130 protein-coding genes and 3 tRNA genes (2 of these 133 only partly in view) are annotated in these 108055 nt (G+C 66.4%); 71 read left to right on the top strand and 62 right to left on the bottom strand.

Translation table 11 applies throughout. From position 1 onward, the window contains the following. Positions 1–849, top strand: the 3' portion of a protein-coding gene (locus tag CEG14_RS05935) for an NAD kinase (protein WP_094825445.1). Its footprint begins 48 nt before the window's first position; the window shows 849 of its 897 coding nt (coding positions 49–897); its start codon lies beyond the left edge, outside the window; the stop codon is at positions 847–849. Between the two features lie 19 nt (positions 850–868). After that, the gene (gene recN / locus CEG14_RS05930; RefSeq protein WP_094825444.1) at positions 869–2536 is read left to right on the top strand and encodes a DNA repair protein RecN; all 1668 of its coding nucleotides are present in this window, start codon (positions 869–871) and stop codon (positions 2534–2536) included. 111 nt (positions 2537–2647) lie between these two features. Here the strand turns inward: recN and fur are convergent, their stop codons facing one another. Continuing rightward, complete coding sequence (fur, locus tag CEG14_RS05925; RefSeq protein ID WP_094825443.1) at positions 2648–3067, bottom strand: ferric iron uptake transcriptional regulator; 420 nt, start codon at positions 3065–3067, stop codon at positions 2648–2650. Positions 3068–3338: 271 nt separating this feature from the next. Here fur and CEG14_RS05920 point away from each other — a divergent pair, with 271 nt between their 5' ends. Both CEG14_RS05920 and dapB read left to right on the top strand, forming a co-directional pair. After that, the gene (locus CEG14_RS05920) at positions 3339–3875 is read left to right on the top strand and encodes an outer membrane protein assembly factor BamE (protein ID WP_094825442.1); all 537 of its coding nucleotides are present in this window, start codon (positions 3339–3341) and stop codon (positions 3873–3875) included. Positions 3876–3888: 13 nt separating this feature from the next. Beyond that, positions 3889–4680 carry a 4-hydroxy-tetrahydrodipicolinate reductase gene (gene dapB / locus CEG14_RS05915; RefSeq protein WP_094825441.1) on the top strand — a complete coding sequence of 264 codons (792 nt, stop codon included), beginning with the start codon at positions 3889–3891 and terminating at the stop codon, positions 4678–4680. 65 nt (positions 4681–4745) lie between these two features. Here the strand turns inward: dapB and murB are convergent, their stop codons facing one another. Then, positions 4746–5813: a UDP-N-acetylmuramate dehydrogenase gene (gene murB, locus CEG14_RS05910; RefSeq protein WP_094825440.1), complete on the bottom strand. Its 1068-nt coding sequence runs from the start codon at positions 5811–5813 to the stop codon at positions 4746–4748. A 310-nt stretch (positions 5814–6123) separates the two neighbouring features. Here murB and CEG14_RS05905 point away from each other — a divergent pair. The 13 genes from CEG14_RS05905 to CEG14_RS05870 all read left to right on the top strand — a co-directional run bounded on the left by CEG14_RS05905 (position 6124) and on the right by CEG14_RS05870 (position 24209). Then, positions 6124–6199 (top strand) — tRNA-Gly (locus CEG14_RS05905). 386 nt (positions 6200–6585) lie between these two features. Then, entirely contained in the window at positions 6586–8271 is a 1686-nt protein-coding gene (locus CEG14_RS05900; RefSeq protein ID WP_179280548.1) for a ShlB/FhaC/HecB family hemolysin secretion/activation protein, read from the top strand. A 27-nt stretch (positions 8272–8298) separates the two neighbouring features. Next, positions 8299–15399 (top strand): hemagglutinin repeat-containing protein, encoded by a 7101-nt coding sequence (locus CEG14_RS05895; protein WP_094825438.1) that lies wholly within the window; start codon positions 8299–8301, stop codon positions 15397–15399. After that, the gene (locus tag CEG14_RS25665) at positions 15396–15806 is read left to right on the top strand and encodes a hypothetical protein (RefSeq protein WP_143277178.1); all 411 of its coding nucleotides are present in this window, start codon (positions 15396–15398) and stop codon (positions 15804–15806) included. The genes CEG14_RS05895 and CEG14_RS25665 overlap by 4 nt, the downstream gene beginning before the upstream one ends. Before the next feature lie 143 nt (positions 15807–15949). Then, positions 15950–16360, top strand: coding sequence for a hypothetical protein (locus CEG14_RS25660; RefSeq protein WP_143277177.1), 411 nt, complete (start codon positions 15950–15952; stop codon positions 16358–16360). Positions 16361–16492: 132 nt separating this feature from the next. Beyond that, on the top strand, positions 16493–16936 hold the full coding sequence (locus CEG14_RS25655; RefSeq protein ID WP_143277176.1) for a hypothetical protein: 444 nt from the start codon (positions 16493–16495) through the stop codon (positions 16934–16936). Between the two features lie 98 nt (positions 16937–17034). Continuing rightward, the gene (locus CEG14_RS25650; protein ID WP_143277175.1) at positions 17035–17445 is read left to right on the top strand and encodes a hypothetical protein; all 411 of its coding nucleotides are present in this window, start codon (positions 17035–17037) and stop codon (positions 17443–17445) included. 143 nt (positions 17446–17588) lie between these two features. Further along, positions 17589–17999, top strand: a complete 411-nt coding sequence (locus CEG14_RS25645; protein ID WP_143277174.1) for a hypothetical protein — start codon at positions 17589–17591, stop codon at positions 17997–17999. 440 nt (positions 18000–18439) lie between these two features. Then, positions 18440–19051, top strand: coding sequence for a hypothetical protein (locus CEG14_RS05890; RefSeq protein WP_094825437.1), 612 nt, complete (start codon positions 18440–18442; stop codon positions 19049–19051). 359 nt (positions 19052–19410) lie between these two features. Then, a complete protein-coding gene (locus CEG14_RS05885) occupies positions 19411–20715 on the top strand; it encodes a hydantoinase/carbamoylase family amidase (RefSeq protein ID WP_094825436.1) in 1305 nt (434 codons plus the stop codon). Positions 20716–20816: 101 nt separating this feature from the next. Then, on the top strand, positions 20817–21746 hold the full coding sequence (puuE, locus tag CEG14_RS05880; RefSeq protein ID WP_094825435.1) for an allantoinase PuuE: 930 nt from the start codon (positions 20817–20819) through the stop codon (positions 21744–21746). Positions 21747–21926: 180 nt separating this feature from the next. Beyond that, entirely contained in the window at positions 21927–23429 is a 1503-nt protein-coding gene (locus tag CEG14_RS05875; RefSeq protein WP_373454178.1) for an NCS1 family nucleobase:cation symporter-1, read from the top strand. Positions 23430–23459: 30 nt separating this feature from the next. Then, positions 23460–24209 (top strand): aspartate/glutamate racemase family protein, encoded by a 750-nt coding sequence (locus CEG14_RS05870; protein ID WP_094825434.1) that lies wholly within the window; start codon positions 23460–23462, stop codon positions 24207–24209. Positions 24210–24320: 111 nt separating this feature from the next. On the opposite strand, the gene CEG14_RS05865 is transcribed toward CEG14_RS05870, so the two are convergent. From CEG14_RS05865 to CEG14_RS05840, 6 genes are all read right to left on the bottom strand, one after another. After that, positions 24321–25598, bottom strand: coding sequence for a M20/M25/M40 family metallo-hydrolase (locus CEG14_RS05865; RefSeq protein WP_094825433.1), 1278 nt, complete (start codon positions 25596–25598; stop codon positions 24321–24323). Positions 25599–25909: 311 nt separating this feature from the next. Beyond that, positions 25910–26899 (bottom strand): Bug family tripartite tricarboxylate transporter substrate binding protein, encoded by a 990-nt coding sequence (locus CEG14_RS05860; protein WP_176461395.1) that lies wholly within the window; start codon positions 26897–26899, stop codon positions 25910–25912. Positions 26900–26971: 72 nt separating this feature from the next. After that, on the bottom strand, positions 26972–27754 hold the full coding sequence (locus CEG14_RS05855) for an SDR family NAD(P)-dependent oxidoreductase (protein WP_256985592.1): 783 nt from the start codon (positions 27752–27754) through the stop codon (positions 26972–26974). After that, a complete protein-coding gene (locus CEG14_RS05850; protein WP_094825430.1) occupies positions 27751–28467 on the bottom strand; it encodes an SDR family NAD(P)-dependent oxidoreductase in 717 nt (238 codons plus the stop codon). The genes CEG14_RS05855 and CEG14_RS05850 overlap by 4 nt, the downstream gene beginning before the upstream one ends. A 14-nt stretch (positions 28468–28481) precedes the next feature. Next, positions 28482–29378 (bottom strand): isocitrate lyase/PEP mutase family protein, encoded by an 897-nt coding sequence (locus CEG14_RS05845; RefSeq protein ID WP_094825429.1) that lies wholly within the window; start codon positions 29376–29378, stop codon positions 28482–28484. A 23-nt stretch (positions 29379–29401) separates the two neighbouring features. Continuing rightward, positions 29402–30124, bottom strand: coding sequence for a GntR family transcriptional regulator (locus tag CEG14_RS05840; RefSeq protein ID WP_094825428.1), 723 nt, complete (start codon positions 30122–30124; stop codon positions 29402–29404). Between the two features lie 303 nt (positions 30125–30427). Here CEG14_RS05840 and acnA point away from each other — a divergent pair, with 303 nt between their 5' ends. The 9 genes from acnA to CEG14_RS05795 all read left to right on the top strand — a co-directional run bounded on the left by acnA (position 30428) and on the right by CEG14_RS05795 (position 37926). Continuing rightward, positions 30428–33112: an aconitate hydratase AcnA gene (acnA, locus tag CEG14_RS05835; protein ID WP_094825427.1), complete on the top strand. Its 2685-nt coding sequence runs from the start codon at positions 30428–30430 to the stop codon at positions 33110–33112. 19 nt (positions 33113–33131) lie between these two features. Continuing rightward, a complete protein-coding gene (locus CEG14_RS05830) occupies positions 33132–34493 on the top strand; it encodes a dihydroorotase (protein ID WP_094825426.1) in 1362 nt (453 codons plus the stop codon). Positions 34494–34510: 17 nt separating this feature from the next. Beyond that, positions 34511–35230, top strand: coding sequence for an isochorismatase family protein (locus CEG14_RS05825; RefSeq protein WP_094825425.1), 720 nt, complete (start codon positions 34511–34513; stop codon positions 35228–35230). 4 nt (positions 35231–35234) lie between these two features. After that, a complete protein-coding gene (locus tag CEG14_RS05820) occupies positions 35235–36392 on the top strand; it encodes a CobW family GTP-binding protein (protein ID WP_094825424.1) in 1158 nt (385 codons plus the stop codon). A gap of 149 nt (positions 36393–36541) precedes the next feature. After that, a tRNA-Gly gene (locus CEG14_RS05815) sits at positions 36542–36617 on the top strand. Positions 36618–36676: 59 nt separating this feature from the next. Next, positions 36677–36750 (top strand) — tRNA-Cys (locus CEG14_RS05810). A gap of 118 nt (positions 36751–36868) precedes the next feature. Further along, positions 36869–37183 carry a hypothetical protein gene (locus CEG14_RS05805; protein WP_256985589.1) on the top strand — a complete coding sequence of 105 codons (315 nt, stop codon included), beginning with the start codon at positions 36869–36871 and terminating at the stop codon, positions 37181–37183. Between the two features lie 34 nt (positions 37184–37217). Further along, positions 37218–37436, top strand: coding sequence for a type II toxin-antitoxin system HicA family toxin (locus tag CEG14_RS05800; RefSeq protein WP_306437025.1), 219 nt, complete (start codon positions 37218–37220; stop codon positions 37434–37436). Positions 37437–37491: 55 nt separating this feature from the next. Continuing rightward, entirely contained in the window at positions 37492–37926 is a 435-nt protein-coding gene (locus CEG14_RS05795) for a type II toxin-antitoxin system HicB family antitoxin (protein ID WP_094825902.1), read from the top strand. Here CEG14_RS05795 and CEG14_RS05790 read toward each other — a convergent pair. From CEG14_RS05790 to CEG14_RS05650, 29 genes are all read right to left on the bottom strand, one after another. Then, positions 37910–38383, bottom strand: a complete 474-nt coding sequence (locus CEG14_RS05790; protein WP_094825422.1) for a hypothetical protein — start codon at positions 38381–38383, stop codon at positions 37910–37912. The two genes, CEG14_RS05795 and CEG14_RS05790, sit on opposite strands and share 17 nt — an antisense overlap. Then, positions 38380–38934, bottom strand: coding sequence for a lysozyme (locus CEG14_RS05785; RefSeq protein ID WP_094825421.1), 555 nt, complete (start codon positions 38932–38934; stop codon positions 38380–38382). The genes CEG14_RS05790 and CEG14_RS05785 overlap by 4 nt, the downstream gene beginning before the upstream one ends. Continuing rightward, positions 38931–39257 carry a hypothetical protein gene (locus CEG14_RS05780; RefSeq protein ID WP_094825420.1) on the bottom strand — a complete coding sequence of 109 codons (327 nt, stop codon included), beginning with the start codon at positions 39255–39257 and terminating at the stop codon, positions 38931–38933. Before CEG14_RS05780 ends, CEG14_RS05785 begins: the two co-directional genes overlap by 4 nt. 82 nt (positions 39258–39339) lie before the next feature. Continuing rightward, positions 39340–40371, bottom strand: a complete 1032-nt coding sequence (locus tag CEG14_RS05775) for a phage major tropism determinant (protein WP_094825419.1) — start codon at positions 40369–40371, stop codon at positions 39340–39342. Between the two features lie 28 nt (positions 40372–40399). Next, a complete protein-coding gene (locus CEG14_RS05770) occupies positions 40400–40840 on the bottom strand; it encodes a tail fiber assembly protein (RefSeq protein ID WP_094825418.1) in 441 nt (146 codons plus the stop codon). Between the two features lie 9 nt (positions 40841–40849). Beyond that, positions 40850–41911 carry a phage tail protein gene (locus CEG14_RS05765; RefSeq protein WP_094825417.1) on the bottom strand — a complete coding sequence of 354 codons (1062 nt, stop codon included), beginning with the start codon at positions 41909–41911 and terminating at the stop codon, positions 40850–40852. Next, positions 41898–42575: a DUF2612 domain-containing protein gene (locus CEG14_RS05760; RefSeq protein WP_094825416.1), complete on the bottom strand. Its 678-nt coding sequence runs from the start codon at positions 42573–42575 to the stop codon at positions 41898–41900. Before CEG14_RS05760 ends, CEG14_RS05765 begins: the two co-directional genes overlap by 14 nt. Continuing rightward, positions 42572–43780: a baseplate J/gp47 family protein gene (locus CEG14_RS05755; RefSeq protein WP_179280547.1), complete on the bottom strand. Its 1209-nt coding sequence runs from the start codon at positions 43778–43780 to the stop codon at positions 42572–42574. The genes CEG14_RS05760 and CEG14_RS05755 overlap by 4 nt, the downstream gene beginning before the upstream one ends. 7 nt (positions 43781–43787) lie before the next feature. Further along, positions 43788–44138 (bottom strand): hypothetical protein, encoded by a 351-nt coding sequence (locus CEG14_RS05750; RefSeq protein ID WP_094825414.1) that lies wholly within the window; start codon positions 44136–44138, stop codon positions 43788–43790. After that, entirely contained in the window at positions 44138–44908 is a 771-nt protein-coding gene (locus tag CEG14_RS05745; RefSeq protein ID WP_179280546.1) for a Gp138 family membrane-puncturing spike protein, read from the bottom strand. Before CEG14_RS05745 ends, CEG14_RS05750 begins: the two co-directional genes overlap by 1 nt. Further along, positions 44901–45764: a baseplate hub protein gene (locus tag CEG14_RS05740; RefSeq protein ID WP_094825413.1), complete on the bottom strand. Its 864-nt coding sequence runs from the start codon at positions 45762–45764 to the stop codon at positions 44901–44903. Before CEG14_RS05740 ends, CEG14_RS05745 begins: the two co-directional genes overlap by 8 nt. Continuing rightward, a complete protein-coding gene (locus tag CEG14_RS05735; protein ID WP_094825412.1) occupies positions 45761–46060 on the bottom strand; it encodes a phage baseplate plug family protein in 300 nt (99 codons plus the stop codon). Before CEG14_RS05735 ends, CEG14_RS05740 begins: the two co-directional genes overlap by 4 nt. Continuing rightward, a complete protein-coding gene (locus tag CEG14_RS05730) occupies positions 46057–46677 on the bottom strand; it encodes a phage baseplate protein (protein WP_143277173.1) in 621 nt (206 codons plus the stop codon). Before CEG14_RS05730 ends, CEG14_RS05735 begins: the two co-directional genes overlap by 4 nt. Before the next feature lie 50 nt (positions 46678–46727). Further along, the gene (locus CEG14_RS05725; protein WP_094825410.1) at positions 46728–48542 is read right to left on the bottom strand and encodes a phage tail tip lysozyme; all 1815 of its coding nucleotides are present in this window, start codon (positions 48540–48542) and stop codon (positions 46728–46730) included. A gap of 169 nt (positions 48543–48711) precedes the next feature. Further along, the gene (locus CEG14_RS05720; RefSeq protein ID WP_094825409.1) at positions 48712–49149 is read right to left on the bottom strand and encodes a hypothetical protein; all 438 of its coding nucleotides are present in this window, start codon (positions 49147–49149) and stop codon (positions 48712–48714) included. Position 49150: 1 nt separating this feature from the next. Next, a complete protein-coding gene (locus tag CEG14_RS05715; protein WP_094825408.1) occupies positions 49151–49582 on the bottom strand; it encodes a phage tail fiber protein in 432 nt (143 codons plus the stop codon). A gap of 12 nt (positions 49583–49594) precedes the next feature. Continuing rightward, positions 49595–51073: a DUF3383 domain-containing protein gene (locus CEG14_RS05710; RefSeq protein ID WP_094825407.1), complete on the bottom strand. Its 1479-nt coding sequence runs from the start codon at positions 51071–51073 to the stop codon at positions 49595–49597. A 4-nt stretch (positions 51074–51077) separates the two neighbouring features. Next, positions 51078–51611: a phage neck terminator protein gene (locus CEG14_RS05705; RefSeq protein ID WP_094825406.1), complete on the bottom strand. Its 534-nt coding sequence runs from the start codon at positions 51609–51611 to the stop codon at positions 51078–51080. Then, entirely contained in the window at positions 51608–51985 is a 378-nt protein-coding gene (locus CEG14_RS05700) for a hypothetical protein (protein WP_094825405.1), read from the bottom strand. The genes CEG14_RS05705 and CEG14_RS05700 overlap by 4 nt, the downstream gene beginning before the upstream one ends. Next, the gene (locus CEG14_RS05695) at positions 51982–52434 is read right to left on the bottom strand and encodes a hypothetical protein (protein WP_094825404.1); all 453 of its coding nucleotides are present in this window, start codon (positions 52432–52434) and stop codon (positions 51982–51984) included. The genes CEG14_RS05700 and CEG14_RS05695 overlap by 4 nt, the downstream gene beginning before the upstream one ends. After that, the gene (locus CEG14_RS05690) at positions 52422–52853 is read right to left on the bottom strand and encodes a DUF4054 domain-containing protein (protein WP_094825403.1); all 432 of its coding nucleotides are present in this window, start codon (positions 52851–52853) and stop codon (positions 52422–52424) included. Before CEG14_RS05690 ends, CEG14_RS05695 begins: the two co-directional genes overlap by 13 nt. 9 nt (positions 52854–52862) lie before the next feature. After that, on the bottom strand, positions 52863–53195 hold the full coding sequence (locus tag CEG14_RS05685) for a hypothetical protein (RefSeq protein WP_094825402.1): 333 nt from the start codon (positions 53193–53195) through the stop codon (positions 52863–52865). A 63-nt stretch (positions 53196–53258) separates the two neighbouring features. After that, positions 53259–54284 (bottom strand): DUF2184 domain-containing protein, encoded by a 1026-nt coding sequence (locus tag CEG14_RS05680; RefSeq protein ID WP_094825401.1) that lies wholly within the window; start codon positions 54282–54284, stop codon positions 53259–53261. 4 nt (positions 54285–54288) lie between these two features. Continuing rightward, on the bottom strand, positions 54289–54774 hold the full coding sequence (locus CEG14_RS05675; protein ID WP_094825400.1) for a structural cement protein Gp24: 486 nt from the start codon (positions 54772–54774) through the stop codon (positions 54289–54291). Continuing rightward, entirely contained in the window at positions 54775–56136 is a 1362-nt protein-coding gene (locus CEG14_RS05670; RefSeq protein WP_094825399.1) for a DUF2213 domain-containing protein, read from the bottom strand. Then, positions 56133–56936, bottom strand: a complete 804-nt coding sequence (locus CEG14_RS05665) for a phage head morphogenesis protein (RefSeq protein ID WP_218831317.1) — start codon at positions 56934–56936, stop codon at positions 56133–56135. The genes CEG14_RS05670 and CEG14_RS05665 overlap by 4 nt, the downstream gene beginning before the upstream one ends. Continuing rightward, the gene (locus tag CEG14_RS05660; protein ID WP_094825398.1) at positions 56929–58479 is read right to left on the bottom strand and encodes a DUF1073 domain-containing protein; all 1551 of its coding nucleotides are present in this window, start codon (positions 58477–58479) and stop codon (positions 56929–56931) included. The genes CEG14_RS05665 and CEG14_RS05660 overlap by 8 nt, the downstream gene beginning before the upstream one ends. After that, positions 58476–59966 (bottom strand): phage terminase large subunit, encoded by a 1491-nt coding sequence (terL, locus tag CEG14_RS05655; protein WP_094825397.1) that lies wholly within the window; start codon positions 59964–59966, stop codon positions 58476–58478. Before terL ends, CEG14_RS05660 begins: the two co-directional genes overlap by 4 nt. Continuing rightward, positions 59926–60576: a hypothetical protein gene (locus tag CEG14_RS05650; RefSeq protein ID WP_094825396.1), complete on the bottom strand. Its 651-nt coding sequence runs from the start codon at positions 60574–60576 to the stop codon at positions 59926–59928. Before CEG14_RS05650 ends, terL begins: the two co-directional genes overlap by 41 nt. A 157-nt stretch (positions 60577–60733) precedes the next feature. Between CEG14_RS05650 and CEG14_RS05645 the strand changes: the two genes are divergently transcribed. After that, positions 60734–61069: a GrlR family regulatory protein gene (locus tag CEG14_RS05645; protein ID WP_094825395.1), complete on the top strand. Its 336-nt coding sequence runs from the start codon at positions 60734–60736 to the stop codon at positions 61067–61069. 43 nt (positions 61070–61112) lie between these two features. Here the strand turns inward: CEG14_RS05645 and CEG14_RS25640 are convergent, their stop codons facing one another. The 11 genes from CEG14_RS25640 to CEG14_RS05600 all read right to left on the bottom strand — a co-directional run bounded on the left by CEG14_RS25640 (position 61113) and on the right by CEG14_RS05600 (position 65342). Continuing rightward, the gene (locus CEG14_RS25640) at positions 61113–61406 is read right to left on the bottom strand and encodes a hypothetical protein (RefSeq protein WP_143277172.1); all 294 of its coding nucleotides are present in this window, start codon (positions 61404–61406) and stop codon (positions 61113–61115) included. Further along, entirely contained in the window at positions 61403–61762 is a 360-nt protein-coding gene (locus CEG14_RS05640) for a hypothetical protein (RefSeq protein WP_094825394.1), read from the bottom strand. Before CEG14_RS05640 ends, CEG14_RS25640 begins: the two co-directional genes overlap by 4 nt. After that, entirely contained in the window at positions 61759–61959 is a 201-nt protein-coding gene (locus tag CEG14_RS05635; RefSeq protein ID WP_094825393.1) for a hypothetical protein, read from the bottom strand. The genes CEG14_RS05640 and CEG14_RS05635 overlap by 4 nt, the downstream gene beginning before the upstream one ends. After that, a complete protein-coding gene (locus CEG14_RS26270) occupies positions 61956–62096 on the bottom strand; it encodes a hypothetical protein (protein WP_179280545.1) in 141 nt (46 codons plus the stop codon). Before CEG14_RS26270 ends, CEG14_RS05635 begins: the two co-directional genes overlap by 4 nt. After that, positions 62093–62428, bottom strand: a complete 336-nt coding sequence (locus tag CEG14_RS05630; RefSeq protein ID WP_094825392.1) for a DUF1064 domain-containing protein — start codon at positions 62426–62428, stop codon at positions 62093–62095. The genes CEG14_RS26270 and CEG14_RS05630 overlap by 4 nt, the downstream gene beginning before the upstream one ends. Continuing rightward, complete coding sequence (locus CEG14_RS05625; RefSeq protein ID WP_094825391.1) at positions 62428–63129, bottom strand: hypothetical protein; 702 nt, start codon at positions 63127–63129, stop codon at positions 62428–62430. Before CEG14_RS05625 ends, CEG14_RS05630 begins: the two co-directional genes overlap by 1 nt. Before the next feature lie 168 nt (positions 63130–63297). Next, positions 63298–63951, bottom strand: coding sequence for a YdaU family protein (locus CEG14_RS05620; protein WP_094825390.1), 654 nt, complete (start codon positions 63949–63951; stop codon positions 63298–63300). Continuing rightward, the gene (locus tag CEG14_RS05615) at positions 63948–64334 is read right to left on the bottom strand and encodes a DUF1364 family protein (protein ID WP_094825389.1); all 387 of its coding nucleotides are present in this window, start codon (positions 64332–64334) and stop codon (positions 63948–63950) included. Before CEG14_RS05615 ends, CEG14_RS05620 begins: the two co-directional genes overlap by 4 nt. Beyond that, positions 64334–64792 carry a hypothetical protein gene (locus tag CEG14_RS05610; protein WP_094825388.1) on the bottom strand — a complete coding sequence of 153 codons (459 nt, stop codon included), beginning with the start codon at positions 64790–64792 and terminating at the stop codon, positions 64334–64336. Before CEG14_RS05610 ends, CEG14_RS05615 begins: the two co-directional genes overlap by 1 nt. Next, positions 64792–64971 (bottom strand): hypothetical protein, encoded by a 180-nt coding sequence (locus tag CEG14_RS05605; protein ID WP_094825387.1) that lies wholly within the window; start codon positions 64969–64971, stop codon positions 64792–64794. Before CEG14_RS05605 ends, CEG14_RS05610 begins: the two co-directional genes overlap by 1 nt. Then, positions 64968–65342, bottom strand: coding sequence for a helix-turn-helix domain-containing protein (locus CEG14_RS05600; RefSeq protein WP_094825386.1), 375 nt, complete (start codon positions 65340–65342; stop codon positions 64968–64970). The genes CEG14_RS05605 and CEG14_RS05600 overlap by 4 nt, the downstream gene beginning before the upstream one ends. A 96-nt stretch (positions 65343–65438) precedes the next feature. On the opposite strand from CEG14_RS05600, the gene CEG14_RS26265 reads away from it, so the two are divergent. The 29 genes from CEG14_RS26265 to CEG14_RS05470 all read left to right on the top strand — a co-directional run bounded on the left by CEG14_RS26265 (position 65439) and on the right by CEG14_RS05470 (position 83510). Then, positions 65439–65606 carry a hypothetical protein gene (locus CEG14_RS26265; protein ID WP_179280544.1) on the top strand — a complete coding sequence of 56 codons (168 nt, stop codon included), beginning with the start codon at positions 65439–65441 and terminating at the stop codon, positions 65604–65606. Positions 65607–65905: 299 nt separating this feature from the next. Beyond that, positions 65906–66817: an XRE family transcriptional regulator gene (locus CEG14_RS05595; RefSeq protein ID WP_143277171.1), complete on the top strand. Its 912-nt coding sequence runs from the start codon at positions 65906–65908 to the stop codon at positions 66815–66817. Positions 66818–68039: 1222 nt separating this feature from the next. After that, on the top strand, positions 68040–68234 hold the full coding sequence (locus tag CEG14_RS05590; protein ID WP_094825385.1) for a hypothetical protein: 195 nt from the start codon (positions 68040–68042) through the stop codon (positions 68232–68234). Continuing rightward, the gene (locus CEG14_RS25635; RefSeq protein ID WP_143277170.1) at positions 68231–68563 is read left to right on the top strand and encodes a hypothetical protein; all 333 of its coding nucleotides are present in this window, start codon (positions 68231–68233) and stop codon (positions 68561–68563) included. The genes CEG14_RS05590 and CEG14_RS25635 overlap by 4 nt, the downstream gene beginning before the upstream one ends. Positions 68564–69229: 666 nt before the next feature. Continuing rightward, complete coding sequence (locus CEG14_RS05585; protein ID WP_094825384.1) at positions 69230–69622, top strand: hypothetical protein; 393 nt, start codon at positions 69230–69232, stop codon at positions 69620–69622. A 130-nt stretch (positions 69623–69752) separates the two neighbouring features. Next, a complete protein-coding gene (locus CEG14_RS05580) occupies positions 69753–69989 on the top strand; it encodes a hypothetical protein (RefSeq protein ID WP_094825383.1) in 237 nt (78 codons plus the stop codon). Continuing rightward, positions 69986–70153 (top strand): hypothetical protein, encoded by a 168-nt coding sequence (locus CEG14_RS26260; protein ID WP_179280543.1) that lies wholly within the window; start codon positions 69986–69988, stop codon positions 70151–70153. The genes CEG14_RS05580 and CEG14_RS26260 overlap by 4 nt, the downstream gene beginning before the upstream one ends. A gap of 2 nt (positions 70154–70155) precedes the next feature. After that, positions 70156–71256, top strand: coding sequence for a hypothetical protein (locus CEG14_RS05575; protein ID WP_094825382.1), 1101 nt, complete (start codon positions 70156–70158; stop codon positions 71254–71256). A gap of 7 nt (positions 71257–71263) precedes the next feature. Beyond that, positions 71264–72037, top strand: coding sequence for an ERF family protein (locus tag CEG14_RS05570; protein ID WP_094825381.1), 774 nt, complete (start codon positions 71264–71266; stop codon positions 72035–72037). Then, positions 72034–72807: a lambda exonuclease family protein gene (locus CEG14_RS05565; RefSeq protein WP_094825380.1), complete on the top strand. Its 774-nt coding sequence runs from the start codon at positions 72034–72036 to the stop codon at positions 72805–72807. Before CEG14_RS05570 ends, CEG14_RS05565 begins: the two co-directional genes overlap by 4 nt. Then, positions 72807–73310 carry a single-stranded DNA-binding protein gene (gene ssb, locus CEG14_RS05560; protein ID WP_094825379.1) on the top strand — a complete coding sequence of 168 codons (504 nt, stop codon included), beginning with the start codon at positions 72807–72809 and terminating at the stop codon, positions 73308–73310. Before CEG14_RS05565 ends, ssb begins: the two co-directional genes overlap by 1 nt. A 102-nt stretch (positions 73311–73412) precedes the next feature. Continuing rightward, entirely contained in the window at positions 73413–74312 is a 900-nt protein-coding gene (locus tag CEG14_RS05555) for a recombination-associated protein RdgC (protein WP_094825378.1), read from the top strand. 10 nt (positions 74313–74322) lie between these two features. Next, complete coding sequence (locus CEG14_RS05550) at positions 74323–75114, top strand: ParB/RepB/Spo0J family partition protein (protein WP_094825377.1); 792 nt, start codon at positions 74323–74325, stop codon at positions 75112–75114. Positions 75115–75220: 106 nt separating this feature from the next. Beyond that, on the top strand, positions 75221–75586 hold the full coding sequence (locus CEG14_RS05545; protein WP_094825376.1) for a hypothetical protein: 366 nt from the start codon (positions 75221–75223) through the stop codon (positions 75584–75586). Then, the gene (locus CEG14_RS05540; protein ID WP_094825375.1) at positions 75583–76053 is read left to right on the top strand and encodes a hypothetical protein; all 471 of its coding nucleotides are present in this window, start codon (positions 75583–75585) and stop codon (positions 76051–76053) included. The genes CEG14_RS05545 and CEG14_RS05540 overlap by 4 nt, the downstream gene beginning before the upstream one ends. Further along, positions 76050–76376 carry a hypothetical protein gene (locus CEG14_RS05535; RefSeq protein WP_094825374.1) on the top strand — a complete coding sequence of 109 codons (327 nt, stop codon included), beginning with the start codon at positions 76050–76052 and terminating at the stop codon, positions 76374–76376. Before CEG14_RS05540 ends, CEG14_RS05535 begins: the two co-directional genes overlap by 4 nt. Then, positions 76373–76867, top strand: a complete 495-nt coding sequence (locus CEG14_RS05530; RefSeq protein WP_094825373.1) for a hypothetical protein — start codon at positions 76373–76375, stop codon at positions 76865–76867. The genes CEG14_RS05535 and CEG14_RS05530 overlap by 4 nt, the downstream gene beginning before the upstream one ends. Then, positions 76864–77139: a hypothetical protein gene (locus CEG14_RS05525; RefSeq protein WP_143277169.1), complete on the top strand. Its 276-nt coding sequence runs from the start codon at positions 76864–76866 to the stop codon at positions 77137–77139. Before CEG14_RS05530 ends, CEG14_RS05525 begins: the two co-directional genes overlap by 4 nt. A 3-nt stretch (positions 77140–77142) precedes the next feature. Further along, complete coding sequence (locus CEG14_RS05520; RefSeq protein WP_094825371.1) at positions 77143–78072, top strand: DNA cytosine methyltransferase; 930 nt, start codon at positions 77143–77145, stop codon at positions 78070–78072. Continuing rightward, on the top strand, positions 78069–79160 hold the full coding sequence (locus tag CEG14_RS05515; protein ID WP_094825370.1) for a hypothetical protein: 1092 nt from the start codon (positions 78069–78071) through the stop codon (positions 79158–79160). Before CEG14_RS05520 ends, CEG14_RS05515 begins: the two co-directional genes overlap by 4 nt. Beyond that, positions 79153–79605, top strand: coding sequence for a hypothetical protein (locus CEG14_RS05510; protein ID WP_094825369.1), 453 nt, complete (start codon positions 79153–79155; stop codon positions 79603–79605). The genes CEG14_RS05515 and CEG14_RS05510 overlap by 8 nt, the downstream gene beginning before the upstream one ends. Continuing rightward, on the top strand, positions 79598–79951 hold the full coding sequence (locus tag CEG14_RS05505; RefSeq protein WP_256985588.1) for a hypothetical protein: 354 nt from the start codon (positions 79598–79600) through the stop codon (positions 79949–79951). The genes CEG14_RS05510 and CEG14_RS05505 overlap by 8 nt, the downstream gene beginning before the upstream one ends. Before the next feature lie 165 nt (positions 79952–80116). After that, positions 80117–80434: a helix-turn-helix domain-containing protein gene (locus CEG14_RS26785; protein ID WP_094825368.1), complete on the top strand. Its 318-nt coding sequence runs from the start codon at positions 80117–80119 to the stop codon at positions 80432–80434. Continuing rightward, positions 80329–81243, top strand: a complete 915-nt coding sequence (locus CEG14_RS05495; protein WP_373454181.1) for a tyrosine-type recombinase/integrase — start codon at positions 80329–80331, stop codon at positions 81241–81243. Before CEG14_RS26785 ends, CEG14_RS05495 begins: the two co-directional genes overlap by 106 nt. Before the next feature lie 396 nt (positions 81244–81639). After that, positions 81640–81825 (top strand): hypothetical protein, encoded by a 186-nt coding sequence (locus CEG14_RS05490; RefSeq protein WP_094825366.1) that lies wholly within the window; start codon positions 81640–81642, stop codon positions 81823–81825. A 6-nt stretch (positions 81826–81831) separates the two neighbouring features. Continuing rightward, the gene (locus CEG14_RS05485; RefSeq protein WP_094825365.1) at positions 81832–82062 is read left to right on the top strand and encodes a hypothetical protein; all 231 of its coding nucleotides are present in this window, start codon (positions 81832–81834) and stop codon (positions 82060–82062) included. A 206-nt stretch (positions 82063–82268) separates the two neighbouring features. Continuing rightward, entirely contained in the window at positions 82269–82673 is a 405-nt protein-coding gene (locus CEG14_RS05480; protein WP_094825364.1) for a hypothetical protein, read from the top strand. After that, the gene (locus tag CEG14_RS05475; protein WP_094825363.1) at positions 82666–83058 is read left to right on the top strand and encodes a hypothetical protein; all 393 of its coding nucleotides are present in this window, start codon (positions 82666–82668) and stop codon (positions 83056–83058) included. The genes CEG14_RS05480 and CEG14_RS05475 overlap by 8 nt, the downstream gene beginning before the upstream one ends. Positions 83059–83129: 71 nt before the next feature. Further along, entirely contained in the window at positions 83130–83510 is a 381-nt protein-coding gene (locus CEG14_RS05470) for a DCC1-like thiol-disulfide oxidoreductase family protein (RefSeq protein WP_094825362.1), read from the top strand. A 12-nt stretch (positions 83511–83522) separates the two neighbouring features. Here CEG14_RS05470 and ilvA read toward each other — a convergent pair whose 3' ends face one another. Further along, positions 83523–85091 (bottom strand): threonine ammonia-lyase, biosynthetic, encoded by a 1569-nt coding sequence (gene ilvA / locus CEG14_RS05465; RefSeq protein WP_094825361.1) that lies wholly within the window; start codon positions 85089–85091, stop codon positions 83523–83525. Positions 85092–85319: 228 nt separating this feature from the next. On the opposite strand from ilvA, the gene CEG14_RS05460 reads away from it, so the two are divergent. The 3 genes from CEG14_RS05460 to CEG14_RS05450 all read left to right on the top strand — a co-directional run bounded on the left by CEG14_RS05460 (position 85320) and on the right by CEG14_RS05450 (position 86667). Next, positions 85320–85559 (top strand): SlyX family protein, encoded by a 240-nt coding sequence (locus CEG14_RS05460; RefSeq protein ID WP_094825360.1) that lies wholly within the window; start codon positions 85320–85322, stop codon positions 85557–85559. 120 nt (positions 85560–85679) lie between these two features. After that, a complete protein-coding gene (locus tag CEG14_RS26565) occupies positions 85680–86006 on the top strand; it encodes a hypothetical protein (protein WP_256985587.1) in 327 nt (108 codons plus the stop codon). Positions 86007–86073: 67 nt separating this feature from the next. Next, positions 86074–86667, top strand: coding sequence for a DUF2946 family protein (locus tag CEG14_RS05450; protein WP_094825359.1), 594 nt, complete (start codon positions 86074–86076; stop codon positions 86665–86667). A gap of 46 nt (positions 86668–86713) precedes the next feature. On the opposite strand, the gene CEG14_RS05445 is transcribed toward CEG14_RS05450, so the two are convergent. Next, positions 86714–87121 carry a DoxX family protein gene (locus tag CEG14_RS05445; protein ID WP_094825358.1) on the bottom strand — a complete coding sequence of 136 codons (408 nt, stop codon included), beginning with the start codon at positions 87119–87121 and terminating at the stop codon, positions 86714–86716. Positions 87122–87257: 136 nt separating this feature from the next. On the opposite strand from CEG14_RS05445, the gene CEG14_RS05440 reads away from it, so the two are divergent. The 5 genes from CEG14_RS05440 (at position 87258) to CEG14_RS05420 (ending at position 91457) form a co-directional block, all read left to right on the top strand. Beyond that, positions 87258–88199 carry a LysR family transcriptional regulator gene (locus CEG14_RS05440; protein WP_176461394.1) on the top strand — a complete coding sequence of 314 codons (942 nt, stop codon included), beginning with the start codon at positions 87258–87260 and terminating at the stop codon, positions 88197–88199. Then, complete coding sequence (locus tag CEG14_RS05435) at positions 88196–88771, top strand: NUDIX hydrolase (protein WP_094825357.1); 576 nt, start codon at positions 88196–88198, stop codon at positions 88769–88771. The genes CEG14_RS05440 and CEG14_RS05435 overlap by 4 nt, the downstream gene beginning before the upstream one ends. A gap of 4 nt (positions 88772–88775) precedes the next feature. Further along, the gene (gene aat / locus CEG14_RS05430) at positions 88776–89531 is read left to right on the top strand and encodes a leucyl/phenylalanyl-tRNA--protein transferase (protein WP_094825356.1); all 756 of its coding nucleotides are present in this window, start codon (positions 88776–88778) and stop codon (positions 89529–89531) included. 85 nt (positions 89532–89616) lie between these two features. After that, positions 89617–90357, top strand: a complete 741-nt coding sequence (locus tag CEG14_RS05425; protein WP_094825355.1) for an arginyltransferase — start codon at positions 89617–89619, stop codon at positions 90355–90357. Positions 90358–90413: 56 nt separating this feature from the next. Continuing rightward, positions 90414–91457 (top strand): quinone-dependent dihydroorotate dehydrogenase, encoded by a 1044-nt coding sequence (locus tag CEG14_RS05420; RefSeq protein WP_094825354.1) that lies wholly within the window; start codon positions 90414–90416, stop codon positions 91455–91457. A gap of 265 nt (positions 91458–91722) precedes the next feature. Here the strand turns inward: CEG14_RS05420 and phaP are convergent, their stop codons facing one another. Then, positions 91723–92304, bottom strand: coding sequence for a TIGR01841 family phasin (gene phaP / locus CEG14_RS05415; RefSeq protein WP_094825353.1), 582 nt, complete (start codon positions 92302–92304; stop codon positions 91723–91725). Between the two features lie 349 nt (positions 92305–92653). Between phaP and CEG14_RS05410 the strand changes: the two genes are divergently transcribed. Next, positions 92654–93631 carry a tripartite tricarboxylate transporter substrate binding protein BugD gene (locus CEG14_RS05410; RefSeq protein WP_094825352.1) on the top strand — a complete coding sequence of 326 codons (978 nt, stop codon included), beginning with the start codon at positions 92654–92656 and terminating at the stop codon, positions 93629–93631. 226 nt (positions 93632–93857) lie between these two features. On the opposite strand, the gene CEG14_RS05405 is transcribed toward CEG14_RS05410, so the two are convergent. From CEG14_RS05405 to CEG14_RS05395, 3 genes are all read right to left on the bottom strand, one after another. Beyond that, complete coding sequence (locus CEG14_RS05405; RefSeq protein WP_094825351.1) at positions 93858–94706, bottom strand: IclR family transcriptional regulator; 849 nt, start codon at positions 94704–94706, stop codon at positions 93858–93860. 160 nt (positions 94707–94866) lie between these two features. Next, on the bottom strand, positions 94867–95682 hold the full coding sequence (locus CEG14_RS05400; protein WP_094825350.1) for a competence/damage-inducible protein A: 816 nt from the start codon (positions 95680–95682) through the stop codon (positions 94867–94869). 51 nt (positions 95683–95733) lie between these two features. Then, positions 95734–96561: an EI24 domain-containing protein gene (locus CEG14_RS05395; protein WP_094825349.1), complete on the bottom strand. Its 828-nt coding sequence runs from the start codon at positions 96559–96561 to the stop codon at positions 95734–95736. Positions 96562–96670: 109 nt separating this feature from the next. On the opposite strand from CEG14_RS05395, the gene CEG14_RS05390 reads away from it, so the two are divergent. Next, positions 96671–97066 (top strand): thioredoxin family protein, encoded by a 396-nt coding sequence (locus CEG14_RS05390; RefSeq protein ID WP_094825348.1) that lies wholly within the window; start codon positions 96671–96673, stop codon positions 97064–97066. 82 nt (positions 97067–97148) lie between these two features. Here CEG14_RS05390 and CEG14_RS05385 read toward each other — a convergent pair whose 3' ends face one another. From CEG14_RS05385 to CEG14_RS05375, 3 genes are all read right to left on the bottom strand, one after another. After that, a complete protein-coding gene (locus CEG14_RS05385) occupies positions 97149–98630 on the bottom strand; it encodes a DEAD/DEAH box helicase (RefSeq protein ID WP_094825347.1) in 1482 nt (493 codons plus the stop codon). A gap of 147 nt (positions 98631–98777) precedes the next feature. Then, positions 98778–99107, bottom strand: a complete 330-nt coding sequence (locus tag CEG14_RS05380; protein WP_094825346.1) for an AzlD domain-containing protein — start codon at positions 99105–99107, stop codon at positions 98778–98780. Position 99108: 1 nt separating this feature from the next. After that, on the bottom strand, positions 99109–99777 hold the full coding sequence (locus CEG14_RS05375; RefSeq protein WP_094825897.1) for an AzlC family ABC transporter permease: 669 nt from the start codon (positions 99775–99777) through the stop codon (positions 99109–99111). Between the two features lie 535 nt (positions 99778–100312). Here CEG14_RS05375 and CEG14_RS05370 point away from each other — a divergent pair. Genes CEG14_RS05370 through CEG14_RS05360 form a run of 3 tightly spaced genes read left to right on the top strand, consistent with a single transcriptional unit; the run spans position 100313 to position 102107 of the window. After that, positions 100313–100525: a zinc-finger domain-containing protein gene (locus tag CEG14_RS05370; RefSeq protein WP_094825345.1), complete on the top strand. Its 213-nt coding sequence runs from the start codon at positions 100313–100315 to the stop codon at positions 100523–100525. Between the two features lie 45 nt (positions 100526–100570). Continuing rightward, positions 100571–100993, top strand: coding sequence for a YybH family protein (locus CEG14_RS05365; protein ID WP_094825344.1), 423 nt, complete (start codon positions 100571–100573; stop codon positions 100991–100993). A gap of 13 nt (positions 100994–101006) precedes the next feature. Further along, positions 101007–102107 carry a YheT family hydrolase gene (locus CEG14_RS05360; protein ID WP_094825343.1) on the top strand — a complete coding sequence of 367 codons (1101 nt, stop codon included), beginning with the start codon at positions 101007–101009 and terminating at the stop codon, positions 102105–102107. A 63-nt stretch (positions 102108–102170) separates the two neighbouring features. On the opposite strand, the gene CEG14_RS05355 is transcribed toward CEG14_RS05360, so the two are convergent. After that, entirely contained in the window at positions 102171–103688 is a 1518-nt protein-coding gene (locus tag CEG14_RS05355; RefSeq protein WP_094825342.1) for a M48 family metalloprotease, read from the bottom strand. 76 nt (positions 103689–103764) lie between these two features. Here CEG14_RS05355 and galU point away from each other — a divergent pair, with 76 nt between their 5' ends. Then, complete coding sequence (gene galU / locus CEG14_RS05350; RefSeq protein ID WP_094825341.1) at positions 103765–104604, top strand: UTP--glucose-1-phosphate uridylyltransferase GalU; 840 nt, start codon at positions 103765–103767, stop codon at positions 104602–104604. 15 nt (positions 104605–104619) lie between these two features. Here galU and CEG14_RS05345 read toward each other — a convergent pair whose 3' ends face one another. The 3 genes from CEG14_RS05345 to CEG14_RS05335 all read right to left on the bottom strand — a co-directional run bounded on the left by CEG14_RS05345 (position 104620) and on the right by CEG14_RS05335 (position 107393). Next, on the bottom strand, positions 104620–105501 hold the full coding sequence (locus CEG14_RS05345; RefSeq protein WP_094825896.1) for a cytochrome c oxidase assembly protein: 882 nt from the start codon (positions 105499–105501) through the stop codon (positions 104620–104622). A 187-nt stretch (positions 105502–105688) separates the two neighbouring features. Further along, complete coding sequence (locus CEG14_RS05340; protein ID WP_094825340.1) at positions 105689–106849, bottom strand: porin; 1161 nt, start codon at positions 106847–106849, stop codon at positions 105689–105691. A gap of 211 nt (positions 106850–107060) precedes the next feature. Next, positions 107061–107393, bottom strand: coding sequence for a hypothetical protein (locus CEG14_RS05335; RefSeq protein WP_094825339.1), 333 nt, complete (start codon positions 107391–107393; stop codon positions 107061–107063). Here CEG14_RS05335 and CEG14_RS05330 point away from each other — a divergent pair. Next, a complete protein-coding gene (locus CEG14_RS05330; protein ID WP_094825338.1) occupies positions 107392–107676 on the top strand; it encodes a hypothetical protein in 285 nt (94 codons plus the stop codon). The genes CEG14_RS05335 and CEG14_RS05330 overlap by 2 nt on opposite strands. 260 nt (positions 107677–107936) lie before the next feature. Here the strand turns inward: CEG14_RS05330 and CEG14_RS05325 are convergent, their stop codons facing one another. Continuing rightward, a protein-coding gene (locus CEG14_RS05325) for a sodium:calcium antiporter (protein ID WP_094825337.1) crosses the window boundary here: on the bottom strand, positions 107937–108055 show its 3' end. 895 nt of this gene lie beyond the right edge of the window; only the last 119 of its 1014 coding nucleotides appear in the window; its start codon lies beyond the right edge, outside the window; it ends in the stop codon at positions 107937–107939.

Raw genomic sequence — 108055 nt, 5'->3', positions numbered from 1 at the left:
CTGGATGCACCGCTGCGCGCGCTGGCACACATGCTGACGCAGGCCGGCCGCCAGGTCATGGTCGAGGCCGACACGGCGCGCAACACCGGGGTGCACGAATATCCCGAGGCCACGCTCGAGCAGATCGGGCGGGCCGCCGCGCTCGCCGTGGTGATGGGCGGCGACGGCACCGTGCTGGGCGTCGCGCGCTACCTGGCGCCCTACGGGGTGCCGCTGGTCGGCATCAACCACGGCCGGCTCGGCTTCATCACCGACATCGCGCTGCACGATTCGCAAAGCGCGCTGGCCCGGGTGCTCGAAGGCGACTACCAGATCGAAGACCGCACGCTGCTGCAAGGCAGCGTCTGGCGCGGCGAGCAGGAGATGTTCTCCGCCTCGGCCCTGAACGACGTCGTGCTCAACCGCGCGGGCCGCGGCGGCATGATCGAGATGCGCGTCGAGCTCGACGACGCCTACATGTACACGCAGCGTGCCGATGGCCTGATCATCGCCACGCCCACCGGTTCCACCGCCTACGCCCTGTCGGCCAACGGCCCCATCCTGCACCCCGGCCTCGATGCCATGGTGCTGGTGCCGGTCGCGCCGCAGAGCCTGTCGAACCGCCCGATCGTGATCCCCGGCAGCGGCGTGCTCAGCATGACACTCACCGCCATGGGCCGCGTCGAGGTCGGCGCCAGCGTCCACTTCGACATGCAGACCTGGTCGGACCTCCAACCGGGCGACCGCATCACCGTCCAGCGGGCACCGCACACCGTGCGTTTCGTGCACCCGCAGGGCTACAGCTTCCTCTCCACCCTGCGCCGCAAACTGCACTGGAATCAGATGCCGCAGGCCACTGACAACGAATAGGCTTTCATCAGCGCTCGCCATGTTGCGCACCCTGCACATCCGTGACTTCGTCATCGTCGAGCACACCGAGATCCATTTCGGCGCCGGCTTCACCGTCTTTTCCGGCGAAACGGGCGCCGGCAAATCGATCCTGATCGACGCCCTGGCGCTCGCGCTGGGCGAACGCGGCGACGCGTCCGTGCTGCGCGAAGGCGCGAGCCGCGCCGACATCAGCGCCATCTTCGACAGCCCGGCCCATCTCAAGGCCTGGCTCACCGAACGCGAGCTCGAGCCCGCCGAAGAGCTCACGCTGCGCCGCGTGATCGACGCCCAGGGCCGCAGCCGCGCCTACATCAACGGCGTGCCGGCCACGCTCACGCAGCTGCGCGAGCTCGGCGAACACCTGGTCGACATCCACGGCCAGCACGCGCACCAGAGCCTGATGCGCCCCGACGCCCAGCGCGACCTGCTCGACGCGCACGGCGGCCACGCCGAGCAACGCCAGGAAGTCGCCCAGGCCTTCAAGCAATGGCGCACGCTGATGCGCCAGCTCGAAACCGCCACCCAGGATGCCGCCGCCCTCGCCGCCGAGCGCGAACGGCTGCAATGGGAAGCCGACGAGCTCGAGAAGCTCGGGCTGCGCGACGGCGAATGGGAGGCCCTGCAGGTCGAGCACACGCGGCTCGCGCACGCGCAGAGCCTGCTCGACGGCGCCAACCTCATCATCGAAGCGCTCGACGGCGAAGAGGATTCCGCGCTGCACCGTCTGAACGGCGCCAGCAGCCGCCTGGCGCAGATGCAGCGCCACGACCCCGGCCTCGCCAGCATCGGCGAAGCGCTGGAGTCCGCCCGCATCGCGATGGACGAGGCCGTCTCCGACCTCAACAACTACGTCAGCCGCGTCGAGCTCGATCCGCAGCGGCTCGCCGACGTCGAGGCCCGCCTGTCCGCGGTGTTCGAGACCGCCCGCAAGTTCAAGTGCGAGCCCGAGGCCCTGCCCGGCCTGCTGGCCGAGCGCAGCGCGCGCCTGGCCGAGCTCTCGGCCGCCGGCGACGTTGCGGCGCTGCAGGCCCGGACCGACGCTGCGCAGGCCCGCTACGACGCCGCCGCCGGCCGCCTCTCCACCGCGCGCCGCAAGATCGCCAAGGAGCTCGGCAAGCTCGTGAGCCAGGCCATGCAGACCCTGTCGATGGCCGGCGGCCGCTTCGAGGCCGCCCTCACCTACGCGGCGCCCAGCGCCCACGGCAACGAGCAGGTCGACTTTCTCGTGGCCGGCCATGCCGGCACCACCCCGCGCCCGCTCGCCAAGGTGGCTTCGGGCGGCGAGCTGTCACGCATCTCGCTGGCGCTGTCGGTCATCGCGAGCCGAGCCGCGCGCGTGCCCACGCTGATCTTCGACGAAGTCGACAGCGGCGTGGGCGGCGCGGTCGCCGAGGTGGTGGGCAAGCTGCTGCGCGAGCTGGGCGCGCGCCATCAGGTGCTGTGCGTCACCCACCTGCCCCAGGTCGCGGCCTGCGGCAACACCCAGTTCCGGGTCAGCAAGAGCGAATCCGGCGGCACCACGCGCTCGCGCATCGCCGAGCTCTCCGACGACGAACGCGTCGAGGAAGTGGCGCGCATGCTGGGCGGCATCCAGATCACCGCCACCACGCGCGAACACGCGCGCGAAATGCTCGACGCCATGACGCGCCCGCTCGCCTCGGCCTGATTCCGAGGCGGGTGGCCCGCAAGCCAAAAAAAGCCCCCGGCACGCATAGCGCGCCGGGGGCTTTTTCGTGTGATCGAGGCCGGACCGCGCAAGCGCGGCCCGAAGCGGGGATCAGCGCGACTTCTGGCAGTTGCCGCAGATGCCGTAGAGCACCATGGCATGGCTTTCGAGCAGGAAGCCGTTGTCCTTGGCGATCTTGTGCTGGCGCTTCTCGATGTCGGGATCCGTGAATTCGACCACGGCGCCGCAGTTGGTGCAGATCAGGTGATCGTGGTGGTCGCCGTCGTTGAGCTCGAACACGGCCTTGCCCGTGTCGAACTGGCTGCGGCTCAGGATGCCGGCCTGCTCGAACTGGGTCAGCACGCGATACACGGTGGCCAGACCGATCTCGACGCTCTCGCCGATCAGGGCGCGATAGACGTCTTCGGCGCTGAGGTGGCGGTGATCGGACTTGCGGAAAATGTCGAGAATCTTCAGGCGCGGGAACGTCGCCTTCAAACCCATGTTTTTCAATTCGCTTTGGTCGCTCATGGTGTAATCGCTCTCCGTCCGCGGTGGCATGGGCTGGGTGGAATTACCCTGCATCCGGTGCGCATCGGCCGGCCAGACATGGCTGCCGTCGCGCTACCTACCGGCTGCGAGTTGGTCCGGAACGGGCAACCGATCGGGTCTTGACCCCCGATTTGTTACCGAGCCGGCCGCAAGCCAGCGCTTCCAGATGCCCACTGCGCTGCGGAACTCGTTATTAAACCTTTATGATAACGGTTTTGTTCGTTTCCAATAATAGGGGCGCGTAGTGTCCATGATTGCACGTATTCCCTTCCGGCCCGTCAAGACGGTGCTGGTGACCGTGGCCCTGGCGGCTGCCCTGACCGCATGCTCCGGCGGCAAATGGGGTTTCCCGTACAAGGCCGACATCCAGCAAGGCAACTGGATCACCAGCGAGCAGGTGGCCCTGCTCCAACAAGGCATGACGCGCGAGCAAGTGCGCTTCGCGCTGGGCAGCCCCACGCTCACCAGCGTGCTGCACGGCGATCGCTGGGACTACCCCTACTACTTCAAGCCGGGCTACGGCAAGGCCGAAGAGCGCCAGTTCACGGTCTGGTTCGAAAACGACCGCCTGACCCGCTGGAGCGGCGACGAGCAGCCCGAGCTGCAGCCCTTCCAGATCAACAAGCCCGATGCCGCCGCGCTCAAGCGCACCGACAAGGAAGAGGCGCGCGAAGAAAAGCGTGACGAGAGCGAAGAGAAAGCCCCGCGTCCGCAGATCAACGCCCCCGCCAACCCGGCCACGCAGTATCCGGGCGCGCCGGGCTCCTCGCCCGAGCCCATCAGGTAATCCAAGGAACACCATGCGTATTGCTATTGCCGGCGCCAGCGGCCGGATGGGACAGATGCTGATCGAGGGCGTGCTCGCCACCGAAGGCCTGCAACTGACCGTGGCGCTCGACCGTGCCGGCTCGCCCAGCCTCGGCCAGGACGCCGGCGCCTCGGTCGGCCGCAGCACCGGCGTGCTGCTCACCGACGACCTCGACGCGCTCGCCCAGGCCGACTGCCTGATCGACTTCACGCGCCCCGAGGGCACGCTGGTCCACCTCGAGGCCTGCATCAAGCACGGCACCAACATCGTGATCGGCACCACCGGTTTCGATGACAACGGCCGCGCCGCGATCGAGGTCGCCGCCCAGAAGATCGCCGTGGTGTCGGCGCCCAACATGAGCGTGGGCGTGAACGCCACGTTCAAGCTGCTCGACCTGGCCGCGCGCCTGCTCAACAGCGGCTACGACGTCGAGGTGTTCGAAGCCCACCATCGCAACAAGATCGACGCGCCGTCGGGCACGGCGCTCAAGATGGGCGAAGTGGTGGCCTCGGCCTGGGACGTCGCCCTGCCCGACGTCGCCACCTGGACGCGTCACGGCGACACCGGCGTGCGCAAACCCGGCACCATCGGCTTCTCGGTGGTGCGCGGCGGCGACATCGTCGGCGACCACACCGTGTATTTCTGCGGCCCCGGCGAACGCATCGAGATCACGCACCGCTCCAGCAGCCGCGTGACCTACGCGCAGGGCGCCCTGCGCGCGGCGCGTTTCCTCGAAGGCAAGCACAACGGCCTGTACGACATGCAGGCCGTGCTGGGCGAGTAAACCCGGCGCATGCCAAAAAATAAAGCGGCCTTCCGGGCCGCTTTATTCATTTGCGCGCGCAACGATCAGGCGCCGGCCACCACCACCGGCTCGGGCTCCAGCAACACGCCGAAGCGCGCCTGCACGTCGGCCTGGATCGCGGCCGCCAGCGCCATGATGTCGTCGGCCCGCGCGCCGCCGCGATTGACCAGCACCAGCGCCTGCCGTTCGTGCACGCCGGCGGCGCCCAGTGCGCGCCCCTTCCAGCCGCACTGATCGATCAGCCAGCCGGCCGCGAGCTTGTAGCGGCCATCGGCCTGCGCATACGAGACCAGGCCGGGATGCGCCGCGAGCAGCGCCTCCCGCTGCTCCGGCGAGACCAGCGGATTCTTGAAGAAACTGCCGGCATTGCCGATACGCGCCGGATCGGGCAGCTTGGCGTGCCGGATTTCGCAGACCGCATCGAAGATCATGCGCGCCGTCGGGCCGGCCGCCTGCGCCATCGCGGCGGCGAGGCCGGCGTGGCGCTGCAGGTCGGGATAGCCCAGCACCGCACGCCACGGACGCGGCAGCCGGAAGCGCACGGCCGTGATGACCCAGCGCCCGGCCGGCTGGTGCTTGAAGAAGCTGTCGCGATAGGCGAAGCCGCACTCGGCGGCATTCATCTCGACCATGCGGCCTTGCGCCAGATCCCAGGCGAGCAGGCTCTCGAACCGGTCCGCCAGCTCCACCCCGTAGGCGCCGATGTTCTGCACCGGGCTGGCGCCCACGGTGCCGGGGATCAGCGCCAGGTTCTCCAGCCCGTCCCAGCCGCGCGCGAGCGTCTCGGTCACGAATCCGTGCCAGACCTCGCCCGCGGCGGCCTCGACGATCCAGGCGTCGGTCCGCGCCTCCAGCAACCGCACGCCGCGCAAGGCCACCCGCAGCACCAGGCCGTCGACGTCTCGCGGCAGCACCATATTGCTGCCCCCGCCCAGCACCAGCACGGAGCGGTAGCGTTGCGCCAGCTGCGACAGCGCCGGCAATTGCGCCACGTCATCGAGCGTGACGCAGGCACGCGCGGCGCATTCCAGCCCCAGCGTATTGAGCGCGGTCAGGTCCTGCGCGGCAGGGTGCAGGGATTTTTCGAGATCGGGCACTGCGGAGATTGACATCGATACGATTGGTTATGCTATAGTCTTGGTCTTCGCTCATATTACTCGATTCGACCACGGTGACTTCGATCACCGGCTGATTTCGGATCGGGCAAGAGCAAAGCTGCATGGAACTGCGGATCCTGCTCTCGGTGGGGCATACGCAGGCAGGCGGGGCAAGCAAGTACAGCGAAATGAAAATTTCCAGGCAAGTTTGCAAAACCGAAAAAACCATGTAGAATGCGCGCCTGTCGTTGAAACGATATTGCAAAAAAACTGCAGCGTTTAGACGATCAGACCGGCATCAAGCAGTACGGCAGTACCACTCCATGCGGGAGTAGCTCAGTTGGTAGAGCGCAACCTTGCCAAGGTTGAGGTCGCGAGTTCGAGACTCGTCTCCCGCTCCAAATTTTCGTTCCTGGACGCCCAAGTCCACGAATGACCGAAGAAAGGCCAAAACTCGGTTTTGGCCTTTTTTTTCGTCCCGCGCCAGCACAGGCCAGCGTCCCCTCGATCCGGCAGGGTGCGACAAGATTCCCACACCCCTGTCCGAATCGCCCCACCCTCCCCCGGTGGGGCGCAGTGCCTCCCGCGCGTCGGGAAGCCCCCGTCGCCAAGTCACCGCCCCATCAATACTCGGACCGTTCTCGCGTTCGCTTTATTCAAATCGAAATCTATCCTCACCGCTGACTGACCAGCAACGTCGAGCGCCACGCTTTCCGCGCGGGACTGCTTTTGCACGCGACGCAAACGGACATGGGTGAGGACCGCAATGGGGACTCGGATTCTGCGAATGCCTTGGGCCTTGTTGCTCTCGCTGGCGCCCGTCGTTCCGGCCTTGCCACAACCCCTGCCCGACGCCGCCGCACAAGAGCATCTCCGCCAGCAGGAACGCGAGCGGGTGCTGCGCGAGCAGCAGGAAGCCGCGCCGGACGTGCGCTTGCCGCCGTCGCAGGCGCCGCCGCCGGGGCGATTGCCGACGGATGACACGCCGTGCTTGCGCATTACCCGGATTCGACTGGACGGCGAGTACGCCGCGCGCTTTGCCTGGGCACTGAAGGCAGCAGATCCGACAGACGATCCCGCCACCGGCCGCTGTCTCGGCGCTCGCGGCATCAACGGGGTGATGGCCCGGGTGCAGAATGCCATCGTCGCCCGCGGCTTCGTCACCACCCGCGTGCTGGCGGCACCGCAGGATCTGAATGCCGGCGTCCTGACGCTGACCCTCGTGCCCGGCCGCATTCGTGCCATCCGCTATGCCGCCGGCACCTCGCGCAAGGCCACCGCATGGAACGCCGTGCCGGCCAGGCGCGGCGACCTGCTCGACCTGCGTGACATCGAACAGGCGCTCGAGAACTTCAAGCGCGTGCCCACGGTGGAGGCAGACATCCGGATCGTACCGGCCGAGGGCGAGGACGCCGGGCCCGGCGAAAGCGATCTGGTCATCGCCTGGCGCCAGCGCTCCCCGCCGGTCAGGCTGTCCGTCTTCCTGGACGACGCCGGCAGCAAAGCCACGGGCAGGCTGCAGGGCGGGCTCACGCTCTCGCTCGATGACCTGCTCATGTGGAACGACCTGTTCTACGCCTACGTCAACCACGACGTCTTCAACGGTAAGGGCAAAGGCACCCGGGCCTACACCGCCCATTACAGCGTGCCTTACGGCTACTGGACGCTCGGCGCCACCGCCAGCGCCTACGACTACCGGCAGACCGTGGCCGGCTACAGCCAGCGCTATCGCTACAGCGGCACCAGCAGCAACGCCGAAGTGCGGCTGTCGCGGCTCATCCATCGCGATGCCACGCGCAAGACGGCCCTCTACCTGCGCGCCTGGATGCGCACGTCGAGCAACTTCATCGACGACACGGAAATCGCGGTCCAGCGTCGCCGCAGCGGCGGCTGGGAACTGGGGCTCACGCACCGCGAGTACCTGGGCGCAAGCACGCTCGATGCGAGCCTCTCCTACCGGCGCGGCACCGGCGCCTTCCACGCGATGACCGCGCCCGAGGAAGCGTTCGGGGAAGGCACCTCTCGCATGCAGGTGATCTCCGCAGACGCCCAATTGACGCTTCCCTTGAGGCTCGGAACGCAACACGTCCGCTACATCGGCAGTTGGCGCGCGCAATGGAATCGCACACCGCTGGTGCCGCAGGACCGCTTCTCCATCGGCGGGCGCTACACCGTGCGCGGCTTCAGCGGCGAGCTGACCCTGATGGGCGACCGCGGCTGGGTATGGCGCAACGAACTCGGCCTGCTGCTCGGCGCGGGCCAGGAGCTCTACGTCGGCGCCGACTACGGGCATGTCGGTGGCCCATCCACGCGCTGGCTCCCCGGGCGCGACCTGGCCGGGGCCGTCATCGGCCTGCGAGGTGGCGTCAAGGGCTTCCACTGGGACCTGTTTGCCGGCACCCCGCTGTTCCGGCCCGGGGGTTTCAGGACCGACGCATTCACGACGGGCTTCAGCCTCAGCTGGTCCCTCTGAAGTTGCGCACGCAATAAAGGAGATGGCATGAACAGGAACCTCCACCGCATCGTCTTCAACCGCGCGTTGGGCGTGTTGCAGGTCGTCGCAGAAACGGCGCGCCGCAAGCGTCCCGGCGCATCCGGAGCCGCGGCGGCGCGTCGCCGAGTCCTGGCCGCCCTCCTGCCCTTGCGCTTCGCCCTGGCGATCGCGCTGGGCCAGGCGCTCGTCGTGCCGATGGCCGGCGCACAGATCGTCGCGGATCCCGACGCGCCCGCACAGCAGCGCCCGACCGTGCTGCGCGCCGCCAACGGCGTGCTCCTGGTGAACATCCAGACGCCCAGCGCCGCCGGCGTTTCGCGCAACACGTACCGGCAATTCGACGTCGACCACCCCGGCGCGGTGCTCAACAACTCCCGCACCAATACCCGCACGCAACTGGGTGGCTGGGTGCAAGGCAATCCCTGGTTGGCCACAGGCGCCGCGCGCGTGATCCTGAACGAAGTGAATTCCAGCAACCCGAGCCTGCTGCGGGGCTACGTCGAGGTCGCGGGCGAGCGCGCCCAGCTCGTGATCGCGAATCCCACCGGCATCTCCTGCGACGGCTGCGGCTTCATCAACGCCGAGCGCGCCACCCTCACCACCGGCACACCGGTCTTCAACGGCGGGAGCCTGGAGGCCTACCGCGTCGAAGGGGGCACCATCCGGATCTCGGGCCAAGGCATGGACGCGCGCGATACCCAGTATGCCGACCTGATCGCCCGAGCCGTGGCGGTGAACGCCGGCATCTGGGCGCAGCGACTGCAGGTCACCACCGGCGCCAACGCGCTCGACGCCGACCACGCCGAGGTACGAACGATCGCATCCGACGGCGATGCCCCCGCGTTCGCGCTGGATGTCGGCGCGCTGGGCGGCATGTACAGCCGCAAGATCGTGCTGGTCGGCACCGAGCACGGTGTCGGCATGCGCAACGCCGGCGCCCTGGGCGCGCAAATCGGTCAGCTCGTCGTCACCGCCGATGGCCGCCTCGAGAACAGCGGCACGATGCAGGCGCAGGCCGATGTCCGTATCGATGCGAGCGGCGGCATCACCAATACCGGCACGATCAGCGCGGGCCGCACCCTGGCGGTGTCCACACCCGGGAGTATCGACAACGACCGGGGCACGCTGAACGCGCGCCGCGTCGCAGCCCATGCCCGATCGCTGACGAACCGCGGCGGCGCCATCGAGCAGACCGGCAGCCAGGGCCTGACGCTGCGCACCGCCCTCCTCGCCAACCGTGCCGGCGGCCGCATCGGTCTGGCGGCGGCCGACGCCGCCACGCCTCCGGACAACGCCCGAAACCCGGGCGACACCGCAGCGCCGGGCACCTCGGGGCAAACCCACGGCGCGCGGGGTGACGACGCCGCCGGCGGAGCGGTTCGTCCGTCCCACACGCATGGTGCGTCGCTGGCCGACGGCGAGCTGGTCATCGCCGCCACGCTGGATAACGAGGACGGCCGCATCATGGCCGGCGGCGGTATCGACGTGGCGGCCACCGCAGGCATCGACAACGACGGCGGCCACCTCGGCCTGCGCCGGCTCCACGTGAGCGGCGGCGACCTCGGCAACCACAAAGGCGAGATCAAGGTCGCAGCCGATGCCCGCATCGCGGTCGGCCGACTCGACAACGACGCCGGCCAGCTGCAGGTGGCGGGCGCCTTCTCGTTGGTCGCGCAGGACGTCTCCAACCGCGCCGGCACCGTTCTGCACAGCGGCGAGGCCGCAGGCCGCATCGAGGCCAGGGCGCAGCTGGACAATGGCGACGGCACCCTGGCGAGCCATGCCGGCTTCGACATTCGCGCCGGAACGCTCGTCAATGCCCGCGGCAACATCCTTTCGGACGGCCGCATCGAGGTCGCCGCCGATCGCGTCATCAACCAGCGCGGCACGCTGCTCGCCGGCCGATCCCTGGGCGTGAGCGCCGGCAGCCTGGGCGGCGACGGCAGCCTGCTGTCCAGGGGCGACCTGAGCCTCATCCTCCGGCAGGATTTCACCAACCTCGAGGAGATCAGGGCCAATGGGCGTGCGGTCATCGGTACCGCGGGCCTGCTGAGCAACCGCGGCGTAGTGCAGGCCGGCGACCTCGAACTGCGCGGTACCAACATCGACAACGCCGCCACCGGCGAAATGAGCGGCAACCGCAGCACCGTGATTGCGCGCGACACGCTGAGCAACCGCGGCCTCATCGACGGCGGCCAGACCCGCATCGACGCCGGCACCCTGGACAACGTCGGCACCGGGCGAATCTACGGCGATCACCTGGCCATCCAGGCCGGCACGCTCGACAACCGCGACGAAGCGGGCCACGCCCCGACCATCGCGGCGCGCCAGCGCCTGGACATCGGTGCCGGCGCCCTCGACAACCGGGAACAGGCCCTCATCTTCAGCGCCGGTCGCGGCAGCGACGCGCTCAACATCGGCGGCGCGCTGGACGCGGACCATCACGCGACCGGCCGCGCCGGCCTGGTGCGCAACGCCAGCGCCATCATCGAATCGTTGGGCGGCCTGACCATCGACACCCGCCGCCTGCTCAATCGCAACCTGCACTTCAGCACGGTGTCGGCCCTGGTCGGCGGCCCCACCCGCAGCATGCTCATCCAGCCCGAAAGCGCCCCGGACAAGCACGACATCGGTGAATACCGCTGGGAGCACTGGAGCCGCGCCGGGCGCTACCGGCACAAGACCACCGGCGCCGAGGTCGACAGTTGGACGCAATACGACGTCACGCGCACCGAGTACGAAACCCACGTCACCGAAAGCGCGCCGTCGATGATTCGCGCCGGCGCAGACATGCGCCTGCGCGGGGACGATCTGGTCAACGACAAAAGCCGGATCCTCGCTGGCGGCACCTTGCAGGGCGACCTGCTTAACCTGCACAACGAGGCCGCCTTCGGGGAGCACATCATCCGCGAGGTGGGCACCAGCCAGTTCACGTACAGCAAGTGGCGCGGCGGCACCCGACGCTACCACCAGCGCAAATGGGATGACCGGATCGCCTACACGCCCGCCGACATCGTGCAGACCATTGCGCTCGACGTCTCGAAGATCGCGCAGAACGCGGCCGGCAGCGGCAGCGGCTTTACCGTGGACGGCCGCCACACCGGCCAGAGCAGCGCCGGCGGCCCATCCGGCGCCGGCACGGCCGAGTCCGTCGAGAACGCCCAGGGCAACGCGCCCGCCGTCATACGCACGGTGCGGGTGGACACCGAAGTCCCTGCCAACAGCCTGTTTCGCGCGGGCCCCGCGGCCGCGGGCTACCTCATCGAAACCGACCCGCGATTCACCAACTATCGCAACTGGCTCAGTTCCGACTACCTGCTGTCCCAGCTGGGCTACGACCCGACCACCACACACAAGCGCCTGGGCGACGGCTACTACGAGCAGCAACTGGTGCGCGACCAGATAGACCAGCTGACCGGCCGCCGCTTCCTCGCCGGCTACGCCAACGACGAGGCGCAGTACCGCGCGCTGCTGGACGCAGGCGCCACCTATGCGAGGGCATGGAAACTGCGTCCCGGCATCGCGCTCAGCGCGGCACAGATGGCCCAGCTCACGAGCGATATCGTCTGGCTCGTGGAGCGCGTCGTCACCCTGGCCGACGGCAGCACCACGCGTGCGCTGGTCCCGCAGGTGTATGTCCGCATGCAGCCGGGCGACCTGGACGCCAACGGCACGCTGATGGCCGCCAATGCCATCGACCTGCACCTCCAAGGCGATCTGCTCAACTCGGGCACGGTGGCCGGACGCACCGCGGTAAAGCTCACCGCGGATAACCTGCGCAACCTCGGTGGCCGCATCACGGGCGATGCCGTGGCGCTCGACGCCAGGACGGACATCGACAACATCGGCGGCACCATGAAGGCCGATTCGGCGCTCCTGCTCCATGCCGGCCGCGACCTCGAGGTGCGCAGCACCACCCGCAGCGACGCCAGGCGGGCAGGCCTCAGCGACTTCAGCCGGACCCATCTCGATCGCGTCGCAGGCCTGTACGTGAGCCGGCCCGGCGGGCGCCTGCTGGTGACGGCGGGCCGCGACACCACGCTGGCCGCGGCCCGGGTCGTGAACCGCGGCGAGCACGGGCAGACCGCCATCGTCGCCGGGCGCGATCTGAGCCTCGGCACCGTCACGGTTGCCGAGCACGAAAGCAATGTGCGCAATGCCAGCAACTATCTCAGGCAGGGCGAGCGGCGCGAGGTCGGCACCCGCATCGAGACGGCCGGCGACGTGCGCCTGCAAGCCGGCCGCGACCTGAGCGCCACCGCCGCCCACGTCAACAGCGAGCGCGGCGCCGTGGTGACGGTGGCCCGGCGCGACGTGGACATCCGGGCCGGCCAAGCCGGCAACGACTGGAGCGAGGGCCGGCAACACACGTTCAAGGGCCTGCTGGGCGCCAGCCGGCGGACCACCCGCGAGAGCCTGGCGGAAACCCGGGCGGTGTCCACCACCTTCAGCGGCAACACCGTGGCGGTCCAGGGGCGGGACGTCACGATCACCGGCAGCAATGTGGTCTCGGACGCTCGCACGGTCGTCGTGGCAAAGCGCGACCTGACCCTCCAGGCCGCCACCGAGACCCGCAAGGAGAGCCATTTCAAGGAATCGCGCAAGAGCGGCTTTCTCTACGACGGTGGGCTCGCCGTCACCCTGGGCAACCGGACACAGAGCGGCGACCGCAACAGCGCGAGCACCCGTGCCGCGGCCTCGACCGTCGGCGCGACCGGCGGCGACGTGGCGCTGGTCGCGGGCGACCACTACCAGCAGACCGGCAGCCATGTCGTCGCGCCCAAGGGCGACGTCGACATCCGCGCCAGGAAGGCCGACATCGTCGAGGCCCGGGAAACCGGCACCAGCGCCCAGCAAAGCAAATTCCGCCAGTCCGGCCTGACGGTCGCCCTGACCGCGCCGGTGATATCGGCGGTGCAGACCGGCCAGCAGATGAAGCGGGCCGCCGACGACGCCGCCGATACCCGCATGAAGGCGCTGGCGGCCGCCACGACCGGCATGAGCGCCATGAACGCCATCACCGCCGTCCAGGCCAGCCCCGACACTGCCGGCGGCATCAGCATCTCCATCACGGCCGGCGCCAGCAAAAACGACAGCCAGTCCAGCACGCACTACGACACGGCGGCCGGCTCCACCGTGGTGGCCGGCCGCAACATGCGCATCAGCGCCACCGGCGCGGGCGACGATGCCAACCTGACGGTGCGTGGCAGCACGCTGCGCGCGGGCGGCAGCGCCCGCCTGAGGGCGGACGGCGACATCGATCTGCTGGCCGCCCGCAACACGGTCGAGACCAGACGCGACAGCAGCCAGTCCAGCGGCGGTGTCGGTGTGGCGATCTCGGTGGGCGCCAACGGCGTCGGCTTTGGCGTCACCGCCAACGCCAGCCGCGGCAAGGGCAGCGGCAAAGGCCAGGATGTCACCTGGACCCACACCCACGTCGATGCGGGCGACACGCTCACCCTGGAATCCGGTGGCGACACCCATCTGCGCGGCGCCGTCGCGCGCGGCAGGCAGGTGGCGGCGGACGTCGGAGGCAATCTCGATATCGAAAGCCTGCAGGACACCAGCCGTTTCAAGAGCAAGGACAGCAATATCGGCGGCAGCGTCACCGCCGGCGTCGGCTTTGCGGCCAGTGCCAGCTACGGCAAGTCCAAGGTCGATGGCGACTTCGCCAGCGTGCGCGAGCAAAGCGGCATCCAGGCGGGCGACGGCGGCTTCGACGTCGAGGTCGACGGCGACACCCGCCTCAAAGGCGCCGTGATCGCCAGCACGGACAAAGCCGTGCAAGACGGCCTGAACCGCCTCAGCACCCGCACCCTGACCGCGGGCGACCTCGAGAACCGCAGCGCCTACCGGGCGACGGGCGCGAGCGTGTCCGGGGGCTTCGGCATGGGCGCGGGCGACAGGAAGGCGGACGCCAGTCCCCAGAGCGAGGGCGCGGCCGGGACATCCGACGCCGCGCCCGCCAGCAACGTGGCAGGCCAAGGCAGCGAATGGTCGTGGCAGAACTTCGGCACCGGCGCAAACGCCGGCGCCCCCGGCTACGTCAAGAAGCACGGCAGCGAGCACAGCACCACCCGCAGCGGCATCAGCGCTGGCGTCACCGAGATCCGCGATCACACCGCCCAGCATGCCGAAACCGGCAAGACCGCCGAACAAGCCGTGTCCAGCCTGGACCGCGAGGTGCGCACCGGCGACAGCGCCCATGGGCTGACCCGGAACTGGGACCCGGAGAAGCTCGCCGCCCAGGTGAAGGCCCAGGCCGAAATCGCGGCGGCATTCTCGCAGCAGGCGTATTCGCAGGTGCACCAGTATGCGCAGCGCGAGCGCGCCGGGCTTCAGGAAAAACTCAAGGCCGCGGAAAAGGATCCGCAAGCGAAGGCGGCAGTCGAAGCCGAGCTTCGAGACCTCAAGCTGCAAGAGCGCGCACTCAACGTCCTGATCGGCGCGGTGACAGGATCAGGCGCCTCGGCCGTCACCAAAGAATCCCTCTCCGCGGCAGCCAGCGAAATGCGCAGGCTGATGATAGAGGACTCGAAGAAGTTTGCCGGCATCACCGACGGCAGCAATGTCCCGTTGAGCAACATCTCGGGAGTCAGCGAGGGTGTCGATGGCGACGGGAAGAAGCTGGGGGGCACTCGAATTGATCTGGATATTGTTTGCGGCGTGGAGAATGAGCGATGCGTTGCGAACTCGGATGGATCGCTGCAGCGCGACAGAAACAATATCGTCAAATTTGATTCCAAGTCGCTGGAAATGACCTTGGAACAGTTCCTAGAAAGCGACGAAGGAAAAAGAGCAATCGGAGCCACCGGTGGAATTCAGGGAGCGAAGGGAACATTGTTCGGGATTCAGTATGTCGCAGGAAGTCTGGCGGACAAGATCGTCGAGGCATTCGCCGGGCCACACGACATGATCGGCGGGAAATTGAGCGGACTTTACGACAAGGAAGGAAATGCCCGCCGTGGCCGTTCGAAGTTTATTTCCAACGCACAAGATGCATGGTCGCTCATTGCACTTGCTCCAGCAGCGCCCTTCGCGATGTCGGAAGCTCTGCCATCGGAAGTCTGGGAGGCCATCTCCATCCTCATAGAGGCATCAAAATGAACATCCTTACCATCAAAGCCTTTGTGCCGGGGGCTGCCCTGATCGTTACGCTTTCGGGTTGCACCATCGGCAATGGCAGAATTTGCGGCCCGCTAACATCACCGGCATATTGCGATCGAGAGGCCTATCAAAAGCTGCTGTATCCGACTCCAATCAGGGATAAATGGGAGAAGGCATCGGCAAATAGTGATGAACGGAAGAAGGATTGGATCGACTGCAGGGGAGACCCTGACGGCGGGTACTCAATTTCGGACAGCGAACTTAACGGCAGGGAAATCCTGGAGGCCGCGGGCATCAAGTTTGATGAGATGCAGGTCTGCATGATGAAGAAGGGATATCGCTACACAAGCAGTTGCAAGGGAGAGATTGCCAGCCAGTTTCCTGCGTGCAAGGCGAGGAACAGGTGACGGGCCGTTTGATTTTTAGCGGGTGGATAAGCACAAAATACATGGCCCGTTATCGCGATAGCTCCAGCAGCGCCCTTTGCGATGTCAGAAGCTTTGCCACCTGAAGTCTGGCAAGCGATCTCTGCACTCATCGGGGCATCAAGATGAATTCAATCACTATCAGAACCTCTGTGCCAGGAGTTGCCCTCGCCGCGATGCTTTCTGGTTGCGTCATCGGCAACGGGACAATTTGTGGTCCCCAGACACCATTAGCGTACTGCGATCGAGAGGCCTATCAAAAACTGGTACATCCAACTCCGACAAGGGATTACTGGGAGATGGCGTCAGCAACTAGTGATGACCGCCGCAAGGATTGGATGGACTGCGGCGGGAATCTGGGTGGTGAATATGGGATCTCCGAAAAAGAAATGAATGGCAGGACAGGACTAGAGGCTGCCCGAATCAAATTTGATGACATGCAGGTCTGCATGATGAAGAAGGGATATCACTACACCGGCCCTTGCCAGGGAGAAATTGCCCGCCAACACCCTGGGTGTAAATCGGGAAACAGGTGACGAGCGCCGTCGGATTCTCAACCTCTGGCCCTGACAGGTCTGCGAGAACGCTTTGGCGGGTTCGCACCTCCGACAATCATCGCATCACCTTCTGACAGGGCAGGCCATCTCCGTCCTCATAGAGGCATCAAGATGAACATCCTTACCATCAAAGCCTTTGTTCCGGGAGCTGCCCTGATCGTTACGCTTTCGGGTTGCACCATCGGCAATGGCAGAATTTGCGGCCCGCTAACATCACCGGCGTATTGCGATCGAGAGGCCTATCAAAAGCTGGTACATCCGACCCCGATCAGGGATGAATGGGAGCAGGCATCGGCAAATAGTGATGAACGGAAGAAGGATTGGATGGACTGTGGCGGGAGTGTTAACGGGGACTACGGAATTTCGGAAAAGGATATGGACGGCAGGTCAATTGAAGAGGCTTCCCGAATCAAGTTCTATGACATTCAGCGCTGCATGATGAAGAAGGGATATCGCTACACAAGCAGTTGCAAGGGAGAGATTGCCAGCCAGTTTCCGGCGTGCAAGGCGAGAAACAGGTTACGGGCGCCGGTTGATTCTCAACCTCTGCCCTGATAGGTCTGCGAAAACGCCTTGGTGGGTTCGCACCTCTGACAATAACCGCGTCACGTTCTGACAGGGCAGGCCATCTCCGTCCTCATAGAGGCATCAAGATGAACATCCTTACCATCAAAGCCTTTGTTCCGGGAGCTGCCCTGATCGTTACGCTTTCGGGTTGCACCATCGGCAATGGCAGAATTTGCGGCCCGCTAACATCACCGGCATATTGCGATCGAGAGGCCTATCAAAAGCTGGTACATCCGACTCCGATCAGGGATGAATGGGAGAAAGCGTCGGCAAATAGTGATGAACGGAAGAAGGATTGGATCGATTGCAGGGGAGACCTTGACGGCGGGTACTCGATTTCGGACAGCGAACTTAACGGCAGGGAAATCCTGGAGGCCGCGGGCATCAAGTTTGATGAGATGCAGGTCTGCATGATGAAGAAGGGATATCGCTACACAAGCAGTTGCGAGGGAGAGATCGCCAGCCAGTTTCCTGCGTGCAAGGCGAGGAACAGGTGACGGGCCGTTTGATTTTTAGCAGGTGGATAAGCACAAAATACATGGCCCGTTATCGCGATAGCTCCCGCAGCGCCCTTTGCGATGTCGGAAGCTCTGCCACCTGAAGTCTGGCAAGCGATCGCTGCACTCATCGAGGCATCAGGATGAATTCACTCACGATCAGAACCTTTGTGCCAGGGGCTGTCTTGATTGTCGTGCTTTCGGGTTGCGCCATTGGCAATGGAACAATTTGTGGCCCCCAGACACCATTGGCCTATTGCGATCGAGAAGCCTATCAAAAACTTCTGTATCCAACTCCCACAAGAGATGAATGGGAGAAGGAATCGGCAAATGTTGATCTTCGGCGCAAGGATTGGATGGACTGTGGTGGATCCTATATTGGCGAATACGGAGTTTCCGAGGATGAACTAAATGGCAGAACGGCAAGGGAGGTCTTCGATAGCAAGTTTGATGATCTGCAGTACTGCATGATGAAGAAGGGATATCACTACACTGGCACTTGCGAGGGAGAAATAGCTAGCCAGTACCCCGCGTGTAGAACAGCAAAAAAGTGATGCGCACCGGTTGATTCTCAACCACTGCCCTGATAGGTCCGCGAGAACGCTTTACCTGGTTCGTACCTAAGATAACTCGCCTTCGCTTACCGTTCGACGGCCGCGCCCAGTCATCGCCCTCTCGATTACGCGACCTGATTCATTTGAAGACGCGTGATTGCGTGGCAGGCCGCAGCCCCGCCTGCGGCAGCTTGCCTGGACGCGATGACGGCGAATTCCTCTTCCCTGTACCCGACACGGGCGACGTGGGAAATGCGGCTACAATCCGAGGCCGCCTTGGTTCTCCTGAAGGAACACGGTTCCAGGGGATCAAGACCCAGCGCACGACGATATTTGCGCCCCGCTCGGATTTCCAAAAGGCCCAAACTTTGCGAAGTCTGGGCCTTTTATATTGCGCTTCGATCGGCCCGCAGCACCCTGGCTCGTCTCAAAGGTTTTCGATGGATATTGCACTCTCCCTCCTGCTGATGTTCGCCGTATGGCAGTTTCTGCGCGTGCAGTACCAGCGTTCGCGCATCGGCCTGCTCGGCCGCCACCTGGCCAATCTGCAGCTCGAGCGGCACATGGAGACGCTGACGCAGGGTTATGCCCGCGCGATCCGCGAGACGGACGAGTCGCGTCAGTTGCAGGTGCTGGAGACGTTTGCCCAATCCGAGCGCGCGATGGCGGGGCAAGTGCGCGCGTTGGCCAAGAGCCTGGCCGATGAGTCCGCCAATGCCACCAGCATGACCACGCTGTCGCTGTGCGTGCCGTTTGCCGAGCGCTTCCTGCCCAACGCCATGCTGCGCGACTTCCGTACGCTGGTGCAGATCCACGCCGACGGCATGACGTACGTGGTCGACAATGAAGCGGGCTGGGATTCCAAGGCACGCGCCTATCACCTGTCGGCCGAGCTCTATCTGCTGCAGCACAGCTGTCATTGGTTCTGCAAGTCGCGCGCGGTCGCCGACGCGCGCCTGATGCTGCGCCATCAGGTCAACCACCAGAAGGTGCTGGCCTCGGTCTCCGACGTGACGCGCGAGCCGTATCAGCACTGGTTGCGCGGCGGCTGAGCCCACCCTTCCCCGAGAGCCCGGATACGCTTGCGCGGTCCGGGCTTTTTTTTGCGCCAGGACACCCGCCGGCATCGCGAGCAACGCCACCACGGCGTATCGGGCGGCCCCTGCGGCGCGCCCTTCGAAGGGATGCTGCGCGCGGGTGCGGGCATGGGCCATTCGCATCCGTCCGAAACGCCGGCACACGTTGCGTGCGGGCGACGGGCGCGGCGCTGCCGGCGCGGACGAGATCGCGCCACGGGGGTTAGGGGAAATCCATTAGCCAATTTTGTACACAATCTTTGTGCATTAAGATTAAATACACCATCAGCCCCGCGCTATCCTGGCCTTCCCTTCCGACTCTCCAGGCCCTCTTCATGACACCGAACGCAGCCGCCGCCGCCCAGCCCCTGCCCTCCGATGAGGCCGTGCGGCCGGACCTGGGCGCGCGGGTGATGAACCAGGCCGACTTCCTGGCCCGGTGGTCGGATCACCCCGAGCACCTCACCTGCACCTACATGACGCCGGCGCACCAGGCCACGGCGCTGCAGTTGCAGGCCTGGATGCGCGAGGCCGGTTTCGACGAGGTGCACCAGGACGCGGCAGGCAATGTGGTGGGCCGCTATCGCGCCGCGCCCGGCGTGGGCCAGCCCCAGCGCGTCAGCACCGGCAGCCACTTCGACACGGTGCGCAACGGCGGCAAGTACGACGGCCGGCTGGGCATCCTGCTGCCCATCGCGGTGGTGGCGGATCTGCATGCGCGCGGGCAACGGCTGCCGTTCGACTTCGAGGTGGTGGGTTTCGCCGAAGAGGAAGGCGTGCGCTACGGCAGCACCTTCCTGGGCTCGTCGGCCTACATCGGCATGTTCGACATGGCGCAGCTCGAGCTGCGCGATGCCGATGGCGTGAGCATGCGCGAGGCCATCGAGGCCGCCGGCCACGATCCGGCCGCGATCGCGCACGCGGGGCCTGCGGCGGGAGTGCCGCAGCATTACTTCGAGGTGCACATCGAACAGGGCCCGGTGCTGTGCGGCCGCGGGCTGCCGCTCGGCGTGGTCACGGCCATCGCCGGCAGCGTGCGGCGCAGGCTCAGGCTCACCGGCCTGGCCGGCCATGCCGGCACCACGCCGATGGGCATGCGCCGCGACGCCGCCTGCGCAGCCGCCGAGATCGCGCTGTACGTGGAATCGCGCTGCAGCCAGGAGCCCGGTCTGGTGGGCACGGTGGGCGTGCTCGAGGTGCCGGGCGGATCGATCAACGTCATCCCCGGCGCCTGCCTGCTGACGCTGGACGTGCGCGCGGGCAGCGATGCCCTGCGCGACGCCGCGCTGGCCGACATCGACGCGCGCATCGCCGAAATCTGCGCGCGTCGTGGCGTGCAGGCCGAGAGCGAGGAGCTGCTGCGCGCCGCCGCCACGCCGTGCGACGCGGCCCACATGGCGCTGTGGCGCACCGCGCTTGCGAAGCACGACATCCCGATTCTGGAGTTGCCCTCGGGCGCCGGCCACGACGCCATGCTGATCGGTCGCCGCGTGCCCATGAGCATGTTGTTCGTGCGTTGCGGCAACGGCGGCATCAGCCACAACCCGCTCGAAACCATGACCGCGGAAGACGCCCAGCTGGCCGGCATCGCGGTGGCGGCCTTTCTGGATGCGCTGGGCGCATCCCTCGCACGACCCTAGCCGCATCGATCAACGCATCCAGGCCGACGCCGGGCGTGCACGCGCACCACCGCAGCGGCCCCGCAGCAGAATGGGAGTTCGCCATCGTGACGTCTCAGCCCGTGTCCAATGCCGACTATCCGCGCGACCTGATCGGCTACGGCCGCCGGCCGCCCCATGCCGCCTGGCCCGGCAATGCGCGCGTGGCGTTGCAGTTCGTGCTCAATTACGAGGAAGGCGGCGAGAACTGCGTGCTGCATGGCGACCCGGCCTCGGAGCGCTTTCTGTCGGAGATCGTGGGCGCCGACGCCTATCCGGCGCGCCACCTGAGCATGGAGTCGGTCTACGAGTACGGCTCGCGCGTCGGCGTCTGGCGCATCCTGCGCGAGTTCGAGAAGCGCGGCCTGCCGCTCACCGTGTTCGGCGTGTCGATGGCGCTGCAGCGCCATCCCGACGTGGTGCGCGCCTGCCTCGAGCTCGGCCACGAGATCGCGTGCCACGGCCTGCGCTGGATCCACTACCAGAATGTCGACGAGGCCACCGAGCGCGAACACATGCGGCTGGGCACGCAGATCGTGCGCGACCTCACCGCGGGCCAGTGGCCGCTGGGCTGGTACACCGGCCGCGACAGCCCCAACACGCGGCGCCTGCTGGTGGAGCACGGCGGCTATGAATACGACAGCGACTACTACGGCGACGATCTGCCTTTCTGGACCGCGCTGCGCGACGCCGACGGCGTCCTGCGGCAGCATCTCATCGTGCCGTACACGCTCGACACCAACGACATGCGCTTCGCCACGCCGCAAGGCTTCAACACGGCCCAGCATTTCTACGAGTACCTGCGCGACTGTTTCGACGTGCTCTACGCCGAGGGCGCCGAGACGCCGCGCATGATGTCGATCGGCATGCACTGCCGCCTGCTCGGCAGGCCGGGACGCATGGCCGGCCTGATCCGCTTTCTCGATCACGTGGAAAAGCACGAGCGGGTCTGGGTGGCGCGCCGCATCGACATCGCCCGCCACTGGCGCGCGGCCCATCCCCCGACGACCTGACCTGAGCGGGACGCGTACGCGCCCCGCCGGACCCCACCCTTTTCCAGACCGCAGGCGCCGCCTGGCCGCAGCACCACCTATTCGCATCATCGCCGTTCCGTAGTCGATCCGAAGCTGTAAGCCACTGACTCGCCGACGCGCGCAGCCCTGCCCGCACCGGCACTTCTGGAGTCCCGCCTCATGGATGCCGAACTGAAAGCGCTGAACCCCGTCACACCTGCCGCCGGCATGGCGCACACCTCGCCCCATGCCGACAATGCCGCCATCAAGCCGGGCTACGACCCGGACCTCGTGAACGACGACCTGGCGCCGCTGAAAAAACAAACCTGGACCTCATACAACATCTTCGCGTTCTGGATGTCGGACGTGCACAGCGTGGGCGGCTACATCACGGCCGGCAGCCTGTTCGCGCTCGGCCTGACGAGCTGGCAGGTCCTGCTGGCGCTGATCGTGGGCATTCTCATCGTGCAGTTCTTCTGCAACCTGGTGGCCAAGCCGAGCCAGGTCACCAGCACGCCCTATCCGGTGATCTGCCGCGTCGCGTTCGGCGTGAAAGGCGCCAACATCCCCGCCGTCATCCGCGGCCTGATCGCCGTGGCCTGGTATGGCATCCAGACCTACCTGGCGTCGGGCGCCTTCCTGATCGTGGTGCTGAAATTCTTTCCCACGCTGGCGCCCTATGCCGACGTCACGCTGCACGGCTTCGCCGGGCTGTCGGCGCTGGGCTGGCTCAGCTTCATGGTGTTGTGGGTGGCGCAGGCCGCCGTGTTCTGGCACGGCATGGAATCGATCCGCAGGTTCATCGACTGGGCCGGGCCGGCGGTGTACGTCGTGATGTTCATGCTGGCCGGCTGGCTGGTCTACAAGGCGGGCTGGAACAACATCAGCTTCACCTTGAGCGAAGTGAAATACGAGGGCTGGGCCGCTGTCGGCGTCACGCTCAGCGCCATCGCGCTCGTGGTGTCGTACTTTTCGGGGCCCATGCTCAACTTCGGCGATTTCTCGCGCTACGGCGAGTCGTTCAAGGCGGTCAGGCGCGGCAACTTCTGGGGCCTGCCGGTCAACTTCCTGGGCTTCTCGCTGCTGACCGTCATCACCATCTCGGCCACGCAGCCGGTGTTCGGCCAGATGATCCACGATCCCGTCGAGACCGTGGGCCGCATCGACAACGCCTTTGCTGCGGTGCTGGGCGCGCTCACTTTCATGATCGCCACCATCGGCATCAACATCGTGGCCAACTTCGTGTCGCCCGCCTTCGATTTCTCCAACGTGGCGCCGCAACGCATCAGCTGGCGCGCCGGCGGCATGATCGCGGCGGTGGGCTCGATCTTCATCACGCCGTGGAATCTCTATCACAACCCGGAGATGATCCACTACACGCTGGACGTGCTGGGCAGTTTCATCGGCCCGCTGTTCGGCATCCTGATCGCCGACTACTACATCGTGCGGCGCCAGCAGGTGGACGTGGACGAGCTGTTCACGATGACGCCCGGCGGCCGCTACTGGTACCACAAGGGCTACAACCGCACCGCCATCGCCGTCCTGATTCCGTCGGTGCTGCTGCCCATGGCGTGCGTGTTCATCACTGCGCTGCATCCGCTGGCGAACTATGCGTGGTTCATCGGCATGGGCACGGCGCTGGTGCTGTATTCGGTGTTCTGCAAACGGCCCGCCCGCCCGTGACGCCCCCCCCCTCCCTCATTCGAGACGCCCATGAAGATCAAGCTCATCAACCCGAATACCACCTGGAGCATGACCGACAAGATGGCGGCCTGCGCACGCCAGGTGGCCGCCGCCGGCACCGAGGTGGTGGCCGTCAGCCCCGCGATGGGGCCGGCGTCGATCGAGAGCCATTACGACGATGCGCTCGCCGTGCCGGGCCTGCTCGACGAGATACGCAAGGGAGAAGACGAGGGATGCGACGGCTACGTCATCGCCTGCTTCGGCGACCCTGGCCTGTATGCCGCGCGCGAGCTGGCGCGCGGGCCGGTGGTGGGCATCGCCGAGGCGGCCATGCATTGCGCCAGCCTCATCGGCACGGGCTTTTCGGTGGTCACCACGCTGTCGCGCACCTGCGGCATGGCCTGGCACCTGGCCGAGCGCTACGGGCTCGCGCGTTTTTGCCGCAACGTGCGCGCCAGCGAGCTCGCCGTGCTGGCGCTGGAGGATCCGCGCTCCGACGCACGCCGCGTCATCACCGAAGCGTGCCGCCGCGCCTTGCATGAAGACCGGAGCGACGTGATCGTGCTGGGCTGCGCCGGCATGGCCGACCTGTGCGCCCAGATCTCCGCGGAGATCGGCGCGCCCGTGGTCGAGGGTGTGACGGCGGGCGTGAAGCTGGTGGAGTCGCTGGTGGCGCTGCGGCTGGCCACGAGCAAGCTCGGCGACTTCGCCCGCCCCTTGCCCAAGCGCTACGACGGCGACCTGGCGCGCTACGCCCTGCTGCCGGCGCCGCAGCCCTGAACACCGACCCCTGACGCACAACGCCGCGCGGATCGCGCGGCCTCGTGCGTCAGGGGCCGGAATCGGTGTGCCGCGGGCGGCGCGCGGCAAGCGGTGTGCGACGAGCGGCGGTCAGCGCGCCCGCAGCATATCCGACACCGCCAGCGCCACCACCTGGGTCGCCTTCAGCAGGTCGTTGAGGCGCAGGTTTTCGTCGGTGTTGTGGCCGCGCGCGTCCATCAGGGTGCGCGGACCGGCGCCGTAGAGCACGGTCGGCACGCCATGGTGGGTGTAGTGGCGCGCGTCGGTGTAGAGCGGCACGCCATGCACGGGGATCTCGACGCCGAACACGCTTTGGGCGCGCGCCGCGAAGGGCGCGATCAGCGCCTCGACGCCGGGCAGCTCGGCCAGCGGCTCGGCCTGCATGATCCGGCGCACGTCGACCTCGATGCCCGGGCGCGCCGCGGCCGCGGCCTGCACGAGGGCGCGCAGCTCGCCCTCGGCGTCGAAGCCGGACTCCTCGGGAATCATGCGGCGGTCGACGCGGAACGTGACGCGGTCGGGCACCACGTTGGTATTGATGCCGCCCGCGATCAGGCCCACCGTGAGGCCCGGGGTGTCGATGCCGGGCACCGCCGAGTGCTTGCGCGCCAGCACCGCGCGGTGGTCGTAGAGCGCACGCAGGATGTGGGTGGCGGCCTCCAGCGCGTCGACGCCGGTGTGCGGCATGGCCGCGTGGGCCTGCTTGCCGCGCACCGTCACCTCCACGTGCAGACAGCCGTTGTGCGCCGAAGTGATGCCGTAGCCAAAGCCCGCCGAGATCACGTAATCGGGCTTGCTCAGGCCCTGCGCCATGATCAGCCCGGGCCCGATCTCGCCGCCCGCCTCTTCGTCATAGGTGAAGTGCAGCTCGAGCGCGCCGTGCAGGTCCGCGCCATGCGCCTGCGCGTGCTGCAAGGCCAGCAGCGCCCAGGTGTAGGTGGCGAAATCCGATTTGGACACCGCCACGCCGCGCCCGAACATCACCGGCCCGTGGTGCGGGTCGTCCACGACCTCGCCGCCATAGGGATCGTGGGTCCAGCCGTCGCCGGGGGGCACTACGTCGCCATGCGCGTTGAGCGCGATCACCGGGCCGCCCTGGCCGAAGGTCTTGCGCACGATCAGGTTGGTGGCCGAGCGCATGCCGTTGGCGTGCACCCGGTCGGCGGGTACCGGGTGGGCGTGCACGGTCAGGCCGAGCTCGGTGAGCAGCGCCTGGGCGCGGGCGCCATGGGGCGCGCAGTCGCCGGGCGGATTGTCGGAGGGCACGCGCACGAGCTCGCGCAGAAAGGCGATCTGCGCCGGGTGCTGTTCTTCGAGGAAGCGGCCGATCAGGGCATCCAGGGCCGGGCCGGCCAGGGGGGTGGACATGAGCATCTCCGCGCAGGGTCCAGGGGAAAGATCACACTTTAATGTACTCAAAAATTGTATGCAATCATGGCTATCCCGGGGCCCATCGGGGCGGGTCGGGCGCCAGAGTGCGCGGCAAAAAAAAGAGCCAAATCCCCTTACGGGCGGATTTGGCATGAATGACGGCGCGCCGGCCGTACCGGCGATTGACGGCCTGCGGCGCGTCGCCCCGGGCCAAAGGCCCCACTGCACGGTGTGGTGCGCGCGCCCTCGCGGGCCGCGCACCGGTACGACGAGGCGCCGCGCGGCGCCGCCCGAACAAACCCGTGAACTCAGTCGACGCGGGCGCCCGAGATCTTCACGGCCTCGGCCCACTTGGCGATTTCGCTGTCGATGAAGGCCTTGAATGCTTCGGGCGTGGACGGCGTGAATTCGCTGCCGGCCGCGACCATCTTTTCCTTCAACACCGGGTCGGCCATCACCTCGCGCATCGCTGCCGAGAGTTTGTCGACGATCGGCTTGGGCGTGCCCTTCGGTGCGAAGAAGCCGGACCACGGCGGCGCGACGAAGCCCGGGAAGCCCTGTTCGGCCACCGTCGGGTAGTCGGGCGCGCTGGCGAAGCGTTCGCCGGTGGTGAGCGCGATCACCTTGAGCTTGCCGCTCTTGGCATACGCCTGCACCGCCGGCAGGCCGGTGATGCCCACCTGGATCTGGCCGCCGAGCAGGTCGGTGACCATCGGGGCGCTGCCGCGATACGGCACGTGCGGCAGCTCGAAGCCGCCGCGGTTCTTCAGCAGCTCCATGCCCAGGTGCGACGCGGTGCCGTTGCCGTCGGAGCCGTAGGCATACTGCACGCCGCCCTTCTTCAGCAGCGCGATCAGTTCCTGCAGGTTGTTGGCCGGCACGTCCTTGTTGACCACGATGGCGTTGGGATAGAGCGTGGCCTGGGTCAGCGGCTCGAAGTCGGTGCGCGGGTCATAGCGCATGTTCTTGTAGAGCGAGATGTTGATGCCGTGCGAACCGGTCACGCCGAGCACGATGGTGTGGCCATCCGGCGTGGCGCGTGCCACGTATTCGGAGCCGAGGTTGCCCCCCGCGCCCGGGCGGTTTTCCACCACGACCGACTGCCCCCACTTCTTCGACAGACCCTCGGCCACCAGCCGCGCCGTGATGTCGGTGGCGCCCCCCGCGGGGAACGGCACCACGATGTTGATCGGCCGCGTCGGAAAGTTGGCGGCGGTTTCCTGCGCCTGTGCGGCCAGCGGTGCGACCACCATTGCCAGCGCCGCGGCGGCGCCTCCGAGCCAGCGGCGTCGGGCCATGAACCTGCTGCAATTCCCCTGCTTCATCTTCTGTTCCTCTGTGCTTTTGAAACGAACAAAACGGGTCCGCCGCTATATCGCGGTGTAACCCCCATCCACGCGCAAATCCGTGCCCGTGATAAAGCCAGCCGCCCCGCTCATCAGGAACAGGGCGGTCTGCGCAACTTCGTCGACGTCGCCCAGCCGGCCGGCCGGATAGCGCGGCGCAAGGGCCGCGGTGGCCGCCTCGGCGCTGCCGTAGCGGCGCAACACGCGGCTCGTCAGCACCGCGCCGGGCGACAGGCTCAATGCGCGGATGCCTTCGTCGGCGTAGTCCACCGCGATGGCGCGCGCCAGCGCGATCAGCCCGGCCTTGCTCGAGCCGTAGGCGCCCCGTCCGGGCGCGGCCACACTGCCCAGCTGCGAGGCGACGTTGAGCACGAGGCCGCGCCGCGCGCGCCGCATGCCCGGCAACACGGCGCGGCTCATCAGCCACGCGCCGGTGAGATTGATGTCGAGCGCTGCGCGCCACTGCGCAAGATCGAGGTCGCAGACCTTCGCGCCGGGCGTGACGACGGCGGCGTTGTTCACCAGCACGTCGACACGGCCCCACGCGGCCTCGACCCGGCCCACGGCCGCTTCGGCGGCGGCGGCATCGGCGAGATCGAAATCGAACGCGAGCACGTCGGCGCAGCCGGCCACGCCGCGTTCGGCGAGTGCGCCCGCGTCGTGGTCGCACAGCGCGACCCGCGCGCCCGCGGCGCGGCAGGCCTGGGAGATGGCCCAGCCCAGATCCCCCGCTGCGCCGGTGATCACCACCACCTGGCCGGCGAGGTCGATCGGCTGCGCGCGCATTGCCGGCAACGTCGTATTCATAGCGGCGCTCCGCCGAGCGAGGCGCCGCCGCACACATAGAGGGTCTGCCCGGTGACCGCGCCGGCGGCCGCGGACAGGAAGAACGCGATGGCGGCGGCCACCTCGTCGGCCTGGATCAGGCGGCCGAGCGGCAGCGCGACCTGCGGCGGCGCGCCGCGTGACGGATCGCGCAGCATGGGCGTATCGACCGCGCCGGGCGCGACCACATTGACCGTGATGCCGCGGCCGATGAGCTCGGCGGCGAGGCTGCGCGCCAGGCCGATCTGCGCGGCCTTGCTGGCCGCATAGGCGGCGCGCTGCGCCCGCCCCAGCACGGCGCGGCTCGATACCAGCACGATGCGCGCGCGCTGCTCGACCAGTTGCGGCACGAGCGCGCGCAGCAGGGCCGAGGGCGCCGCCAGGTGCAGTTGCCAGAGCAGTGCCGCATCGGCCGGGTCGGTGTCGGCAATGCCGCCGGTGCGCATCAGGCCGGCCGCGTGCACGAAGCCGGTGACCGGCGCGCCCGCGAGCCCTGCCCCGAGCGCCTGCACCGCGTCCTCATCGGCGAGGTCGCCGCAATGGTGCGCATAGCCCGGCCCCAGTTCGGCGGCGCCGGGCTGGCAGTCCACGCCGGCCACGTCCCACCCCTGGGCGAGCAGCAGCCGGCACAGCGCCAGGCCGATGCCCGACGATGCGCCCGTGACGATGCAGCGCGGACGCGGCACGGTGTTCATGACGGCGGCTCCGCTCAGGCGTCGAGCGTGGTGAGGCGCTTTTCGAGGGCGCGCATTTCCTCGTAGCCCATCAGCGCCATGATGTCTTCGATGCCCACCAGCAGGTCGGGACGGTCGGCCGGCTCGCCGGTCTTGACCACGCCCTGCATCACCTCGAGCGCCTGGCGCATGCCGAAGATCGCGGCGGCCGGCAGCATGCGCGGCAGGCTGATGCGCTTGACGCCGATTTCCTTCAGGCGCGGCAGCGGGATCAGCGGGGTGGTCGGGCGAGCCCGGATGCCGAAGCCCATGTTGATGGTGAGCGGCACGCCGGCCGCGTCGACCAGGCGCTTGATGTCGTCTTCGGTGCGCACGGCATCCGGGAAGATCATGTCGGCGCCGGCCTGGCCGTAGGCGCGGGCGCGCTTGACCGCCCCCTCGATGCCCTCGACGGCGATCGCATCGGTGCGGGCGATGATGACGAAGTCATCGTCGCGGCGGGCCAGGCAGGCGGCCTCGATCTTCTTGACCATCTCGGCTTCGCTCACCACGTCCTTGCCGGGCATGTGGCCGCAGCGCTTGGGGCTGACCTGGTCTTCGAGGTTGATGCCCGCGACGCCGGCCTCCTCGAACATCCGCACGGTGTGAAAGACGTTGACCGGATTGCCGTAGCCGGTGTCGGCATCGGCCGTCATGGGGATCGAGACCGAGCGCGCCAGGTTGCGGCAATGCGCCACGTTCTCCGACAGGCCCATCACGCCGATGTCGGCGATGCCGAGCAGCGCATTCGAGAGCGCGGCGCCGCTGGTGCAGGCCGTCTTGAATCCCGCCGCCTCGACCAGGCGGATGCTGTAGCCGTCGTAGACGCCCGGCGAAACGAGGAAGGGCTCGTTCTTCAAGAGTTGCCGGAACTGGTGGCGGGGATTGCTCATGACTTGCTGCTCCAAGAGAAACGTCAGGTGACCGGGACGTGCTGCCCCGCGATCGCGGGCGCACCTCCGGCCAGGTGTTCGAAAAGATGCTGGGCCGCGCGCTCGATGTGCGAGCGCATCAGCGATTCGGCGAGTTCGGCGTCGCGCGCCCGGATGGCGCGCGCGATCTGCCAGTGCTCGGCGTAGGCGTCGTCCTTGCGCTCGAGCACGGTGCCCGAGTGGCGGCGATAGACGCGCAACAGGTGATAGAGGTCGCCGCAGAGGCTGTTGATGATGCGTTGGTTGCCGCAGGCGCGAACGATGCGCTCGTGGAAGTCGAACACGCGCGGCGCTGCCGCCTCGCCCTGCTTGCTCGCCACGCGTTGCTGGCGGTCCTGCTCGAGCTCGTCGAGCAGGTCGGCGATCTCCGGGTCGCTCATGCGGCGCGTGGCCAGGTTGCAGGCCACGCCCTCGAGCGCCATCCGCATCTGGAACAGCTCCAGCGCCGAGGCCGCCGACAGCGTGACCACGCGCGCCTTCATGTAGGGCTCGCGGGTGATGAGTTGAATGCCTTGCAGCCGCCGCACGGCTTCGCGCACGGGGCCGCGGCTCACGCCATATTCCTGGGCCAGTGCCACCTCGTTGATGACACTGCCCGGCGCCAGGCGACCTTGATAAATGGCGTCCAGCACCTGCCCGAAGACGGTGTCGGCCAGCGGTCCGGACGGCTCGTCTTTGAGGGTTTCGGTGGGCATGGAAGTGCTCATAGTGTTGACAGCCTATCAAACGATCGAAAAAAGTGTCAACTCTTTTGCCAACAAGCGCAAAAACAGATTGACGCGTGAAAAACACACCATCCGAGGGGAAATTACAGGGACGCCCACGCATAACCCTGGGAAAACCCTAGGTATTTCCTACGCAATAACGCAGACACTTTGGGTGTGGAGCCCGGCAATTCGGGCGGCTTGGCAACCTGCCATCGACTACAGTAAGCCGCGATAGTGTTGACACTATCCGGAGTGCAGCCGTAAGATGATCGCCAGTTGAGATTTTCGCCCAACATCGCCGCCATGACTCATGTGTTCGTCCATGGCGGCCAGTCGCTGCATACCATCGACCTGGCCGCCGCCGCCCCGGAACAGGACTCTGCCCGCCTGGACGCCCTGCCGTATGTGATCCGGATCCTGCTCGAGAACCTGTACCGCCATCAGGCCTGGGGTGCGGCAGTCTCCGACGCGGAAATCGCGCGTCTGTGGCGTTGGCGCGAACACGTGGGCGCCGACCTGCCGCTGCACGTTGCGCGCGTGATCCTGCCCGACTCCAGCGGGCTGCCCGTGCTGCAGGACCTCGCCGCGCTGCGCGACGCGGTGGCCGAGGCCGGCGGCGACGCGGCGCGTGTCGACACGCGCGTGCCGGTCGACCTGATCGTCGATCACTCGCTGCAGGTGGACCGCTGGGGCGACGCAGAGGCCGTGCAGTTCAACCTGGGCCGCGAGTTCGAGCGCAACGACGAGCGCTACCGCTTCCTGAAGTGGGCGCAGCAGGCCTACAAGGGCCTGCGCGTGATTCCGCCGGGCACCGGCATCATTCACCAGATCAATCTCGAATACCTGGCCAGCGTGGTCGCGCGCCAGCAGCGCGCCGACGGCGAATGGGCCTATCCCGACTTCGTGATCGGCGGCGACTCGCACACACCGATGGTCAACGCGCTGGGCGTGCTGGGCTGGGGCGTGGGCGGCATCGACGCCGAGTCCGCGCTGCTCGGCCAGGCCTACACCTTTCCGATTCCGGAGGTGGTGGGCGTGCGCCTGAGCGGCAGCGTGCGCGCGCCGGCGCTGTCCACCGACGCCGCACTGCTCATCACGCAGCGCCTGCGCGCCGCCGGCGTCACCGGCACGATGGTCGAATTCTTCGGCCCGGCCGTGGCCGCGCTGAGCATTCCCGACCGCGCCACCATCGCCAACATGGCGCCCGAATACGGCGCGACCTGCGGCTTCTTCCCGCTCGACGCGCAAAGCATCGCCTATCTGCGCATGACGCGCGGCGACGAAGCGCAGGCCGGCTTCATCCAGGCCTACGCGCAGGCCCACCACCTGTGGCGCGACGACGCCACGCGCGGCACGCCGGACTACGCCCGCGTGATCGAGATCGACCTGAGCGAGGCCGAGCCCGCCGTCGCCGGCCCGCGCCGCCCGCAGGACCGCCTGGCGCTCGGCCAGGTGCCGGCCGACTTCCGCCGCCGCCTGACCCAGCCGATCGCCGAGGGCGGTTTCGGCGCGGAGCCCGCGCCCGCTTCTTCGCCCGCCGCGCTCGGCCACGGCGCCGTGGTGCTGGCCGCCATCACCTCGTGCACCAACACCTCCAACCCGGGCGTGATGCTGGCCGCCGGCCTGCTGGCCCGCAACGCGTTGGCGCGCGGCATTTCGCCGCCGGTGTGGATGAAGCGTTCGCTGGCGCCGGGCTCGCGCGCGGTGACGCGCTACCTGGACGACGCCGGGCTGCTCGCGCCGCTCGCCGAACAGGGCTTTCACGTGATCGGCTATGGCTGTACGACCTGCGGCGGCAAGTCCGGTCCGCTCACGCCCGCCGCCGCCGACGCCATCACGGACGGCAAGCTGGTGACGGCCGCCGTGCTGTCGGGCAACCGCAACTTCGAAGGGCGCATCCATAAGCTGGTGCGCGCCAACTACATCGGCTCGCCCGCCATGGTGGTGGCCTACGCGCTCGCCGGCCGGATCGACCTGGACTTCGAACGCGAGCCGCTCGGCCTGGACGCGGACGGCACGCCGGTGATGCTGCGCGACATCTGGCCCAGCCCGGGCGACATCGCGGCGCTGCTGCCGCACGCCTCGCAGGCCAGCCTCTACCGCGAGATGTATGCGCCCGAGGCGCTGGACAGCGCCATGTGGCAGGCGCTCGACGCCCCGCGCGGCCTGCATTTCCCGTGGGATCCTGATTCGCACTACCTGGTCGCGCCGCCCTTTTTCCGCGACCTGCCGCAGGACGCGCTCGCCGATCTGTCGCAGCGCCTGCGCCAGGCGCGCGTGCTGGCGGCCTTCGATGACTCGCTCACCACCGACCACATCTCGCCCAGCGGCGAGATTCCGGCGGACACGCCCGCGGGCCAGTACCTGAGCGCGGCCGGCATCGCCGCACGCGACTTCAACACCTACGTGGCGCGGCGCTGCAACTTCCACGTGATGACGCGCGCGACCTTCGCCAACATCCGCATCAAGAATGCGCTGGTGCCCGGCGTGGAAGGGGGCTGGACCACGCACTTCCCGGATGGCACGCGACAGACGGTGTTCGACGCCGCGAGCGCCTACGCCGCCGACGGCAGCGCCAGCATCATCCTGGCCGGAAAAGACTACGGCATGGGCAGCAGCCGCGACTGGGCCGCCAAGGGCTCGGCGCTGCTCGGCGTACGCGCCGTGATCGCCGAATCGTTCGAGCGCATCCATCGCGCCAACCTGGTCGGCATGGGCGTGCTGCCGCTCGCCTTTGCGCCGGGCCAGGGCTGGCGCGCGCTGGGCCTGAGCGGCGCGGAGCGCTACACCTTCGAGAATGTGCAGGCCGGCATCCTCGACGGCGAGCCCATCCAGGTGATCGCCGACGACGGCACGCGCCAGGTCCGCTTCGAGGTCAGCGCGCAGGTGCTGACGCAGGCCGAGCGACAGCTCATGAGCGAGGGCGGCATTCCGGCCGCCGTGCTGCACCACTTTCTGACACCGCCGGCTGCGCCGGCCGGACACTAACGCCAACGCAGGAACTGCCATGCTGGATCTCGTACTGACCAATGCCCGATTGATGCTGCCCGGCCACGGCCTGACCGACGGCGTGCTCGGCGTGCGCGACGGCCGGATCGCCGTGATCGCCGCACACGGCGAAACGCTGGCCGCGCGCGAAACCGTCGATTGCGAAGGCCGCTGGGTGTTGCCCGGCCTGATCGACCCGCACGTGCACTTCGGCTTCGGCTCGCCCGAAACCGACTTCGAAACGGAATCGCGCTTCGCCGCGCTGGGCGGCACCACCACCGTGCTGTCGTTCCATCGCTCGGCCGACATCCGCGAATCGTTCGACGCGGCCCACGCCCGCGCGCTGTCGCAGAGCTGCGTGGACTTCGGCTTTCACTTCGGCATCACGAGCCAGCTGCACGTGGACACGCTGGCCGAGATCTCGCGCCGCTTTGGCGTGACCTCGTACAAGCTCTACATGATGTACAAGGGCGCCGCCGGACTGTCGAAGGGCTTCACCGACATCGACGACGGCCTGCTCTATTCGGCGCTGCGCGCCACGGCCGCCATTCCCGGCGCCATCATGGGCGTGCACTGCGAAAACGTCGAAGTGATCCCGGTGCTGCGCGATCCCTTGCGCGCCGCCGGCCGCGACGACCTGAAGGCCTGGAACGAGCAGAGCCCCGACTTCCTCGAAGCGGAGAACGTGCACCGCGTGTGCTACTTCGCCAACAAGGTCGGCGCTGCCGTCAACATCGTGCACCTGAGCAGCCGCGAGGCGCTCGACGAGGCGCGCCGCCACCGCCGCACCCACAACGCGCCGCCGATCCATGTCGAGACCTGCCCGCACTATTTGTTCTTGAACGACGAGTCGCCCGCCGGCACCTACGCCAAGGTGAATCCGCCGGTGCGCGGCCAGGCCGACGTCGAGGCGATGTGGGAAGGCGTGCTCGACGGCTCGATCACCACGATCGGCACCGATCACGTGCCGCGCAAGCGCGTCACCAAGGACAAGGACATCTGGACCGCCAGCAATGGCTTTCCCGGCACCGGCCTGATGCTGCCGATCCTGCTGCACGAGGGCTATCACCGCCGCGGCGTGCCGCTGGAGACGCTGGTGAAGGTGGCCTGCGAAAACGCGGCCGAGATCTATCGCATGCCGTCCAAGGGCAGTCTGACGGTGGGCAAGGACGCCGACCTGGTCATCGTCGATCCCGACCTGGAACGCACCGTGGATCCCGCCACGCTCGAATCCCACGCCGACTACTCGCCCTACGAGGGCATGACCCTCAAGGGCTGGCCGGTACGCACCTTCGTGCGCGGCCGCACCGTGGCCCAGGATGGCCGCATCACCGACGCAGCGCGCGCCCAACCCGGCGGACGCTATCTGAACCGACTCTGACGCATACAGGAACCGACATGAGCGAAACCAAGAAACGGATCTGGGACGACTTTCTGACCGAGCGCGACAAGCAGGTGCTGGCCCAGGCCGGCTACGGCAAGCGCGGCGGCTTCGGCAAGCGCCCGGCCCTCTTCATCATCGACGTGCAGTACAACTTCTGCGGCGACAAGCCCGAAGACATTCTCGAAGGCCTGAAGCAATACCGCACGCACTGCGGCCGCGAGGCCTGGGAAGCGGTCGCGCACATCGTGCCGTTGCTGGAACTGGCGCGCGACAAGAACATTCCGGTGTTCTACACCGAGAGCGGCCGCCGCGCGGACCTGCTGGACAGCGGCGTGCAGGTGGGCAAGAACCACCGCGGCGGCGAGAAGACCGTGCTGGCCGACACGCACGCCACGCAGACGGTGGAGCCGCTGGCGCCGCGTCCGCAGGACATCCGCATCACCAAGCAGAAGCCCTCGTGCTTCTTCGGCACGATCTTCATGAGCCACCTCAACTTCCTCGACGTGGACACGCTGATCCTGGTGGGCTGCACCTCGTCGGGCTGCCTGCGCGCCACGACGGTCGATGCCTATTCGTACAATTTCAAGGTCATCATTCCCGAAGAGGCGGCGTTCGACCGCTTCCAGTCCAGCCACGCCATGAGCCTGTTCGACCTCAACTGCAAGTATGCCGACGTGATCCCGTCGGCCGAGGTGCAGGACTACCTGCGCGGCCTGCCCGCGCCGGCGGCCTGAGGCCATGAGCGGTTCGGCGAACGCACTGCCGGTGGTGCTGCTGACCGGTTTTCTGGGCAGCGGCAAGACCACGCTGCTGTCCACGCTGGTGCGCAGCCCCGCCTTCGCCGACACCGCGGTCATCATCAACGAATTCGGCGAAGTCGGCCTCGACCACGTGCTGGTGGGCCAGGCCGACGACACCGACGTGGTGCTGCTCGACTCGGGCTGCCTGTGCTGCGCGTCGAGCAGCTCGCTGCAGGACACGCTCGAGTCGCTCTTCTACCGCCGCCAGCGCGGCGAGATCCCGCCGTTCGCGCGGGTGGTGGTCGAGACCTCCGGCCTGGCCGATCCCGGCCCGGTCATCAACACGCTGGCGGCCGATCCCCTGATCGCGCGCCACTACCGCTTCGACGGCGCGGTCACCACGGTGGACGCGTTGCATGGCCTGGCCACGCTGGCCGACTATCGCGAGGCCGCCACCCAGATCGCCATCGCCGACCGCATCGCGCTGACCAAGACCGACCAGGCCGACGCCGCCGCGATCGCGGCCATCGGCGACGCGCTCGCCGCGCGCAACCCCACCGCGCCGGTGCAGTGCATCACACCGGCCAACCGCGCCGACGCCGCGCCGCGCCTGTTCGAAAACCTGCAGGCGCGCCATCTCGACGCCGTGCCGGCCGGCGGCGCCCCGGCCACGCCGATCGCCCACGTGCTGCGCTATGGCATCGTGTCGTACGCGTGGCGCCAGCCGGCCGAACCGATGGACTGGGAGACCTACGCCGCCTGGGTCCGGCACATGCAGCGCACGCTGGGCGAGCGCCTGCTGCGCGCCAAGGGCCTGCTGCGCTGGAACGACGGCACCGTGCGCGCGGTGCATGGCGTGCATCATGTGTTCTCGCATCCCGAGCCGCTGGCCCGGCCGGCGGGCACGCCGGACGACGCAGCGGGAGATGGCACGCCCCCCGCTGCCGGTGTGGCCGGCGGCGCTGCTGATGCGCCGTCTGGCATCCCGGCTGGCGGTCCAGCCGGCGCTCGAGCAAACGCCGCAGCAGGTGCCCCATCAGGCGCCCTTGCAGGCGCCCTTGCAGGCGCCCTCATCCTCATCGTGCGGGATGTGGGGGCCGAAGAAATCGATGCGGCTTTCGCGCGACTTGAGCACAAATCCAAAAAACATGTATAATTCTTTTCTTCGCTGATCACGCAGCTGCCTGAAAAACGGCACTGAAACGAGAAATCCGTGATCCGGACATCGAGCCAGACCCCAGCATGCACGTCATGCCCACCAACGGGTCAAGGAAGTTCAAAGGCGCGAATCCAAAAGTGAAATCTGCGGGAGTAGCTCAGTTGGTAGAGCGCAACCTTGCCAAGGTTGAGGTCGCGAGTTCGAGACTCGTCTCCCGCTCCAAACATCAAAAAGGGAAGCAACTGGCTTATGCCGCGCTTCCTTTTTTCTTGTGAACTGCCGGCGCAATGGCAGAGTGGTTATGCAGCGGATTGCAAATCCGTGTACGTCGGTTCGATTCCGGCTTGCGCCTCCAAGCAAATCAAGGCCCGCAGCGATGCGGGCTTTTTGCATTCTGGCGACTGTGTGGGGATTTTCTGCCATAACAATCCCTGGTCTAGGCATTACACTGGACGCATATCCAGTTGATCGCCATGCATAGGACCTGCACCGTCACCCTCACCCACCACCTTGGAAAGAAGCTCGAGCGCGCCAGCTGGCCCGAGCCGATCCCGGCCGAAGTGCGCCTGATCGCCATGAACAACCAGGCGCTGTCCAGGATGGAGAACCGGCTCACCCTTGACCGGCTGCAGAAGTTCGGCGCGATCGAGAAGTCCGCAGTGCCCGACCTGCTCGACCCGCGCCTGATCTTCATGGACAGCAGCCGGCGCGCCATGATGTTCGTGGGCTCGGAGGAGATCATGCACCAGCGGTACTACCAAGGTTGGTGGCTGGAATGGACCGTATAGCGACGCATCTTTTTTGTTGACGGCGTATGCATTTATGCGTACAATGATTCCATTGTCAACGAAACAAGGAGGTGCGGTGAAGCAAAGCGAGTTCAGACGGTGGCTCGCTTCCCACGGGGTGACTTTCGTAGAGGGCACAAACCACACGAAAGCCTACTACCAGGGAAAACAGACCACCCTTCCCCGGCACCCAAGCAAAGAGCTTCCGGAGCCGCTGAGGAAGAAAATCCTGAAGCAACTAGGACTGAAGTAAAGGGAGGCCCCGAAAGGGGCTTCCCACTCGCGCTAGGCCTCACCGCATGCACATTATGGCTCGATACCCTGCACTGATTGAACCCGGCGACGGCGGCTTTACGGTGTCGTTCCGCGACATCCCGGAAGCGCTCACCTGCGGCGATACGCAAGAGGAAGCACAGACCATGGCCTCGGACGCGTTGCTCACGGCTATGGAGTTCTATTTTGAAGACCAGCGCGCAGTCCCGCCGCCCTCGCCCGCGCAGCACGGCGAGGTGATGGTGGACCTGCCAGCGAGCGCCTACGCAAAGGTGCTGCTGCTCAACGAGATAGTGCGGCAGCGCATCACCCAGGTTGAGCTCTCGCGCCGTATGGGCGTGCCCCGCCAGGAAGTTGCGCGAATCGTGAACCTTGGCCACGCCACCAAGATCGATACGCTTGCCGCCGCCCTGCGCGCGGTGGGCAAGGATCTGGTACTGGGCCTGGAGGACGCTACGGCGCCAGCTTGAGCGAACGCACGTAGCCCTGCAGCCCGTTCACTTGGTCGGCCCATTCTGCAGCATCTCCGCCCAGTCGCTCATATTCCGCGACACACGCCCCAATAACTCCGATCCAGTCGGGGCCGGCTTCATGAGGTCCGCCGCTGGCTCCGGCAGCCGCGGCACGCCGGCCGGCTGCGAGCTCGCGCAGCAGCCCGTCAATACGAGCGCGCTGGGCAGCAGCAGTCTTTTCAGCATCCTGGCGCGCCACGACGGCACCGCGGTATTTGGCATCAGCACGATCTCGTTCCTCCTGCATTGCGCGCTCGACGCGCGCCTGGCGCTCGAGCGTGGCGGCGCGCTCAGTGGCGACGCCGGCGTCATACTGCCGCGCGCCGTACAGCTGCCGGTCGATGCGCCAGCCGGCCAGCGCCAGCGCCAGCACGGCGGCACCGATCAGGTACGGCCAGGCCGCGCGCGGAATCATTGCAGCCCCGAGAGACAGAGGCGGCGTTCGTCGAGCCTGCGGTTGCGCAGGCCTTGCACGAAAACCTTCTGCCCACCCGGCCCAGTGACAAAGGACCAGACGGGCGAGCCGTCCGGCGCGTTCGCCAGAGCATTGCATCCCTCGGCCAAGCGGCCGGCGTTGATGAGGCCTACGGCGCGGCTCGCGCAGGTGCTGGGCACACCAAAGTTGTGGGCGTGGCTGCTGAGTGCGTCGAAGATCGGCTGGCTGATGGCCACATTAATGCACTGGGCCAGCTTCAGCTGGTCTTTGCCCACGACCATGCGTTCGACTTCAGCGCAGCGCTCGGGCGACCAGTAGTCGCCGACGACGACCGGGGCAGGGCTGGTGTGTCGCGTGATGCCCTTGCACACCGTGGGCAGCCCGCCGGCGAGCTTGTCGGCATAGACGATGTTCTGCCCGTCGCCCTCCCACTTGCCGAGGAACTCCTGGAGAGGTCCAGAGAAGATCGCGATGGCGCCGGACGCTACGAGAGCAGCAGCGCCGCCCTTGACTTTGGTTCCGAGCTTCATTTGAACCCCCGCCACGTCGAGTATGCCGTGTAGACGGCAGTGAGAAAGACCACGATGTAGGTCAGCGGCTTGGCCAGGTTCCCAAGCCCCTGCAGCACCTTGAAGCCGCCGGTAAGCGCCTGGAACGTGTCGATGATGTCCTGGGTGTTCTGCCGGATCTGCTCGACGGCGTCCGCGTTGCGTTTCGTCGCGTCAGTGTTGCTTGCCATGTTTTGCTCCATCTGAGCAAGGCGTGTGTCGATGTCTTCAATGCGTAGCTCGAGTGAAGATTGCTTCGCATGCATCGACTTAAGGACTGCGTCGGTGAGGTGTTCGTCTGCCACCTGTATCTCCGGAGAGTCGGATATTGCCGACGTAGGGACAAAAAAACCCGCCGAAGCGGGCTGTGCTTGGCGGGCGCCAGGCCTACCGAATCCAGTGGTCGGCACGGCCGCGCGCACTGATCGATATCGACGTGAGTTGAACGCCGTCGGCCCAGTCGAGACAGCGAGACCCGGGCTGCCCAACGGAGGCGTTCCATTTGCCGCCAAGCAGCGCGCCGCGAGTGGCCGTCTCCGTGTCTTGAATCAGAACGCCGCGGCTATCCGACATCGCGTAGAAGTCCGGCTTGATCTGGGGCGTCCGCGGGGACCCGTCATAAGGCGAGGCTCCAACGGAATACCCGAGCTCGCGGCCCCATACCCATTGACAGCCTGTCGCCTGAATGACGCCCCATTTGGACGTCATCATGTAGTCATGCGCATAGCTTGCAGTGTTGGTCGTGGCAAGCCCGGTGGTCACCGGGTCATTGCCACGTGGCACCCCTTCCCGCGCGCCAAAGAATGCCGTGCAGGCCTCTTCATACGACAAGAGCTTCTTGCCGTGACTGATCATGATTTCGTTCGCCATCCACCAGTCCAGCGCTGCCTTGGCAACACCGTTACCCCCACAGGTCAACGGCCGGCGGGGGGGCTCGCCGCCATCTGCGATCACCACGCCGTTTCGGCTGGTGCCGTTCACGATGTGGTCCACCCCGAGCAGATAGATGTCGGTCCAGAAGGAATCGGCCACGAGAACCATTCCTCGCGCGTTGGCGCAGCGAGGCCGGAAATTCAGGTCCCAGATGGAATACGGGCTGATCTGAGGCGTGGCATTCCCTCCGGTGTTGACGTCGGTCGCGTTGCCGCCCGGCGCGTAGTGGAAGCCTCCCACGATCTCGGCGCCCATGCTCGGTGCGCTATCAAAACTCGGAGAGGCCTCGAAGCCAAGCGGCGACGCCCACACGGCATAGTCGGTGCCGGCAACCATCGTTGTCGGCAGCGCCACGGGCGTGTAGGTCGACACGTTGAATACGTAGGAACCGACGGACACTTCGAGCCCCGGGCGCACGCTCAGCGTCCCGCCGCTAAGAATGAACGCAGGGGTGAAGGGGTCGGCTTTTTTTATCGAGATCATCATGCCTCCTGTGGGCGTCGATTGTAGGCGATCAGTGGTCCTGTTGCGGCACCGCCGGCCAGTCGATGGTCTCGGGAAAGCCTGGCTGCTGCTCGATACGCATCAGAGCTACGCGATACGCTTTCCATTGGGCGAGAGCATCTGTTTCATCCGCGGACGCAATCCCCAAATCGACAGCATCCTCAAGCGGCGCGATCCGCAATGCCGCGACCCCCAGTAGGACATCACGGTCACTGCGGGCGATCGAGGACAGTTGCTCACGCGACAGCGCGTGCTCGGGAACGGGGCTCTCCAGCCAGCCACCGCCCTCAGCGGGCACATACCGCATGCCATCCCTCACGGCGCTCGGCGGCTCAACATCAATCGCGCCACCAGGGATCAAGAAGACACCCGGCTCAAGCGGCGACTCATCGGCGGTGACGGCGGAGTGAAAGAAGCCATCCGCGGTCAGCTGAGAAACGATTTTTTCCATGGAATCCCCTTAGTACTTGATGCACACGAGCGGCGCGAGGTTCCGCGGCCGCGTGCCGAAGTTCTGTTGCGCATCGAAAGCGATGCTGCCCGTGCTCGACGTCGACGAAGACACGAGCGATCCGTAGTCGGAGACCTGGACCAAGTCACCGCCAATGCGCCCGATCAACGCCGCGGTGTTGTCGTCTCCGTTCATGACCGACCGAACAGCGGGCGAAGTCGTCCCCGTGCTATCGGCCGCGACCAGAGTTGCCTTTTGCCATGCCGCCCAAACGCGGCCCGCGTCGACACCGCGGCCGTCATCGAAGCCCCGGAAGAACTCGCCGCGCGCGTCGGGCAGCACGATGTAAGCGCCGGTCGTACTGCGAGTGGTCGAAGGGTTCGCAGGATCCGTGCAGCGGTAGCCCCACAGCGTGGTAGCGTTGTTTGCGTCTCCTACGTAGATCGCGGCCGCCAAGGCCGGATACGTCGCCACCGACACGGCCGCGCCATTGGCCTTGAGGTACCCAGCCGGCGCAGCATTCGCGAACGTCATCAGCATGGCGCCAGCCGGCGTGCTAGCTCCCGCCAGCGCGGTCTGCACAAATGCCGTGGTGGCGATCTGCGTGGTGTTCGTGCCAGCAGTCGCCGTAGGCGCAGCCGGCGTTCCGGAGAACGTGGGTGACGTCAGGCTCGCCAGAGCGCGCCAGCTTGCGGAAGCCCCGGCGTTCGGGTCCACCGCGTTGTTGTCCACCTGGCTGACCCAAATGGTCAGGCTGTCGTTGCTCAGAATGCGAGCGCCTTTGGGGTAGCCACCCACGGCCGCGACAAAGGCCGCGTCGAAGGGATAGCCGCCACCAGCCTGCGTCCAGCGAACGGCTGCGCTGAGGAAGTAAAGAATGCCATTGAAATCCTGGCCGAACGGCGGGATCCCGCCTGCCGTGACCGGAGTCATGGTCAACGGCGGGAATCCATCCGTGAACGATGCCGCTCCCGGACTCACGCCGATCTGCGACGCCACAGGAATCGTGTTCTTGGAGCCGCCTTCTGCAAAGGCGACGGGAGATTTCGAAGGTGCGTTACTGGCTTGCATTGATCAGCCCCGAAGAGGTGAAAAAGACGCCCTGACCGAACGGTAGGCCGGAGCCTTCAGAGAAACCGAAGGTGGACGGAATGTCGACTTGAAGGATGTCCGCGAGCACGGCCGCCGGCTTCGGGATAGCGCCTGACTGGGTCAGGATGGCGACTTCGAACGGCAACAGGCTGAACTCGAATGTGTACCGAAAGCGCATGCCACCTGTGTCAGAGACGTAGCACCGCCCACGCCCCTCAAACAGGTTCGACAGCAGCCTGTTCAGACTCGGGCTAGTGCAATCCGAGATGTTGGCCAGGGCCTTAACGAGAATAAGACGGCGGTACGCATCGTCCGCAAGGCGATAGGTCTGTGTTTGGCTTTCGCCCACATACATCGGCGCCTGGCCGAAGGGCTGCCAACTCAACGCCTCATCGAAGCCCAGATACGTCTCTTCGCCGGGGATGGTGAGCTCTCGGCCAACGCCGACTATCTTTCCCCAAATATCGAGGCCAAATCCTTGGGCGGTCTCGACATTCCACACGTAGTCGTAGAACGCGTCGAAGTCGGCCTCGGGATTGATGTAATCGTCCATGTTGTTGATCAACTGGACCAGCGTCGGGCTATTCGCGTACTGGCTGATGACGGTGCGCGCCACCAGGCCAGGCTTGGGTGTAGAGCTCATGTGAGGACCACCACAATGTCATCAGCCGATACTGTCGGCCGGCGATCGATGTTCACCGTCACGCTCGGCGCCGTGGGCGTGCTCGTTCCGATCAGCAACGACAAGATGGAGAGCGCCGGGCTGATAAGCGACACCGGAGCGTAGAATCGGCTGGCGTAGATGATGGAGCCGATGCGTGCGCGCTGACCTCCGTCAACGCCATTGAATGCGTCGATGATGGCCTGCTTGACCTGGGCAACCACGTCAGATGGCAACGCCGGATTGGCTGCGATCTCGACGCGGAACAACACCGGCAACGCGTCGGGGGTCTCCCAGCGCACCACATAGGAAGGGTACGGGTACTGATAGTTCTCCGTGTCCTGGACGATCTGCGAGGTGTTGCCGTTGTAGTCAGCGCCGTTGCTTTTCTTGCGCCAGATCGCTTCCGCGATGTCAGCCGCTTGGCCTCCTACAGCAGCGACCCATATCGAATGCGGCGCGAGCATGACCCCGCCGATCTCCTGCGCGACCGACTCATTGTTCTCCGTGACATAGGCGTCGATGACGCCGTCGACGTTGGCCACAGCGGCGTAGATCGAAGGCAGCGATCCGCGCGCATTCAGCGCGACCGACTGCTGACGCCGAAGTTCAAATTCAGCGCGTGATTCGACGTTGCTACCAACCGTACCGTCGTCAGCATTCAGAACGGAGTCCCACCCGGGAATTGCCTGGTAGATCTGGGACAGCGCGCCGGCCGCGCAGCTGATCGGGCCGTTCACCGAGCAAACAAACGGAAGATCGACACTGCCTCCGAGCGGGATAGTGCCCGACTGCGTGCATATGTAAATGTTGCCGTCTACCGCCTGCGCGCGCGCTCCCACGGGAATGGTCGCACCCGTGAGCCCCGTACACGTTGCGATAACCGCGGTAGCGGTACCCGGCTTCCGGTCTAGAAAATAGATCCGGCCGATCGCGTCCTGCATGCGACCCGCCGCAAACGAAGGGTCCACTTGATTGACGTACGAGGCGAACTCGTTGTTCTTGGAGCCGATAATGGCCGTCGTGCTGCTGGCCAGTTGGCCCTGCGGCGTTTCGAGGGCGGGATTCAGTCCACCCCCAAAGGCATTATCCATATCCGCTTGCACGCCAGCCAAGATCTCGGATTCTTGAGGCAACACGAGGCCGGCCGGCGTGAACTGGACGCGCGGAACTTGCGAGGTAGTCATGATGGCCTCAGAAAGTGATGGTCGAGGTGGAGCCGTCGGTCAACGTCACTTCGACGTAGCCGCTAAGGCGCCGCCCCTCGAAGGCGGTGACGGTCGGGCGTGCGTCGGCGACTTCAGGCACCTGGAGAGCAGCAGCACGGAGCCCCCCCACGACCACCGCAAGAGGCGGAAGCTCACCCAAAATCTGCGACCAGTAAGGGACGCCCTTGGTCGTGTTGTAGAAAAGTTCGCCACGGAAGAGCTTGATGGCACTCGCGACGTCTTGAGCCACTGCGTATGGGTTAGACGCCATGGCGATGTTCCCGGACGCGTCCAGCACCAGGTCCCAGACCGTTCGATCCAAAAGAAGCGTGTTCATCAGCCTCCCCTTACCGTGATGGTCATATGGTCGCTGGTCATTTCCTGCGTAGGCGCGTTTGTCTCCGATCCTGCGCCGTTCTCGTGGTGGGTGTGGGAGTTGAAAAGCTCCTGAAACTGCGAAGTAATCAGTCGGCGAAGCTCCTGCCCGGATGCCCCCAGTTCCACATTAGGCGCGGTGACGGCTGCGCTGGCGGACGCCGTCACGGTCGATGTCGAGCAATCCACCGTTACGCTTGTGGCCTCGACGGTGACGTCCGGCGCGCGCACTGTGACCTTCGTCGGCGACACGATCGAGATTCCCCCCGGCTGGAACTGCACATACTGCGCAGGCGTGCCATTGAGCATGCCGCCGAAATAGATGCCGTCGGCCATATCGTGGGAGCGCCAGGACCCGGGGTTCGACTGCACCTTACGAGACTTGACGGCCGAGATATCTCGACTGGAGAACGCGGCCATGCCGATGTCCCCGATCTTCGGGTCCAGAATCACGGCATCTGATCCACCTTGCAAGCGGAAGTATGGAAGCTGGTGCAGCACACCATGTGGTGTAGCGTTACCGTTTCCGTCAAGCTGGTTGACGAGAGGCTGCACGTCGACGAAACCAACCGGGGAGAGCCCGCCGTCGTTCGTCACCGCCACCACCCTCACCAGGGTGCATGTGTTGAGACGATTCAGCATCTGGCCCACCATGAAGGTGATGGCACCATACTGCTGCGCCCCCGCCGCCGGCCCAGCCTGCCCGCCATATCCGAACTGTTTCTCAACCATTGATCGACCTTTGACACAGAATCCGCGATATCCACCCGCCGCCCGGGACCTCTGATTCGAGCTGGTGCACCAGACTGACGACGATCCACTCCCCATGCGCGGCCTCAACCACGCTGATGACCTGTACCAAGTCACCCAGGCCCAACTGGGGCGTGTACAAGAGCGAGAACTCGACGCCGCCGCCTGTGAAAGTCGGATATCCAACCAGGTTTCGGCCCGCCTCGATCAGGATCGGCTCTGACGCGCGTGCCCCGGCGTAAGGCCAAATCGCAAGGACCCCGCGGTCAACCGAGAAGTTGAAGCGGCCAGCCCGCGCGCACGATTTGAGTTGCTCGAATGCGGTGCCCGGAAAATAGGGATTGGAGAGGGTGACGGAAACGCCATTGTTCTGGAATGCCACGCCCATCGCCCGAGCAATGTCGGCCGCCACCGATTCCGCTTGGACCGCGCCGCGGTAGCTTCTCGCATTGGTCGGGCGCACGGCTTCGAACGCGGCGGCCAGTGCCACAACATTGAAGGCGACCTCCGGCGCCTGGTTGTAGTCGGCCCACGCCTGGGCAATCGTGCCCTCATACACCACAGTCAGTGCGCTCTCCCCGACATCACCGGCAGCTACCAAAATTCGGTTGTTGCGCCGTTCGGTGAGCACGGGACCAATCACCGTCAGCTTGTTGATCATGTCCTGCGACAGACCAAAGATGCGCAGCTGAAGCTGCGACTGCGCATCACCGTTGTAGGCAATCACGGCTGCCTGTACCCGATAGCCCTGCAGGGTCACGGCGGCCCCAAGGTCATCGCCAAACTCACCCTCAGCGAGATTGATTGTGACGTCGATGCGGCGTTTGACGAACGTCATAGATCAGACTCTTCCAGGTACATCAGTTGGAACCGACCACCAAATCCAGCGTACTCGGGGTCCTCTCGCCCCTGCGTGTCCACGAAAGCGATATCTCCCACGAAAGGGCTGTAGCGCTCGCGCACGACGCGCACTCGATCGCGGCACAGTACGGCCAGCGCCAGCGGCTGATGGTTCACTTGGAGGTCGAGGAAAACGCCGGTCGACTTTTGATAGACCGCCACTTGGCAGTTCTGTCCACCGAGCACCACGCTGCAGGTCTGCGCCGGCACCGCCCGAAGGGGGATTTGTCTCATTGGATAGCTCCTTCGAGAGGCACGGCTTCGATTGCCGCCGGATCTGCCACGTCGAAAATTTCAACCGGCGCAGGGTCAGATACCGGGAAGGTCTGAACTTGACCGTTGCTCTCTTCCTCGGCTCCGTCAGGCTCTGCAGTCTCCCCGAAATCTGCTACAGCCGTCTGGCGCACCTCTTCGATGTACAGCTCAACAATGAGTAGGCTGGGCCCGCTCCGAGAGCTGCGCTCATACGAGTAGCCGACGATGTTGGAGGACTGATAGACGATCTCAGGCGTGACAAGCGTGAAGAGGTCGGTGCTGCTCTTCAGCTCCTCCAGTTTCGCCAGAAGCTCGCCCCTCGAGGTCATGTCGCCACTCAGTGATACCCGTAGAGCAACGTCATAGGGCGTGTCCACCTTGTTGAAGGAAGAGAAGGTACCCATCTCCACCGGGAAGGTCGAGATTCGCGCGCCATTTCGAAACCGAACACCCAGCACCGTGTCGAAGCCGAGCACTGGCAGTCCGTTCGAATCGTAAAGCCCCCAGCGCGGAATGCCGAATATCAGCGCAGCCAGCCCACCGAGCCCAAGATTTGCCAGCTCGGAGACGGAGGGAAGCGTGAGGTCCCTCAGCACAGCCGGCACCCCAGGGACCTGTGGGACGTTAGGAAATGGGATAGAGGGCATCAGAACATCCCAGTGTTGGATTGGTTAACGAGACTCTGGCTCCCCCCCAGCGCACTAAACTCGCGCGCGACACCTTGCGCATCGGTTGCCTGGGTGTTGATGGTGACGGGGCCATTTATGTTGACCTCGTGGTTGTTCTCGGTGCTAAGCGGCAGCGGACGCTCACTCAATCCGGTCGCAGTCGGAGAGGCCTGCACCGCCGACATCGCCGACGAGTTGCCCGCCGCTTCGACGTCTGCGCGGTGAGCTGCCGCGTACAGCGCGCCTGCGGCTGCTGAGCGCTTCTCTGCCTCACCTTCACGGTCCTTAGGACGCTCGTAGTACCGGGAGACCGCGTCTCCGGCCTGCTGCGGCGTTTTTGCCGCGCGCAGCTTCTCCATGGCGGTGATCTCTGTGTTGCGCAACTCCCAGTCGACAAACGCGAGTTGCTGCTCGAGGCTGGCGTCCTTCAGATCGATGCCAAAGGCCTTCTTGAAGTCCGCCTGCCGGGTCGGATGCCATTGAGCCACGCCGACCGCCTGACCGCCGTCGCCGATCGCCTTCGGGTCAAGGTTGCTTTCGGCCATCAGGTTCGCGACGATTCCGGTCGCCTGCTCGCGCGAGTACCCCTTCCCCTCAAAGAACTTGATGGCATCGAGGGCCTTCTTGCTCTTCAGCGCGGGGCTGTTCAATGCGTCGAGCTGGCCCTTCTCACCGACGTTAAGCGACTTGCTGTAGGTAGCCAGTGCAACACCGCCAGCCACTGTGGCAAGCGATCCCAGAGCGGCAACCCCTGCCGCACCTGATGCCCCGCCGATAATCCCAAGGGATGCCCCGATTGAGGCGAGCGCACCCGCGAGAGACAGCATCGGCGTAACGATAGAAAGCAGCTTCAGCGCCGCAAGACCCACCAGGACGTTCTTCCATCCGCCCACCGACTGCGCGGCCTTGTCCGCCTTTTCAGCGAATTCGGCGAATCCGTTCACGAGTCCATCCACCCACTTCACGATCCCCTCGCGATTGGCCAGCAGGTAGTCCCCCAGCTTTTGGGCTCGCCCGGCCAGCTTCTCGAAAGTCGGGATGAGCGAAACCAGGACCTTGGTTCCTACCGCCTCGAAGGTGTCACGCAGATCGAGGTAGACGTTACGCAAGCGAAGCGCGTCCTGGGCGTCCTTCCCTGAGATAGCGGAGCGCTTCTCCTGGGCCTGGACCAATTGCTGGATCGCAGCCGGCCCCTGCTTGATCAGGTCGAACTGGTCATCTGAGACGCCCATCAGCTGAGCAGCGAGGGCCGCCCGAGCTCGATCCGTCTTGTACAACTCCGAGACGATGCGCGAACGCGCCAGCAGATAGCTGTTGCCATCCTTCAGGTCTTCGACCTTTCCCCCAAACTGGAAGAAGGCAGGCAGCGTTTCCGCATTCATGCCCCGGCGGAACTTCGCGACCTCGCTGGCTGACTGCCGGAGCTGGGCCGTGATGCCTTCCGCCGACCCGCCGGCGCGTTCAGCCGCGCGCTGCCATGCTTGTAGCCGCTCGGTGCTCATGTCCAGGTTTTTGGACATTTGCCCGAGACTGGCGGCGGTGTTAATCGTGTTCGCGGTGAAGCTCTTCAGCCCCACGCCAGCCGTGAAGACTGCCAGCAGGGCCAACACCTCATTGCGTACGCGGCTGAATGCCATGGCAGCCTGCTTGCCATTAGCCTCCATCTGGCGCGACACGACGCCAGATTGCGCGCCAGTTTGCTTCAGCCCGGCCTGGACCTGACCGATGCCTTGGGTAAAACCCTTGGCGTTCAGCTTTAGCTCAACGAACAGGGCATCCAGGATGGTGGCCATGGCTACTTCCTCACATCAGACAAAACTCGCCTGTTGTGCGCGTCGACCGCGATCACCTCAAGCAGGTTGTATAGGTCCTCGGCACCGTAAACCGTCTGCAGGTCGTGCAGCATAGCCGGGTGCCGAGATATCACCGCGGCGACATTCGGCGGCACGTTGGCATATCGAATCAGCCGGTGGTTGCCGCCGTGCCAGGGCTGGATGCCGAAGTCGATTGGCCGGCGGCGCCCGAAAAATCCAGGTGAAGCGCCATGATCTCGCGGCGCAACTTGAGCCGCGTACTGACCTCTTCGATATCATCGTCAAGCAGCTTTCGCGTGCCTGCGCGCCCCAGATCGAGTTCGACACACTCCATCATCTTGTCGAAGAGTGGTCGGGCCTGGTCAAAGCTCAGATTCTTGAGCGCTTGCAGCCCAATCGCCGCCATGCCGGCGAGTCCCGCCTCCGCAATGTTGTCAGGCACTTCCACGCCCGCGTTCATCAGTGCAAAAAGAGCGCGGCCGGCCCACTCTTCCGACTCGGCGGCCGGGAGCTCGGTGATAAGGAACACCTTGCCCTTGTCGCGGCCGGCCTCGGTGATGGTGATCGCTTTCTGTTTTCGGGCCATATCACACCAGAGCAGGCGAGACGTTCTCCCAGGTGATCTGGAACGTCATGGGTTGAAGAATCGCGCGCGCAGTCGGCACCTGCGGCGCCTGGGTCAGCACCCCGCGGCGCAACGTGTACTTGCGCTCGATGGACGGAATCGCGAGGGTGCCATTCGCATAGAAGACCTCCCTCGACGTCTTCATTGCAGCAATCCACGCCTCGAAGATGAACTTCGACGGCGAGTCGGCCTGCAGCGTGATGGTCTGAACCACAGGCTGGGGGGTATAGCCGGCCGACATGTAGCCGTCGATCCCCATCACGGCCTGGGCCAGTTGAACCGCGTCGAAAGTGAACGCGTCATCGGTGCCGTACCCCTCGATCTTTTGCGGCACAGGGAAGACGAGGCCCACGCCCAACATGAGGACGGAATTGGCACTGGTCAGAGTCGTCATGATGTTTTGCCCTTACAGTACGGCCAGGGAGGCCAGGGTGATCTGCTGGACGGAACCGCCGTCCATGTACCAGAACGTCATGGGCGGCGTGCCACGCGCTTCACGAACCTGCGGCGTAGCGTCCTTGATCTGGAGGTACCAGCCACGGGTTTGGAGCGATTCCGAGATGTCCACGCCGGCCTGGTTGTTCACCTGGGCCTTCTGCTGCGCCGACAGCGTCACGCCGGCGCGGATGGAGCCGAAGTTCACACCGGCGTTGATCGGGTCCAGGCAAGCTGCGTCGATAAGCGTGTAGCCGTCCAGGTTGTAAGGGATCGAGTTCACCTGCGTGAGCAGCGTCATCAGCGCCTGCTGAATGGCCGCGTTCTGCCAGATCTGGTTCACGTACACGTCGACCCACTTCCAGCTGCCGCTGATCTGCCCCGGATAAAAGAACCGGAACTGGTCGTTGCTGGTGGCATAGTCGCCGTAGAAGTTGTAACCGTTGTCGATCAGCGTCTGCGCGGTGGTGGCATCGGTCACCGAGAACGTCAGGCCGGATTGGCCTTTGAACGCGAGGGTGATTCGGCCATTGGTGCGTGCGAAGTCGATGGACGCCACGGCGCCCAGCACGAATGCAGCATGCTGGATGTCCTGATAGACAGGCACCGAGCCAGAGTACTCGTTCGCAGCGATGCGCGCGGCCCAGCTGGTAGTGCTGCCCTGCTGCGCGGCCGCCACGTCGGTATCCCAGCCCACATAGGCGTAGCGATTGCCACGGCTGTTCGTCCAGGCCGAGAAGGCGACCTTGCCGTCGGTGTCCGGCTCGAAAGTGGTCATGAACGACGCCCAGTTCTGGGTGATGTCCGTGATCGCGCTCATGTTCGTGGCCGGCACGCCCGCGGCGGCTCCCTGCGACAACACCGCGCCCGTGGCCTGCGTCAGCTTCAGCCCGGCCGCGATCGTGCCGCTGCCGTAGCTGATGGTGCTGGCCGCGCCGTCGGTGGCCGAGGTGATCACGAAGGCAGCGCGCTGCGCATCATAGGTGCACGACGCGCCGAACGACGTGAACGCGGCCTGGATGATCGAGGCCGCATTCGAGAAGCTGGTGGCGGCCGACAGGTTGATCGTGCTGGACGTCTTCGGGGTGCCGTCGACACTGACCGTCAGAACGCCCGTCAGGGCCTGCAGCTGCGCCAGGGTGGTCGACGCCATCGAGCCGCCGCGCACGTAGGCGGCCACGGCCTCGGTCGGATACTGGGCGAACAGCAGGTTGCCCGGCTTGCGCGTCGAGTTGTCGAAGCCGTTGAAGTAGATGCCGGCCAGCGTCGCCTCGGTCGAGGTGGTGCCGAAGAAGCGCTCCACATCGCGCGCCGTGGCGAAGCTTCGGACGGTTCCGACCGGCACAGCCGTATCGGTGGTGAGGATCAGGCCGTTCAGGTCGAGCGCCGATCCGCCGGCGCCGATCACGCCAGGGACGACCTGGACGATTTCACTGGCGGGAATGGACATAGCTTTAAGCTCCCGGAGGGTAGGTAGTGTCGACCTCGACGAGGTCCACGTGGAGTTCGTCCGCAAACTGCTGCGGCACGGTGATGGATGGGTTGAACTGCAGGACCGCGTCGACTGACCAGCGTTCCAGGTACTGAGCCTCGCCGGTGATGAACGGAAGTTGCCGCGGCTCGCCGGTGTAGAGCGGCTGCACGCCGCTCGCCTTCAAAGCGTCGCATCCGTAGGAGCTGCGCAGGGCGATGCAGATGGCCAGGGCCATGTCCTGCGCGCCGTCGCCGTAGCAATCGACCTGGGCGTTCCATTGGGTGGGCCGCGTCAGGGTCATGGTGCCGGCGCTTGGCACGTCCTCATAGGTGGTGCGCGGAAGCGACAGCGCAGGCGCCAGGATGGGCGTGATGTACACGTAGCGGCCGGCCGGCGGCGGCACGCGGTTCTGCTGCCCGCGCGCCACCGCCACCTGGTCGCCGACGATCACCTCGACGAACGCGCCCAGCGCGTCGACCAGCGCGTCTTCGGTGAGGGAAACAGGGATGCTCATGGCGCCGCGTCCATCTGAAGGGTCACGCCGACCTTGCACCAATCGGGCCAGGTCTCGAAGACCACGGTCACCAGCCATACATGGCCGCCGAAGACCAGCAGATCACCACCCTTGGCCAGCGGGCGCACAACGCCCTGGGTGTCTCCGTGCATATAGACGCTGCGCTGCACACCCTGGATGTTCTGGGCCTCAAGGTGCGCCAGATCCTTGCCGCTCAGCGGCTGGACCTGCAGGCGCGCGGCCGCGTCCGGCTTGTACTTCGGCACCTGCTTGCGCCCGACGCCGGGCTCGTAGCCGTCGCTGGCGCGCAGCGTGCCGTCGATCATCGGGTTCACCGCGGCGATGATCGGGCCGGCGATTCCGTGCAGGTTCATGTGTCGACCTCGTAGTCCACGCTGTTCATCATGTGGCCGGTATCGACCAGCGGCTTGGCGAAGCCCTTGCGAGCCACAGTGACAGGCGACAAGGCCGGGCTGTCCAGCTGCCGGATGGATTCCTGCAACTGGCCCTTGATGCCCTCGCCCATCTGGCCGAGCGTCTTGTCGATGTCGTAGTCGTTGTTCTTGGCCACAGCACCCAGGGCGCGCGGCCAGTCCTTCTGCTTCTCGGCGATCATGGCCCGGAAGAACGGCCGCGGAGGCTGGTTTCTGTCCGGCCGGCCAAACTCGTTGACGGCCGCCACCAGCGCGACCGGCGTACCGTCCGGATAGGTGGCGCCTTCCAGAAACCCCACGCGCAGCGAACCGCCGTCGCCCAGCTTCTTGGCCATGTCCTCCAGCCGCCGCACCAGGGACTGGCCGCCCTTCAGGCCTACGGTCGCCATGGAATCACCACGGGGACCGCGTATCCGGTCGGCGCGGGCCGGTAGCGCCCCACCCGGTACTTGGCCGTGGCCTCCCAATACTGGGCGCCATAGCCGGTCTGCGCGTACCACTGCGCCGAGCCCGGCGCCACGTTGTACTCGGCCGACACGGACACCGAGCCCTCCGTAGCGCTGCTGATCCGGCCCACCAGAGGCCGCTGGCCCTGACCGTTTTCGCCATAGGTCAGCGCCGCGATGTGGGCCGTCAGCAGGTACAGGAGCACCTTGCGCTCGTCGACGTCAGAGACCGCGCTGCTGTCCTTGTTGCTCAGATACAGCGTGGCCATGCTGAAGGCATGGCTCAACTGCGCATCCGTGAGCGTGGTGAAGGACGGGTAGATCTGCCGGAACTCGGCGGGGTCAAAGACGACGACAGCCATGGGCCGCTCCTAGTTTTTCTGATCGGGCACGCGCTCGAGGCCCTTGCCGGGCTTGTCGGGGTCCAGGCCTTCCAGACCGCTCTTTTCGCCCTTGCGTTCCTTGGCCTTCGAAATGGCGCTGCGTTCGCCGCCCTGGGCGAAGATCAGCTCCTTCTTCAGGGGTTGGAAGTCGGGGTACAACTTCGTCCAGGCCTCCCAGAAGTCGGCGGGCACTTCGGTGAGGCCATGGCCTGCGATGGCGTCCGGGTGATTGGCGCCGTTCAGCACCACCGGCTCTTTGGCGCCGGGGATGTCCAGGATCAGCCCATTGGGCAACTTGCACGCGACGGTAACGGTCGGCATTTCTCTTCCTCGAATAAAAAGGGGCGCCGGATTGGCGCCCCTGGTCGTTGCTGGAGACCTGCGTTACACGCCGATCATGCTGGCAATGGCCATCGGAACCTTGATGACGGCGCCCCAGGTGCCCTGCGACTTCTTCTGCTTGAAGCTGGAGGTGTCGCGGACGATGGCATGGGCGCGCATCTTCTCGGTGAAGGCGGCGGTGCCCACATTCTGGCCGTCGATCGAGTCGGCGATGAGCTGCACCAGCTGGCCCGAGCCCGTGGCGTACTGCACGGCGGTCTCGACGGTCAGGTTGGGGAAGTTCTTGGCCAGCATGTCGCTGACGTTGACGTTGTACTGGTTCGTCTTCGTCAGGTTGACTTCGATCTCGGGCGACATGCACAGCTTCAGCTTGTCGCGCCGCGTGACCAAGCCGCGCGTCTGCGCCACCAGCTGGCCGTAGATCTTCACGATGTCGTCGTAGACCGCTTGGCCATCCTTGCCCGACCAGAGGGTCACGCCGCCGACCGAGATCGGAGCCACCGGCGCCGACAGGTTCGGATCGTTCAGCAGGCCGTAGTTCTGCAGGCCGGCGATGCCGAAGAAGTAGCTGTTGTCCTGGAACTTGTTGAGCACCAGCGCAGACGCGATGTTCAGTTCGGACGCCCAGTTGATCTTCGCCTGGCCGGCCATGTCCAGCTCGCGCTCACCCCATTCCGTCATGGTCTGGTAGTGGTACGACTGGCGCTGCGGGAAGTTGGTGTTCGCGCCGGCGCGGCCATTGTTGTTGAAGTCGCCATAGGACGACACTTCGCCCGTGGATTCCACCACCGGGAAGGTGGCGGTCAGGGTCGTCCAGTCGCCCTTCTTCGACTCGCCCAGGATCACGGCGCCCTGCATCGGCGTCGTGAGGACGCGCGTCAGCTCGGGGTCGATGTAGTTCAGCAGGTAGCCCGGGATGCCCGAGTTGCTGACCGTCACCAGCGGGCCGGCCGCGTCCATGGCCAGACCATAGTCGGCCCGGAACTCGTCGGGCAGATAGTCCTGAGCGCCCGGGAACACGATGCCGAAGTGCTTCTCCAGCAGCGCGAGGTCTTGGTTTCGTTTCATTGCATTACCCCAGGTTGGTGGAGGTGATCTTGATCAGCGAGCCGATCGCGCCCGCGCTGGCGACGAACCAGTCCGTTTCCGTGCTGCCGGCGATGGTGTCGCCCGCGGCGCCGGTCGAGATCGTGCCGTCGGTATTCGAGGCGAAGACCTTCTGGCCGATGGTGGCCACGGTCTTGGTCGGGGCCCAGAAGTCGCCCAGGTTGTGCAGGGTGACACCCAGGCCCTCCGGCACGACCATGGTCGCTTCGGCCAGCCAGATGGTGATGACGGCCTGCTGCTCGCGGTGCACAAAGCCGGTGGGCACGCCGGCGCCGGCATTGCTGACCAAGCCATCCGCGTCCGCCCAGGCGAAGCGGCCCACCGTCACGCCGTCGGCGTCAGCCACCAGGGCGCCAGGGCCGGCCAGCACGGTCGAACGCGGGTTCGAGCTGGCGAAATCGCCGGCAACCGCGGCGGCGGGTTCGATGTAGACCTGTTTCTGAAAGCCCATTTAGATCACCTTGGGGATGTGCGGGAAGCGATCGCGGAAGCTCTTCTGAGCGGCCGAGTCCATCGCCACGCGCGGGGGTTGCGGAGCCTGGTCTTGCGCCAGGGCCATCTTGACCAGTGCGCGGTACGCCGAGGGCGGCGTATCGGTCAGGTCGATGCCCTTGGCGTCCAGGGCCATCTTGTAGACCGCCTCGGCCGAGTCCTGGGCGACGATCTCGCCGAGGATGGGCCGGCATTCCTGCTCGGCGGCGCGGATCGCAGTCATGCGAGCGACGGCGGCCTCTTCGCCAGCCTTCGTGGCCTTGGCCAGGGCCTGGTCCATGGCCTGCTTGGTGACCGGGCCGGGCGGCGTGCCGGGGGTGTGCGGCGGCTCGTCGTTGGCCGCGGCCGGTTCACCCAGGGCCGCCATGACGCGGGCGGCTTCTTCCGGGCCAAGCTTCTCGCCCAGCATTTCGCGGATCTTGCCCATCAGCTCGTCGTCTTGCGCGACCGGCGGCGTGGTGTCGTCGTCCTCGTCTTCACCGATGGGCGCGACGGCCGGGTCGGTGAAAACCTCGATGACCTCTTTCAGGTCTTCCAGGTCGGCGTCCTGCGCCAGCTTTCCCTTGAAGTGGTTCTGCATGGCGCGCACGATGCGCGGCTGCTCGGACTTCAGGTTCTTGCGGCTGACGCCCTTCAGGAAGGGGGTCAGGTCGCCCAGTGCCGCGTCCTGGGCCAGCCGGGGCCGGATATGCGCCCCGAGTGCCCCGGCGACGACGGCGGCGGTTTTGCTCAGTTTCATTTTCGGGATCTCCGAAGGGTTGAGGGTACTGCTGTCGCCTACGACGACGTCCGGGCCAGTCCGGCCCACTTCGACGAGCGCGACGTGATTACCGCACAGGTCACGCATCACCCCGTCGTATGCGACGCCCTCGTACTTGCCGGGCGTCATATCGGCGCGATAGCGGTACGCGGGGGAAAGCTCCTTCTGCTGCTCGGAGTCGATCAGCGCGATCGCAACGGCGTCCCATACGACGAGGGAATTCTTGAGGTACGGCGCCTGGTAGGAGGCGTTCGAACCCGTGGCCCCGACCACGAACTCTTTCTGCGGCTCGGCGGCCGAGACGGGGATGTGCTTGGACAGCAGCGGGATGTTGTTGAAGGTGGGCGCGGCGCGCGCCAGCTCTTCCGGATCCCGCAACAGGAAGTAGACGCGGTTGGGGTCAAGCCCCAGCGTCTCCCAGTCCGGGATCTCGTTGCCGCGGTACGGATTGACCGTGGCCTTGCTGATGTTGCTGATCTCGACGTGCATCCGGCCGTCGGCGTCGATCGTGCGGACGGTGGCGCGGTCCAAGGCCAGGCCGTGGTGCTTCTGCTGTTTCATTCGTCGAATCCCGGGATGATGCTGATGGCCACGCAGCGGCAGTTAGGCAGCTCACCGGGGCGGATGTACTCGCCATCGATGAGCATGCCCTTGTCGACGTCGTAGGCCTTGCCGTCGGCTTCCTGGTGCGACTTGCGCGGGTGCTTGCCGCCGCGCGAATGCCGCCACTTAGCCTGTTTGATGCCCAGGCCCTGCTGGCGCACGCGCGTGATGGTGGCCGTGGCCTTGTTGTTCTGGTCGCGCGCGATGAACGCCGCGCGCCGTTTGGTGACGCCGTACCGCTTCTGCAGGTCCTCGACCAGCCCTTCCAGGTCTCGCCCCTGGGTCACCGACCGCATGACCATGCCCTGCACCTCCTGCAGATGCTCGGCGGCGATGGACTTGATCAGCCCGACGTTCTCCTGCACGGTGGCCTGAAACACGTCGTTGGCCGCCCGGGTCAGCTGAAACTGCACGCTGAACCCCTTCTGGCGCAGGGCGTTGCGCAGCGAAATGTCCGCCGCACTCATCGAGGTCTCGGCGAAGTCACGGGCCACCGGCTCGGCCGCCTCGTCGAAGCGCCGCTGCCACTGCCTGGCGAGCCGGTGCATCATCTTGGTCAGCGCCATCGCCGGGCTTTCGTCCTGCGCGATCTCCGGCACGTTGCGCCGGTAGGCAGCGGTCAGCCAGTACACGACCGACCGTTGCATCTCGTCGATCAGACGGTCCAGGCGCTTGCGGTAGGCCGCCTCGATCCCCTGGTTGGCGTGCACGGGGCGCAGCGGCACCTCGCGGCCGGTAGGGGATACGAGGTCAGGCATAGGCTTGTCCCTGGGGTTCGTCTTCCAACGGCGGCTGCGCGCCTGGCACTGCATCCGGCAGACCGTCGTCATCGTCGTCGCTGATGTCCAGCGAGTGGTAGCCGTTCGTCTCGTCCGCCGCCACGCGCTCGCGCTCTTCCTGCGGGCTGATGGCGCCGGAATCGACCAGCACTGCGCCGGTATCCGCGTCCAGCTTGCGCACCTCGGCCAGCTCCTTTTCGCTCATCTGCCACAGCGGCACGAAGCTGAAGGTGATGTCGGGGTCGATCTCGCCGAACTCGCTCAGCTGGATCACCTCCAGGCACTGCTGCAGCGGGTCGCGGAACACCGATTCCTGCGCCGAGTGCATGTCGTCGTAGAACACCCGGATTTCGCCGTCGGCCGTGGCATTCAGGCCGCTGGGCGAGATGCCCATCAGCTTGACCAGCGGAATGCCCGACACGACGGAAAGCTGCTCCAGGGACTGGTTCTGCAGCGCGTCCAGGCCAGACAGGGGCACGTTCTCGAACCGGAAGTCCTCGCTCTCTTTGTCGATCGCCCAAGCGCCGCGGTTGGTCCGCATGCGGTTGAAAACGTCGACGCGTCTAAACACGTCGTCGCCAGAGTCGCCGCTCAGGATCGAAGCCATGTTCGTCAGGAACAATGGCACGGAGAAGCCGTCGATCAGGTTGGCCACGGCCTGGCGCGTCTTCAGCCAGTTGTTGACGTACGGGATCGCCAGCTGGGTCATGGACATGCCGCCGAAGTTGTACGACGGCTTTAGAAGGTCCGGCACCTCGCGCGACACGATGTTCAGCAAGCGGCTGCTGTGCACCTGGCGCCCCAGCACAAACCAGGACGTGGGCTTGTAGAAGTCCGCCCGCATCGGGTTGTCGCTGTTGTACAGGTAGGGAGTCGTCCAAACCGGGTCGATGACCTTGAAGCCCACCAGCGAGCCCTTGGCAATCTTCGCCGGGCTCTTGACCAGGATGGATTGCAGCTCGTCCGGATCGGCCCAGGCCAGCGTGCCGCTGGGCGTCTTCACGTCGATGTAGATCTGCGACCGGCCAAACAGACCGTCCTGCAAAGCGGCCAGCCGGAATTTGGCGCGCAGGCGATGCCGGCGCATGGCCTTCTCGATGATCTCGAGCTTGTCGCCCTTGTCGTCGTCGCCCTTCACCTCGAGCTTGATCCACTTCCGGGTCATCTCTTTGGCGATGACGTCGGACATCTTGCGGTATTCGGGGCGCTGGGACAGCTCGGCCAGGTACGGATACCCGAGGAAGCCCATGCCGGCGTACGCCTCGCTCACGTAGGCGTACACGGGGCTCATGACCTCGTCCATCGCCAGCAGGGCTTCCTTCTTGTCCTCCGGGATGACGAACGGGGGGACGGCCGGGCGCTTGAAGTCCCCCTTCGGCGCCTCTGCGGGCGCGGCTGGCGCGATATTCGCGCGTCCCAGCGCCTCCTGGCTGATCTTCATCCCAGGCTCGCGGCGCGCGCCCGGCGCCGGCGCGGGCGCCACGAGGGCATTCCTGCGCAGGATCCAGTTCAATAGCTTCATGCACGCCTCAATGCGTCGGGGTTGATTTGCATCGGCCGCTTGGTGATCAGCTCGGCGAAAGCCCGTGAGAGCCCGTCGATCTGATCGTCATGCTTGCCGTTGGGGAATGACCGCATCTCGTCGATCAGCGGCTTGTTCCAGTCGCCGCGCACCATCAGCACGTTGCCGACGTTGACCTGGGCGGCGAACGGCTCGGCGCGCACGACCTTGTCGCCGCTTTCCGGGCTGCTCACGATGCGGTAGCCGGGCATGCCGCGCGTCAGGTACAGAACCTGCGTCTTGCCTGCCTGGCCCGGGTCCTGCGGGATGCTGATGCGGACCTGCCGCCCATCCAGCGCCGCGGTGTTCTCGAGCGCCTTGTCGCGCCGGTCTGGCCCCCACTGGCCACGAACCATGTCGCCGATCACGTACTGACCGCTCGGCAGGCGGCCCAGCTTCGGCCCGGCCGTGAAGTCGCCCGCGCCGTCCGTGCTGGCGAAGTCCCAGCCCCGCACCCAGTCGATGCGGCCAGCAGGCAGCGCGTCGATGACCTGGATCTGGTCCGGCTTGAATAGGTCGCCATCCAGCGGCGTCGGCAACTGCTGATACAGCGACGACCAAGTGCGCGAGTTGCTTTCGAACTGCGCCCAGTGCTGCCGATCGAACCACTCTGGCCAGAGGTATTCGCCCCTGGCACGCCCGAGCGGGTCGCTGTCGACCTCGCAGCGCGCCTGGAGACACAGCACCTCCCAGTCGTTGCCATCCTTGCAGCGAATCAGCCCGCTCTCGCCTTTCCAGGTGTCGGGCAGGATTCGGCCCGATAGGTCGTCCTCATGCCAGCGCGTCTGAATCACCACGATCCAGCCGCCCGGGATCAGGCGCGTCTTCAAGTCGTCCTCGTAGGCGTCCCAGGTCTTCTTCCGGACCGTCTCCGAGTTGGCCTGCTCGCGGCCCTTAATCGGGTCATCGATGATGATCCCGTGCGCACGGTTGCCAGTGACACCGCCGAGGATGCCGCAGGCGATGTATTCGCTGCCGTTCGACAGCGCGAATTCCTGTGCCGCCGACGACTCAGACGTCAGCGACGCATTCCAGATGCCCCGATAACGGGGCTGCTTGATGATCGAGCGCGTGCGGCGCCCCATCTTGCGCGCCAGGTCGTCGCCGTAGCTCGCAAGGATCAGGCGCCGGCCGGGCTTCTCCCCCAGGAACGCTGAAGGGAAGACCACGGATGCGTACGTGCTCTTGGCCGAACCGGGCGGCATGAACACCATCATGCGGCCATGCCGGCGCCGGCTCGTCTCGCTCAGCTTGGTAAGCAGCAAGCGGTGGTGATCGGCCATCGTGGTTTCGATGGGCTCGAAGAATTCCGTGTCCGGGTCTTCGGCATCCACCGGCTTGCCTGGCACATCGATAGCGTTGGCGTAGTCCAGGATGCTGGCCCGCGCGCGACGCCGGATTAGCAGCTCACGCGCCGCCTCCTGCGAGGATGGCCGCGAGTTCGTCATCAGTCATGTCCTTGGCGCGGAGCGGCGTACCGTTGGGCCCGCTCAGCTCCAGCTTCGCGGCCTCGGCGATCCCGTATGCCTCCCGCTCGATGCCCACCAGGTTCTTCAGCGTCTCGGCCAGCTTCTTCATGCTGTCGATCCGACCCGCGCTGGATATCACCTTGTGGTAAATGTCGTTCCGCTTGTCCTGGCCCTTGTCGTCCTCGCTGCGGAGGATGTCCCCCAGTTCGCGGAACAGGTCGATATCGCCGGTCTCCGCTTCCAGCTCTGCGAGCAGCGACATGCAGAGGGTCCGGGCGCGTCGGATGTCACTGCGGTGGGCCATCCGAATGTTGGCGATCACCTCGGCATTGGCCTCAACGATGGCCCGGTCAGTTACCGCCTGCTCGCTGGTAACTTCCCTGGTAACCGTGCGGCTGGTAACCAGTGCATCGGCCTTCGCCTTGATCTTGGCGTTGAGGTCGCGTTCCCAGCCTTCCTTCTTCGCGCGCTTGGCAATGGCCACATGGGACACGCCTTGCGACGCGGCGATCTCGCGCACGGACAGCAGGCCGGCGCGGTAGTCGGATTCGATCCGCTCCCAGTCGGGTTTCTTCTTTGCTTCAGTCATGGAATTCTCGATTGCGCCCATCCCCCCCCCCCCCCCCCAATAGAAGCTCGGCGGTTCTCTCTGCCCTCTGGAAGAAAAGGATGGCGCGCTCGCTGCGCGTAGCAGAAAACGTTACGATGTGCTACTTTCCCCTCCTCTGCACCTTGAGGAGATTGAGATGCTTGAAGCGATGTGGACAGTGCGCTTTCGACGGCCGGGTATCGATTTCGGCGCGGGCGTGATTGTTTTGGAAAGCGGCCGCGCTTTCGGTGGAGACAGTTCGTTTTCGTACATCGGCACCTACGGCGTAAGTGCGGATGGGAATACGGTAAAGATCAATCTTCAGGTAAGCCGCCACGCACCCGGCTTGGAGAACGTGTTCGGCCTGGACGACTTTGGCCTGACTCTGGTCGGAAAACCTTCGCGAGAAAACATGACCCTGTCCGGAACGGTTGATCAACACGCCGCGCTCCGGCTGGATGTTCTTGCTAGGCGAAAGGCCGAGCTGCCTTAAAGCACGAAGCCCCGAGCGATTTATCGCCCGGGGCTTCATTTCTTCAGGGCGCAAGAGCCCGGACGTATTGTGATGGTTTCTGAGATGGTTTCCCAGAAGTCGATGTTATGCTTTTCCACCAATACTCTGCGTGGCCGCCGTTAGGAATCTCCTCGCGCGAGCTGGCAATGTGACCGGTTTCTTCCAGCGTGAGCAGGACGCGCCAAACTCCCGTGCGCACGATTGCCCTTTGCCGCGGGTCTGCTCGCGGCGCCACATGATTGATGATCTGGCGCATCTTGAACCGGCGCTCCGGGTAAGCCGCCATCAAGTCCATCACCTCGTGCGCGTACTTCACGCAAGCCTCCGTGCGACTTGGTCGCGAAAAAGACCGAGGTAGAGGCGGTACTGCACGCCCGTCAGTGCCACGCCGGTCGTCTCGGCGATCCACTTGCGCGCCACGTCGCACCTGGCGCGCGCGTCCAGCGCTCCGAACATGGCATTCTTCTGAGGGTACTCGGCGATGAGCACCATGCGCTCGTGCCATGGCAACGCGGCGTGCATCTCTGCGACCTTCTCAGCGTGATAGGTGTTGATCGGGCGCCCATCGTCTTCCCACGAGACATACGCCTGCATGTTGCCCACCGTGGCGCCGGACCAGCACCAGCGGGCCCAGTTCCACAGCAGGTCGTCGCCGGTCAGTTGGCGGCTCATCGATTCACCTCGAACTTGTGACATTTCTTCCCATGCGGCCGGCCCTTCAGGCAGCGCATGACGACGCCCCCGAACGGGTCGGCCACTTCCTTGGCGTGGCGGCAGCCCGCGCAGGTCCGCTTTTCGGCGGCAGCCTCGCGGCTCATCAGGATCTTGACCGGATCCGCCATCTCCCACTTGCAGAGCTCGGCGTTCATGCGTGCCACCCGCGGCGTTGGGCCCAGGCGCGATAAGCGTCCTCGAGCGTCGGGCGCTGGGTCGGGCCGACGAGGTCGCACCAGACCGCCCACATCGCCCCGAACTGCCGCGCGCGCGGCTTCTGAATGATCGTCATACGACCTCCCTCACGGTGATGCCATGCCGCTCGAGCATGAGCTTTCGTTTGATGATGTAGTCCCGCGTCCGCATGCCCTTCACGTCCTCGATGACGCGCTCTCCGGCCTCCTGATAGGCGAAGTCAGCGATGTAGACCACCGGCCGCTCGATCTTTCCGTCCGCCTTGCGCTGTCGGGGAATCAGCTCAAAGCTAGGTTGAAGCACGAGGCTCGAGATGGCGCCCGCGCGCTCCATCGCCCGCAGCTGGAGGTAGCGAGCCGCCTCGCGCTTGCTGTCGAAGGTGCGGCCATCCACTACGGTCTTCTTGTTCGAATACTTGCCCGTGACCATCACGCGGCCTCCCCTTCGGTAAGCTCCACCCCGGCGGCGCGCTTCGCCATCGCAAGCACGGTGATCGAACAGCGCCGACCGCCCTTGCGCGCATGCTCGGCAAGGATCCTATTCGCCCACTCGCGCTGATTCCTCTTCGGCCGGCTCACGCTCGCAACCATCTTCCTCATCTCCGGGTCGATGTCGTCGCGCGTGGCGCGAGTATGCCCAGGCGCCGGCAGCGCCTCGCGCACCGGCGGGATCTCGGGCCACTCGCCTTTCTCCAACTCAGCTGCGAACACCCGCTCCCAGCGCGCTTTCATGGCGCCATAGGTGCCCTGCAGCAGGTCGTGCGGGCCAACGGCCACGGCGGACCAGTAGATCGCCGGGTGGGCCCACAGGCCCATTTCGCCGCGGCGGCGCGCGGCCAGGCCTGCCACCGCATCGTGGTAGGCCACCTCTGGGTTGGTCCACGGCCGGCAAAGGCGCAAGAACTCGGGTAGCGTGGGCGGCCATTCACGCGCCAGGCAGGCCACCAGGCCAAGGCGAATTTCCCGCTCACTCAGGCCCCACAGCTTCTGATCCCAGGCTTCACGCAGCTCCTTCGGCGCAAGGCCCTGCCATTGCTGGGCGAACTTCGCGCCGTACAGCAGCCGCATCTCCTGCACAACCAGGCTGCCGAGCGTCTGCCCGTGGTTTTGCGTTTGGTCAGTGAGTTGCATCGATGGTCCCCATGTCGATTACGTTGTTGGGCTCGCCCCGCAGTTCACGGGTGAGCTCGTCATTCCAGTCGGCCATCGCTTGACCTCGGCTCGGCGACCCGGCGCGAGCTTGAGCCTGCGCCCTGGGCGGGAAGAGCCCCTGGTATCCCCCGGCGATGCTGTTGGCGATCACGTCGGCAGGTTTGTGCCCTTCGCCGCGGTAGGCCGCGAGCTGATGCAGCTGCCGCTTGGCGCCTCCTCCGTCACCGGCTTCTTGCGCGCCTTCCGATCGGCAATCCAGGCTTGCCAGTCTTCGCGATCGAGCCAGTCCGGCAGATCGATCGATGAGGCGTCAAAGCCGGCCCCCCGCTTGCGGGGGGTAGGGGGGAGTTCTTCTGTTTCTTGGTTATTGGTTCTTGGTTCTTGGTTAGCTTTTGATCCGGTTTGCTCTTGGCTGCCGATTGCATCCGGATCGGAACCGGCCGGAAACCGGCTTGGTTTCTGATCGGATGCGGGCTGCTTGCGCGGGCGTCCGCCGGCCTTTCCATTTTTTCTCGCCTGCGCCGCCTTCTGGTGATAGGCGGCAATCTCGGCGTCGCACCGCTCGTGCCGGTAGCCCTCATCAGTTTTGGAAAACTTGAAACGCAGCAAACGCTCAACAATCCGGCGCTCGTCGTCGGACTCGACGCCGACCATGTCGCACAGGAGGTCCAGATCGTCAGGCAGCGGCTTTTCCGTGTCGTAGTAGACGTCCATCAGATCGCGGTAGATCCAACGGGCTTGCCGACTCATGTTGACGGTCCCTGATCGGAAGTCGCCAATGTGGTGGGGGTAGTAATTCATGCGGATCTCAGCTTGCCGTCGCGCACGGGTTCCCATCGCGTGTAGCCCAAGTCCCAGGTGGCGCGCTTGACCTCGCGGTCGATGCCGCTCTGGTCGTAAAGCGTGTGGCAATGGAAGCAGGCGGGAACGGTGAATTTGTCGTGGACCTTCAGGCCTATGCCCTTCCCTTCGTTCTGATGGGCAGGCACGACCGTGGGGTCGCCTTGGTAGCTGCAGCACCCGGCGAATTGCAGGTAGCAGCGCTCGCCGCGGCACGCGGCCAGGCACTTCGGTTCGTGGCCGGGGCGCTTCTTCGGCGCGCGGCGTTTCATTGGGGTGCGCTGCAGGACGGCGGTGGCCTTGAGCGGAGTCTTGCGGGTCAGGGGTGCGGAGCGCTTGAGCATCAGTCCCCCCTCACTTCCAAGATGACGCCGCGGGCGGCGAAGTCGTCGCGCACCGCATCGGCGTACTTGGTCAGCTGGCGCGTGCTCATCCGTGATGTGACCGGGAACACCCGCATCGCGATCAGCTTCTTCTCGTAGGCCAGCGGCTTGATGGCGCCGTCGTAGGCGGCGCGGAACTCTTCATCCTCAGCACGCAGGATTGGCACGCCGTGGTGCAGCTTGCAGTAGCACTTCCAGCCCAGCGCATCATCTTCGGGCAGCGCCAGAGCGATCTCGCCGTACCAGGCGTGGGAAAACGCGTTTTGTGCGCGCGAGCGCGACTTCTGGCGCTCTCGGATCAGCACTTCGTAGGGACGCTCTGCATCGAGTGGCAGGCGAGGCAGCAGATCCAGCAGGGCCGACAATTGGCTCTGCCCGACCAGCACGAAACACTTGGGATTTAACAGGCGAGCGCGCATCAGTGCCTCGTCGAAAATTGGGTAAACCGGCCGATGACGTTCATCGCGCGCTCCAGCTCGGGGTCCTGCTGCTCACGCAGGCGCATTTCTTCGTAGACCTTGGCGCGGTCCTGCCCGTGGAGGCGCATCGCTTCATCAAGCGCGCGCCGGGCAATTTCGAGGGCGTCGTCATAGGTCATGCGGCCCTCTGGGCGATGACTTCTTCCATGATGGTCAGCCGGCCCAGATGGTTGAGGTATTGGCGGATGGCGTGGTTGCCCACGGCCTCCTCGAACGCGTCGATACAGTCCGCCGGCAGATCCAGCCGTGGGCGATTCTTGCCGTCGAGAGGTTCGGGGTGCAGGTAGCTGCTGACGTGCGGCGCGTACAGGCCGCATTCCTCGGCAAGCGAGCGCTGCGTCATGTTCGGCCTCTCCCGGTGCTCCCATGCGAGGCGCACCGCCTCACGGAAGGTCTTGCACGCAGCCACCGCGGACAGCGGCAGAAAGCGTTTACCGGCGGGCGCCGACAACGTACTGGCGCTATGGGCAACTGCGGAGTGGGTGTGCACTGCTCTTCCTTAGGAAAAAATCATGGAGTTACAACGTGAGTTACAGCATGGACGTGGGTGAAAATTTTTCGCATCGACAACCAGACCCGAATTGCTATGACCGAGACCCAGAAGCTTTTGGAGCAAGCCCAAGACATCGCGCGCCGCGGATTCGAGAACCCAAGCGAAGCCACCGTGATGGAGCTGTTCAATCGGCTGTGCGATGAGATTGACCGCGCCAGGGACGAGGCCTGCGGTGACGAAGTGAGAGGCTTGGTGCATTGATGTCACGCGTGCTCTCCCCCTCCAGGCCCAGCGGTGCGCCGCAGGCCACGGATGCCCAGGCTGACGCCCAGCCGGGTGAGGGTCGTGTATCCGGGATTCGGGATCTGTCCGCGCACGAACTTGGAGATCCACGAGTGGGACACGCCGGAATCGGTGGCGATCGTGGGCCATTCACCTCGCCGAGCAAGGAGGCGATCGCGGACGTCTTGGTCAAGGGGAGTGTTCATGGCGGCACAGTAGCAAAACTTTGCTATTCCTGCAAGCAACACTTTGCTAGCAAGAAATTGCACACTGGCCCGATGAGTGCGACCACCCTAAACGAGATACTTGCGGAGAACCTCGCCCGCTTGATGGCGAAGACTGGCCATGTGCAGGCTTCGCTGGCTAAGGCCTCGGGGGTTGGCCAGACGACGATCAGCCTTTATCTGAACCCAGGTCGCCGTCAGCCGAGCAAAAGCGGAAAAGTGCCGTCGGCGAAGTTTGGGGAGGTCGAGGCTCTGGCCGGAGTGTTCGGCGTAGCGCCGTGGGACTTGCTGCGACCAGCGCACGTAGAGCCCGCGCCGGTCGTCTCCGGCGCTCCCCTTTCGCGTCCTCGCGGCGGAATCGTCCCGATCGACTCAGGCGAAGACCCCTTCCCGATGCACATACCTGGGTTGCCGCCCGCTCCATGGGAGCCCGGCGCCAAGACGACGCTTCAATCTGAGCGCGAGCGCCCATCGTTGAGCCTGGCTAGTGGCCAGGTGTCCGCGAACGTTGCCCCCGGCGAACCGCATGCTGCAAACGATAGGTTCGAGAAGGTTCCCGAGCTCGCCGACGTGAGGCTGGCAGCTGGAGACGGAATCGAGAATGACAGCGAACTTCAGACCGGAGTCATCCAGTTCCGGCGCTCATTTCTCCGATCTGTCGGGGCCGACGGCGGTCGCGGCGTGGTGGTTTATGCCAAGGGTGACAGCATGGAGCCGGTCATCCGCGACGGCGCAGCTTTGCTCGTGGTGCCGAATGAAAACCTCACGTTGCGCGACTTGGCCGGCGGCGGGATCTTTGCCATCAACTACGACGGAAAAATGCTGGTCAAGTCTGTAGCGAAGGACAGGCTGACTCAGCGCTGGGTTGCCAGGTCCATCAATCCCGCCTACCCGGACATCTTGCTGGAAGACGGCGTGCCTGTTCGGATCCTGGGCCAGGTTGTCTGGGCTGGCGCAAAGCTCTAATCCTCGATGTAACGCCCGCGGGATTGCCGCGGCCCCTCCCAAAGCACTGAATCTCTATGCAGGCAGCCACGCCCTGCATCTTCCGCTTGGCCCTAACGGCGGCGTCTCTGCACGCTTGCACCGACGCAGGTCGGGCATAGCCCATCTTCAAACGAGTATCGCCGGCTGAGCGCGCGTTATCGCGCGGAAGCATGGCGAAACCGCCGCTCGCGCGCCTCCCCCCTCGTCCCATCCTCTTCGCTCCAGGCACGCCACCCAAACCACTCGGCGTTCACGCGCACGCCGCGCTTTAGCAATATTTTGCTTGACCCGACTAGCAAAGTTTTGCTATTGTCCGTTTACGGTCTGGAAACGGACCAGCAGCAAAGACCGGCCTGACCCGATAAGGGCGACCCAGTAGGGCTGCATGCGATACCCGCTCTTTAACAACCGAATCACCAAACGTCCCGCATTCGCCGAGAGGCGCCGCGACAGGGGAGCCGCCGTGCCCTGGACAAAAAAGATAGGCAAGAACTGAGCAGCCAAGTGGTTACCGCAATGTGGTGCGGAAGCCGGCACGCGCCGAGCGTCGCAGGCATGTTCAGTCTCGAAAGAGCGCCAAGGATCGATCGATGGCGGGTAATCGATTAATGACCACCGGGAGAAGTCCGGAACCCACTGCAACGCCGGCCTACGGGTTCAACGGCGCAGCGTGAGGGCAGTTGCCAGTCTGGAGCCGCGATGAGCGGGAGTTGCCAGTCGACGCGCTGCCCCAGATTTCATCTGTCAGCCCGTTCTATGAGCGATGGCTGATGAATGGACAAAGGAGAAGCCATGGGCCTCAATTCACGCTCGGTCGAGCGCCGCCTTTTTCGCGATCGAAAGTTCAGGCGCGGGCAGCATCAACAACTCAAGTTTCATCGGGCTGTCGCGAAGCTCCGCGGCGGAGGGAACGAGAGTGCGATGCGGATTGTTCGGCTGCTGCGGAATTAATCACCTCCGCGCCGTGACAGGGCGCAGCCACATGAGTCCTGAGAGAAGCGGCGGCGCTGATAGAAGCGCGCTCACGCCCGCAGTGACACAACGCAGCCCCACTGCCTTGCGCTTAGTGTGGAATCGGCTGGCGGTTGACACGGTGCAGCGGTTCACCCAGCCGATGAGAACTCGGCCCGCTTCTTTCCGGATTCGCATACCGATGCAGTCAAACCGCCCCAAACGCCGGGGCAGCACTGAGGAAATGACCATGACCACGCATCGCCTGATCCAACTTCACAACCTGGCCGACGATTTGTCGTCGCGCGCACGCGTTTGCCTGCGCGGCGCTGCCAACCTGGAACGCATCGGCAATGCGCGTGGCGCCCAATATCAGCGCGCCAAGGGCCTGCGCTTCCAAGTCATCGCGGAAAAAGCTGCTCGCCGAGTTGAGGCGGGCGCATGAACGCTGCCGAATTTATGGCGAGGGCTTCGGGCCTTCTTGCCTGCCGCCACGACTTCGCACGGGGCTACCGTTACGACAACCTTGGCCGTCGAATCACTGGATGCGACGAATGCAACGGGTGCGATAGCAGCGCCAGGGTTGAACAGATCGGACTGATGGAGGGCATGGAAATAATTAACGACGGTGGGCAAATGAAGCTGCGTTGGCCGTGCCCTGAATGCGGCTTCCCGGTCAACGAGGACACGTCAGCACTAAGCGCAATAGCAGACGCCAGAGAAATCGAGAAAGACGCGCTTTGCGTTGCGTGCCGTAATCGGCAAGCCACCTAACAGCCACCGCTCATGCCCCGCGTGAGCCTACCGCCCTTCCCGCTCAAGGAAGGGCCATCACATGGTCAGCGGCGTGGAGCTAAGGCATCCGCTGGACTATGAAGCGTCGGAATGTTGGGGATTGCGATAGGCCCCGGCCTGACCATGTGATGGTCCCGACATCCAGCCTCGCGCCGGCCTCCGGCCAGCGATTACTGCTCTCGGGCATCACTTCCGCGCTGGCGAAGAGAAAGGCCAGCACCCTCAATGGAGCCATCTACGTCCGCAAGGGCCGGCTAGAAGTGTGCACACCGGGCGAGGCAGCTTACTCCGTCCGTAGATGGCTCCGTTGAGGGTGAATGCGCAGTGCTGATGCGCGTGGCAGTAAGTGCCTGTGCGACTTAGGCGGGTCCGCCGCGAAGAACGCGCTGTGCCGGGATCAGCTCCGGCCACCCTCCAAAGCGACGAGTGACGAACAGCCAGCCGGCCTAGTAGATGTTCACTCACCCTCGGCCCCGTGAAACAGTCGGGCGGCCGCTCCACGAAACGGAGCCCCTTCCCGCAGCGCCCCTCCCGCTCCCTACCCACCCTCGGCAACATCGCCGCGTGCGCACGCGTCGTGACGCTGGGGAATGGCCGGGGAGACCGGCCCGGGGCGCTGCACCCCCACTCCTCAAGGACACCGCCATGAACCTGCACATGATCCAGGATGACCCCGCACGCACCGCCGCGCCAGGCATGGCGCCCGGCGAGCGCGAGCCTGAGCACGAAGACCGGCAGCGCGAGCGCCTGCACGCCGATCTCGACCTGGAGTTTCACCGCGCTCTGGTGCTCAAACGCTGCGTGCACGTGCAGCACGAGAACCCGGTGCCGGCGGCGGTGTTCCTGATGACCGACCCGAGCCCGGCCACCGTGGCCGCGCTCGAATCCCTGATCGTCGCGCTGAAGCGCCGCATGGGCCCCGCGGTGATCGAATCCCTCGCGAACCGCCTGCTGGTGACCGCGGAAGAATGCGCGCGCCGCCGGCTGGTGGACGCGGCTATGGACGGCGCACACATCACCTTCGGGCCGCGCCAATGATCGCCGCCCTCCCGCCTCTCAGCCCCTGGGCCACCGTGCTGGTAATGGCCGGCTGCGCGTTCGCGGGTGCGGTGCTGGGCGACCTCGCCATGCGGCTCCACCGATATACCGACCCCTGGAGGGCTGAGTAATGGACACGATCAACGACGGCGGCCCGGCGTTCCCGCACACCCGGGTGCACTTCGACACCAGCGGCACGCGCAAGGACGGCATGACCCTGCGCGACTACTTCGCTGCGCAGGCGCTTGCTGGCTTGGCTGGTCGCAAGTTCCACGCAGGCGACGCAGGCGATGGCTATGCCGAATGGGCGGCCTCAATGGCCTATGAGTTCGCCGACGCCATGCTGGCCGCGCGAGGTGCCCGATGATCCGCCGCCTCCGCACCCACTGGGAGCTGATCGTCAACGGCTCCGCACTCATTGTCGCTGTGGTCCTGGCCTGCGTGCTGGGGCCCACCCTCGACGCCCAATCCACTGACCGCCCCACGTGCGGCGAACGCTGCGGCACTACCAAACTCGCCGCCAAGGAATGACCATGGCTGAAGCCACCGAACTGATCACGCTGCCCACGGCAGAGAATGCACTGGCCACTTTCAGCGCCGAAAAGGGCCTGGACCCGATCATCGAACAGATCCGCGTCCAACTGAGCGGTGTGGCCTACGACATGAGCACCGTCAAGGGCCGAAAGGAATGCGCCAGCGATGCTTTCAAGGTCGCCCAGGCCAAGCAGGCCATCGAGAAGCGCGGGAAAGAGCTCTCTGCCCAGTACAAGAAAATCCCGGCCATGATCGACGCCGAGCGTAAGCGCGCTTTCGATGTGCTCGATTCCTTCCAGAAACAGATCCGCCAGCCCCTGACTGACTGGGAGACCGCGGAAGAGGCTCGCCAGCAGCGTCACAAAGCCAACATCGAATGGTTCCGCCTCCGCGCGGATGAATGCCGCGACCTCGATGCCGCAGAGCTGCGCAGCTCGATTGCTGAGCTGCAGGCCCGCGTCGTCGATGAATCGTATGAAGAGTTCGAAGCGGAAGGCCACCGCGTGAAAGAGCGCGCTGCGACGTGCCTGACGGACGCGCTGACCGCCCGCGAGAAGCGCGATGCCGAACAAGCCGAGCTGGCGCGCCTGCGCGCTGCTGAAGCCGAGCGGGAGCGCAAAGACAAAGAGGACCGAATTGCGCGCGAGGCGGCCCAGAAGGCCCAACGCGAAGCCGATGCCGCCGCTCAGGCAGAGCGAAACGCTGCGGCCCGCCGCGAAGCTGAAGCCGCCGAGGCCGTGAAGACGGCAAAGCTTGAGGCTCAGCTGGCCGAAGAGCGCCGCATCGCGGCCGAGAAACAAGCCGAGCTCGACCGGCGGAACGCGGAGGCGCGCGAGCGCGAAGCGGCCGCAGAAGCCGAGCGGCGCGAAAAAGCGGCTGCCGAGCAGGCGGCAGCCGCCGAGCGGCAGCGCATCGCCGACGAACAGGCGGCTGCCGAGGCGGAAGCCAAGCGCCGTGAAGCCGACGTCGAGCACCAGCGCAGCGTTAACCGCGCTGCCCTGGCAGAGCTGGTCAAAGGTGGGGTACCGGAGGCCGCCGCCAAACAGGCGATCACGCTCATCGCCAACGGCCTTATTCCCAAGATCCGAATCACCTATTGAGGACACTATGACTGAAGTCATCGACGCCCAGGCCCGCGCAGTGGCCCCCAAACCTGATCAGGTCGCCGGACAGGTGGCGGTACTGCCCGCCAATTCGCCCATGGGCATGATGATGGCCGCGGTAAAGCAAGGCATCCCACTGGAGCAGGTCAGGGAAATGATGGCCATCCAGCGGGAATGGGAGGCCGACGAAGCGCGCAAGGCCTTCAACGACGCATTCGCTGCGTTCAAGGCCGAGAAGGTGGAGGTCATCAAGCGAAAACAGGTTGACTTCGCTACCTCGAAGGGGCGCACTCAGTACAAGCACGCTGAGCTGTCCGATCTGGTAGACGCCGTCGGCCCTGCGCTGGCTCGCCACGGGTTCTCCTGGAGCTGGACGCCCGAGCAGAAGAACGCCCGCATCTACATCACCTGCACCTTGCAGCATCGCCTTGGGCACGAGAAGTCGGCGACGCTCGACGCTCCCGCAGACGATAGCGGCGGCAAAAACATCATCCAGTCCATCGTTTCCACGACGACGTACCTGGAGCGCCACACGCTCAAGGCCGTTTGCGGGATCTCCGAGAAGGGCGACGACAACGACGCCAACTCGCTCGACGCCCCGGCGCAGCAAGCAGTCGATAGCTGGATCCAGGCGGCGAAAAACGCTCAGTCCATCGCGGAACTCGACCAGGTCTGGCGTGATGGCCTACTCGAAATCAAGAAAACCAATTCGCTCAAGGTCTACGACGATTTTCGGGCCGCCGTGAGCGAAGCAAAATCACGCATGGGGGCATCATGAGCTTCAAAGTACTGGAATGCGACCAGGGCAGTCCTGAGTGGCACCAAGCGCGTGCCGGTGTCATTACCGCCAGCATGTTCTCCACGGTGCGCGCCAAGGTCAACGGGTTGACCGAGCAGCAGAAGAAGTATGTGGATGCGATCCTCTCGGGCCGCACCGAGTCGAGCGCACGCGAGATAGCCGGATACAAAGCGGCACCGCGCGCCGACGTGATCCAACGTGCGATTGACGGTGAGAAGGTCGGCGACTATTCCGAGGCTGCACTGAACTACGCCTTCAGATTGGCCGTGGAGCGCATCAGCGGAATCCCGCTGGACGAGGGCTTCGAGACGCACTCGATGCGACGCGGGCACGAGCTGGAGCCTAAGGCGCGGATGGAGCACGAAATCCAGACCGGCCTGTTCGTGAAGCGTGCAGGTTTCGTCATGACCGAAGACGGGCGCTTCGGCGCCAGCGCAGACGGTCTCATCAAGGATGACGAGGGCAGCGAATACAAGTGCTTCATCGCCCCCGAAAAGCTGCGCGCCTTCTGGGTCGACAACGATGCCAGCACGGTGATGGAGCAGGCCCAGGGCTGCATGTGGCTCACTGGCCGGAAGCGCTGGCACATCTGCCTGTACTGCCCTGCCTTGGAGGTGGTGAATAAGCAGCTCTGGTGCCGGGTGTTCGATCGCGACGATGATTTCATCGAGGCGATGGAAGCAGACCTGATCGAGTTCGAGAAGGTGGTGAGCTCCTATGAAGCCTTGTTGCGCAAGGAGGCCGCGTGATGGCGAGCGTCAACAAAGTCATCATCGTGGGGAACCTCGGGCGAGACCCCGAAGTCCGTTATAGCCCGGATGGCGCGGCCGTCTGCAACGTCTCGATCGCCACCACCAGTCAGTGGAAAGACAAGGCGAGCGGCGAGCGCCGCGAAGAAACCGAATGGCACCGCGTCGTCATGTACAACCGCCTGGCCGAAATCGCCGGCGAATACCTGAAGAAGGGCCGCTCGGTCTACATCGAAGGCCGCCTCAAGACCCGCAAGTGGCAAGACAAGGACACCGGCGCTGACCGCTACAGCACCGAAATCGTGGCCGACCAGATGCAGATGCTGGGCGGCCGCGAAGGCGGCGACGGCGGCAGTCAGAACGAAGCGCCTCGGCAGAGCCGCCAGGCCTCCGGCCAGCCCAGCGACTACGCTCGGCGGCGCGAAGCTGCCCCGGACGCGCGCGCGGGTGCTGGACCCGCAGCGGCCAATCTGGCCGATATGGACGACGACATTCCGTTCTAGCGGTCACTTTTCCCTCAGTTCCCCTCGGGCGGCGCTGCACACCCATGGAGGCAACCGCTGACGCGGCGCCGCCCTCCCCCATCCCCACGGAGTCCCCCCCCCATGTGGTTCAAGAACCTGAAGGTGTATCGCCTTGCCGGGCAGTTCCGGCTGTCCGTCGAGCAGATCAACGAGCAATTGCAGCAACACCAGTTCTCGGGCGGCACCAGCATCGAGGCCCAGTCTGTTGGCTGGATCCCGCCGCGCGAAGGCGGCGACCTGGTGCACGTCGTCAATGGCCAGTACCTCCTGGCGCTGCGCGTCGAACAGAAGCTGCTTCCGGCCGGCGTGGTCAACCAGGTCACGAAGGCCCGCGCCCAGGAAATCGAAGAGCAGCAGGGCTACAAGCCCGGCCGCAAGCAGATGAAGGAGCTCAAGGAGCGCGTGACCGATGAGCTCCTGCCGCGCGCCTTCAGTCTGTACCGAGACACCCGCGTCTGGGTCGATACGGCTCACCGCTGGCTCCTCATCGATACCGCCTCCGACGCGCGCGCCAGCGACGTGATCGGCATGCTGGTCAAAGCGCTCGGCGACTTCCCGCTGGAGAACCTCTATGTGAACGAATCGCCGGCCTCCGCCATGACCCGCTGGCTGGCCGAAGACGAAGCGCCGGCCAACTTCTCGATCGACCAGGACACCGAGCTGCGCGCCAGCGGCGAGAGCCGAGCCGCGATCCGCTATGTGAAGCACTCGATCGACGCAGACGACGTGCGCCGGCACATCCAGGGCGGCAAGCAGTGCACCCGCCTGGCGCTGACCTGGGCCGATCGCGTGTCGTTCGTACTGACCGAAGGGCTCGACATCAAGCGCGTGGCTCCGCTGGACCTGCTGACCGAGAACCCTGATGCGATCTCGCAGACCGATGCCGAGCGCTTCGACTCCGACTTCTCCCTCATGAGCGGCGAGCTCGCCAAACTCATCGCCGAGCTGGTCGACGCCCTCGGCGGCGAGAAGCAAATCTAAGGACTTCAGCATGGCTAAAAAATCCAAAGACGTGTATGGCGCCGAAGGCCAGAGCAACCTGCTCAACTTCGACCCCACCAAGCTGGTCCTGGTGACCGACGAATCCAGCCCGCTTTATGACCCTCGCGTGCATCTGCCCGTGGACGAGGCCATGGCGCGCAACATCGACTATCAAGGGGTGCTGGAACCCATCGGGGTTTCGAAGAATCCGGAAACCGGGGAAACGGAGGTGGTGTTCGGGCGCCAGCGCGTCAAAGCGGCGATTCTCGCCAATCAGTGGCGGCATGCCCGCGGCGTCCCCGAGCGGCTCATACCCGGTGTCGTGTATGCCGGAAAGCGCGAGGCGGCGCTGGACGCCATCGCCAGCGAGAATGAAGCACGCACTGCCGACACCCCGATTGGGCGAGCGGAGAAGATGCGGCGCCACCTCGCTCTCGGCAAGGGAGAGGACCAGATCGCCGTGATCTACAACTGCACCGTCGCCACCGTGCGCGACACGTTGTCGCTGCTCGACAGCCCCAAGGTCGTGCAGGACGCCATCGAGGCCGGCCAGATCACCCTGACGCATGCCAAGGCACTCTCCAAGCTTCCGGTCGACGAGCAACGCGACAAGGTCGCCCAGTTGGTTCAAGCGGGCCAGGGGACCAAAGCGCACGAGCGCAGCCGGAAGCAGGCCGCAGTCATGGGCGAACTCCCCCGCATGAAGTCCCGTAAGCAGATCCAGGCAGCGCTGGAGTCCTCCCGGGGCGAGTACGCCGCCGCCCTGCGGTGGGTGCTGGGTAACGACGACGCCAACAGTTAAGAGGCCTCACGCCCGCGCTTAGCTCCTGCCGGCCGGGCGGCGCCACCAGTCGAGGACTCCGAGGCACCGCTCACCTATTCGCTATTCCCAATAAGAGGTGTGAAAAATGACCGCATTCTGCGTGTTTGGAATCACCGAGCCGCTGGCTAGGAAGTCGGCCGAGGCGGCCAGTAAGACCTGGCTCGCGAAGATGTCGAGCCAGGAGCGGGCCGAGGTCACGGCCGCCACTGTCGACGCATGGATCCGCGACCGAACCGCCGAGATGCTGAAGAACGGCAAGCCCAAGCAGGTTTCCGCGGCATTCGATGCGCCTCAGTTCGCTGAGGACTGGATTGCCCTGGCCAAGAGGACCGTCAAGGCTCGCGGGCTGAGGGTCATGGTGCGCGGCGAGAAAACCGACCGCCACGGAGCGACCGTCATCAGCAAGCGAACCAAGCGCCCCGTAATTGCATGGGTTCCGTACCAGCCATGACCACGCCCGCCCCCATGAACCGACAGCAGCGCCGCCAGCTCGAGCAGCAACGCGCGCGCCAACGCGCCCAGCGCCGCGTCGAGCGGCCTGTGCACATCCCGATGATGCGCAAGCTGCGCGACCAGATCAGCCTGGACATGCACCTGGCGCTGGCGCGCCTGCGCACAGCGCCGCACGACGATGCGCGCACCGACCTCGCCTCCACCATCCACACCGTGGGCGTGGCCATCGCCAACAACCGCCGCTTCGCGGAAGAGCTCGACCACCTGAACGCCGGCGCCGAGGCTCTGCAGGCCTACGCCGCGTCGGCGCCCCTCACCGACGAGCAGCTGGCCGTGCTGGCCCACACCTGCGCCGTCATCGACACCATCCTCGGCCTGATCGACGTGCCCACGCTGTGGCAAGCGGAAAAGGTCGCCATTGCGCTGGTGCGCCAGCAGCGCGCCGCCCAGGAGCAACGAGCATGACGACGAAACACACGCCGGGCCCGTGGGCCCGCGATATCGGCAGCGGCTTTGGGTGCGACGTGCGCGCCGAGAACGGCCGGAAGGTCGCCGCCACCTGGGGCATCAACAGCGGCGATCCGCACCGTCCGGCATATCGCGCCGAGTGCGACGCCAACGCCCGCCTGATCGCCGCCGCGCCGGAACTGCTGGAGGCGCTCCAAGAGCTAGCCGACGACATTGCCGACCGGTTCGACATGGATTCGCCCAGCACTAACCCGGGCATCAAGCACTGCATCAAGCAAGCTCGCGCCGCCATTCTGAAAGCCACCGGAGAGCAAGCATGACGACGAACAGCAACCATCCCGCCATCCCGGCCGGCGAGCAGGACGAGCAGCCCGAGCTGGCCGTCTGGTACGGGTCGATGCCCGAGTCCAATGGCAAGCACAACTGGACAGCGATGCTGTATCGCAAGGGTGACGGCCTGATGGGCGGCGTCACGCTGACCCTGGACCGCTCCGAGTATCCGGATCGCGTTCGCTACGAGGCCGACCGCGCGCGGTTCCTGATCGGTGAACTACCGAATGAGCCCTTCATCCTCGACTACGACGGTGACCTACGCTCCGAGCCGCACTGCCCGCCGCCCGTCGCCGCTCCCGCTGCTGGCGATGCGCGGGAAGTCGATCCGCTGCAGGGCGCCGCAAACTGGCTTGTGCAGGCGCACAGCCAGCCGTGCCCGACCGTCCTGAGCGCATGCCTGATGATCGGCTACAACCGCGCCCAACGCCTCTACGACGCGGCCATTGCTGCCGAGCAGGGCGAAGGCGGTGCAGCATGAGGTTCTACGCACGAGTCTGGCCGCAGTCTGGCCCGAAACGCCGCACTTTGGCCCCCGAGTTTGTCCAACGCTCGTCTGTCGACAACATCGACGAGGAAGACGCGGAGGCCTGCGCCGAAGACTACTACCGCAACCACGACGGTTTTGAGGCCATTTGGCCGCTGACATTCGCCATCTTCGACGGTTTCACCGGCCCCGAGATTGGGCGCTGGGAAGTCGCTCTCGAGTACGAGCCGTCGTTCGTCGCCGCCCAGCAGCGCCAGGAGGGGTGAGACATGGCCCCGCGCGGCGCCTACTACAACGAAATTGACCCCTACGCAGCGCAGTGGCTGCGCAACCTGATTGCCGCCGGTCACATCGCACCTGGCGACGTGGACGAACGCAGCATCGAGGACGTACACCCTGATGACCTTCGACCCTACACCCAGTGCCATTTTTTCGCAGGAATCGGCGTCTGGTCGCATGCCCTTCGAGGTGCCGGCTGGGCAGATGATCGACCTGTTTGGACGGGTTCCTGCCCGTGCCAACCTTTCTCCGCGGCAGGCAAAGGAGCTGCATTTGATGACCAGCGGCACCTCTGGCCGCACTGGCATTGGCTCATTCAAGAGCGTCGCCCTCCAATCGTCTTTGGAGAGCAGGTTGCAAGCAAGGACGCAGATCCTTGGGTCGACCTTGTACACGCTGACCTGGAAACCATGGGCTACGCCTTTGGGGCCGTCCCGTTTCCGTCTGCGAGCGTCGGCGCGCCCCAACCCAGAGAGCGCATTTTCTGGGTGGCGTGCGCCGATGGCCACGGATGGCGAGAAGGCCGACTGCCTGCTGCCTGGTGTGCTCAAGCGCATCGCGGAGCATCGGCAAATCAGCCTGGCCATGCAGGCCCGGCTGGCGGGCTGGCCGACCTGCAGGGCATCGGATGGGAAGAAGAACGTCCGAACACTGGAGGGCAGCCTGAAGGAGATCAAGCGCAAAGGCTCGCCGCAGGACCTTTCGATGGCTGCGGCCCTGTCAATGGGTTCTGGGCTGCGGCGGACTGGATCGAATGTTGTGATCCAGGAGGGACCCGCTGGCGGCCAGTTGAACCCGGCACATTCCCGCTGGCTCATGGGGCTCCCGGCCGCGTGGGACGACTGCGCGCCTACGGCAACGCGATCAACGCGCAGCAAGCGCAAATCTTCATCGAAGAAAGCATGAGGTGCATAGCATGAACAACACCCCCGAGCTGACGGACGACGACCGCCACCCTCTCGAAGCCTACGCCGAAAGCTATGCCCAGATGGAACGAGTAGCGCGTCGGGAAGGCAAACCCGCCGTTGTGAGCATGCGCAGCGTGTATTGGGATATCAGAAAAAACATGATTCCGGCGACAGTGGATCGCGCCGTGCTCGACAAGCTGCGCCAGGGCGGCGAGCCGGTGGGCGATATGAGAAATCCCATGTCTAAATACGACGAGCCGCTGCTATCGCGCAAAGCCGGAATGTGGCTGGCAATTAACGTGATTGAAGATATAGCCCTTCAGTACCGAATTGAAGACGACTCGAGCACCAATAGTACCTACCACGAAGGCGCAGGAGACGCCTTGGATAAAGCTGAAAACGCTATTCGGGCGTTGCTGTCAGGGCTAGATTTCCAGGCAAGCGCCCCTGCAGCCGTAAGTAATCTTCCTGCCTTTGAATCGCCGGCGGTTCAGGCGGTGTACGAGTTGCTTTGCGACGATCAACGACCGCCCATTGGCGAGCACTGGGAGGGGTTTGTAGCGCGCCGCATCGTGCAGCGCTTGAGCGCCCCTGTAGCCGGGGAGGCGCGACCGTTCGCAGTTCTCGCTGTTCACAAGAACGGGGAAATTCGGTCGTACTCGACCGGGCAAGCCTTACAGGATGCCCCCATCCAAGACAGCGAACGAGAGCTACAGCGCAAGTATGGATACGAGCTAGTTACGGTCTACGCCGCGCCCCAGGCCAGCGCGGATGCGCGCAATGCGGCACTGGAGGAAGCGGCGCAAACGGCCTATACCGCGCTGTTTCCGTCGAACGCCCGGAGCGATTGGACGGAGTTCGCCGAAAGCGCTGCCTTCCATGCGAAACATGCTGCTCAATGCATCCGCGCCCTCATGTCCACCCCCGCGCCGCAGCCTGCCGAGGGCGAAGTGGTGCTACCGCCGCTGCCCTTTGGCTTGGGCATGATGCACGGGGAGCAGTATCGCGCCTACGCCCGCGCCGCCGTCCTGGCCGACCGCCAGCAGCGCGCCGCCCTTTCTGCCGCCCAGACCGAACAAGGAGAGCGGGAAGATGGCTGACCCGATCGTCCCGATGGAATACCTGTACGGCGTCAAGGTGGTGGACATTGGCGATCTGCGGGTGGCGCGCGGCATGTCCCGGCGGCCCATCTCGACTTGCCGCCACCTGCACCTGGCGTATGACACCAACGAGCGGCGCGTGTACTGCCAGGACTGCGAATCCGATGTGGAGCCGTTCGACGCGTTCCTGCAACTGGTCGAGCGTCACCACGCACTCGATGCAAAAGCCCAGCAGCTGCGCGAGGATGCCGCCCACACGTTGACCAGCCGGGCGGCGAAGCGCATGGACGAGGCTTGGCGCAGCCGAAATATGGCACCAGTCTGCCCTCATTGCACCTCGGTCATCCTGCCTGAGGACGTGGTGAACGGCCTTTCCATGACCAACAAGGAATGGGAGCTGCGCCGGCGCGCCGCCCTGGCCTCTAAGGAGAAGAACGATGCGTAGCGAACGAGAAAATCTGCTGCTGGCGGCGAAGGCAGCCGGCCTCGAGGTGTGGCCCGGAACCGGCTTTCAGGCGCATCAGCTCTTCCGCCGGCCGGACACGGCCGACCCATCGGGCAAGGTATCGGGCGTGGAATGGAATCCGCGCGGCGACGATGGCGACAACCGGCGCCTGCAGGTGCGGCTGCGGCTTGGGCTGGTGCCGCTGGATGGCGGCGGGTGGGATTGCGTCATCTGGGACCACGACGAAGAAGTCACGCTGGCGACGTCCCTTGACCCGAATCAGGCCGTGGTGTCCGCCGCCGCCGAGATCGGCGCAAAGATGCAGGAGGGCCAGCGCCATGGGTAGCTTGGCCGTCCTCTACATCTGCATGGCCCTGGGCCTCGCTATCGTCGCCGCCCAGATCGTCATCGACAACAGGCCGAGCGCCGATGACTGAAGCAATCCAGCGCCTGCTGGACACCACCCACAACGCATGGACGCCCGTCTAGCGCGGGCACCTGGGAGGCAATTATGACCATGATGACGCCCGCCGAGGTGGCGGCCCGGCTACGGGTCAGCCCCAACACAGTTCGGCGACTCGCCGCGCCAGGCGGCCCGATCCCGTGCCTGCGCTTGGGCCGCCTGATCCGTTTCGACTCCACAGACATAGAGCAATACGAAAACGAATGTCGATCTACTTCGATAAAAGCCGCCGTCGATATCGCTTTGAATTCGACCGTGTCATTACCGGCCGCCGGGTCCGGGCTACGAAGCTTCTTCCAAAAGAATGGAGTCAGGCTCAAGCCGACACGTTCGACCGGGAAGAGAGCAGCCGCCTCTACGCGATAGCGCAGGGCATTGAGCAGGAATCCCCCCTCATCGAGGACGCCGTCCAGTTCTACCTGGAGAAGAAGACTGAGCTGAAATCGCACGGCACGGCCATGGGGCACCTGGCCGCGGTCATTGACCACTACGAGGGGAAGCGGTTCATCGACCTGGCCGACGTGTGCGAAAAGATCACGACCGCCGGCCAGGGCGTCCTGGCGCCGGCCACGATCAAACAGCGCCTGGTGCTGCTGCGCGCGGCGTGCCGCTTCTTCTGGAAGTCCAAGCGGCTCAACGTGCCCGACCCCGGGACGCACCTGGCGCTGCCTGAGGTGCGCAACGAGCGTCACGAGTACCTGACCCGCAAGCAGGCGCTGCAGCTCGCCCGCGCGTGCAAGAAGCGCCCCGCCCGCGCGCTCATCCTGATAGCGTTCTACACCGGCATGCGGAAGGGGGAGATTTGGGCCGCCAGGATGGAGCCCGGCCGGTTCGTGCTGGATGACACCAAGAACGGCGACCGCCGCGTGGTGCCGATGCTGCCCAAGATCGCGAGCTACGCAGCGCGGCACCTGCCGCCGACCATCAGCTATCGGTCGATGATGATCTGGTTCCGCAAGGCGGCAGAGGCGGTCGGCCGCCCCGGCCTCCACTTCCACGACCTGCGGCACTCGACCGCCAGCGCCATGGTGCAGGCCGGCATGCCGCTGTACACGGTGGGCAAGGTGCTGGGGCACAAGAGCGCGCGATCGACCAGCAGGTATGCTCACCTGTCGACGGAAAACCTGGCCGATGCCCTCGGCGCGATCGCGCAAAAGGGTGTGGGGAAATCTTGACATCGCCCCGTGTTTTGCGGGCGTTGTGGCGCCGTTTTCGGCCAGTGCGCCACTGGGTAACCGCTGGATGCCCATACAGCCACAGCGCATTGCAAATCCGTGTACGTCGGTTCGATTCCGGCTTGCGCCTCCAGCAACACAAGCTGCCGATGATGGCCCGCCCTGTTCCAGGCGGGCCTTTTTCATTTCCGGCGCCGTGTGGGAGTTTTTCGTCCACGCGCCCGACCCGCCCCGCCCCGCCCCACCCGCTACTCACCTGACGAATCGGTCAAGTGACGAATCAGTCCACCTCGAGGCACAGCGGACACGCCCCCATCCGAGCAGCTGCTAGACTTTTTCTGGTCCGCATCGCAGGAATGCTCAGCCCCAGGCGTATTCAGCCCGAGGAACGACACCATGGAAATTCTCGCCCAGAACACCAGCGCCGAACTGCTTGCTCGCCTCGAGGCGGCCGCCGCGGTCCCGCTATCGCAAGATGAATTCCAGCAGCAGCTCATCTCCTTCGTCTATAGCGTGGTGGGACAGCGCGAGAACATGACGCGTGACAAGGTCGAAGACCTGCTGAGCCGTCGCCCGGCGTGAAGCCCCGTGGTGATCTGGGAGCTGGTGCAGGATGAGGGAAATCCGCTCTACACGCGCCTGGGAGGCCCGCTGCCGGGCAAGCGCACCCTGCCCGAACTGCTCTGCGACCACCGTGCCGAATACGTGCACGCCCTTCAGGTGGCAGACCGCTCGCACCTGGCTGGCAAACCGATTGATCTGCAACCGCTCTCGAAGATCATCAGCCACCTGCTGGCCAGGCAGATCGCGAGCACCTGAGCCGCGTCGCACCCACGGTTTCAGTTGGGGCATCTAACTTCTTGGCCCTTCCGCCCCGCCCGCCCCTCAATCGCTCACGCGCCCGGCAAGACCTGCAGGCGACGTCTCGATGTCTCACATGACATTGTCCGAGGTATGAGCGCCCGAGCCGCACGGCCGCCCTGGCCAGGATTACCCTCCGGGGAGCATCAAAACCAGGTACGACCATGCTTGCTCACATGCTCCGATGGGCCTTCTTCTCCGTCCTCATGGCCATGACGCCGCTGATCGCGGCCACCTTGCGCCTGAATTCCATTCCCGACCCGCCCGACTGGGGCACTGCGGTTGGGCAGGGTCAGTTGCTGCTGGTCACCACCACGCTCTGCGGCGCAGCCCTCGGTGAGATCATCGGTAGCGGTCAGCGCCACGCCACCCTCAAAACGGCGACAGCGGGCACCACCCTGCTCGTCGTGGTGCTGGCCACGATGTACTTCGGTGAACTTGCCATCGCCGCCGCCCGCCACGACGCGCTCGACGCGCACATCGTGAAGCGCCTCTCCCTCCTCATCTTTTCGTGCGGGCTCGCTTCGGCGGGCGGATGCATGCTGCTGTCCAAGGAAAAAAATGACTGAAACCCTCCTCTTCGTGCTGCCCATCCTGGCCGCGCTCGTGTCCTTGAGCGCGGCCGGCACCGGGCTCTGGATCTCCCGTCGGGAGGCGGCCGAACGCCGCCAGGCCACCACGCAGCTGCGGGCGCTGCGCCGGCTCATCGACTGCCTCGAGGCCTATCCCGCCACACCCGACGCCGACAAGCACGCGGCGCGCCGCAGGATCCTGGATCTCGCCAGCCACCTGGATCTCGCCGCCGACACCCCGGGCGCCGAGGTCGGCATCATCGACCTGACCCTGCGCCTTGGCACCCGCGAGCTGCGGATCTCCAGCACCGGCCGGCACGCGCCACCCCCGGCGCCTGCGCCCGCGGCGGCCGACCCGCACCTGCTGGCGGGCGCCCGCTAGCCAGGCGCGCCGGGCAGCCGGCCCACATCCGCGCTATGCTGGTTCCGTGTCCCACCCACCGGATCCGCCTCATGTCCCCGTCCCGCAACTTCCTGCTCTACGACGGCGATTGCCCGTTCTGCAGCAACTACGTGAAGCTCGTGCGCCTGCGCCAGGCGGTGGGGCAGGTCGACCTGCTCAACGTGCGCGAGCATCCGGAGCTCGCGCGCACCTATGCCGAGCAAGGCTACGACCTCGACAAGGGCATGCTGCTGCATCTCGACGGCCAGGATTACTTCGGCGCCGACTGCGTGAACCGGCTGGCGCTGCTGTCCTCCGGCAATGACCTGTTCAATCAATTCAATGCCATGGTGTTCAGCAACGCCTGCCTGTCGCGCGCCCTCTATCCGTTCATGAGCACCGGCCGCCACGTGGCGCTGCGCCTGCTGGGCCGCAGCCGCTTCACGGTCTGAGGCCCGCGCGGCTCAGCGTATGAACAGGCGATAGGCCGGGTTGTCGGTCTCGTCCCAATAGGGATAGCCCACCGCGTCCAGCACGGCCGGCAGCCTGGCCAGCTCGTCGGCCGGCACCTGCAGCCCGGCCACCGCGCGCCCCTCGGCCGCACCGTGATTGCGGTAATGGAACATGGTGATGTTCCAGCGGCCGCCCAGCTTGCTCAGAAAATCGAACAGCGCGCCCGGCCGCTCCGGAAACTCGAAGCGATAGACACGCTCGTCCTCGATCCGGTCGGCGCGGCCTCCCACCATATGGCGCACGTGCAGCTTGGCCAGCTCGTTGTCGGTCAGGTCCAGCACCGCAAAGCCCTTGTCGCGCAGCCCCGCCACGAGGCGATCGCGCGGGTCGCGTTCGGGATGGGTCTGCACGCCCACGAATATCTGCGCGTCGGCACCCGCGTGGTAGCGGTAGTTGAATTCCGTGATCTGGCGCGATCCCAGCGCCTCGCAGAAGGCGCGAAAGCTGCCCGGCTGCTCGGGAATCGTGACCGCGATCAGGGCCTCGCGCTGCTCGCCCAGCGTGGCGCGCTCGGTCACGTGGCGCAGGCGGTCGAAATTGATGTTGGCGCCGGAATCGATCGCCACCAGTACCTGCCCGCTCGCATCGCGCGACTGGGCATAGCGGCGCAGGCCGGCCACCGCGAGCGCGCCGGCGGGTTCCGTGATGGAGCGCGTGTCGTCGTAGATGTCCTTGATCGCGGCACAGATCTCGTCGGCGCTCACCAGGATCACGTCGTCCACGTAGCGGCGGCAGACCTCGAAGGTATACGCGCCGACCTGCGCCACCGCGACACCGTCGGCAAACGCGCCCACGCGCTCCAGCACCACGCGCTCGCCCGCCGCCATCGCCGCCTGCAGGCAATTGGAATCGGCCGGCTCGACCGCGATCACCTTCACCTCCGGGCGCACGTGCTTCACATACGCCGCCACGCCTGCGGCGAGGCTGCCTCCGCCGACCGGCACGAAGATCGCGTCCAGCCGGCCCGGATGCTGGCGCAGGATCTCCATCGCCACCGTGCCCTGCCCCGCAATCACGTCCGGGTCGTCGTAGGGCGGGATGAACACCAGGCCCTGTTCGCGTGCCAGCGCCTGCGCATGCGCCAGCGCCTCGGGAAAGGCGTCGCCATGCAACAGGGCGCGCGCACCATGAGACAGCACGCCCTGCACCTTCAGCTCGGGCGCGGTGCGCGGCATCACGATGGTGGCCTCGATGCCCAGCTTCTTCGCGGCCAGCGCCAGGCCCTGCGCATGATTGCCGGCGGACGCCGCGATCACGCCGCGCGCGCGTTCCGCCGGGCTCAGCTGCATCACCCGGTTATACGCGCCGCGCAGCTTGAAGGAATAGACGGGTTGCAGGTCTTCGCGCTTGAGCAGCACCTCGCATCCGAGTTGGCGTGACAGGCGCGGCGCGGGCGAGAGCGGCGTCTGGATGGCGACGTCGTAGACCGGCGCGTTCAGCGTCTTGCGGGCGTAGTGCGCGGCCAGATCGACGGGATCGGCGGCGGGGCGGGTGGCGGGTTCTTCGGCGGTGTCGTACATGGGGGCTCCTGGTTTCGGCAGCGCCCACGAGACAGAAAAAAAGAACCCGCCTCGGGGGCGGGTTCTTTGAAATTGCTTGGACTATTTCGTGGCCTGACCCGCCATGTGGATAATGGCGGTAATAATGCTTGCAGCAAGAAAGGTCGGGCGGACGTCCATGGGGCTAGACCTTAGACCCTTTTATCCAGCCCGTCAAACGACACCGGCCGCCCCGGCCCACCCCACCCTATGAATACCGCGACTCCCACCCCCGAAGAAACGCTGCAGCAGACGCAGGCGCGCCTGACCGAGCTCGAGATCAAGTTCAGCTTTGCCGAAGACCTGCTCGACAGCCTCAACGCCATCATCGCGCGCCAACAACAGCAGATCGAGGCACTGGCGCGCGAGGTACACGAGTTGCGCGAACAGGGCAGCAATGCGCCCGGCACGTTCCGCAGCCTGCGCGACGAGCTCCCGCCGCACTACTGAGCGCGCAGCCCGCCCCCCTGCATCTGGTTACCCTTGCGCACGCTTGCGTACGCCCGGTTCGTGGACGGCTTGTTACCTTACAAACCGTTGACGACTACGCGCCAGCCTGGCGTTGCCCTCATGCAAGAATCGACTTTCCCGCACGCTGCGCGCCGCCGCCTCGGACAATGGCTCGCCGTGCTCACCGTGGCCTGTGTGCCCGCCGCCGCCTGGGCGGACCGCGACGATCACCGTCATCGCCACCACCATCGCGGCGAAGCCAAGCAGACCTATTACGATGGCGCCTGCAAGGTCGAGCGCAAGTGGAAGAAAGACGGCCGCTACGAAGAAAAGCGCAAATGCCGGCCCGAATATGGCTACCCGCAGGCCGTCTATCCGCAGCAATATGTGACGCCGGTCAGCCCGGCCATCGTGATCCAGCCGCCCGCCATCGTCATCCAGCCGTGAGCGGCGCCCTGCCCTTTTTATAATGTGTCCAGGCGCGCCGCGCCGGTCTGCAGAATCGAGCTCCCGCATGGATGAAGACGTCAAAGCCGCCCTGGTCAAATGGCCCAACGTGCCCGCCGTGGCCGGCTGGTTGTCGCTCGACGCGCGCGGCCGCTGGCACCTGCATCCGGGCGGCACCGCCGCCGACGGCGGCCCGGGCGAGTCGATCAGCAGCCCGCAGATCATCGCCTTCATCGAACGCAATTTCGAGCACGACGCCGACGGCCGCTGGTTTTTCCAGAACGGCCCGCAACGCGTGTACGTGCGCATCGATGCCGCGCCCTACATCCTGCGTGGCGCCGAGCGCGGCGCGGGGCTGCGCACGCACACCGGCCGGGCGATCCAGGCCATCACCGCCTGGTGGCTCGACGAAAACGGCCACCTCTATGCCAGCACCGACGCCGGCCCGGGCGCCGTCGAAGACCGTGACCTGGCCGGCGTGATCGACACGCTCACGCTCGCCGATGGCACGCCGCTGTGGGACAGCCTGGAGTCGTCCGCGCCGAGCCCCGAGACGCTGCACATCCGCCATCCGGCCTATCCCGAGCCCGCGCCCCTGCGCACCGTGGCGCGGGCCGACCTGCCCGCGCGGCTGGGCTTCGTGGCCCGGCCCGAAGCATAGAAAAACCGCGCCCCCGGGCGCGGTTTTTCGTTGCGCGGGCAGGCGCTCAGGCTGACTTGCGGCCGCTGCGCACCAGCACGAACTTGCCGTCGCCCAGCAGGGCCAGCGCCGCGGCCGTCACCGCCAGGAACACCGGGTACTCCCAGCCGCCATTCGGGCTGGCGAAGCCCCAGCCATTGCCGAAGTGCACGCTGGCCGCGACCAGCAACTGGATCGCACCGATCGCCGCCACCCAGCGCGGCAGCACGCCCGCGATCAGGAACAGCCCGCCGATGATCTCGAAGGCGGTGACCGGATAGGCCAGCCAGCCGGCAAAGCCGATGCTGGCGAAGAATGTTGCCGTGCCCGGCAGGGTGAACACCAGCAGCTTGGTGAGGCCGTGGGCCAGGTACATGACGCCCAGGGCCAGGCGCAACAGCAGCGCGGCGTAAGGGGCAGTGCGGGAATCGATCATTGTTATCTCCAACTCGGAACCGGGACATCGCGAAAACAGCGATGGCGGCATTCTGTCGATTCCTAAAAACAAGATAAACATGCAGAATTGCAAATAATTATTCCCCAAACCGAAACAACGCCGCCCCGGAGCCCCCATGGACACGGTCACCGCCATGCAGACCTTCGCCAAGGTGATCGAGCTCGGCTCGTTCGCCGCGGCCGCCGAAAAGGCCGGCCTGGCCCGCTCGGTCGTCACGCGGCAGGTAGCGTTTCTCGAGCAGAAATACGGGGTGAGGCTGCTCAATCGCACCACCCGCAAGCTCTCCCTCACCGACGCCGGCCGCGCCTTTCTCGAACGCATCCGCCCGATCCTGGGCGATCTCGCCGAGCTGGACCTGGCTCTGCAGGTGCAGGGCCGCCAGCCCACAGGACGGTTGCGCGTCAGCGCCCCGGTGTCGTTCGGCGTGCTCAACCTGGGCCCCGCCATCGCGGAATATCTGGCGGCCTATCCGCAGGTGGTGATCGACCTCGACCTGAACGACCGCGTGGTGGACCTGGTGGAGGAAGGCTACGACGTGGCGGTGCGCATCGGCCCGCTGCACGACTCTTCGCTGGTGGCCCGCCCACTGGCGCCGCAGCAGCTCGTGGTGTGCGCCGCGCCCGCCTACCTCAAGCGTCACGGCACCCCGCGCGAACCCGAGGCGCTGCGGCAGCATCGCTGCCTGCACTACAGCTATGCCAGCACCGGCAACGACTGGCACTTCGAGCGCGACGGCCACGTCCACGTGATCCGCATCACGCCGGCCTTCCGCGCCAACAACGGCGACGTGCTGCGCACCGCCGCGCTGGCGGGCCACGGCATCATCCTGCAGCCCGACTTCCTGGTGGGCGAAGACGTGCGCGCCGGCCGGCTCGTTCCGCTGCTCACCGACTATCGCCACACGCCCCTCACCATGGTCGCCGTGTATCCGCACCGGCGCCTGCTCTCGCCCAAGGTGCGATCCTTCGTGGAACATCTGGAGGCGCGTTTCGGCGGCGCATCCGGGTCGAGCCGGGCCTCCCGCAACGGCGCGCAACCGGTAGAATCGGATTCATGACTTCGCCCATACGCTACTTCCCCGCTCCGCGCCGTGCGCGCTTCTGCAGCCAGTGCGGCTCGCCCGTTGCGCACCGCGTGCCGGAAGGGGACAACCGCGAGCGCGACGTCTGCGACCACTGCGGCGCGATCCACTACCAGAACCCCCGCATGGTGGTCGGCACCGTGCCGGTCTGGGGCGACCGCATCCTGCTGTGCCGCCGCGCCATCGAGCCGCGCTACGACACCTGGACGCTGCCCGCCGGCTTCATGGAGCTGGGCGAAAGCACGGCACAGGGCGCCGCGCGCGAGACCCTCGAGGAATCCGGCGCTCGCATCAAGCTGGGCGAGCTCTACACCATCATCGACGTGCCGCAGGTCGAGCAGGTCCACATCTTCTATCTGGCCGAGTGCCTGAGCGATGCGCTCGACCCCGGCCCCGAAAGCCTGGAGGCGCGCTTCTTCAGCGAAGCCGAGATCCCCTGGGACGAACTGTCCTTCCGCACCGTCGCCACCACGCTGGAACGCTTCCTGGAAGACCGGCGCGCCGGCACGCTGCGCATGCATCACTACACGCTCGAATCGCACCGCTGAGATCTTGAAGCTGCCCTGGCTGGCCGCCGACGCGCCTTTCCCGCCTCCCGAGACCGCCCTGAGCGAGCCCGACGGCCTGCTGGCCGCGGGCGGCGAGCTCAACGTGACGCGGCTGCGCCAGGCCTATTCCAACGGCATCTTTCCCTGGTATTCCGAGGGCGAGCCGGTGTTGTGGTGGAGCCCCGATCCGCGCATGGTGCTGCCGTGCGCCGACTTCGCCCCCTCGCACAGCCTGCGCAAGCGCCTGCGCCAGCTCGGCCGCATGCAGGGGCCGCAGGCCGCGCTGCAGGTGCGCGTCGACACCGCATTTGCCGAGGTCATCCGTGCCTGCGCCGGCACGCGCAAGACGCAGCACGGCACCTGGATCACGCAACACGTTCAAGACGCCTATATCGGCTGGCATCGCGCCGGCCAGGCCCACAGCATCGAAACCTGGATCGACGGCGAACTGGCGGGCGGCCTGTATGGCGTGAACCTGGGCACGATGTTCTTTGGCGAGTCGATGTTTGCGCACGCAACCGACGCCTCCAAGATCGCGCTGGCCCATCTGGTGGCGTTCCTGCAGCGCCAGGGCGTGGCCTGGATCGACTGCCAGCAACAGACCAGCCACCTCGCCAGCCTGGGTGCGCGGCCGGTGCCGCGCTCGCATTTCCTGCGCCATGTCCGCGAGGCGGTCACGCATCCGCCGCTGACGTGGCGCCCGGGCTGGCTCGACACCGAAGGCAGCCTGCATCCGCTGCCCGAGGCGCCCCGTCCCTGACTTTCCCGCTGCTGCCAGCGCGGTGGTTCGGCGTTAATATGTGCCGAACCGGCCCGACGCTGTCGGGCCCTCTCCGGCCGCTTCGATGAGCCAGCTCAAAGAACTCCCCTTCTCCACGCTGCAGTTCTACGCCACCGCGCCCTACCCGTGCAGCTACCTGCCCGGCCGCCAGGCGCGCTCGCAGGTCGCCGCGCCGGGCCACCTGATCAACGCCGGCACCTATTCCCAACTGGTCGAGCAGGGCTTTCGCCGCAGCGGCCTGTTCACCTACCGGCCCCATTGCGACAACTGCCGCGCCTGTATTCCGGTGCGCGTCGATACCGCGCGCTATGCGGCGAGCCGCAGCCAGCGCCGGGCCTGGCGCGCGCACGACACCCTGCGCCCGCTGGTGGCCGAGCTGGCCTGGTCGCCCGAACACTACGAGCTCTACACCCGCTACCAGCAGGGCCGCCACCCCGGCGGCGGCATGGACGAAGACAGCCGCACGCAGTACGCGCAGTTCCTGCTGACCACGCGCGTGAACACGCGCCTGGTCGAGTTCCGCACGCCCGCCGGCCACCTGGCCATGGTGTCCATCATCGACGTGCTCGACGACGGCCTGTCGTCGGTCTACACCTTCTACGATCCGGAGCTGCGCGGCAGCCTCGGCACCTACAGCGTGATGTGGCAGATCGAACAGTGCCGCATGCTGGAGCTGCCCTGGCTCTACCTCGGCTACTGGATCGCGGACAGCCGCAAGATGGCCTACAAGGCCAGCTTCCGCCCGCTGCAGATGTTGGTCGACGGCGCCTGGCAGGACGAAACGCCGGCCTCCGGCCCGGCCTGAGCGGCGCCCGCGCAACAGGTGCGCGGCCGGCCGCCGACACACTACAATTGCGCCTCATGTCTATCCTATTTCACGCCTATCCCCTGGCCCGCACGGCGTTGTTCGCCATGGATGCGGAAACCGCCCACGAGGTCACGCTCTCGGGGCTGCAGCGCGCTTATGATTGCGGCGCCACGCGCCGCATGCTGCACGCGCAGCCCGAGGCGCCCACCACGCTGATGGGGCTGCGCCTGCGCAATCCCGTCGGGCTGGCGGCCGGTCTCGACAAAAACGGCGCCTACGTCGACGCCCTCGGCAACCTGGGCTTCGGCTTCGTGGAAGTGGGCACGGTGACGCCGCGCGCGCAGCCCGGCAATCCCAAGCCGCGCATGTTCCGCCTGCCGCGCGCCGACGCGCTGATCAACCGGCTGGGCTTCAACAACCAGGGCCTGGACGCGTTCCTGGCCAATGTGCAGAAGAGCACGTTCCGCCAGCAGGGCGGCATCCTGGGGCTGAACATCGGCAAGAACGCCGACACCCCCATCGAGCGCGCCGCCGACGACTACCTGATCGGCCTGGCGGGCGTGTATCCGCACGCCGACTACATCACGGTCAACATCTCCTCGCCCAACACCAAGAACCTGCGCGCGCTGCAGGGCGGCGACGAGCTCTCGCAACTGCTGGCGCTACTGCGCGACAAGCGCGCCGAGCTGGCCCAGCAGCACCAGCGCCAGGTGCCGCTGGCGGTGAAGATCGCGCCCGACCTGACGCAGGAGCAGATCGACGTGATCGCCGACGCGCTGCTCGCGCACGGCGTGGACGGCGTGATCGCCACCAACACCACCCTGGCGCGCGACAAGGTCGCCGGCCTGCAGCACGCCGAGGAGGCGGGCGGCCTGTCCGGCGCGCCGGTGCACGAGCTCTCGCTGGCCGTGATCGAACGCCTGCGCCAGCGCGTGGGCACGTCGATGGCGATCATCGGCGTAGGCGGCATCCTGTCGGGCAAGCAGGCGCGCGAGAAGATCGCCGCCGGCGCCGACGCGGTCCAGCTCTATACCGGCCTCATCTACCGCGGCCCGGCCCTGGTGGCCGAGTGCGTGCAGGCGCTCGCCCGGCGCTGAGCCGCGCCTGGCCGTCTGAATGCAAAACAGCACCGCATGCGGTGCTGTTTTGTTTTGCGGCGCGTGGCCCGGCAGCCGGGCCCAGGGCGACGAGGCGGGTACGCGCCGCATAAAAAAGGGCCGCAACATTCGCGCTGGACAAAAAAAGGCCACCCGAAGGTGGCCCTAATTCCAGCTCTGCTCTGTCACTCAACGGTACTACACAGAGAGGGCCGTCGCAACCGAGGGTCTACCTCAGGGGCGGCGGCCGGGTCGCGCAGCGGCCTCAGGCGGCAGCGCGACGGCCGCGACCGGCAACCTTCGTGGCGGCATCGGCGGCGTCGGTGGCGGCCTTGAACGTCGCGTTGGCGGCGGCGTTCAGGTTCGATTCGGCGACTTCGGCGGCCTGCTTGGCGGCCTTGGTCAGCGAGTCATAGGCGCTGTTGGCGGTAGCCAGCGACGACTTGATCAGGGCAACAGCGGACTCCGAACCGGTCGGCGCGTTCTTCGAGAACTGCTCGACGGCGTCCTGCAGCTGGGCCTGGTTTTCGGCGATCTGCGCTTCGGCCAGCTTGGCCAGGTCGGCCTGCACACCGGCAACGATGTCGTACACGTGCTTGCCGTAGGCCAGGGCCTTTTCGGCGCCCGGTTGCACCAGCGCGCTGGCGTAGCCGGCGGCGTCTTGCGGGTCCTTCAGTTCCACGGCCTGCTGCGACTTCAGGGCCGCTTCGTCGAGGGTGGCGCGCACGACCTTCAGATTCAGGTCGATCAGCTTCTCGAAACCGCTGAACACGGCCGACTGGGCGGCAACGATCGATTGCAGGGTGGCTTTCTGGCGGGCCAGAACTTGTTGGGGGATGGCGCTCATGTTGTCTCTCCTTCACGGGTGCCGGTTTGTACCGGCGAATAAGGCTGCTCTACGACCGGAATGGTCAATGTGCGCGACCGGGAAGTACTGCCACCGCAGGCGCGTTTGCTGCATTGCACAATTCCTATTCTAAGCACTTGTTTTTTCGTGTCAAGTAAAAGTTTGTGCGGCGCAACACGAGGGCGGATCTCCTGATCCGGCCCCGACAGGCTGGGGGAATCCCCGGGGTGACGGAACCCCACGACTTCCCTACACTTTCCGCACACCGCGCCACCATTACAACCATTCCAAGGCCGGTCATAACTACATAAACCCTCGCAGCCAAAATCCCCCCTGCATTGGAGACTTCATGACCCGTCTTTCCCGCCTGATGTCGGCCCTGTTCGCGGCCGGCACCCTGACCGTCGCCGCGTCCGCGGCAGCCGAATATCCCGAACGCCCCGTCAACATGGTCGTGCCGTTCGCGGCCGGCGGCCCGACCGACAACGTCGCCCGCTCGCTCGCGGAATCGATGCGCGCCAGCCTGGGTCAGACCGTCGTGGTCGAAAACAAGGGCGGCGCCGGCGGCACGATCGGCACCACGCAGGTCGCGCGCGCCCAGCCCGACGGCTACCAGATCCTGCTGATGCACGCAGGCTTCTCGACCGCGCCCTCGCTCTACAAGAACCCCGGCTACGACCCCTACACCAGCTTCGAGCCGATCGGCCTGGTGGTGGACGTGCCCATGACCATCGTGGCGCGCAGCGACCTGCCGCCGAACAACATCAAGGAACTGGCCGAGTACGTCAAGAAAAACGCCGACAAGATCTCGCTGGCCAACGCCGGCATCGGCGCCGCCAGCCACCTGTGCGGCACCATGCTGATCGAAGCCCTGGGCGTGAACCTGCTGACGATCCCCTACAAGGGCACCGCGCCGGCCATGAACGATCTGCTGGGCAAGCAGGTTGACCTGCTGTGCGACCAGACCACCAACACCACGCAGCAGATCAACGCCGGCTCGGTCAAGGCCTACGCCGTGACCAGCCTGAAGCGCGTGCCGACCCTGCCGAACCTGCCGACGATGGACGAGTCGGGCTACAAGGGCTTCGAAGTGGGTATCTGGCACGGCATGTGGGTGCCGAAGGGCACGCCCAAGCCCGTGGTCGACAAGCTGGTCAAGGCACTGCAGGCCGGCCTCGCCGACCCCAAGTTCCAGGACCGCATGAAGCAGCTGGGCGCCACCGTCCTGACCGCCGAAGCCAACCCCGACGCGTTGACCGCCAAGGTGAAGCAACAGGTGCCGCAATGGGAAGGCCTGTTCAAGAAGGCTGGCGTCGAAAAACAATAGGGGGAAGGCCCCCACGCCGCACGCTTCGCGCTTGCTGCCCCCCGAGGGGGCTCCGCCGCCTTCGGGCGGCCGGGCGGCGGCGGGAGGCCCCCACGCCGCGCGCTTCGCGCTTGCTGCCCCCCGAGGGGGCTCCGCCGCCTTCGGGCGGCCGGGCGGCGGCGGGGCTGTTCTTTCGTCCAATAAAAAAACCTGGTCCTCGGACCAGGTTTTTTTGCGCTGCCTGCGGCTAGCGGGCTTCGGCCAGGGGTTCGGCGCCGGGCGGGAGGGTGTCGTGGCCGAGGGCCTCGGAGATCTGGGCGGCGGTCTCGACGAGCAGCTTGATCCACTCGTCCTGCAGGCGCTCGGCCGGGGCCGAGATGGAGAGCCCGGCGACGAGCTTGCCGGAGTCGTCGTGGATGCCGGCGGCGATGCAGCGCACGCCCAGCTCGAGCTCTTCGTTGTCGCGCGCATAGCCGTGGCGGCGCACCAGCGCCAGCTCGCGCTCGAGGCGCTCGAGCTCGGTCAGGCTGTTGCGGGTGTGCCCGGCCAGGCCGGTGCGGGTGGCGTAGGCGCGCACCTGGCGCGTGTCGCAGGTCGACAGGAACAGCTTGCCGGTGGACGTGAGGTGCAGCGGCGCACGGCCGCCGATGGCGCGCACCACCTGCATGCCGGAGCGCTCGCTCCAGGCCCGGTCGATGTAGACGATCTCGTCGCCCTGCTGCACCGACAGATTGATGGTCTGGCCGGTCTGGCGGTGCAGGTTGCGCATCGCGCCGATGGCGGCCTCGCGCACGTTGAGCCGGCCCTTGACCAGCGAACCCAGCTCCAGCAGCCGCATGCCCAGCTGATACACGCCGTTGTCGACGCGCTCGACGTAGCGGCCCACGACCAGGTCGTTGAGGATGCGGTGGGCGGTGGAGGCGTGCAGGCCGGTGGTGGCCGAGAGCTGTTTCAGCGTGACCGGCTCGGGTTGCGCGGCGAGCGCGTCCAGCAGGCTCATGGCGCGCTCGATCACCTGGATGGCGATGGGCGACTGGCCGGCGGACTCCGGTTCGGAGCCCAACGCGGTCGCGGGGACGCGGGGCAGGCGGGACATAGGCGAGGCTGAGAGCGTTGAATACTGCGAACCGGCGGGCTGCCGCGCGCGGGCGGAGACGAGCCGGTGCCGGCCTGTATGCCGCAGCGCAGCACGACAGGCTTATCGTATTGTGAAATTCCGGCGCCGATTTGGCAACCGGTATTTGTGCAGGGCGGCGTCAGGCCGCGGCCGGCGGCACGCGCATGCCGCCCAGGCGCTCCACCTCGGCCTGCAGGAACAGCAGCGCCTCGGCGGCCGGCTCGGGCTCGCCCTTCACGCCCAGTTCGATATGGGGTGCGCCCCCACTTTCTCCGACGCTCGGCAGGCTGAACGCCCGCACTGCCGGCCAGCGCCGCTCGATCTCCACCAGGCTGGGCGTGATGCGCGACTCGGGCATGCTGAACACGAGGAAGGAGTGCTCGGCATGGCGCGTGAGGTGCTGCAGGTCGCGATAGCGGGTGTCGAGCGTCCACTCGAGCATGGGCCAGGCCATCACGGGAAAGCCGGGCACGAAGGTGTGGTCGTGGATGAAGAAGCCGGGGATGCGGTTGTACGGATTCGGCACGATCTCGGCGCCCACCGGAAATACGCCCATCTGCAGGCGCTGCTGGTTCTCCGGCGTGCTCATGTCGGTGGTGCCCTGCCCCTTGGCCGCCATTTCGGCCGTGCGCAGCGTGATGGCCTCTTCGGCCTGCGGATGCAGCGCCATCTCCACGCCGAGCGCCGCGGCGACGGCCTGGCGCGTGTGGTCATCGGGCGTGCCGCCGATGCCGCCGCACGAGAACACCACGTCGCCGGTGGCGAAGCTGCGGCGGTAGGCCGCCGTCAGCGCGTCGCGGTCATCGGAAAGGATCTCGGCCCAGGCCAGCCGCATGCCGCGCGCGGCCAGCAGCTCGACCACCTTGCCGAAGTGTTTGTCCTGGCGGCGTCCGGAGAGGATTTCGTCGCCGACGATGATGAGGCCGATACGGCGCTGGGAAGCGGCTGCGGGCATGTTGCGAGGGTCCTGGGATTCGAAGAAAAGGGGTGGCGCGGCGTGGCCGGCTCAGGGCGGCAGGCGCGAGAGCTCGTCGGGGCGCGGCAGCGGGTCCTGGGCGCGCAGGTCCTGGAGGGCCTGCAGGCCGTAGTGGGCATAGACCAGCGCCGAGTACACCGGCAGGATGATCCAGGCCGGCGGGATCAGGTTGATCAGCGCGAGGATGAAACCGATGATCCAGAAGCCGCCGTTGCGCTCCTTGATGAGCCGCCGGCGTTCTTCGGGACGGGCGTGTTCGACGATGGCGTCGACGCGCAGCATGCGCGAGAACGCGAAGGCCCACCAGAACACCGACAGGATCAGCGCCATGGGCGGGATGAGCCAGAACGGCAGCGTGAACAGCCAGCCCAGCGCGAACACCACGCTGACCCAGATCGCGTTCCAGACGCTCACCGCCGTGGCATTGCGGCCGAGCTGCGCCAGGCCCGCGTACTCGCGCTTGCCCACGTGGCGCAGCACCAGCGGCATCACGAAAATGGCGGCGATCGTGAGGCCCAGGATGCCGGACACCGGCAGCAGGATCGCGGCCGCGAGCACCGGCACCAGCCAGATCTTGAGCGAAAACAGCCCGATGCTGACCAGCCAGGCGTCGACGTCATTGACGGTTTCCCATTGGCCCGCCTCCAGGCGCAGCCAGTCGGTGAGCGGCGTCCAGAAAAGCCACAGCAACAGGATCGCGCCGACCAGCGCGATCAGAAACGGCAGCAGCACCGCGAACAACATGCTGGGATGGCATTGCGACACCAGCGCGCGCTTGAACGCGGTGGTGATGCGTACGCCCTCGGAGACGGGCGAAGCGCGCCGGGGCGCGCCGTTGGCGGGGTAAGACGGGGGCATGACGCATCCTGCAGCAAAGACGAGGTGGACCCGGGGCGCGCGGCGCCCGGGCCAAGACGCAAGATAGACGCGCCGGGTATCATAGTCAAACCCGCTGTGGAACACCGTCATGCCCCTCTACGAACCCGGTCCCGACACGCCGGCGCTGCGCGCCGCCCTCGCCCGCCCCGACACGCGCCTGGTGGCGTGTTTCTGCGCGGCCTGGTGCGACACCTGCCAGGAATACCGGCCCAAGCTCGAAGCCCTGGCCGCCCGCTATCCGGCCCACACCTTCGCCTGGATCGACATCGAGGATCACCCCGACCTGCTGGGCGACGAAGACGTCGAAAACTTTCCCACCCTGCTGGTGCGCGAGCGCGGCCGTACGCTGTTCTACGGCACCATGCTGCCGCACATCGGCCATCTCGAACGCCTGCTCGACAGCCTCGGCGCCGATGCGCCGGCGCAGGCCACCGGCCTGCCCGAGATCGAAGCCCTGCTGCGCGACGACGCCATCGCATCCTGAACCGCCAGGCCAAAAAAAAAGCGCCGCCGGCCCTGCCGGAGGCGCTTTTTTCATGGCCGCACGAGGGCGGCGCGGGTGCCGCTCAGGGCTTGCGGCTGCCACCCAGCAGCACGGCCAGCTGGCGCTTGGGCGCCGTGCCGTTGGCACGCGGGCTGGCCTCGACGGGCGCGGCCGACGACGGCGCGGCGGTGGGCTCGTAGGGCTTGGAGAAGAAGTCGTCGACCGGCTGGCGCGGCGCGCTGCTGCGGCGTTCGCCGCGCTCGCTGCGTTCAGCGCGATCGCCGCCACGCTCGCCGCGGTCGCCGCCGCGGCCACGGCTGCGCTCGCCGCGCTCGGTGGGCGCTTCGCCGCCTCGGCCATGGCTGTGCGCCAGCAGCTCGGCGGGAATCTCGATCGTGCCGCGCGGCACCTTGCGCTTGATCAGCTTCTCGATGTCGAGCAGATAGCGCTCTTCGGAAGGCGTGAACAGCGCGATGGCCTCGCCGCTCGCGCCGGCCCGGCCGGTGCGGCCGATGCGGTGCACGTAGTCTTCGGCGTTGTACGGCAGGTCGTAGTTGATGACACAAGGCACGCCGGCCACGTCGAGGCCGCGGGCGGCCACGTCGGTGGCGACCAGCACCTCGAGCTCGCCGGCCTTGAAGGCTTCGAGCGCCTTCATGCGGTCGGCCTGGGTCTTGTCGCCGTGGATCGATTCGGCGCGCACGCCGTCGCGTTCGAGCTGGCGGGCCAGGCGCGCGGTGCCGATCTTGGTGTTGGAGAACACGATGACCTGCTTCAGGCCGCGCGACTTCACCAGGTGCACCACCGCGGCGCGCTTGGCTTCGCCGGACATTTCGTAGGCGATCTGCGTGACGGTGTCGGCCGTGGCGTTGCGCGCCGCGACTTCGATCTCGACCGGGTTGTTCAGGTACGAACGGCCGAGCTTGCGGATTTCGTTGCTGAAGGTGGCCGAGAACAGCAGGCCCTGGCGCTTCTGCGGCAGCAGCCGGATGATGCGTTCGAGGTCGGGCAGAAAGCCCATGTCGAGCATCCGGTCGGCTTCGTCGAGCACCAGGATGCCGACCTGGCTGAGATTCACGTTCTTCTGTTCGACGTGGTCGAGCAGGCGGCCCGGCGTGGCGACCAGCACTTCGCAACCCTGGCGCAGCGCGATCTTCTGCGGGCCGATGTCGACGCCGCCGAACACGACGGTGCTGCGCAGCGGCGTGGACTGGGCGTAGCGCTTGACGTTCTCGTACACCTGGTCGGCCAGCTCGCGCGTCGGCGTCAGGATGAGCGCGCGGACGGGATGGCGTGCCGGCGACGCGCTGGTGTTGGCCAGTGGCATCAGGCGGTGCAGGATCGGCAGCGTGAACGCCGCGGTCTTGCCGGTGCCGGTCTGGGCGGCGCCCATGACGTCGCGCCCTTCCACCACCACCGGAATCGACTGCGCCTGGATGGGCGTGGGTGTCGTGTAGCCGGTTTCGGCGATGGACTTCAGCAGAAGCGGGTGCAGGCCAAATTCGGCAAAAGTGCGCGAGGGCGCGTCAGCGGCAGGCGCTGCAGAAGAAATAGAGTCAGTCATCGAGTTGGGCAGATACCGGGGCCACGGAAAAAGAACAAAACGGAATTACGGCGTGCCCGGATTGCTGTGGATAACTTTATTTTAGCGCACGCGACCGGAAGTGCCCGAATTGACACCAATTCCCTCGACCGGGCCCGGCGGGCAGCCTCAACCCGCCGCCCAGCGCAGGCCCCACAGGACCAGCATCCCGGAGACGATCACGGCCACCGCGCTGCGCGTGCGCAGGAACACGATCACCCCCACCACGCCGGCCACCAGCTTGTAGTCGAAGATCGGGCCCAGGCCGGCCTTCCAGGGCAGCATGTCGGGCACCACGATGGCCGTGAGCGCGGCCGCGGGGGCGTAGCGCAGGGCGCGCCGCACGCCGTCGGGCAGCGGAATGTAGTCGCCGAACAACATGAAGCCGGCGCGCGTGAGCACGCTGCACACGGTCAGCAGCAGGATCGCGCTGTAGACATAGATTTCCGAGGGCCACATGTCAGCGCTTTCCCTTGAAGTAGCGTTCGGCCCAGATGCCGGCCAGGATGCCCGCGATCACCGCCACCGCCAGGCCCAGCCGCAGCGGCAGGGCCTGCCCGACCCAGGCGGTGACGCCCGCGGCCAGCATGGAGATCAGCATCGGCTTGGAGTTGGCCAGCGGCACCGTGATGGCCAGCAGCGCCAGCACGGCGGCGAAATCGAGCGACCAGGTCGTGGGCACCATCGAGCCCAGGAAGATGCCGACGATGGACGAGGACTGCCAGACGAACCAGCTCGGCGCGATCGTGCCGATGAAATACCAGAGCTGCTCGCGCGTGCCGCGCTGGGCGGCGTCGCCGTAGCGCGGCATGAACAGCACGAAGCCCATGTCGGTGGTGAAGTAGCCCAGGCCGAGGCGCTTGGGCCACGGCAGGTGGCGGAAGTACGGCTGCAGCGCGGCGCCGAAGATCACGAAGCGCAGGTTCACCACGCAGCCGGCCGCGAAGATCAGCCACAGCGGCGCGCCGGAGGCGATGAGCGGCAGGGAGGTGAGCTGGGCGGAGCCGGCATACAGCAACAGCGTCATGGCCAGGGCCATCGACTCGGTCAGGCCCGACTTCACCATGGCCACGCCGGTGACCATGCCCCAGGTGCCGGTGGCGATCAGTGCGGGCACGATGGCGTGCACGCCGGTCTTGAATGCTTCGATGCGCTCGGCGCGGATGGCGCGCGCCTTGTCGGAATCGGTCAACTCTGGTTCAGCGGCCACGGAGCGGCCTCTGGCGTTGCGAACGGAACGACATGGGAGGTGGAAGAGGTTGAGACCCTGCAGTGTGTCCGGAGGCTGGACGGATCAATGGGCTTCCGCGCGACACCGCCCCGGCCACATGGCGCGGGAGGCGTCATTGTAACCTCGCCCTTGATACAATACCGGCCTCTGGAGAGGGGCACAGCATGTCGATGGCATTGCGCAACGGTTCGATCTGGCGAGAGGGGCATACCGGCCCGGGTCGCCATGCGTCCGTTTGCCCCGTATCCGGCACCCGCTTCGGCGGGGCCGACCACGCCGGCGGCGATCAGTCGCCGCGCGCCGTCTTCCCCGCATCGCCCCGCCTCTCGGGCCGCGCCGCCCGGCCGGCGCACGCCACCGGGCCGCGCCCGGCGGCCGCCTCCCGCGTCGGGCCCGCGCCCGCCCTCTTTTCCCAACGGATCTAGGAATCACCATGACCGCTGCTGCTCCGGCCGCCGCCAACTCCCAGGAAGTCATCGAACTCGGCGCGGAAGACCTGCCCGCATACTGCCCCAGCCCGAAGGCGCCGCTGTGGAGCATGCACCCGCGCGTATTCCTCGACGTGACGCACACCGGCCAGGCCCGCTGCCCCTACTGTGGCACCGAGTACAAGCTCAAGCCGGGCACGGTCGTGCACGGCCATTGATCGCGCACCGCTTCCCCCTCACATCACTCACAGACCGCAGCCGCCATGTTCGCCACTCCTGACGAAGCGGAACACGCTTTCTATGAAGCGCTGGAACAGGCCGACACCGATCGCCTGATGCAGATCTGGGCCGACGACGAAGAAATCGTCTGCATCCACCCGGGTGGCCTGCGCATCGTGGGCCACACGGCGGTGCACGAGTCGTGGCAGCAGGTGCTGGCCAATGGCCCGCTGCACATCCGGCCGCTGCGGCCGGTGGTGGTGCAGAGCATGATGTGCGCGGTCCACGTGCTGGTCGAGCAGGTCACGGCGATCACGCGCGAAGGCACGCAGTTCGTCAACTGCTATGCCACCAACATCTATCACAAGGGTCCGACGGGCTGGCGCATGGTGATGCACCACGCGTCCCCCGCCCCCGCGGAAGCCGGCGTGCTCGATCTGCACGACGTGCCCGACCGACTGCATTGAGGCGATACCCGCGTTGGCCGCTACCCGCATCGACCTGAGTCCCTGCCCCGTACCGCCCTGGCTGCCCGACCGGCACAGCCAGACGATCTACGCGTCCACGTTCGCCCAGTACCATCGCATCGCGTTCGTGCGCGAGCGGGTCGACACGCCCGATACCGATTTCGTCGACTTCGACTGGACCGGGCCGGGCCTGTTTCCGCACAAGGCCGCCGACGGCAGCCCGATCGACGCGATCACGCCGCAATCGGGCATCAAGACCGCCGCCGCGCGCTGGATGAAACCGGCCGACTGGGGCTCGCTGCCGCGCACGGCCGACACGCCCGCGCTGCTGCTGTTCCACGGCCTGGAAGGCGGCAGCACCAGCCGCTACGCCCAATCGATCGCGCATCATTTCCGCGCGCGCGGCTGGATCGTGGCGGTGGCGCACTTCCGCGGCTGCTCGGGCACGCCCAACCGGCTGGCGCGCGCCTACTACTCCGGCGACTCCGCCGAGGTCGGCTTCATGCTCGCCACGGCGCGCGCGCGCATCCCGCATGCGCGCTGGCACGCGGTCGGCGTCTCGCTCGGCGGCAACGCGCTGCTCAAGTATCTCGGCGAGCACGCCGAAGAAACCAGCTGGCTCGCCGGCGCGGCCGGCGTGTCGGTGCCGCTCGACCTCGTGGCGGGCGGCAAGGCGCTGTGCACCGGTCTCATCGCGCGGCGCATCTACACGCCCTACTTCCTGCGCACGATGCGGCGCAAGGTGCTCGAGAAGGCCAAGCGCTTTCCGGGCGCGATCGATGTGATGCGCATCGCCCACGCGCGCGACCTGCGCGACTTCGACGACGCCTACACCGCGCCCATGCACGGCTACCGCAACGCGCTCGACTATTGGACGCGCGCCTCGAGCAAGCCCTGGCTGCCCAGCATCAAGGTGCCCACGCTGGTGCTGAACGCGCGCAACGATCCGTTCCTGCCCGAAGACGCCCTGCCCACGCCGGCGGAGTGTTCGGCCAGCGTGCTGCTGCACCAGCCCTCCGACGGCGGCCATGCCGGCTTTCCCACCGGCCCCTTCCCGGGTCACCTCAACTGGCTGCCGCAGCGGCTGGGCCGCTTCTTCGAGACCGGCAAGTAGGTCTCGCGCCACGACGACAAAGGCCGCCCGGAGGCGGCCTTTGTCATGGCGGACGGCCCGCCCTCAACCCGATTTGAAGCGCTGCAGCAGCGCGCGCTCGTCGGCCAGCTTCTGCTGCACTTCCTTGATCTGCACGTCAATCTGCGACTGCTCGTAGAAGTCGCGCGACATGCCGCGCGCCTGTTGCAGCTGCGACTCGGCCGCGGCGTAGGCGCCGGTGGCCACGTAGAAGCGCGCCATGTCGCGGCGCGACGCGATCAGGTTGCCGGTACGCTCCTCGCTCTGCGCCAGCAGCTGATAGAAGGTGGGCTCGTCGGCGCCCCACTCCTTGATGCGGCCGCGCAGATAGGCCTGGGCCTCGGCGTTCTGGCCGTTGAGCTGCAAGGCCGAGGCGTAGGCCATGCCCAGCGCGCGCCGGTCGGGCCAGCGCTTGGTGGCGGCCTGCGCCAGCGAGAGCGCGCGCGCCGCGTCCTTGCGCGCGATCGCGATGTCGATGCCGAGCTTGGCCAGCTCCGGCGTATTGAGATTGCCGCTGGTGGCCTGGGCGAACGCGCTCTCCGCGCCCGGCAGGTCGCCGCGTTGCAGCGAATAGAGCGCAAGCCCGTAGAAGGCGGCCGACTGGCGGATGCCGGACAGCGCGCGCGATTCGTCGGTGAGCTGCTGCTGGGCGGTGCGCAGGCTGGTCACGTCGCGCCCCTGCACCACGCGCATCTTGGCGCGGATGTACCAGAAGTCGTCGCTGTCGACGTAGCGCGACGCGGGAAGGTCGCGGATGCGGTTTTGCACGTCCGACATCCGGTCGATGGACAGCGGGTGGGTGCTGGCCCAGGCGCCGCCGCCCATGCCTTCATTCAGGCGCGAGGCGTTCATCAGCCGCCCGAACATCTTGGCCATGCCGTCGGGATCGTAGCCCGCGCGCGAGAGCATCTGCAGGCCGGTGCGGTCGGCCTCGCGCTCGGCCTCGCGCGAAAAGCCGAGCTGGCGGTTGATCGCCGCCGCCTGGCCGAACGCGGCGACGCCCATGGCCAGGTCGCCGCCACCGCCGGCCAGCGCCGCGAGCAGCGCGCCCGCCAGCGTGGCCATCATCATCATGCCGCTCTGGCTCTGCTGCGTCATGCCGCGCGCGATGTGGCGCTGCGCGACGTGGCCGATTTCGTGCGCCAGCACCGAGGCGAGCTCCGACTCGCTGCCCGAGGACACGATCAGGCCGGTGTTGACGCCGATGAAGCCGCCCGGCATGGCGAAGGCGTTGATCTCGGGGTCGCGCACGCCGAACACCTCGATATCGGGCAGGCCGCCCGGCGCGAATGCCGACAGCTTGCGCGCCATCGTGGTGAGATATTGGCGCAGCTCGGGATCATTGATGTAGGTCGGGTCGCGCCGGCCCTGCGCCATGATGGCCTCGCCCAATTGGCGCTCCAGCATGGGGGGCAGATCGGCGGAAGAGGCCGTGCCCATCGAGGGCAGGCCGACCGGTTGCGCGCGCAGCGGCATGGCGGGCAGCAGGAAGGTCAGGCTCAGGGCCGCCGCCATGATCTGGCGGGCGAACGTGCTCGTCGGTGTCGTGTCGGAACGGTTCATGGCAATATGATAGCCAGATGGGCAAAAAGTTTGCTCCAAAGCCATACGCCGCTCCAGAACTCACAGGATTTCCCACATGAATGCCGTCCGCAAAGCCGTCTTTCCCGTTGCCGGGATGGGCACGCGGTTTCTGCCCGCCACCAAGGCCATGCCCAAGGAGATGCTGCCTGTCGTCGACAAGCCGCTGATCCAGTACGCGGTCGAAGAGGCGGTGGCCGCCGGAATCACGGACCTGATCTTCGTCACCGGCCGCAACAAGCGTGCCATCGAGGACCACTTCGACGCCGCGCCCGAACTCGAGGCCGAGCTCGAGAAGAAGAGCAAGCACGAGCTGCTCGAGCTCGTGCGCGACATCCTGCCCGCGCATGTGAACTGCATCTACATCCGCCAGTCGGCGCCGCTGGGCCTGGGCCACGCCGTGCTCACCGCGCAGCCCGCCGTCGGCAACGAGCCGTTCGCCGTGCTGCTGGCCGACGACCTGATCGACGCCGACCGTCCGGTGCTGGGCCAGCTGATCGACTGCGCGCTGTCGCACAGCGCCAGCGTGCTGGGTGTGCAGGAAGTGCCGCGCGCCGACACCGGCAAGTACGGCATCGTGGCGGCCAGCGCGGTCGAGCCGCGCACCGAGCGCGTGTCGCTGATCGTGGAAAAGCCCAAGCCCGAAGATGCGCCCTCCACGCTCGCCGTGGTGGGCCGTTATGTGCTCGAGGCGCAGATCTTCGAACACCTGCGCGCGACCCAGGCCGGCGCAGGCGGCGAGATCCAGCTGACCGACGGCATCGCGTCGATGATGCGCGAGCGCCCGGTCTATGCCTACCGCTACGAAGGCCAGCGTTACGACTGCGGCAGCAAGGCCGGCATGTTCCAGGCCACCGTGGCCCTGGGCCGCAAATACCACGGCCTGATCCCCGAGTAAGCCCGCACGGCGGCCTCAGGCGGCCGGCTTGCCGGCGGCCTGCGCCTGCCGCGCGCGCTGGCGCGCCTCGCGGTCGACACGGCGCAGCCGGCCCCGCGCCGACAGGCGCATGAGGGTGCCCAGCGCCACCAGCAGGCCGATCACCTCCACCAGCGCCGCGGGAATCCACATCGTGAGGCCGCCGATGGTCTGGTCGGTCTGGGCCGACATCGCGATGGCCCGGCCGCACAGCTCGAACAACGGATAGAGGTCGCTCTCGGTGAACGCGATCACCGCGCCCGCCACCATCTGCGGCGCCATGGTCAGCACCGGCGAGATCACGCGCCCGCCCGGCGTCATCGCGGCGGGCGGCGCGGGGCGGCGGTCGAGGATCAGGTTCCAGTACATGAAGCCGCTCAGCACCACCGACCAGTTCATCAGGCGATAGAGCCGCCAGTCGAGCATCGAATAGAACTGCACCGACGGGATCAGCCACACCAGCACCAGCGCGACGAACAGCGCCGGCACGAAGATGCGATGGGTGAGCACGGCCACCGTGCAACGGCCCGGCGCGGTGGCCAGCCAGCGGCGCAGGCGGCTGCGCCAGGCCAACGGCAGGCCGGCGCGCATGGCCGACCCCGGGAAGGCCGCCATCACCAGCAGCGGCCCGAGATGGTGCAGCACCAGATGCTGGGCGCGATGGATGAAGAACATCCGCTCGGCGTAGTAATCGAGGCGCGTGTGCAGCGACAGATAGAGCAGGATCACGCCGGCCCAGAACAGGGCCTGGCGGGCGGCGCTCACGTGATGCACGCGCGTGCCGCGCACGAACAGCGCGATGCAGGCGACGAACGCCAGCACCAGCGTGGGCGAGAACTCCCAGGGAACGAGCCAGCCGAGCAGGTCCATGCGTGAGATCCGGAAAGCGCCACCGTGGGCCGCGGGGCGATGCGCGCCGCGCCAGCGGGCGCCACGCCATCGGGACAGGAAGCGTGCGCTCCCCTTCGGCCGATTGTAGTGGAGCTTGCCCGCCCTGCCACGCACGCGCGCCGCCGCGGCGCGCGCACGCTTTGCGCGGGAACAAACCGCCGCCGTCCGACCGCGCTCAGAAGGTGTGGTTCATCCCGACCACGTAGCGCGTGGTGCGGCCCGCGTCCTGCGCGAAGGGAGCGTCGAGCGTGCCGCGCCACAGGCGTCCGGCGTAGGCATACAGGGCGGTGCGCGGCGACAGCAGATGGCGGTAGCCGAGCGTGACGAGGCGCACCCGCGCGGCGCGGCTGCCGTCGTCCCAGTGCCAGTCGGGCGTGGCCATCGAACCTTGGGCCAGCACGCTGTTGCGCGGGTCCAGCTTGAGTTCGGCACCCACCAGCCAGGTGTCGGCCGAGCCGCCGCGCACGAAGGCCAGCGGACCCAGGCCGTCCACCCCGCCGCCGTTCTGGCCGACGAAGCCGTTGCGCTGCCGCGACCAGGCCAGCGACACGCGCACGGCCTCGAGATCGGCGGCGACGCCCACCTGCCATGCCGTGGGTGCGGCGCCCGCCGCGGGCGAGCCGGCCGGCAGCGACAGGCGGTCCCAGGTGGCGGCGAACAGCCACGGCTGGGCCTCGTACTTCAGGCCGGCCGACCAGGCATGGCCGCGCCCCGCCGGGGCCGGGCCGTCGGAGCCCTCGGTGTCGAAGGCATGACCGAGGCCGGCCTGCCAGCCGCCGAGGTCGGCGCTATAGAGGTTGACCAGATGGTCACGGCGGTAGTTGTCCGAAGCGCGGAACAGCGCCCCCATGCCCATGTCGCGCCACGATGCCACTTCGAGCGCGCTGCCAAAATTCATCGCCACGGTTTTCTGGCGGCCGAGACTGAGGGTGCCCAGGCCGTCGCGCCCGATGCCGACCCAGGCGCCGTAGTCGAACAGGCGCCCGCTCTCGTTGGATTGACCATTGACCAGGTCGAAGCCGCTCTCCACGCCGAAGCTGACGCTGGCGCCGTTGCCCAGGGCTTCGGTGCCGGTCAGCCCCCAGAGGTTGTCGCCCAGACCGCCCCCGAGCAGCCCGCTGCGGGTGCCCTGGCCGGCGCCCTGGCCGGCGCCCTTGACCTGGGTGACGCTCACTCCGGCGTCGGCCACGCCATAGAGCTTGAGCGCGCCGGCCTCCTCGGCGCGGGCGCTGGCGCCGCCCGCGGCGCATCCGCACAGCGCCAGGGCCGCGAGGCCGCGCAGCGCGGCAGGCGCACGCAACGACGACACGCGCGGGACGGAGAACGACAGGACCATGGGCACCCCTGGTGCGAGAAACGAAAGTGCCCCGTCTGGCGCGTGGTGCGCGCGGAACGCGGACGCGAGATATTGCCAGATCCGGCGCGCGCGGCAACACCCCGCGCGGCGCCACGGTGGCGGCACGCCTGAAATCGGAGATCGGGAGGCCCGCACGGCCCGCACCTGCATGCGCAGGCCGGGTCAGGCGGAGAGGTTGCGCCGGGCGGGCTTACGCCGCGGCGGAATGACGGGCGGAGAACCGCACGTCGCGCACGGAGGGATGCGCGCTCAGGCGCTTGGCCTGGGACATGAGCTCGCCCCGCAATTCGGGCGGGCAGTTGACGGTGACACAGGCCGAGGCCAGGTCGCTGTGATTGGCGCTGTCGACGTGAAAGCGCGCCACCGACAGGCCGGCGGCGGAAAAGTCGAGACAGATCTGCTTGCGCAATGCGCCGACCGCGTCACGCGGACACACGACGGTCAGCCGCGTGCCACGACGCGGGGCTTGTGCAGCCGTGCGGTCGACACCGGCACGGCGCAGGAACAAGTCGAAGAAACGCATGACGACCTCCTTGCAGCTTGGGGAGCAATCCGTGGATACGCGCCGGGCCACCGCCCCGATGATCGGCGCGCACACGCAGGACGACACGATCCGGGCGCGAGAGGCGCACGGCATCGGGCATCGCAACGCTGCGCACGCGCACATGCACGGGCAGGAACACGACGGACGGTTCTGGCGGGCTTGGGAGGGAGAGTTTCAGCTGCGCCGGGGCTGGGCCCGGGCACGATCGCATCCAGAGACGGCGGGGAGGATCCCTGCCGGGAATGCAAAAGCGGAATGCTGAAGAAACGCCGCTACCTGTTCGACACTGCTGACAGGCGCGGCAGAAGTGATTCTGCGGAAAATACGCTCGTCAGGCAGCGCGGTCGATGCAAGATCGACTACTACTGTCGCCGGAATCGGTATTCACAGAACAACTCCTGATGTGGAAAACAGGCCCAGTTTACGCGGGTTTGTACTGATGGACAATGTTTTTGGCAAAAAAGGTGCCGGGCCGGGCCGCAGCGTGGGCCCTCGCCCACGCCCCGGCCGGCCCGCGGCCTGTCAGGTGTAGTAATGCCAGCCCAGGTAGGCGGCAAAGACCGCATACAGGCCCGCCACCGACGACAGTGCGGGGATGGTCATGGTGGCGTTGCGGAAACGCAGCCACAGCACCATGATCG

The organism is Bordetella genomosp. 1 (assembly GCF_002261335.1).
Lineage (GTDB): Bacteria > Pseudomonadota > Gammaproteobacteria > Burkholderiales > Burkholderiaceae_B > Bordetella.
Note: the sequence above shows the minus strand (reverse complement) of the source record. Positions and strands in the feature narration are given on the sequence as shown.

Bases quoted from the DNA above. Each gene is read 5' to 3' on its own strand.
- CEG14_RS05800 (WP_306437025.1), top strand. From the start codon at position 37,218: ATGCGTACAATGATTCCATTGTCAACGAAACAAGGAGGTGCGGTGAAG.
- CEG14_RS05750 (WP_094825414.1), bottom strand. From the start codon at position 44,138: ATGAACACGCTTCTTTTGGATCGAACGGTCTGGGACCTGGTGCTGGAC.
- CEG14_RS05760 (WP_094825416.1), bottom strand. From the start codon at position 42,575: ATGAGCTCTACACCCAAGCCTGGCCTGGTGGCGCGCACCGTCATCAGC.
- CEG14_RS05535 (WP_094825374.1), top strand. From the start codon at position 76,050: ATGACGACGAAACACACGCCGGGCCCGTGGGCCCGCGATATCGGCAGC.
- CEG14_RS05340 (WP_094825340.1), bottom strand. From the start codon at position 106,849: ATGGTCCTGTCGTTCTCCGTCCCGCGCGTGTCGTCGTTGCGTGCGCCT.
- CEG14_RS05795 (WP_094825902.1), top strand. From the start codon at position 37,492: ATGGCTCGATACCCTGCACTGATTGAACCCGGCGACGGCGGCTTTACG.
- CEG14_RS26565 (WP_256985587.1), top strand. From the start codon at position 85,680: ATGCAAGAATCGACTTTCCCGCACGCTGCGCGCCGCCGCCTCGGACAA.
- CEG14_RS25635 (WP_143277170.1), top strand. From the start codon at position 68,231: ATGAACGCTGCCGAATTTATGGCGAGGGCTTCGGGCCTTCTTGCCTGC.
- CEG14_RS05650 (WP_094825396.1), bottom strand. From the start codon at position 60,576: ATGACTGAAGCAAAGAAGAAACCCGACTGGGAGCGGATCGAATCCGAC.
- CEG14_RS05710 (WP_094825407.1), bottom strand. From the start codon at position 51,073: ATGTCCATTCCCGCCAGTGAAATCGTCCAGGTCGTCCCTGGCGTGATC.
- CEG14_RS05660 (WP_094825398.1), bottom strand. From the start codon at position 58,479: ATGAAGCTATTGAACTGGATCCTGCGCAGGAATGCCCTCGTGGCGCCC.
- CEG14_RS05830 (WP_094825426.1), top strand. From the start codon at position 33,132: ATGCTGGATCTCGTACTGACCAATGCCCGATTGATGCTGCCCGGCCAC.
- CEG14_RS05555 (WP_094825378.1), top strand. From the start codon at position 73,413: ATGTGGTTCAAGAACCTGAAGGTGTATCGCCTTGCCGGGCAGTTCCGG.
- CEG14_RS05445 (WP_094825358.1), bottom strand. From the start codon at position 87,121: ATGATCGATTCCCGCACTGCCCCTTACGCCGCGCTGCTGTTGCGCCTG.
- fur (WP_094825443.1), bottom strand. From the start codon at position 3,067: ATGAGCGACCAAAGCGAATTGAAAAACATGGGTTTGAAGGCGACGTTC.
- CEG14_RS05365 (WP_094825344.1), top strand. From the start codon at position 100,571: ATGTTCGCCACTCCTGACGAAGCGGAACACGCTTTCTATGAAGCGCTG.
- CEG14_RS05405 (WP_094825351.1), bottom strand. From the start codon at position 94,706: ATGTCCCGCCTGCCCCGCGTCCCCGCGACCGCGTTGGGCTCCGAACCG.
- CEG14_RS05380 (WP_094825346.1), bottom strand. From the start codon at position 99,107: ATGTGGCCCTCGGAAATCTATGTCTACAGCGCGATCCTGCTGCTGACC.
- CEG14_RS05395 (WP_094825349.1), bottom strand. From the start codon at position 96,561: ATGCCCCCGTCTTACCCCGCCAACGGCGCGCCCCGGCGCGCTTCGCCC.
- galU (WP_094825341.1), top strand. From the start codon at position 103,765: ATGAATGCCGTCCGCAAAGCCGTCTTTCCCGTTGCCGGGATGGGCACG.
- CEG14_RS05470 (WP_094825362.1), top strand. From the start codon at position 83,130: ATGTCCCCGTCCCGCAACTTCCTGCTCTACGACGGCGATTGCCCGTTC.
- CEG14_RS05790 (WP_094825422.1), bottom strand. From the start codon at position 38,383: ATGATTCCGCGCGCGGCCTGGCCGTACCTGATCGGTGCCGCCGTGCTG.
- CEG14_RS05825 (WP_094825425.1), top strand. From the start codon at position 34,511: ATGAGCGAAACCAAGAAACGGATCTGGGACGACTTTCTGACCGAGCGC.
- CEG14_RS05385 (WP_094825347.1), bottom strand. From the start codon at position 98,630: ATGACTGACTCTATTTCTTCTGCAGCGCCTGCCGCTGACGCGCCCTCG.
- CEG14_RS26260 (WP_179280543.1), top strand. From the start codon at position 69,986: ATGATCCGCCGCCTCCGCACCCACTGGGAGCTGATCGTCAACGGCTCC.
- CEG14_RS05550 (WP_094825377.1), top strand. From the start codon at position 74,323: ATGGCTAAAAAATCCAAAGACGTGTATGGCGCCGAAGGCCAGAGCAAC.
- CEG14_RS05330 (WP_094825338.1), top strand. From the start codon at position 107,392: ATGACGACCTCCTTGCAGCTTGGGGAGCAATCCGTGGATACGCGCCGG.
- CEG14_RS05680 (WP_094825401.1), bottom strand. From the start codon at position 54,284: ATGAAACGAAACCAAGACCTCGCGCTGCTGGAGAAGCACTTCGGCATC.
- CEG14_RS05370 (WP_094825345.1), top strand. From the start codon at position 100,313: ATGACCGCTGCTGCTCCGGCCGCCGCCAACTCCCAGGAAGTCATCGAA.
- CEG14_RS05735 (WP_094825412.1), bottom strand. From the start codon at position 46,060: ATGAGACAAATCCCCCTTCGGGCGGTGCCGGCGCAGACCTGCAGCGTG.
- CEG14_RS05335 (WP_094825339.1), bottom strand. From the start codon at position 107,393: ATGCGTTTCTTCGACTTGTTCCTGCGCCGTGCCGGTGTCGACCGCACG.
- dapB (WP_094825441.1), top strand. From the start codon at position 3,889: ATGCGTATTGCTATTGCCGGCGCCAGCGGCCGGATGGGACAGATGCTG.
- CEG14_RS05785 (WP_094825421.1), bottom strand. From the start codon at position 38,934: ATGAAGCTCGGAACCAAAGTCAAGGGCGGCGCTGCTGCTCTCGTAGCG.
- CEG14_RS05615 (WP_094825389.1), bottom strand. From the start codon at position 64,334: ATGCTCAAGCGCTCCGCACCCCTGACCCGCAAGACTCCGCTCAAGGCC.
- CEG14_RS05390 (WP_094825348.1), top strand. From the start codon at position 96,671: ATGCCCCTCTACGAACCCGGTCCCGACACGCCGGCGCTGCGCGCCGCC.
- CEG14_RS05530 (WP_094825373.1), top strand. From the start codon at position 76,373: ATGACGACGAACAGCAACCATCCCGCCATCCCGGCCGGCGAGCAGGAC.
- CEG14_RS05505 (WP_256985588.1), top strand. From the start codon at position 79,598: ATGCGTAGCGAACGAGAAAATCTGCTGCTGGCGGCGAAGGCAGCCGGC.
- ssb (WP_094825379.1), top strand. From the start codon at position 72,807: ATGGCGAGCGTCAACAAAGTCATCATCGTGGGGAACCTCGGGCGAGAC.
- CEG14_RS25655 (WP_143277176.1), top strand. From the start codon at position 16,493: ATGAACATCCTTACCATCAAAGCCTTTGTTCCGGGAGCTGCCCTGATC.
- CEG14_RS05690 (WP_094825403.1), bottom strand. From the start codon at position 52,853: ATGGCTGTCGTCGTCTTTGACCCCGCCGAGTTCCGGCAGATCTACCCG.
- CEG14_RS05490 (WP_094825366.1), top strand. From the start codon at position 81,640: ATGGAAATTCTCGCCCAGAACACCAGCGCCGAACTGCTTGCTCGCCTC.
- CEG14_RS05720 (WP_094825409.1), bottom strand. From the start codon at position 49,149: ATGGCCCGAAAACAGAAAGCGATCACCATCACCGAGGCCGGCCGCGAC.
- CEG14_RS25650 (WP_143277175.1), top strand. From the start codon at position 17,035: ATGAACATCCTTACCATCAAAGCCTTTGTTCCGGGAGCTGCCCTGATC.
- CEG14_RS05895 (WP_094825438.1), top strand. From the start codon at position 8,299: ATGAACAGGAACCTCCACCGCATCGTCTTCAACCGCGCGTTGGGCGTG.
- phaP (WP_094825353.1), bottom strand. From the start codon at position 92,304: ATGAGCGCCATCCCCCAACAAGTTCTGGCCCGCCAGAAAGCCACCCTG.
- terL (WP_094825397.1), bottom strand. From the start codon at position 59,966: ATGACGAACTCGCGGCCATCCTCGCAGGAGGCGGCGCGTGAGCTGCTA.
- CEG14_RS05920 (WP_094825442.1), top strand. From the start codon at position 3,339: ATGATTGCACGTATTCCCTTCCGGCCCGTCAAGACGGTGCTGGTGACC.
- CEG14_RS05580 (WP_094825383.1), top strand. From the start codon at position 69,753: ATGGACACGATCAACGACGGCGGCCCGGCGTTCCCGCACACCCGGGTG.
- CEG14_RS05885 (WP_094825436.1), top strand. From the start codon at position 19,411: ATGACACCGAACGCAGCCGCCGCCGCCCAGCCCCTGCCCTCCGATGAG.
- ilvA (WP_094825361.1), bottom strand. From the start codon at position 85,091: ATGTACGACACCGCCGAAGAACCCGCCACCCGCCCCGCCGCCGATCCC.
- CEG14_RS05855 (WP_256985592.1), bottom strand. From the start codon at position 27,754: ATGAATACGACGTTGCCGGCAATGCGCGCGCAGCCGATCGACCTCGCC.
- CEG14_RS05645 (WP_094825395.1), top strand. From the start codon at position 60,734: ATGCTTGAAGCGATGTGGACAGTGCGCTTTCGACGGCCGGGTATCGAT.
- CEG14_RS05900 (WP_179280548.1), top strand. From the start codon at position 6,586: ATGCCTTGGGCCTTGTTGCTCTCGCTGGCGCCCGTCGTTCCGGCCTTG.
- CEG14_RS05765 (WP_094825417.1), bottom strand. From the start codon at position 41,911: ATGCAAGCCAGTAACGCACCTTCGAAATCTCCCGTCGCCTTTGCAGAA.
- CEG14_RS05820 (WP_094825424.1), top strand. From the start codon at position 35,235: ATGAGCGGTTCGGCGAACGCACTGCCGGTGGTGCTGCTGACCGGTTTT.
- CEG14_RS05755 (WP_179280547.1), bottom strand. From the start codon at position 43,780: ATGACTACCTCGCAAGTTCCGCGCGTCCAGTTCACGCCGGCCGGCCTC.
- CEG14_RS05635 (WP_094825393.1), bottom strand. From the start codon at position 61,959: ATGAACGCCGAGCTCTGCAAGTGGGAGATGGCGGATCCGGTCAAGATC.
- CEG14_RS05685 (WP_094825402.1), bottom strand. From the start codon at position 53,195: ATGCCGACCGTTACCGTCGCGTGCAAGTTGCCCAATGGGCTGATCCTG.
- CEG14_RS05435 (WP_094825357.1), top strand. From the start codon at position 88,196: ATGACTTCGCCCATACGCTACTTCCCCGCTCCGCGCCGTGCGCGCTTC.
- CEG14_RS05515 (WP_094825370.1), top strand. From the start codon at position 78,069: ATGAACAACACCCCCGAGCTGACGGACGACGACCGCCACCCTCTCGAA.
- CEG14_RS25660 (WP_143277177.1), top strand. From the start codon at position 15,950: ATGAATTCAATCACTATCAGAACCTCTGTGCCAGGAGTTGCCCTCGCC.
- CEG14_RS05525 (WP_143277169.1), top strand. From the start codon at position 76,864: ATGAGGTTCTACGCACGAGTCTGGCCGCAGTCTGGCCCGAAACGCCGC.
- CEG14_RS05585 (WP_094825384.1), top strand. From the start codon at position 69,230: ATGAACCTGCACATGATCCAGGATGACCCCGCACGCACCGCCGCGCCA.
- CEG14_RS05575 (WP_094825382.1), top strand. From the start codon at position 70,156: ATGGCTGAAGCCACCGAACTGATCACGCTGCCCACGGCAGAGAATGCA.
- CEG14_RS05630 (WP_094825392.1), bottom strand. From the start codon at position 62,428: ATGGTCACGGGCAAGTATTCGAACAAGAAGACCGTAGTGGATGGCCGC.
- CEG14_RS05475 (WP_094825363.1), top strand. From the start codon at position 82,666: ATGACTGAAACCCTCCTCTTCGTGCTGCCCATCCTGGCCGCGCTCGTG.
- CEG14_RS05805 (WP_256985589.1), top strand. From the start codon at position 36,869: ATGCATAGGACCTGCACCGTCACCCTCACCCACCACCTTGGAAAGAAG.
- CEG14_RS05410 (WP_094825352.1), top strand. From the start codon at position 92,654: ATGACCCGTCTTTCCCGCCTGATGTCGGCCCTGTTCGCGGCCGGCACC.
- CEG14_RS26265 (WP_179280544.1), top strand. From the start codon at position 65,439: ATGACCGAGACCCAGAAGCTTTTGGAGCAAGCCCAAGACATCGCGCGC.
- CEG14_RS05770 (WP_094825418.1), bottom strand. From the start codon at position 40,840: ATGGAAAAAATCGTTTCTCAGCTGACCGCGGATGGCTTCTTTCACTCC.
- CEG14_RS05425 (WP_094825355.1), top strand. From the start codon at position 89,617: ATGAGCCAGCTCAAAGAACTCCCCTTCTCCACGCTGCAGTTCTACGCC.
- CEG14_RS05520 (WP_094825371.1), top strand. From the start codon at position 77,143: ATGGCCCCGCGCGGCGCCTACTACAACGAAATTGACCCCTACGCAGCG.
- CEG14_RS05440 (WP_176461394.1), top strand. From the start codon at position 87,258: ATGGACACGGTCACCGCCATGCAGACCTTCGCCAAGGTGATCGAGCTC.
- CEG14_RS05610 (WP_094825388.1), bottom strand. From the start codon at position 64,792: ATGCGCGCTCGCCTGTTAAATCCCAAGTGTTTCGTGCTGGTCGGGCAG.
- murB (WP_094825440.1), bottom strand. From the start codon at position 5,813: ATGTCAATCTCCGCAGTGCCCGATCTCGAAAAATCCCTGCACCCTGCC.
- recN (WP_094825444.1), top strand. From the start codon at position 869: ATGTTGCGCACCCTGCACATCCGTGACTTCGTCATCGTCGAGCACACC.
- CEG14_RS05510 (WP_094825369.1), top strand. From the start codon at position 79,153: ATGGCTGACCCGATCGTCCCGATGGAATACCTGTACGGCGTCAAGGTG.
- CEG14_RS05740 (WP_094825413.1), bottom strand. From the start codon at position 45,764: ATGACGTTCGTCAAACGCCGCATCGACGTCACAATCAATCTCGCTGAG.
- CEG14_RS05860 (WP_176461395.1), bottom strand. From the start codon at position 26,899: ATGGCCCGACGCCGCTGGCTCGGAGGCGCCGCCGCGGCGCTGGCAATG.
- CEG14_RS26785 (WP_094825368.1), top strand. From the start codon at position 80,117: ATGACCATGATGACGCCCGCCGAGGTGGCGGCCCGGCTACGGGTCAGC.
- acnA (WP_094825427.1), top strand. From the start codon at position 30,428: ATGACTCATGTGTTCGTCCATGGCGGCCAGTCGCTGCATACCATCGAC.
- CEG14_RS05565 (WP_094825380.1), top strand. From the start codon at position 72,034: ATGAGCTTCAAAGTACTGGAATGCGACCAGGGCAGTCCTGAGTGGCAC.
- CEG14_RS05840 (WP_094825428.1), bottom strand. From the start codon at position 30,124: ATGAGCACTTCCATGCCCACCGAAACCCTCAAAGACGAGCCGTCCGGA.
- CEG14_RS25645 (WP_143277174.1), top strand. From the start codon at position 17,589: ATGAATTCACTCACGATCAGAACCTTTGTGCCAGGGGCTGTCTTGATT.
- CEG14_RS05845 (WP_094825429.1), bottom strand. From the start codon at position 29,378: ATGAGCAATCCCCGCCACCAGTTCCGGCAACTCTTGAAGAACGAGCCC.
- CEG14_RS05875 (WP_373454178.1), top strand. From the start codon at position 21,927: ATGGATGCCGAACTGAAAGCGCTGAACCCCGTCACACCTGCCGCCGGC.
- CEG14_RS05715 (WP_094825408.1), bottom strand. From the start codon at position 49,582: ATGACGACTCTGACCAGTGCCAATTCCGTCCTCATGTTGGGCGTGGGC.
- CEG14_RS05705 (WP_094825406.1), bottom strand. From the start codon at position 51,611: ATGAGCATCCCTGTTTCCCTCACCGAAGACGCGCTGGTCGACGCGCTG.
- CEG14_RS05695 (WP_094825404.1), bottom strand. From the start codon at position 52,434: ATGGCGACCGTAGGCCTGAAGGGCGGCCAGTCCCTGGTGCGGCGGCTG.
- CEG14_RS05675 (WP_094825400.1), bottom strand. From the start codon at position 54,774: ATGGGCTTTCAGAAACAGGTCTACATCGAACCCGCCGCCGCGGTTGCC.
- CEG14_RS05850 (WP_094825430.1), bottom strand. From the start codon at position 28,467: ATGAACACCGTGCCGCGTCCGCGCTGCATCGTCACGGGCGCATCGTCG.
- CEG14_RS05870 (WP_094825434.1), top strand. From the start codon at position 23,460: ATGAAGATCAAGCTCATCAACCCGAATACCACCTGGAGCATGACCGAC.
- CEG14_RS05725 (WP_094825410.1), bottom strand. From the start codon at position 48,542: ATGGCCACCATCCTGGATGCCCTGTTCGTTGAGCTAAAGCTGAACGCC.
- CEG14_RS05545 (WP_094825376.1), top strand. From the start codon at position 75,221: ATGACCGCATTCTGCGTGTTTGGAATCACCGAGCCGCTGGCTAGGAAG.
- CEG14_RS05640 (WP_094825394.1), bottom strand. From the start codon at position 61,762: ATGAGCCGCCAACTGACCGGCGACGACCTGCTGTGGAACTGGGCCCGC.
- CEG14_RS05665 (WP_218831317.1), bottom strand. From the start codon at position 56,936: ATGCCTGACCTCGTATCCCCTACCGGCCGCGAGGTGCCGCTGCGCCCC.
- CEG14_RS05620 (WP_094825390.1), bottom strand. From the start codon at position 63,951: ATGAATTACTACCCCCACCACATTGGCGACTTCCGATCAGGGACCGTC.
- CEG14_RS05670 (WP_094825399.1), bottom strand. From the start codon at position 56,136: ATGAAACAGCAGAAGCACCACGGCCTGGCCTTGGACCGCGCCACCGTC.
- CEG14_RS05570 (WP_094825381.1), top strand. From the start codon at position 71,264: ATGACTGAAGTCATCGACGCCCAGGCCCGCGCAGTGGCCCCCAAACCT.
- CEG14_RS05480 (WP_094825364.1), top strand. From the start codon at position 82,269: ATGCTTGCTCACATGCTCCGATGGGCCTTCTTCTCCGTCCTCATGGCC.
- CEG14_RS25665 (WP_143277178.1), top strand. From the start codon at position 15,396: ATGAACATCCTTACCATCAAAGCCTTTGTGCCGGGGGCTGCCCTGATC.
- CEG14_RS05450 (WP_094825359.1), top strand. From the start codon at position 86,074: ATGGATGAAGACGTCAAAGCCGCCCTGGTCAAATGGCCCAACGTGCCC.
- CEG14_RS05595 (WP_143277171.1), top strand. From the start codon at position 65,906: ATGAGTGCGACCACCCTAAACGAGATACTTGCGGAGAACCTCGCCCGC.
- CEG14_RS05865 (WP_094825433.1), bottom strand. From the start codon at position 25,598: ATGTCCACCCCCCTGGCCGGCCCGGCCCTGGATGCCCTGATCGGCCGC.
- CEG14_RS05745 (WP_179280546.1), bottom strand. From the start codon at position 44,908: ATGGTTGAGAAACAGTTCGGATATGGCGGGCAGGCTGGGCCGGCGGCG.
- CEG14_RS05420 (WP_094825354.1), top strand. From the start codon at position 90,414: ATGTCTATCCTATTTCACGCCTATCCCCTGGCCCGCACGGCGTTGTTC.
- CEG14_RS26270 (WP_179280545.1), bottom strand. From the start codon at position 62,096: ATGACGATCATTCAGAAGCCGCGCGCGCGGCAGTTCGGGGCGATGTGG.
- CEG14_RS05775 (WP_094825419.1), bottom strand. From the start codon at position 40,371: ATGATGATCTCGATAAAAAAAGCCGACCCCTTCACCCCTGCGTTCATT.
- CEG14_RS05355 (WP_094825342.1), bottom strand. From the start codon at position 103,688: ATGAACCGTTCCGACACGACACCGACGAGCACGTTCGCCCGCCAGATC.
- CEG14_RS05400 (WP_094825350.1), bottom strand. From the start codon at position 95,682: ATGCCCGCAGCCGCTTCCCAGCGCCGTATCGGCCTCATCATCGTCGGC.
- CEG14_RS05605 (WP_094825387.1), bottom strand. From the start codon at position 64,971: ATGACCTATGACGACGCCCTCGAAATTGCCCGGCGCGCGCTTGATGAA.
- CEG14_RS05700 (WP_094825405.1), bottom strand. From the start codon at position 51,985: ATGAACCTGCACGGAATCGCCGGCCCGATCATCGCCGCGGTGAACCCG.
- CEG14_RS05460 (WP_094825360.1), top strand. From the start codon at position 85,320: ATGAATACCGCGACTCCCACCCCCGAAGAAACGCTGCAGCAGACGCAG.
- CEG14_RS05890 (WP_094825437.1), top strand. From the start codon at position 18,440: ATGGATATTGCACTCTCCCTCCTGCTGATGTTCGCCGTATGGCAGTTT.
- CEG14_RS05625 (WP_094825391.1), bottom strand. From the start codon at position 63,129: ATGCAACTCACTGACCAAACGCAAAACCACGGGCAGACGCTCGGCAGC.
- CEG14_RS05540 (WP_094825375.1), top strand. From the start codon at position 75,583: ATGACCACGCCCGCCCCCATGAACCGACAGCAGCGCCGCCAGCTCGAG.
- CEG14_RS05590 (WP_094825385.1), top strand. From the start codon at position 68,040: ATGACCACGCATCGCCTGATCCAACTTCACAACCTGGCCGACGATTTG.